A 110,244-nucleotide genomic window follows, 5' to 3' on the forward strand; every position below is an offset into this window, starting at 1 on the left:
GCTGAGAAGGCACCAGCACCGTGGTCACGCGTTTGCCTTTATCGCTGAAGGCTTCCATCTGCTGCTGTTTGACCAGATAGGTGATGCGGTCGCCTTTGACGTTGCTGTCCAACTGTTCCAGATAGGCGTTGCCCGTCAGAATCACGTTGTCCTTATCCAGCTCGTAGCGCATTTTCTGTGAATGGCCTTTGACCGGCTTTCCGTTGTCCTGCATCTGATAGAACGTCGCCGGATTCCCGAATCCTTCGATGACTTCGCGACCTTGCTGCCCTTGCGGACGGGTGACGACGACTTTGTCCGCCTGAACCTTGATCGATCCCTGCGTGACGATGACATTGCCGGTGAAAGTCACGACGTTGCCCTGCATGTCCAACGACTGCTGGTCGGAGTCGATATGAATCGGCTGATCGGTATCACCGGTCAGCGCCAATACCGGCATGCTGGCGGAAAACAGCGAGCTGGCGATCAGCGTGTAGCGCAGTGCTTTATTGATTTTTTGGAATTTCATAGGAGGTTTTTACCTTTTCGATCAACTCTGCTGTCTTGTTGCGCAGATTTCCGCGCATTTTTAAACCATTGGAGGTAAAGCTGGCACCGTACAGCGTGACTTCATCATCGGATGAGACATCCTGGGTGACCAGGTTTACTTGGGCATTCTCTGTTTTGACCCGTTCCAGCTGCGAATCTGTCGTCAGACTGTTCATCTCGACATGGCCGTACAGATACAGCATGCGGTCCTTAGTCAGTTTGGCCCGATCCGAGCGGACTGACCAGGTGGCGACGCCTAATTCGTTGTACATCGTGGCCACTGGCTGGGTGAACCAGGTCAACTGGTCATTTTCGTAATATTCGGCTTTTTCAGTCACCAGCTTGTAGGCCAGTTTTCCCGTTGGGTCATACACCACGGTGAGGTTTTGCTGAGTGGTATAGGTCGGCGCGTTGCTCTCCGACACGGCGGGCGTTGCGTCATCGTTGGTACCGGTCAGATTCAGGCCGATCAACACCAGTGCGATCAGGGCCAGCAGGACGGTCAGCCAGCGCTTTGTTTTATTCATATCGACAACCCTTTAGCGAACTCCAGCTTGTCCTGCGCCTGCAAAATCAGGTCGCAAATCTCGCGTACGGCGCCGCGCCCGCCTGCGGTGCGCGTCACATAATCCGAGCGGGGCAACAGCAGCGGATGGGCATCCGCCACCGCGACGCTCAGTCCGACTTCCGCCATCACCGGCCAGTCGATCAAATCGTCGCCGATATAGGCGACCTGATGGGCCTCAAGCGCCAGTTTATCCAACAGCTCGCGGAAGGCCAAAAGCTTATCAGACTGTCCCTGATATAGGTGAGAAATCCCCAGGGTCTTGCAGCGGTCTTCCAGGAGCTTGGCTGAACGACCGGTAATAATGGCGACATCGATATCGGATGTCAGCAGGCAGCGGATGCCGTAGCCGTCCCGAACGTTGAACGTTTTCAGTTCTTCGCCTTGATTACCCATGTAGATCAGGCCGTCGGATAGCACGCCGTCCACATCGCAGATAAGCAGTCGGATTTCTCGGGCTTTGCCCATCACCGCAGCGGCGACGGGGCCGTAGCAGGTCTCGGTATTCGGCGGGGTTTCACTCATTTCACGCTTGTCCTTGGTTTACAGCCGGGTTGAAGTCGTTGGGTCAACGCTTAGATGACGGCGTGGCTGGATTAAACCACACCTGCACGCAGCATGTCGTGCATATGCACGACGCCGACCAGGCGATCGTCTTGAGCGACCATCAATGCCGTCACATGACGCGACTGCATCAGGTTCAGCGCATCCACGGCCAGCATTTGCGAGGTGACGCGGATACCGCCAGCGGTCATGACGTCGACGATGCGCGCGCTGTTCAGATCGATATTCAGATCGAAAATACGGCGCAGGTCGCCATCGGTGAATATCCCCTCGATAGTGCCGTCAGGGGCGCAGATGGCGGTCATCCCCAGGTTCTTACGGGTGATCTCCAGCAACGCATCGCGCAGGGACGCATCGCGAGGAACGCGGGGGATTTCGTCGCCGGTGTGCATGATATCGTTCACCCGCAGTAACAGTTTGCGGCCAAGTGCTCCACCCGGATGGGACAGAGCGAAATCCTCCGCGGTAAATCCCCGGGCCTGTAACAGCGCCACGGCAATCGCATCGCCCATTACCAGCGTAGCAGTTGTGCTGGAGGTGGGGGCCAGACCCAGCGGGCAGGCTTCCTGCGAAACATGGATGCAGAGATGGTGGTCGGCGGCTTTTCCCATGGTGCTGTCCGGATTGCCGGTCATGCAGATTAACGGGACGTGCAGACGTTTGAGTACGGGGATCAAGGCCAGAATCTCATGGGATTCGCCGGAGTTGGAGATGGCGATAACGATATCCTGCGCGGTAATCATTCCCAGATCGCCGTGGCTGGCCTCGCCGGGATGCACGAAGAAGGATGGGGTGCCGGTACTGGCGAAGGTCGCGGCGATCTTGCAGCCGATATGACCGGATTTTCCCATCCCCATCACGACGACTTTGCCCGCGCAGCGGAAAATCATCTCGCAGACGCGGGTGAAATTATCATCAATATATTGATCCAATTGCGCCAACGTTTCGCGCTCAATGGATAAAACCTGTTTCCCTGCGCTCTGGAAATCGAAATTGGAGGGTAGCTCAAAGTGTGACATGCAAAACGTCCTGCGTGGCCGTTAAGGCCCGGCTATGAAAAAAAGAACAGCACGGTGAGGTAAGCGATAAACGCGCACAGCAATAGCGCGCCCGCGCCCTGACCGATGCACCGTTTCTGGCGTAGACACAATGCCGCCAGCAGTACGCTGGCCCCCAGCATCACCCAATAGTCGCGGCTGAATGCCAGGGGGTTCAACGCGCCGGGAGAAAGCAGCGCCGGTACGCCCAGCACAATGCCGATGTTGAAAATGTTGGAGCCGATGAGGTTGCCGAGCGCAATATCGTCCTCTTTCTTCAGCGTGCCGACGATCGCGGTGGCGAGTTCCGGCAGGCTGGTGCCGATAGCCAGCACCGTCAGACCGATAGTCAATTCGCTGATATTGAAGCTGCGGGCGATCACGGTAGCGTTGTCCACGACGATGCGGGTCGCCATCGGCAGAATAATGACGCCCAGTACCAGCCACAGCAAGGCGACGGTAGCGTTATTGTCTCGCGGCAGCTCATCCATCTGCTCGCGCGTGAGGCTATCAACGCCCGCTTGTTGGGCCGTGCGGGCCATGCGCAATATCAGCGTAATGGAGACCGTGGCGGCCAGCAGCAGTATCACGCCGTCCAGTCGGCTGAGAACATGGTCGTACAGCAGCGCTCCGCACAACGCGGTGACGATTAACATCAGCGGCAGTTCCCGGCGCACCAGCACCGAATGGAAGGTCAGCGGGCGTATCAACGTGGCGCTGCCGAGGATCAGCAGAATGTTGGCGATATTGGAGCCGAGCACGTTGCCCACCGCCATATCGATCTGGTGGTTCATCGCCGCGGTGACTGAGACCATCAGTTCCGGCAACGAGGTACCCAGTCCTACAATCGTGATGCCGATCACCATCGGCGGAATGCCGAAGCCGCGGGCCAATACGGCAGCGCCGTAAACCAGACGGTCGGCACCATAAACCAGCAGAATCAAACCAACAATCAAGAGTACTGTCGCAAAAAGCATGCAGCGTCCTTTCTTCAGGTATAATCACCGGTTTATTGGCGCACAAACCAGTATTTTTGGGACGAAGAGTGAATAAAAAAATCATTTTTCATCTTTGGCGCTAATTTTGACTGTGTAGTGTGAAAAAGTAAAACCAATGGCAACTTTGGTCACGAATTAGTGATGGCCGTTTGTCACAGTGAATGCCCGATGCGTCATCCGGCGTTGAAGGGCGGTTCAACAGACGGTCTTAATGCTGATGACTGCGCCGAACGCGCAGTCGGAAAGGAAACACATGATGAATCCCGAAGTCTCTAACCTGGTTGAAGTTCGCGGGCTCAGTTTTCGCCGGGGGAATCGGCAGATTTTTAGCGATATCTCCCTGAACGTCCCTAAACGCAAAGTGACGGCCATCATGGGGCCGTCCGGCATCGGCAAAACCACGCTGCTGCGCCTGATTGGCGGCCAGCTGCCGCCGGATCAGGGCGAAGTCTGGTTCGACGGCGAAAATATTCCTACGCTTTCTCGTTCCGGGCTGTACGAAGCCCGTAAAAAAATGAGCATGCTGTTTCAATCCGGCGCGCTGTTTACCGATCTCAACGTGTTCGACAATGTCGCCTGGCCGCTGCGGGAACACAGCCAGCTTCCGCCGGAATTATTGCACACTATCGTGATGATGAAGCTCGAAGCGGTGGGGCTGCGCGGAGCCGCCTTTATGATGCCGTCCGAATTATCCGGCGGCATGGCGCGGCGGGCGGCGCTGGCGCGGGCTATCGCGCTCGATCCGCAGCTCATCATGTTCGACGAGCCGTTCGTTGGGCAGGACCCCATTACGATGGGCGTGCTGGTCAAACTGATCGATGAACTCAATCATGCGCTCGGTGTCACCTGTATTGTGGTCTCCCACGACGTCCCTGAAGTGCTGAGCATTGCGGATTATGCTTACATCATCGCTGATCAGCGCGTCGTCGCTGAGGGTTCGCCTGACGAATTGCAACACAATGACGACCCGCGCGTGCGTCAGTTCCTGGACGGTATCGCCGACGGGCCGGTGCCTTTCCGCTATCCTGCGGGAGATTACACGCGCGAACTGTTGAAAGCTGGGAGTTAATTTATTCATGCTATTTCAGGCATTAGCGTCTTTTGGACGCGTCGGCATCAACGTTTGTATGTCGTTCGGACGTGCGGGACTCATGCTGTTCAATGCGTTGGTGGGGAAACCAGAACCGGCCAGGCAGTGGCCGTTGCTGCGCCGTCAGCTCTACAGCGTGGGAGTGCAATCGCTGTTGATCATCATGGTGTCCGGCCTCTTTATCGGTATGGTGCTGGGGCTGCAGGGCTATCTGGTCCTGACGACCTACAGCGCGGAGGCCAGCCTCGGCATGATGGTGTCGCTGTCGCTGCTGCGCGAGCTGGGGCCGGTGGTGACCGCGCTGCTGTTCGCCGGTCGCGCCGGGTCTGCCCTGACGGCGGAAATCGGTCTGATGAAGGCTACGGAGCAGCTGTCCAGCATGGAAATGATGGCGGTGGATCCGTTGCGCCGCGTCGTTGCGCCGCGATTCTGGGCTGGCGTGATGACGATGCCACTACTGACGGTGATTTTCGTCGCCGTGGGGATTTGGGGCGGCGCGCTGGTCGGCGTGGACTGGAAAGGCATCGACAGCGGCTTTTTCTGGTCGGCGATGCAAGGGGCGGTCGAATGGCGGCTGGATATCGTAAACTGCATGCTGAAAAGTCTGGCCTTTGCGATCACCGTGACCTGGATCGCTCTGTTTAACGGATATGACGCCATCCCGACGTCGGAGGGAATCAGCCGTGCAACGACGCGAACCGTCGTGCATTCATCGCTGGCGGTTCTGGGATTGGATTTTTTGCTGACAGCACTGATGTTTGGGAACTAAGTGATGCAAACGAAGAAACATGAAATCTGGGTCGGCGTGTTTATGCTTATTGCGCTGGGCGCCATCATTTTTATCTGTCTGAAGGTCGCCGATCTGAACACGCTGGGACACCAGCAGACGTACCGTTTATCGGCGACATTCGATAACATCGGCGGACTGAAAACGCGTTCGCCGGTGAAAGTCGGCGGCGTCGTCATCGGTCGAGTGGACAGTATCGAGCTGGATCCTAACACCTACCTGCCGCGCGTTACGATGGCGATCGACAAGCGCTACGACCATATTCCCGATACCAGTTCATTGGCGATTCGTACGTCGGGCCTGCTGGGAGAACAGTATCTGGCGCTGAATATGGGCTTCGAAGACCCGGATATGGGGACGTCGATCCTCAAGGACGGCGGTATCATCCAGGACACCAAATCGGCGATGGTGCTGGAAGACCTCATCGGGCAGTTCCTATATAAGAGCGGCGGCAGCAACGAGCATACTGAGCCGAACGGCAGTGCGCCAGCCAGCGCTCCGGAATCCCAGAACAACCCCGTGACTCCACATTCTTAAGAGGATACCTGCATGTTGAAACGTTTACTCATGGCGGCGGCGCTGCTGGTGATGGCCCCCGCGGCGCTTGCCGCCGACCAGACTAACCCATACAGCCTGATGGCCGACGCCGCACAGAAAACCTTTGACCGCCTGAAGAATGAACAGCCGGGTATCCGTCAGAATCCCAATTACCTGCGCAATATCGTACGTGAAGAGCTGCTGCCCTATGTGCAGGTGAAATACGCCGGCGCGCTGGTGCTGGGACAATATTACAAGGGCGCGACGCCCGCCCAACGCGAAGCCTACTTCAAGGCGTTCTCCGCTTATCTGGAACAAGCCTACGGTCAGGCGCTGGCGCTGTATCACGGTCAGACCTACCAGATCGCGCCCCAGCAGCCGCTGGGGGATGCCAACATCGTATCTATCCGCGTGACGATCGTTGATAACGGCGGACGCCCGCCGGTGCGGCTGGACTTCCAGTGGCGCAAGAACAGTCAGACCGGTCACTGGCAGGCCTATGACATGATCGCCGAAGGCGTGAGCATGATTACGACTAAACAGAACGAATGGGCGTCGATACTGCGCCAGCAGGGTGTCGACGGCCTGACCCGCCAGCTGCAAATTTCTGCGCAGCAGCCGATCACGCTGGACCAGAAAAATGGCTGATCCGCTGAGCTGGCAATCGCAGGAAGGCACGCTGACGCTGAAAGGCGATTTGGATCGTGAAACGTTGCTGCCGCTTTGGCAACAGCGCGAGGCGTTGCTGGAGAACGTGGTCGGATTGGACGTCAGCCAGCTACAGCGGGTGGACTCCGCGGGTCTGGCGCTGTTGGTGCATTTTTATCATCAGCAGACGCAGAAGGGCCGCGAGCTGCGGATTATCGGGGTGAGCGACCGGCTGAAAACGCTGATCGATCTGTATAACCTGAACGACGTCATTCCGGTGCAATTAACCTGCTAATGCACGGTGTTTCCGGCCCTTCGTCCCCTGTTGCCTTTTGCGCAACGGGGGATTTCTTTTGTTTAAGATAGCGGCGGATTCCTCTAAGATACCCGCTGTTTATCATCCCCCCAGACGTAGAATCGAGAGCGATGGAAAATAAAGAAATCGAATCTGTGCTGATGAGCGCATTGGCACTTCAGGAAGTTCATGCATCCGGCGATGGAAGCCATTTTCAGGTGATTGTGGTCGGTGATTTATTCGCCGGCATGAGCCGCGTTAAACAGCAGCAGACGGTCTATGCGCCGTTGATGGAATATATCGCGGACAACCGTATTCACGCCCTGTCAATCAAGGCTTATACCCCCGAAGAGTGGCAGCGCGATCGCAAGCTCAGCGGCTTCTAAATAGCGCGGCGCTATTGAACTGAATTATTGAGAAATCGTCACTATGGATAAATTTCGTGTGCAGGGGCCGACCCGGCTCTCTGGTGAAGTCACTATCTCCGGCGCTAAAAATGCGGCTTTGCCGATCCTGTTTGCCGCTCTGTTGGCTGAAGAACCGGTAGAAATACAGAATGTCCCGAAACTGCGGGATATCGACACCACGATGAAGCTGCTCGGACAACTCGGCGCTCGTGTGGAACGCAACGGTTCCGTCCATGTCGATGCCAGCGGCGTCAACGTTTTTTGCGCCCCTTACGAGCTGGTGAAAACCATGCGCGCCTCTATCTGGGCCTTGGGGCCGCTAGTGGCACGCTTCGGTCAGGGACAGGTTTCATTGCCGGGCGGATGCGCTATCGGCGCGCGTCCGGTCGACCTGCATATCAACGGTCTGGAGCAGCTTGGCGCGAAGATTACCCTGGAAGAAGGGTACGTTAAGGCCCATGTTGATGGACGTTTGCAGGGTGCGCATATCGTCATGGATAAGGTTAGCGTGGGCGCCACGGTGACGATCATGAGCGCGGCTACGCTCGCAGAAGGTCAGACGATTATCGAGAATGCGGCCCGTGAGCCGGAAATTGTCGATACGGCCAACTTCTTGAATACGCTGGGCGCCAAAATAAGCGGCGCGGGCAGCGACCGTATTGTCATCGATGGGGTAGCGCGTCTGGGCGGCGGCGTTTATCGCGTGCTGCCTGACCGCATCGAAACCGGCACTTTCCTGATTGCCGGCGCGATCTCTCGCGGTAAAGTCGTCTGCCACAGCACGCGTCCTGATACGCTGGATGCGGTGCTGGCCAAGCTGCGCGAAGCCGGAGCGGATATCGAAATCGGCGAAGACTGGATTAGTCTGGACATGCATGGTCAGCGTCCTAAAGCCGTGACGATCCGCACCGCGCCGCACCCTGGCTTCCCAACCGATATGCAGGCGCAGTTCAGCCTGCTGAACCTGGTGGCGGAAGGCACTGGCGTGATCACGGAAACCATTTTCGAAAACCGCTTCATGCATATCCCTGAGCTGATTCGTATGGGCGCGCAGGCGGAGATTGAGAGCAACACCGTTATCTGCCACGGCGTGGAAAAACTCTCGGGCGCACAGGTGATGGCGACCGACCTACGGGCATCGGCGAGTCTGGTGCTGGCGGGCTGTATCGCGGAAGGCGCGACGCTGGTCGATCGCATCTATCACATCGATCGCGGTTATGAGCGCATCGAAGATAAGCTGCGTGGTCTTGGCGCGAACATTGAACGCATCGCGGGCGCGGAGTAAGTTTCTCCGGCTATAAAAAAACGGGACGATAGCCGTGAGGCTGTCGTCCCGTTTCTCATTCTGCGACCGGTAACGCGTGACGTTACACGCTAGTTCGTCGGGAATTCCTGAATGGTCACGTCGAGCGTCATCTCTTTATTGTCGCGGAAAATCACGACCGGGATCACCGTGCCGGGGCGCAGCTCCGCCACCTGGTCCATGGTTTCAATGACTGACCGCGCCGGTTTGTTGTTCACCTTCAGCAGCAGATCGTCTTGCTTGATGCCTGCTTTATCCGCCGGACCGTCCTGTTCGACTTTGCTGACGATGATGCCCTGCAGGCGCTCAAGTCCGGCATTCTTGTTGCCCACTCGTTCAATCTGGGCGCCGTTGATACCGATGTAACCACGGATAACCCGTCCGTCGCGAATGAGCTTACCCATCACTTTCGTCGCCAGCGCGACAGGGATCGCAAAGCCAATTCCTTCCGGCGTTCCGCCGTCGTTGCTCTTATCGAAAGAGAGGGTATTAATGCCGACCAGTTCTCCCAGCGTATTGACCAGTGCGCCGCCGGAGTTGCCCCGGTTGATGGATGCGTCGGTCTGAAGAAAGTTCTGACGGCCTGATGAGCTGAGCCCGACTCGCCCGGTGGCGCTGATGATGCCCTGTGTGATGGTTTGTCCCAGATTATAGGGATTGCCAATGGCCATCACGACGTCGCCGACGTGGGCGGTGCGGTGATCGTTGATGGAGATTGCAGGCAAGCTGGTGGCTTCGATTTTAAGTACCGCCAGATCGGTCAGCGTATCCGAGCCGACCAGCAGCGCTTCGTACAGGCGGCCGTCCTGCAACGTGACGACGATTTGTTCGGCGTCTGTGATGACATGTTTGTTGGTAAGAATATAGCCCTTGTTGTTCATGATAACGCCCGAACCCAGCGTGCGAACGTTGAGTTCGTCTTTGCCGCCAGCCCGATTATAGACGTTGACGACTGCTGGCGCGGCGCGGCGCACCCCCTGGTAATAGCTGACGGGCGCTTCATCCAGCGTAGACGCCTCCTCTTTCAGCAGCAGACTGCTGGAGCGCAGTGCGGGGAGGGCCAACAGCAAGATCGCGGCCACGACGACACCAATCAATGCTGAACGTATCAGTTTGGTTAACATGAGCGTTTGGGACTTGAAGAAGAATAAATCGCAGAATAACAAAGATGGTAGGACGCCGCACGGCGCGGCGTCCAGTTTTTAGCGGGATTAGCGTAACAGCAGATAAATCGATTCGTCTCCGCGGATGATATTCAGAGCCAGTACGGTCGGCTTGGCTTCCAGTATCTTGCGCAACTGAGCGATGTTTTCCACACGCTCGCGGTTGACGCCGATGATGACGTCGCCTTTCTGCAGACCAATTTTACTCGCGGCGCTGTCTTTGGCGATATTATCAATCGTTACGCCTTTGCTGCCATTCTTCAACTGACCGTCGGTCAGCGTGGCGCCCTGCAGGCCAGGAGACAGCGTTTCGGCGTTAGTGGACGCGTTGGCGCTATTGTCCAGAATGACGGAAACTTCTTGCTGTTTACCGTCGCGAATGAGGCCGATTTTCACGGTTTTACCCGGAGCCGTCGTACCCACTTTGGCCCGCAGTTCCGCGAAGCTGTTGATCGCCTTACCGTCCAGAGAGACCAGAACGTCGCCAGCCTTAATACCGGCTTTGGCCGCCGCTGATTTCGGCAATACCTCGCTGACGAACGCGCCGCGCTGTGCGTCCACCTTGAAGGCCTTAGCCATTTCAGAAGTCATTTCGCTGCCTTTGATGCCAAGCAGGCCGCGTTTGACTTCCCCGAACTCCAGCAACTGCTGAGTCAGGTTCTGCGCCATATTGCTGGGAATGGCGAAGCCGATGCCGATATTGCCGCCGCCGGGCGCCAGAATAGCGGTATTGATCCCAATCAGCTCGCCGTTCAGGTTGACCAGCGCGCCGCCGGAGTTGCCGCGGTTAATGGAGGCATCGGTCTGAATGAAGTTTTCCAGCCCTTCCAGATTCAGCCCACTACGACCCAGCGCAGAGATGATGCCGGAGGTGGCGGTCTGACCCAGACCGAAGGGGTTGCCGACGGCGATGGCGAAGTCGCCGACGCGGAGCTGATCGGAATCCGCCATCTTCACGGCGGTCAGATTCTTCGCGTCGCTTAATTGCAGCAGGGCGATATCCGTTTGCGCATCGCGACCGATGAGCTTGGCGTCGTATTCACGACCGTCATTCAGCTGTACGCGAATTTTGTCCGCATTGTTGATCACGTGGTTATTGGTCAGTACGTAACCCTTGGCGGCATCAATGATGACGCCCGAGCCCAGTCCTTCAAACGGACGGCTCTGTTTTTCGGCCGGCGCGTTGGGGCCAAAAAAGAACTTAAATTCTTCCGGGATGCGCTGATTCTGAACCTGAGTGCCTTCCACATGGACGCTGACCACGGCGGGCAGGACTTTTTCCAGCATGGGGGCCAGGCTCGGCAGCGATTGACCGGCGACTGCCGCAGGCAGAGCGGCTTGGGCGACAGGCAGCGAAGATAGGGACAGTCCGATACTAATTGCTAGTGCGCTGAATAACATCGATGTCTTTTTCATTGATTGTTAACTCTCTCTCGACCTGCGTAGAAATAAAATGATGATATATAAACTCAATCTTGTGGTGAAGAGTCAGACCGACTATTCACGTGTAAAGTTCATTGCGGTTTTATTCGCGAAATGTAAGGAGCAGCCTGCGCCGCGGAAGATAAGAGCGGGACAAGGAATGCCCCGCGCGTAGAGAAGAAGAGGAATTATTTCCGCAACGGCGTTTCGCCGCGCAGCAGTCCGGAGGCGCTTTCCGAGTAATCACGCGGGGGCATCTTCACCGGCACCTGATCGTTGTCTGATTCGGCTTCTGTCAGACGATAGTTAAACGGATTTTCGCGTGACTGCCCTTCAGAAAGCAGATCGTTCGAACTTTTAGCCATATGCTGATACAGCTTGCGATAGTCGTCCGCCATGTTGTCCAGAAGCTCGGCGCTACGGGCGAAATGACCCACAAGCTCCTGACGATATTGTTCCAGATCGGCTTTGCTCTTCTCCAGCTCGTGTTGCAGTACCTGCTGCTGGCGCAGTTTGCGATTGCCGAAGCGCATCGCTACCGCACCGATGATGACACCGATAACAAATCCAATCAGCGCGTACTCCCAGGTCATAATGACTCCTATTTGACTTCGTTGTTCTGTCGTATTTTTCACTCAATAATAGTCACTATAACCGCTAAGCTTGCCAGAGTGGAGCCCTGAAACAGGATGTAATAAAGCAGTTGGTGAGCGTCAGCGGCCGTAGAGGCGTTAACTGCTATGATTTAGACGCTAAACTAAGGTTCTTCAACGAGAAAAGACCGATTATCTCCTCTTAATAGGGATCTGGCCGCAATGCAGAATATGACGCCGATAACGCTTTACCAGCAGGCTTTAGCGACGCAGGATTATCAGCCGGATGAGGTGCAGCGGCAAACGGTGCTGCGGCTCGACGATATCCACCGTGCATTGACAGAGCGTCAGCAGGCATCCACGGCCAGCGGGTCGTTAAGCTGGCTCCAGCGTCTCGGCAGGAAAAAACAGCCAGCGCAGACGCCGGTCGAAGGGCTTTATCTGTGGGGTGGTGTGGGACGAGGCAAAACCTGGCTGATGGATCTGTTTTTCCACAGCCTGCCCGGCGAACGCAAATTGCGTCTCCATTTCCATCGCTTCATGCTGCGAGTTCATGAAGCGCTGAATCGGCTACAGGGACACGAAANCCCGCTGGAGCAGGTAGCGGATGAATTCAAAGCGCAGACCGATGTGCTGTGCTTCGATGAATTTTTCGTCTCCGATATCACCGACGCCATGTTGCTGGCCGAGCTGCTCGGCGCGTTGTTTGCGCGAGGAATCACGTTGGTCGCGACGTCTAATATTCCGCCGGACGAGCTTTATCGCAACGGCCTTCAGCGGTCGCGCTTTTTACCGGCCATTGAGCTGATTAAGCAGCACTGTGCTGTGGTCAATGTCGATGCGGGCATTGATTATCGACAGCGAACGCTGCGGCAAGCTCACCTTTATTTTTCTCCGCTTGATGCGCATGCCGATGATGCGATGCGGCAAATGTTCACGGATCTCTCAGGGCACACGCCCGAGGGTGAAACGCTGGAGATAAACCATCGGGCGATGCCTGTGCTGGGCAGCCATAACGGCGTGTTGGCGGTAAGTTTCGCCACGCTGTGCGCCGATGCGCGCAGCCAGAACGACTACATTGCGTTATCTCAGCGTTATCACTGCGTGCTGCTGCATCGCGTCACAGTGATGGGCGAGGCGGAGGAGGACGTCGCGCGGCGTTTTCTGGCGTTGGTCGATGAATTCTATGAGCGCCGGGTGAAGCTGATAATGTCGGCGCAGGTGCCGATGGCTGAACTCTATCAGGGCGCTCGCCTGGTGTTCGAATATCGCCGTTGCCTGTCCCGGTTGCAGGAGATGCAAAGCGAAGACTACCTGCAACTGCCCCATTTGTCGTAAAGGGGGCTGCTGCCTTTTCTATCAATGTGGTAGAAAAAAGGTCGATTTTTGATGTCGGCTTCTCTATAATCCTGCGACCCCACGTTACAACAAAGTTTTTTTCCCGAAACTTTAATCGCGCTGGCAATAGCTATTCGAAGGGGTAGGTTTGCTGGACTAGATAGCCGTGTGAACCTCAACACTATTTATTGAAGCGTTTGTGTGTTCACCAACGTGTAACTTAAATTGGGTAAGCTTTTAATGAAAACTTTTACAGCTAAACCAGAAACCGTAAAACGCGACTGGTACGTTGTTGATGCGAGCGGTAAGACTTTGGGCCGTCTCGCTACTGAACTGGCTCGTCGTCTGCGCGGCAAGCATAAAGCGGAATACACTCCGCACGTTGATACTGGTGATTACATCATCGTCCTGAACGCTGAAAAAGTTGCTGTTACCGGCAACAAACGTTCTGACAAAGTGTATTACCACCACACCGGCCACATCGGTGGTATCAAACAGGCGACCTTTGAAGAGATGATTGCCCGCCGTCCTGAGCGTGTGATTGAAATCGCGGTTAAAGGCATGCTGCCGAAGGGCCCGCTGGGTCGTGCTATGTACCGTAAACTGAAAGTTTACGCGGGTAACGAGCACAATCACGCGGCACAGCAACCGCAAGTTCTGGACATTTAATCGGGATTATAGGCAATGGCTGAAAATCAATACTACGGCACTGGTCGCCGCAAAAGCTCCGCCGCTCGCGTGTTCATCAAACCGGGCAGTGGCAACATCGTTATCAACCAGCGCAGCCTGGATCAGTACTTCGGTCGTGAAACTGCCCGTATGGTAGTTCGTCAGCCGCTGGAACTGGTCGATATGGTTGGCAAACTGGATCTGTACATCACCGTTAAAGGTGGTGGTATTTCCGGTCAGGCTGGTGCAATCCGTCACGGTATCACCCGTGCACTGATGGAATATGATGAGTCTCTGCGTTCTGAGCTGCGTAAAGCTGGCTTCGTTACGCGTGATGCTCGTCAGGTTGAACGTAAGAAAGTCGGTCTGCGTAAAGCACGTCGTCGTCCTCAGTTCTCCAAACGTTAATTTCCGGCTGCTTTGCAGCGAAATCAACGTCAGAAACCCGGTGCTCGTCACCGGGTTTTTTTTGCCTGTTTCTCCGTGCGTCTAAAAAATTCTCTTTAATTCCTTACGGTTAACAATGAATTGGCGCTTATATCCCCCCAAAACGCACAAAATCTGATACACTAATCGCCGGTTTTGTACCTGTTTGCCAGCTAGTAAGTTTTGATAAAACGACAGCTGTCGTCAGCGGTTTCTTACCCAGTAAGAAGTTCAAACGCGGCAAGGCCTGCAGGATAATATTCGATCGGTTCTATGCCGTATTTTCTCGATAAACTTGGAGGTTTTCATGGCTGTCGCTGCCAACAAACGTTCGGTAATGACGCTGTTTTCCGGCCCGTCCGATATTTTCAGCCATCAGGTACGTATAGTGCTGGCGGAAAAAGGAGTGAGTGTCGAGATCGAACAGGTAGATGCGGATAATCTGCCGCAGGATCTCATTGACCTCAACCCCTACGGTTCCGTCCCGACGTTGGTGGATCGTGAACTGACGCTGTATGAATCCCGCATCATCATGGAATATCTGGATGAGCGTTTCCCGCATCCGCCATTAATGCCGGTCTATCCAGTCGCACGCGGCAACAGCCGTCTGATGATGCATCGCATCGAGCAGGACTGGTATTCGCTGTTGAAAACCATCTCCACCGGTACGGCGGCGCAGGCAGACGCAGCACGTAAACAGCTGCGCGAAGAGCTGCTGGCCATTGCGCCGGTATTCAATGAAACGCCTTATTTCATGAGCGAAGAGTTCAGCCTGGTTGACTGCTACCTGGCACCGCTGTTGTGGCGTTTGCCGTTGCTGGGCATCGAGTTGAGCGGATCGGGTTCCAAGGAGCTGAAAGGCTACATGACGCGCGTCTTTGAACGCGAGGCTTTCCTAGCTTCCCTGACCGAAGCCGAGCGTGAAATCCGGTTACAGACCCGAGGTTAAGATACATGGCTCTGTCTCAGCTATCACCGCGCCGACCGTACTTGTTACGCGCTTTCTATGACTGGTTGCTTGATAACCAGCTTACGCCGCATCTGGTGGTGGACGTCTCGCTGCCTGGCGTGCAGGTGCCGATGGAGTTCGCCCGCGACGGACAGATAGTGCTCAACATTGCGCCGCTTGCCGTGGGCAATCTTGAATTGGCTGACGACCTTGTACGCTTTAACGCTCGTTTTGGCGGCGTGCCTCGCCAGGTGATGGTTCCGATGGCGGCGGTCATGGCGATCTACGCCCGTGAAAACGGCGCAGGCACCATGTTCGAGCCTGAACCCGCCTATGAAGCCGGTGATGATGCGCTGGTGCAGGACGATGAGCCGCACAAGCCGTCGTTACGCACGGTCGACGATGTTGAAACCTCACCCTCCGGCAATGAAACGCCGGACGACGAACCCCCTTCGCCGCCTCGCGGCGGGCGTCCTTCGCTGCGGGTGGGGAAGTAACTCAGTACAAAAGGGCACGACGCAGGTGCCCTTTTTTATATCCAAAAATCCTGTCGATATCGCTTTCCCGATTTCATCTCCACGTCCCCCCAGCATTGTCGGTATAAACAAAATAGAGACATACTGATGCCTTGAAACCGATGTTTATTTTTCGTCTAAAGGAGAAAGGAAATGGAAGGGCGTTGTTTATGCGGTGCGGTTACGCTATCCACTGAGCGCGATATCCATGACGTTTCCGTTTGCCATTGCGGTATGTGCCAGACCTGGAGCGGTGGTCCGCTGATGTCAATCGACTGCAAAGAAGATCTTGTCATCGACGGTAAAGACTTTGTCGCTTATTTCCGGTCTTCAGAGTGGGCGGAGCGCGCATTTTGCCGTCAGTGCGGCTCGCACTTGTTTTACAAGCAGCTGACGCCGGTGACCTATTTCGTGCCGGTAGGACTGTTCGGCAGCGATGAGAACACCCGCATGGTGTCGCAAATCTATATCGACAAAAAGCCGAGTTTTTATGCCTTTACCCAGCAAACGCCGGAAATGACGGAGCAGGATATTTTGGATTCGTATCAATCGGGGGATTAGCCTGGCCCGACAGTAAAAAGGGCAGCCTGATGGCCGCCCTTGCTCTATCAAAGATGGCTAATCAGACGTCGAGATAGTTTAGGATCCCGTCTGCGGCCTTACGGCCTTCAGCAATAGCGGTCACGACCAGGTCCGAGCCGCGCACGGCATCTCCGCCGGCGAAGATTTTCGGGTTGCTGGTCTGGAAAGCGCTGTCGTTCTCTTCTAGGGCGACGATCCGTCCCTGATCGTCCAAAGCCACATCGTGCTCGGCCAGCCAGTCCATTCTGTGCGGACGAAAGCCGAATGCCATGATGACCGCGTCGGCCTCCAAAATGTGCTCCGAGCCTGCAACGATCTCCGGTCGGCGNCGCCCGTTGGCATCCGGCGCGCCTAATTCGGTGCGCGCCATGCGCACGCCGCAGACCTTGCCCGCTTCGTTGATTTCGATGCTTATCGGCTGCAGATTGAATTGGAACTCAACCCCTTCCTCACGCGCATTCTTCACTTCACGGCGCGAACCCGGCATGTTCTCCTCGTCACGACGATAGGCGCAGGTCACATGCGTCGCGCCCTGACGGATAGAGGTCCGCACACAGTCCATCGCCGTATCGCCCCCGCCCAGTACGACGACGCGTTTGTTCTCCATCGAGACATAGGCTTCCGGCGCGGCCGTTTCGAAGCCCATCAGCTGTTTGGTGTTGGCGATCAGGAACGGCAGCGCGTCGTAAACCCCCGGCGCATCTTCATTCTCCAGTCCGCCACGCATGGATTGATAGGTGCCCACGCCGAGGAAAACGGCGTCGTGGTTGGCCAGCAGGTCGGTCAGCTGTACGTCTTTGCCCACTTCGGTATTCAAATGGAACTCAATGCCCATGCCGGAGAAAATTTCGCGGCGCTTGGTCATCACGCTTTTTTCCAGCTTGAAGGCAGGAATACCAAATGTCAGCAGGCCGCCGATCTCTGGATGACGGTCGTAGACATGGGCTTTGACGCCATTGCGGGCCAGGACGTCTGCACAGGCCAGACCGGCCGGACCCGCGCCGATAATCGCCACGTTCTTGCCGGTGGCCTGAACGCCGGACATATCCGGTTTCCAGCCCATCTCGATGGCTTTATCGTTGATGTAGCGCTCGATGTTGCCGATTGTGACTGCGCCGAACTCGTCGTTCAGCGTGCAGGAACCTTCACACAGGCGATCCTGCGGACAAACGCGCCCGCAGACCTCAGGCAGGCTGTTAGTCCGGTGAGAAAGCTCGGCGGCTTCGATAATACGTCCCTCATTGGCAAGCTTAAGCCAGTTGGGAATGTAGTTATGCACCGGGCACTTCCATTCGCAATAAGGGTTGCCGCAGGACAGACAACGGTCTGCCTGGGCTTTGGACTGACTTTCTGAAAATGGCTCGTAAATTTCAATAAACTCAATTTTCCGGACTTTCAGCGGTTTTTTCGGCGGATCTACGCGCTGTAGGTCGATGAATTGATAAACGTTTTGACTCATGATGACCTCTTACTGCGCCAGAACCCGCAGCTCGGCTGCGGAACGACTACGATGACCCAACAGCGCCTGCACATCACTGGACTTGGGTTTCACCAGTGCAAACTTCGCCGCCCATACCGGCCAATTGGCGAGGATGTCTTCGCCGCGTGATGAGCCGGTGTGCTGAACATGTTCGGTAATCATGCCGCGCAGATGTTCTTCGTGGATCGCCAGGCTATCGACATTCAGGACTTCGACCAGCTCCGGGTTAACGCGCTTACGGAACTCACCGTCCTCATCCAGCACGTAGGCGAAGCCGCCGGTCATCCCGGCGCCGAAGTTCACGCCGGTGCGCCCCAGAATACAGACGATGCCGCCGGTCATGTATTCACAGCCGTTGTCGCCGATCCCTTCCACCACGGTAATGGCCCCGGAGTTACGCACGGCGAAACGTTCCCCTGCGCGTCCGGCGGCGAACAGCTTGCCCCCGGTGGCGCCGTAGAGGCAGGTGTTGCCGATGATGCTGGCTTCATGGCTGCGGAAGGCGGAGCCGACGGGCGGGCGAACGGCAATCATGCCTCCCGCCATGCCCTTACCGACATAGTCGTTGGCATCCCCGGTCAGCGTCAGCTCTACGCCGCCGGCATTCCAGACGCCGAAACTCTGGCCTGCGGTGCCGGTGAAGTAGGCTTTGATCGGATCGCTTGCCAGCCCCTGATCGCCGTATTGTTCAGCGATAGCGCCGGAGAGCGTGGCGCCGACGGAGCGGTCTGTGTTGCGAATGTCGAAGTAAAGCGTCTTACTCTGTTTGGCTTCGACGTAAGGCTTGGACTGTTCGTGCAGCGCTTTATTCAACACCCCTTTGTCGAACGGCGGGTTGTTCTCGGTGCAGTACAGCGCCTTGCCCGGATGCGGCGTTGCTGTCTTCAACAGCGGCGCCAAATCCAGTTTATTCTGCTTGGCGGTAAACCCGTCCAGCTCTGTTAGCAGGTCGGTACGGCCAATCAGGTCCACCAATTGGCTGACGCCCAGCTCGGCCATCAGCTCACGGGTTTCCCGCGCGATGAAATGGAAATAGTTGATCACGCGTTCCGGCAGACCGTGATAGTGGTCGCGGCGCAGTTTGTCGTCCTGGGTGGCCACGCCGGTGGCGCAGTTGTTCAGGTGACAGATACGCAGGTATTTACAGCCGAGCGCCACCATCGGTCCGGTGCCAAAGCCGAAGCTCTCCGCCCCCAGGATCGCGGCCTTGATGATATCCAGCCCGGTTTTGAGTCCGCCATCGACCTGCAGGCGAATTTTGTGACGCAGACCGTTCGCGACCAGCGCCTGCTGCGTTTCCACCAGACCCAATTCCCACGGGCAGCCCGCATACTTCACAGAGGTCAGCGGGCTGGCGCCGGTGCCGCCGTCATAGCCGGCGATGGTGATCAGGTCGGCATAGGCTTTCGCGACGCCGGTGGCGATGGTGCCCACGCCGGGTTCGGAAACCAGCTTCACCGAAATCATCGCTGTCGGATTGATTTGTTTCAGGTCGAAAATCAGCTGCGCCAGATCTTCGATAGAGTAGATATCATGATGCGGCGGCGGCGAAATCAGCGTCACGCCGGGGACGGAATAACGCAATCTGGCGATGTAAGGCGTCACCTTGTCGCCCGGCAACTGACCGCCTTCGCCCGGTTTGGCGCCCTGAGCCACCTTAATCTGAATCACGTCGGCGTTGACCAGATAGGCCGGGGTTACGCCGAAGCGGCCGGAGGCCACCTGTTTGATGCGCGATACCTTGTTGGTGCGATAACGCGCCGGGTCTTCGCCGCCTTCGCCGGAGTTGGAGTAGCCGCCGAGCGTGTTCATGGCCTCGGCCAGCGACTCGTGCGCCTCCGGACTGAGCGCGCCGATAGACATGGCGGCGGTGTCGAAGCGTTTAAACAACTCTGAGGCGGGTTCTACCTGATCGAGAGCGATAGCCGTGCTTTTCTCCTGCGGCTTCAGCGCCAGCAGGTCGCGCAGCGTCGCCGCCGGACGTTCGTTGACCAGTTTGGCGTAATGCTGATAGTCGCCGTATTCGCCGCTCTGGACCGCCGTTTGCAGCGTTTTCACGACGTCCGGGTTATAGGCGTGATATTCGCCGTTATAAACGAATTTCAGCAGGCCGCCGTGTTCAAGCGGCTGGCGTTTCAGCCACGCGCGCTTAGCCAGATTACGCAGATCTTGCTCGAAATCGCTGAAGTTGGCGCCGCCGATGCGGCTGACTACGCCAGGGAAACAGCTGTGGGTAATGTCTTCATGCAGGCCAACCGCTTCGAACAGCCGTGAGCAGCGGTAAGACGCGACGGTTGAGATGCCCATTTTGGACATGATCTTGTACAGGCCTTTGTTGATGCCGTTACGGTAGTTCAGCATCACAACCCGGTGCGCTTTATCGATGGTGCGGTTGTCCACCATGCGGGCCAGCGTTTCGTACGCCAGATAGGGGTAAATCGCGGTCGCGCCAAAGCCGAGCAATACGGCGAAATGATGCGGATCGCGGGCGCTCGCCGTTTCAACAATGATGTTGGCGTCACAGCGCAGACTCTGTTCGACCAGACGGCTGTGAATAGCTCCCACCGCCATCGGGGCGGGCACCGGCAGGCGATCTTTGGCGATCGCGCGGTCGGTCAGTACCAGTAACACCGTACCGTCGCGTACTTTGCTTTCTGCCTCGTCGCACAGTTTCTCAATCGTTTCCTGTAGCGTCTGCTGCTGAGGATCGAAGGTGAGGTCAATCTGGTCGGCGCGGTAGTGCTCCTGATCCTGATGGATCAGCTGATTGAAATCGGAGTAGAGCAAAATGGGCGATTTGAAGCTCAGGCGGTAGGCCTGTCCTTCCGCTTCGCTGAAGACGTTCATTTCGCGGCCGATGCAGGTGGCGAGCGACATTACGTGCGCTTCCCGCAGCGGGTCGATCGGCGGGTTGGTGACCTGCGCGAACTGCTGGCGGAAGTAGTCATAGACGATGCGCGGACGGCTGGAAAGCACCGCAAACGGCGTATCGTCGCCCATTGAGCCGGTGGCTTCCTGGCCGTTCTCGCCGAGCACGCGCAGGATCTGGTCCAACTCTTCGTTGCTGTAGCCGAACTGCTTCTGATAGGCCTCAAGCTGCACGTCGTCCAGATCGCGCTGTCCGACCTGATCGTCCGGCATCTCTTCGAACGGCACCAGACGTTTGACGTTTCTCTCCATCCNCTCTTTGTAGGGATGGCGGCTCTTCAGGTCGTTGTCGGTTTCGCCGGAGTGAAGGATGCGACCTTCCTGCGTGTCGATAACCATGAGCTCGCCGGGACCGACGCGGCCTTTTTCCACCACTTCATCCGGCTGGTAGTCCCAGATCCCCACTTCGGAAGCGCAGGTGATCAGCTTGTCGGTCGTGATGACGTAGCGCGCCGGACGCAGCCCGTTACGGTCGAGGTTACAGGCGGCGTAGCGGCCGTCAGACAGCACCACGCCCGCCGGACCATCCCACGGCTCCATGTGCATGGAGTTAAAGTCGAAAAACGCGCGTAGCTCAGGATCCATATCCGGGTTGTTCTGCCAGGCGGGCGGGACCAGCAGGCGCATGGCGCGCACGATGTCCATACCGCCGGCGAGGAACAGCTCCAGCATGTTGTCGAGCGAGCTTGAGTCCGAACCGGTTTCATTGACGAACGGCGCGGCGTCACGGAGATCCGGAATCAGCGGCGTTTTGAATTTGTAAGCACGAGCGCGAGCCCACTGGCGGTTGCCGGCGATTGTGTTGATTTCGCCGTTGTGGGCCAGATAACGGAATGGTTGCGCCAGCGGCCAGCGCGGCACGGTATTGGTCGAAAAACGCTGATGGAACAGGCAAATAGCCGATTCCAGACGAAGGTCTGCCAGGTCCAAATAGAAGCGCGGCAGATCCGCCGGCATGCACAGACCTTTATAGATCGTCACCAGATTGGAGAAGCTGCACACGTAGAAATCTTTATCCTGCACGCGTTTTTCAATGCGGCGACGGGCCATGAACAGGCGTCGCTCCATATCGCGTTGACGCCAGCCGGCGGGGGCGTTAACGAAAATCTGTTCGATACGCGGCAGGGAGGAGAGGGCGATTTCACCCAGAACATCCGGATTGGTCGGCACTTCGCGCCAGCCCAGAACGGACAGCGTCTCGTTCTGCAGCTCTTCTTCCACAATCCGGCGGGTCGCTTTGGCGACCGCTTCGTCCTGGCTGAGGAACATCATGCCGACGGAGTAATTTTTCGCCAGCCGCCAGCCGCGCTCTTCCGCGACCAGGCGGAAGAAACGATCGGGTTTCTGAAGTAACAGGCCGCAGCCGTCGCCGGTCTTGCCGTCGGCAAGGATCGCGCCACGGTGCTGCATACGGGCCAGTGCGTGTATGGCGGTACGCACGACCTTGTGGCTCGGCTCACCTTCTATATGGGCGATTAGTCCGAAGCCACAGTTGTCTTTTTCTTGGGATGCATCGTACAACATATGAATGAACCTCCCCAGGCTCTGTATGACTGCCTCATCGCCAGCCCAATGCAGGCGACTTTACCGCGAGCGACCCCTCACTGAGAGTGAATATCTCAGCGGAAAATGTCGCTCTCTGTTTCCGGACTCTCGTGACGGTCTCACAAGGGGTGATGACTTGCTTGATGAGGGAGTCTTCTTGTCACTGCATAAATATGACGAGTCGTAGTCTCGTCAGGAAAGCTTCCAGCCATTTCCCAAATTAGCGAGAAACCCTGTTCAGGTCAAATCCCCTACACAAATCGGTATTTCAGGGATAATATTTACTTATGATTATGATAAATAAGGACTTTATCAACAAAAAGAAGACATTGTATCTACGCGAAACGCGGATGAAATGTGAGTTGTATCACTACAAGAAAGCTGGATTGCTGTCCCGACGTGCTGCGTTATCTCGACTTATTGGCATCTTATTCTGATAGCTTTCCGTTTTTTAACTCATGTCACTGTTTTTTTATCTCTGGTCAACTTCTAATGCGACGCGAGCAGGTGATTAGCAAAATTAATCAAGCTATTTATGACTTTATTTGCACTAAAACAGAATAATTATTCAAAATGGGGCGGAGGGAGGACTTGATCGGCGTCATCGCAGGCTGCGTGAGGAAAAGGTAGGCTGCACCTCCCGCGGAGGAGGAAAGTCAGAATATGCAATTACAAAGATTAATCAACATGTTTGGCGGCGATCTCCAGCGTCGTTATGGCGAGAAAATTCACAAGTTGACTCTGCATGGCGGCTTTAACTGCCCAAATCGCGACGGCACATTAGGTCGGGGAGGCTGCACGTTCTGCAATGTGGCTTCGTTCGCCGACGAACAGATGCAGCAGCGCAGTATCGCCGAACAGCTGTCCGCCCAGGCCGGTAAAGTCAACCGCGCCAAGCGCTATCTGGCCTATTTCCAGGCCTATACCAGCACGTATGCCGAAGTGCAGGTTCTGGCAGCCATGTATCGCGAAGCGCTGACACAGGCCGATATGGTGGGCCTGTGCGTGGGCACCCGGCCTGACTGCGTTCCGGACGCCGTGCTGGATCTGCTGTCAGAGTATCGCCAGCAGGGTTACGAAGTCTGGCTGGAGTTAGGTCTGCAAACGGCCAACGACAAGACCTTACACCGTATCAACCGTGGTCACACTTTTGACTGCTACCAGCAGACGACGAGCCGCGCCAGAGAACGCGGTCTCAAAGTTTGCACACACCTGATCGTCGGCCTGCCAGGAGAGGACGAGAGCGCCTGCCTGTCGACGTTGCGCCGAGTCGTCGACGGTGGGGTAGACGGTTTGAAGCTGCATCCTCTGCATATCGTTGACGGCAGCACCATGGGCAAAGCCTGGCGTGCGGGACGATTGCCGGAACTGCCGCTGGCGCAATATGTGAAAACGGCTGGTGAAATGATCCGCCATACGCCCGCGGACGTGGTCTTCCACCGGATCTCCGCCAGCGCCCGTCGTCCGACCTTGCTGGCGCCTCTGTGGTGCGAAAATCGCTGGACCGCGATGGTGGAGATCGACCGCTATCTGTCGCAGTATGGCGTTCAGGGTTCCGCTCTGGGCGACGCCTTTCGTTTTGTTCCCGCCTGACGCCATACCTCGTTCTTAAATCCTCTGCTCATTTCCCGCGCATCATGACTTTTACGGTATGATTTGCGGGATCTCGATGAAGGAAAAATTCTATGAAGCAAATCCGGCTATTAGCCCAGTATTACGTTGATTTAATGGTAAGACTTGGGCTGGTTCGCTTTTCCATTCTGCTGGCTTCCGCGCTGGTGCTATTGGCGCTGGTGGTCCAGATGGCGGTGACCCTGTTGCTCAGCGGTCAGGTTGAACGCATCGATGTGGTGCGATCCATCTTTTTTGGCCTTCTAATCACGCCCTGGGCAGTTTATTTCCTGTCGGTAGTGGTCGAGCAGCTTGAAGAGTCTCGACAGCGCCTGTCGCGTTTGGTGGCCAAATTAGAGGTGATGCGGCATCGCGATCAGGATCTGAACGCCAAACTGCAGAACAACATCGCTCAGCTTAATCAGGAAATCACCGACCGCATTAAGGCCGAAAAGTCGCGGCTTGAGATGCTCAGCAAACTGCGCGAGGAGATGGCGCGGCGCGAACAGGCGCAGGTGGAGCTGGAGCAGCAGTCGGCGCTGTTGCGCTCCTTTCTTGATGCGTCGCCGGATCTGGTTTACTACCGCAACGAAAATAAGGCGTTTTCAGGCTGCAACCGCGCGATGGAGCTGCTGTTGGGCAAGAGCCAGAAGCAAATGATCGGCCTGACGCCCTTCGATGTCTATCCGCAGGATATCGCGGCCAAAGTCGTCGAGACGGACGAGAAGGTGTTTCGCCACAACGTGTCCCTGACCTACGAACAGTGGCTGGTTTATCCGGACGGACGCAAATCCTGTTTCGAGTTGCGCAAGGTGCCGTTTTACGACCGACAGGGCAAGCGACATGGGCTGATGGGTTTTGGCCGCGATATAACGGAGCGTAAGCGCTACCAGGACGCGTTAGAGAAGGCCAGCAGGGAGAAGACGACCTTCATCTCAACGATCAGCCACGAGCTTCGTACGCCGCTTAACGGCATTGTCGGTCTCAGCCGCATTCTGCTCGACACCCATCTGGATGCGGAGCAGCGCAAATACCTCAAAACCATCCACGTCAGCGCCATTACCCTCGGCAATATCTTCAACGACGTGATCGAAATGGACAAACAGGAGCGGCGTAAGGTCCAGCTGGATAATCAGCCGGTGGATTTCATTGGATTCGTCGCCGACCTGGAAAATCTGGGCGGCCTTCTGGCCGAACCCAAGGGGTTGCAGTTGGAAATGGTTCTCGAGCAGCCGCTGCCTAAGAGCATCATCACCGACGGCACGCGTCTGCGGCAGATTCTATGGAATCTACTGAGCAACGCCGTGAAATTTACCCAGAACGGCAAGGTTGTGATCCGCGTTGGGCACGATCAGCACAACGTTTTGCGTTTCGAGGTCGCGGATTCGGGCATGGGTATTCCGAACGACGAGCTCGAAAAAATCTTTTCTATGTATTACCAGGTCAAGGACCAGAACGGCGGTAAACCGGCTACCGGCACCGGCATTGGTCTGGCCGTTTCCAAGCGGCTTGCGCAAAACATGGGCGGTGATATTCAGGTCGCCAGCAAATTGGGCGAAGGCTCCTGCTTCACGCTGACGGTGTCTGCGCCGATTGTGGAGGAGGCGGAAACGAATGAGAACGGCGATGAAACGCTGCCATTGCCTGCATTGCATGTACTGCTGGTGGAAGATATCGAACTGAACGTGGTCGTCGCGCGCTCGGTGCTGGAGAAACTGGGCAGCAGCGTCGAAGTGGCGATGACCGGTCAGGAAGCGCTGGCGATGTTCGACCCTGACGAGTTCGATCTGGTGCTGCTGGATATCCAACTGCCGGATATGACCGGGTTGGATGTGGCGCGAGAGCTGCGCGCCCGTTACGGCCAGCAGACGTTGCCGCCGCTGGTGGCGCTAACCGCCAACGTACTGAAGGACAAAAAAGACTATCTGGATGCGGGCATGGACGATGTGCTGAGCAAACCGCTGGCGGTTCCCGCGCTCACGGCGATCATCAAACAGTATTGGGATAGTCCCGAAAATAGCGAGCCGGAGGCTGTCGCCGACGGCACGGTCGATGCCTCTGCGGCTGAATCGATGTTGGACGTCGTCATGTTGCAGCAGTATCTGGATTTGGTCGGCCCCTCGCTGATTCACCAGAGCCTGGAGATGTTCGAGCAGATGATGCCGGGTTATCTGGCGGTGCTGGAGTCCAACATGACGGCGCGCGACCAGAAGGGCATCGCAGAGGAAGGTCACAAAATCAAAGGCGCGGCGGGTTCTGTCGGGTTACGGCATCTGCAGCAGGTGGCGCAACAGATTCAAACTACAACGTTGCCTGCATGGTGGGACAATGTGCATGAATGGATTGACGAATTGAAACAAGATTGGCGTCATGATGTTGACGTGTTGAAAGCGTGGGTTGATCAGGCTGAAAAAAAATGACCCCGACCGAAGCCGGGGTGCGCGAATTATGCGCCAACACCAGGGAAACTGGTACACCTGCAATTGATTTCAGGTTTGTTAGCTCGCAAGTGCGGTAAGTACATTTCACGTAACTGACAACATAACAAAATGGCGTTGCTCGTTACGAGTATCCTTAAAATGTGTGATGTAGATTAGTGTTTGTCAATTAAAAAATCAATTAGTTGATGTAATGAAATGAGGACTTAATGATGAAAAAAGTCGGTGTCGTACTCAGCGGATGTGGTGTTTACGATGGTTCAGAAATCCACGAAGCTGTTTTGACTCTACTTGCAATCGACCGTGCTGGAGCCGAAGCAATCTGCTTTGCGCCGGACAAAGATCAGCTGCATGTCGTCAACCATCTTAGCGGCCAAGTGACTGACGAAAAGCGTAATGTCCTTGCGGAATCAGCCCGGATCGCGCGTGGAAACATTCAGCCTCTTTCCGCGGCTGACGCGGACCAGCTCGATGCGCTGATTGTTCCTGGTGGTTTCGGCGCGGCGAAAAATTTAAGTGATTTTGCGACCCGTGGAAGCGAGTGTCAGGTCGATGAAGAATTAAAAATACTCACTCAGGAAATTTATAAGAAAAGTAAACCAATTGGCTTTATTTGCATCTCCCCGGCCATGTTGCCGAGACTGCTGGGTCTTCCCGTCAGACTTACAATTGGTAACGATATTGATACAGCTGAAGCCATCGAAGCGATGGGAGGAATGCATGTGACTTGTCCGGTGGACGACATTGTCGTGGATGCCGAACACAAGGTGGTGACGACGCCGGCCTACATGCTGGCGAATTCCATCGGCGAGGTGGCTCTGGGGATTGAGAAACTGGTTGCCCATGTTTTGGAATTGACTGAATGAAATCAGGCCGAGTCCTAAGTCCAATTGCTCGTGGTTTCAAACGCGCGATCCTCCGAGTCATTGTGGTCGTGCTGGGGGCCTGGCTGCTGGCGATTGCGCTGTTTGCATTCCTGCCAGTGCCCTTTTCGGCGGTAATGATCGATCGTCAGATCAGCGCGTGGCTACGCGGTGACTTTTCTTATGTCGCGCATTCCGACTGGGTTTCGATGGACGAGATCGCCTATGTCATGCCGCTGGCCGTGATCGCGGCGGAAGACCAAAAGTTTCCACAACATTGGGGGTTCGACCTCGATGCGATTGATGCCGCTTTGCGACATAACGAGGAAAATGAAGGACGCATTCGCGGCGCTTCCACGCTGTCTCAGCAAACGGTCAAAAATTTGCTGTTGTGGGATGGGCGCAGTTGGGTGCGAAAAGGACTTGAGGCCGGCCTGACGACGGTGATGGAGCTGGCGTGGACCAAGCGTCGGATTCTGACCGTTTACCTGAATATCGCAGAGTTTGGCCCAGGGATCTTTGGCGTTGAAGAAGCTTCACGGCATTTTTTCCATAAATCCGTCAGTCGCTTAACCGCCAGCGAGGCAGCGCTTTTGGCCGCCGTGCTGCCTAATCCAATCCGGTTTCGCGTCGATCGTCCATCTGGTTATGTGATCCGTCGTCAGCAATGGATATTGCGACAAATGAGCCAGATGGGTGGGGAAGCCTTCCTCAAAAACAACAAGTTGCGATAATGCTACGGTTCTGTTTTGTAAAAAACGAGCGCTCGCGGCCGGGTTGGGTCTTACTCACAGTATAGATAGCGCTGAGAGAGCCAAAAAAAACAATAGCCAAGCTAATGTATTCGCAAATCCAGCATGATGTTCTGTTGTTTAACGGTGTTTACAGGCGATGCTTCGGAGCGAAAAAATGAGCACGCAAGGTCGTTTGAGTGGGTGTAAAGAGAAATACGGCACGGCATGAGTCGCCTGGTGGGGCTGTAAGGGCCTGAGCCCGCCGTTGAGGCGGGTCAGGCAGCTTGGAAGGGCGGTGGGCTATTCCAGATAGGTAAACGCCGTGGTGACGTGTTTGACGCCGCTGACTTTGCTGGCGATTTCCGCAGCGGCAGTTCCTTCGCGGCGTGTAACCAGACCTAACAGGAAGACTTCGCTGTTTTCCGTGGTCACTTTGACGTTTGAGGACTTGACCTGATCGCTGGCCAGCAGCTGAGAGCGCACTTTGGTAGTGATCCAGGTATCCATGGACGCGGTGCCCAGGCTAATCGGCGTCCCCTGGCGGATCTCGTTATACACCTCCGTCGTACCTTCGACGCCTAGTGCAATCTGCTTGGCACGGCTGGACAGCTCGGTATTCGGAGACTGACCGGTCAGCAGGACTTTACCCTGATACACCGTCGCGATGATGCGGGCTTCCTTACTCAACTGTTGATCTTTTGCCAGCGTGTTGGAAACGCGCATTTCTAACGTGCCATCATCANCCTGAGTCCCTACCGTGCGGGGATCGGTCGCGGTTTTGGTCGCGACGGCTGCGCTGCCGATAGCGACCGCGCCGATACAACCCTGTAGCAGCAGAGCGGCGGACAGCACGGCAATGCAAGAATATATCCTCATGAGGTACTCCTTAATCGTTCTGGTGTGGGAAGAGCGTGTTGTCTATCAGATCGCACAAGCAGTTTACCGTCAACATGTGCATTTCCTGAATGCGGGCGCTGCGGTGCGACGGGATGCGGATTTCCACATCTTGCTGTCCCAGCAGACCCGCAAGTTCGCCGCCATCGTAGCCGGTTAATGCGACGATGGTCATGTCGCGGGTCACGGCGGCTTCTACCGCTTTGACGATGTCGCGGCTGTTTCCATGCGTCGATATCGCCAGGAGGATATCCCCCGTTTGCCCCAAGGCCCGAACCTGTTTTGCATAGATCTCCTCGTGCAACCGGTCATTCGAAATCGCCGTCAGCACCACGTTGTCGGCGTTCAACGCGATAGCGGGCAGGCTGGGACGCTCCGTCTCGAAACGGTTAATCATGTTAGCGGCAAAATGCTGGGCGTTGGCGGCGGAAGTGCCGTTCCCGCAGCTCAGGATTTTGTTGCCGTTCAGCAAAGATTGCACCATCGCGACGGCTGCCCGCGAGATCGCATCCGGCAAAGCTTCTGCCGCGGCGATCTGGGTTTGGATGCTCTCGGTAAAACAGACTTTAATTCTATCCAGCACGTTTGGGTAACCTATTCTTTTGTTTTCGGAATTAACCAATTATTCCTGATTGCCGAACGCGTTCGGCAACCACTCCAGCTGGTCGCCGGTGATGGCCAGTACGTCGAAACGACAGTCGGTATGTTCGAAGCCGCCGCCATGACGTGATAACCACACGGCGGCCGCCTGCAGTAACCTTTGCTGCTTGCGCCGGGTTACGCTGGCGGCGGCTCCGCCAAAGTCCGCGTTGCGCCGGTAGCGTACTTCCACGAAAACCCATATCGGGCCGTCGCGCATTATCAAATCCAGCTCGCCGCCGCGTAGCGTGACATTGCCGGCGACAAACGTCAGGCCGGCGCGCTCAAGATAGCGCCGAGCCTGTCGTTCGTAATCGTTACCGGTTTCTCGGGTCTTCAGGATGCCGGCACCAGCTGTCCCTGGCGGAACTGCAGCCAGGTGAGTTTGCGGTTCACGACGCAATCCGGCGTGGCGCTCAGTTGCCCCGTTGAACCCTCCAGATGATAGCCCGGCTGTTGACGTAATGAGGAGAAGTTGTTCGCCAGCGTCCAGGCATCCATTCCCATGGCGAAGAGGCGCACCAGCGAGTAGTCGTTGCGGAACTGTGCCGTCGTCTGCTGCATCAGCGACGGATTCGCGCCTGTCAGCAGCGGAATATCGCTAAACTGCAGCCCTTCCATTTCCAGACGGAAATCAGGTCCCAGACCCGCCTGATAGCTGCGCGAACTGGCATAAAGCGCGGCGCGTACGCGTGATTTGTTGCGCAAGTCGATCATGGGTTTGATTAACGATAGCTCGTCTGGTGTGGCGATGATGTAGACCGCGTCCACACCGCCCGCGCTGGTATCGGCAGGCGTTGGCGGCACCTGCGCCGGAATGTTCAGGCCGCCGATAGTGGTGCCTGACGGTGGCTGAGGTGACGTTGATTCGGTGACGATCGGCTGACCGCTTAGCGAAATACCGGCGCCGTTATTGATGGCCTGTTTCAACTCGGCGGTGCCGCCGATGCGCTGCTGCAGCGGCGTGGAGCCGCCTTGTTGCTGCCAGGCGGCGGCGAAAGCGGCCGTGACGCGATCGCCCAGGCCACCGCGCGGTGCCAGGACCAGCGGCTGCTGTTTGCCCTGGCTGTGAATAAATTGCGCCGCATCCCGAGCTTCATCTTCCGGCGACAGGGCGAAATAGCAGATGTTGGGGCTAGGCTGGACGTGCTCCGGCTGATTTAGCGCCAGCACCTGCAGCGTGGTTTGGGTCGCCGGTAATTGCTCGACGTCGCTTTTCAGCAATGGTCCCACAATCATGGTGGCGCCGTCTTTCTGTGCCTGAGCTATGACGTTGGTCAACGGCTGTCCGGTCGTATCGTAGACTTTCACCGCCACATTGCTGGACGCTGGTGCAGGCGCCGCGGCTGCGCTGTAGGGCGCCGGTGCCGGTGTTTCAGAAGCCGGTTGTTCCTGCGTCGGCGATGTTGGCGTGGGCGCCTGATTCGCCGTCGCGGCGGGCGCGGAGTCTCCCGGCGCAGGGGCTACGGCCGGCGTTTGCACCGGCGCGTTCAGTATGGCCTGACCGTCACGTGCTGCGCTGAAACCTGCCTGAATGGCTTTCGAATAGACCTGCGCCTGACCGTTCAACGGCAACAGCAGCGCAATACCGCCGGAGGTCGACAGATTCGGCCCTGTACCCTGCGGCTGTGTTAATACCGTCGGCAATGTTTTCGCGGCCGGATGACGCGGATAGCGCGTTTGCCAGTCGGCAATCGCCGTTTTCAGTTCGGCAGGCGCTGCGACTTTGCTTTGATAGGTTGTCAGCAGATCGAGCCAACCCGCCAAGGTGTTCTCGTCGGCGTTGATCGCGATGGCGCTGAGGGTCTGAGGGCTGAGGCGAGTGAGCGCAGACCAGGTCATATCGATGTTGCGCTGGTGGGCATCGCCCTGCAATTGCGGTTCCTGAGCGATATAAGCACGGAGCAGCGTCAGCGACGGCTGCGCCTGATTGGCGCTAATCAACGCCTGGTAGTAGCGCTCTTGTTGCTGGCTGGAAAGCGCTTTGACATCCAGCTGGGACAACGTGCTGTTGGCGGCGTTCATATCGTTGCGAGCAACCGCCAGTTCTGCGTTCAGCAGACGCTGTTCGAGCTGTTGTCTGTCGTTGAGCGAAGCGGGCAGGGCGCTCCACTGCGCGAGGGCCTGAGGCAGCTTGCCTTCCTGAATCAGGGCATGAATAGCAAGTAATTGCCAGTCAGCCTTGTTATCATCCCCGCCTTGCTGCACCTGCTGCAGGTAATAATCAGATGTGGCGCCAGCCTTGATAGCGACTTGCTGGTTAGACGGACTTTGGGGCGCCTGGCTTGGACAGCCCGCGAGAACGAGCGCCGCCAGCATGACAGGAATGACTCGGCCTGTATGGGCGCGGACAGAATTTAAGGGAAGCATACTGTATCCAGTGATAAATTCAGAGATGCTCAATATTAAATCGGCAACCCGGATGAAACAATGAATCAAGACCAACAAGCGGAGATTTCTGCCTCCACCCTTTACATTGTCCCGACGCCTATCGGCAACCTGGGAGACATTACTCAGCGCGCGTTGAACGTTCTGAAGAGCGTCGATCTCATTGCGGCAGAGGATACTCGTCATACCGGTTTATTGTTACAGCATTTCGCGATTAATGCGCGGCTGTTCGCATTGCACGATCACAATGAACAACAGAAAGCAGAGCAATTGCTGAGCCGTTTGCAAAGTGGAATGAGCGTGGCGCTGGTTTCGGACGCGGGAACGCCGTTAATTAACGATCCGGGTTATCACGTGGTGAGGCTTTGCCGCGAAGCTGGCGTGCGCGTTGTGCCGCTGCCGGGGGCGTGTGCGGCGATTGCCGCGCTGTCCGCCGCGGGGCTGGCGTCGGACCGTTTTTGTTATGAAGGCTTCCTGCCGGCGAAAACCAAGGCGAGAAAAGACACGCTGCAGGCGATGCTGGAAGAGCCGCGGACGTTAATTTACTACGAGTCCACGCATCGATTGCTGGACAGCCTGCGCGATATGGTCGCCGTATTGGGACCGCAGCGTTATGTCGTGCTGGCGCGTGAGCTGACTAAAACCTGGGAGTCCATTTATGGCGCGCCGGTGGCTGAGCTTCTGGCGTGGGTAGAAGAGGACGATAACCGTCGTAAAGGCGAAATGGTGCTGATTGTTGAAGGATATCACCGCGACGACAGCGCGTTGCCTGCGGAAGCGTTGAGAACGCTGGCGCTGCTCCAGGCCGAGCTGCCGCTGAAAAAGGCGGCGGCGCTGGCCGCCGAGATCCACGGCGTAAAAAAGAACGCTCTGTACCGTCATGCGCTGGAGCAAGACGGGGAAAAGTGAGTCAACGGGGATGACAAGGGCGGCGATTTGCCCTATCATCCGCGCCGGAGTTGACCAGACAGTCGCCGCTTCGTTGCCGTCCCTTTCGAGGGAGACAGATGGAGGGGAGGAAAGTCCGGGCTCCATAGGGCAGGGTGCCAGGTAACGCCTGGGGGGCGCAAGCCCACGACAAGTGCAACAGAGAGCAAACCGCCGATGGCCCGCGCAAGCGGGATCAGGTAAGGGTGAAAGGGTGCGGTAAGAGCGCACCGCGCGGCTGGCAACAGTTCGTGGCACGGTAAACTCCACCCGGAGCAAGGCCAAATAGGGGTTCACATGGTACGGCCCGTACTGAACCCGGGTAGGCTGCTTGAGCCAGTGAGCGATTGCTGGCCTAGATGAATGACTGTCCACGACAGAACCCGGCTTAACGGTCGACTCCCTCACTTTCGACCGGCGTGTTGCAAATGCAATGCGCCGGTTTTTTTATGTCCAAACTCCCCCTTCCGACGCCTTGCTCGTGATGGTATCAATTCAAATTTTTTGACGCTTTTGGTCATCGTTATCCGACTGTTTTCCAACGATCTGACGCGTAGAGTAACGACTGTGCACTCACGCTATTTCGATGCTAACCAAAGGTACTGTTATGAACGTTTCCCGGATGCCCGCATTTTTCCTCGGTCATGGTAGCCCGATGAACGTGCTGGAAGACAATATCTACACGGAGACCTGGCGGAAACTGGGTGAAACGCTGCCCCGTCCGAAGGCGATAGTGGCGGTATCCGCCCATTGGTTTACCCGCGGCACCGCAGTGACGGCGATGGACGCGCCGCGTACGATCCATGATTTCGGCGGTTTTCCACAGGCGCTGTTTGATACCCAGTACCCCGCACCGGGATCTCCGGCGCTTGCCCGGCAGATTCAGCAGCTGTTGGCGCCCGTGCCGGTACATCTCGACGAACGCGATTGGGGGCTGGATCACGGCAGTTGGGGGGTCTTAATCAAGGCGTTCCCGCAGGCGGATATTCCGGTCGTGCAGTTGAGCGTCGATGGTACGCAACCGGCGGAGTATCACTATCAACTGGGCCAGCGTCTGTCCGCGCTGCGCGATCAGGGGGTGATGATGGTCGCCAGCGGCAACGTCGTCCACAACCTGCGGCAGGTGAAGTGGGATGGCGAAGCGGCGCCGTATCCTTGGGCTAGCGCCTTTAACCAGTTCGTCCGAGATAATCTGACTTATCGCGGCGACAGCCATCCGCTGGTGGATTTCATGCAGCACCCGGATGCGGCACTCGCTAATCCGTCCCCGGATCACTTCCTGCCGCTGTTATATGTTTTGGGGTGTCGACAGGATAAAGAGCCGGTGTCGGTACTGATCGACGGTATCGAAATGGGCTCTCTCAGCATGCTTTCGGTGCAGGTTGGTTGATCAGCACTCACGCCGGAGAGCCGCGTTGACGACGGGCTGTTGTGCGCGCTTTCGCCGCGTTAGGCCGCCTTTAAGGGGCCTTATTTCCGTCAATAAAGGCGATCATGTTATCCGCGCCCTCTTTTAACTGCGGTGTGGCGTCCGGGTTGTTTAAGGCTTTTTCCGCCCACTGCCTGGCCTGTTCAAAATCTCTCGGCAACTGCGGGTGTTTGCTCAATATGACCGACATCAGCAGTTGGGCGGGAGCAAAACCGGCTTCAGCCGACTTTTTCAGGTAAATCAGTCCACTTTCCGGATCGTTTTCATTTGGCATTCTGCCAAGGTAAATCTTGGCCAGTCGGAATTGCGCCCGCACGTCGTTGGCGTCCGCTTCCTGCTTCAACCATTTGATACCTTCCGCCCGATATGGCGGCCAGTTACTGCTAAGCAGCTGATCGGTGAGCTGATGTCGGTCTTCTTCGCTGCCGTTCTCCGCCTTGTCCCTCAACGTGTTGAGCCGTTGTTCTTCCTGGGTGATTTCCTGTGCCAAAGAGTGGGGCGTCGTATCTTGCGCGGCGGGTTCGTTTTGTGCGTAAGCCGTCGTATGAAGACCGACCAGGAGTGCCATCACTAGCGTTTTTTTCATGTTCGTCCCTTGTGTTCAAGTCCATCAAAAAATCAAAACAGCCCACATCGAGATGATTCTGGTCATCAATGATTTCTACTGTGGCTGGATGAAATATTTAACCAAACGGAGACGTTTTCAAAGCGCGAATAAAAGGGCGAAAATGATTTTCTTGCTGAGAACAGGACCAATAAGGAAGAAAAGCGGAGGCGCAGACGACGGGATGTGACGCCGTCTGCGGGAGCGTTAATCCAGAATGATGTGCGGATAAAAACGCGATAAGTCCTGTGTAATCAATGCGGTGTCTTCTCGTAAGCCGAGGCCGCAGGCTTTATCGCCGACCAGCCAACTGCCGATCAGCGTATAGCTGTCGCCGAATTTCGGCAGCGGATGGTACTGCTGCACAATTTTTCCCTCTTCGCCGTAAGGGCCGTCGGCAGAGGCGATTCGCTGACCGTTCTGGACGATCTCGATGTTCGCGCCTTCACGTGAAAACAGCGGTTTGACGACGTAATTTTCCATCGGTGGGTGCGCATCTTCCGCGAAGTAGGCGGGTAGCAGGTTCGGGTGATTGGGGAACATCTGCCAGAGCAACGGCAGCAGCGCCTTGTTGGAAATAATGCTTTTCCAACCGGGCTCCAGCCAGCGTACGCCCGCGTCGGCCAGCTTGGTGGAAAATGTTTCCCGCAGCATGAATTCCCACGGATAGAGCTTGAACAGATTGCTAATCACCTGATCCTGAGGATCGGTAAACTGGCCGCGTTCGCCCAGACCGATTTCGTCGATATACAGAAAATCCGACGCGATGCCCGCTTCCTCAGCGCAATCCTGCAGATATTGGACGGTGCCGCGATCTTCCTCGGTGTCCTGACAGCAGGTGAAGTGCAGCAGACCGAAGCCATACTGCTGACGCAGCGCGGTGAAGCGTTCGATCAGCTGTTCCTGAATGCTGTTGTACTGATCGGCATTCTGCGGCAGTTTTCCGGCGTTGATCTGATCTTCCAGCCATCCCCACTGAAAAAACGCGGCTTCGTAGAGCGAGGTGGGCGTGTCGGCGTTGTTTTCCAACAGCTTCGCCGGATTGACGCCGTCGTAGGCCAGATCCAGTCGGGAATACAGCGTGGGCTGCTGGCTTTTCCACGATTCACGCACGAAATCCCAGGTGTGTTTGGGGATACGAAACTGGGTCAGCAGCGCTTCGCTGTTGACGACATTCTCCACCACCTGTAGGCACATTTGATTCAGCTCTTCCGTCGTTGACTCCAGCTCTTCGATCTGCGCCAGCGTGAACTGATAGTAAGCTTCTTCGCACCAGTAAGGTTCGTCATACATCGTGTGGAAATTGAAGCCGAACTCGGCGGCTTTTTCACGCCAGTCAGGGCGTTCCGCTATCGCTATTCTTTTCATTGTGTCAGCGCCTTACCCACCCATTGAACTGTGGCTGCGGTAAGTTGAACCCGAGCGTGAAGAAGNGTTGTCTTTCTCTTTTCTAAGCTGTTGTTGCTGTCTGGCGATGGACTCGCCAAAGCCGCCACGCATTGTCGTGGTGGTGGTCGCCGGTTTCGGCGTCATCGCGGTTTTAGGTACGGTGATCGTGCGGCCGCTTGTTGCGCTGCCATAGCTTTTGCCGCTTGCATCGACGAACTGACCGTTAGCCGGGCTGGCCGCCGAACGTGGACTGAACAGCGGCTGCTGGGCATATCCGCCGCCGCCCATCATGCGACCCATCATATAGCCCGCCATTAACGGCATCCAGAAGCTGCCGCTTTCGTGCGGCTGCGCCGTCATACCGGCCTGGGCCGGTGTGTTTTGGTTCGAAGCGGTGGTTGCGGGTGTCTGCGTACACTGCGCTTCGCCGAATTCAGCGGCGCAATCTTCCTGACTCCGATATTTCGGTGCGGTCTTCTCGGCTTCTTTCAGTGCGTTGTTATAGGTTGTGGTGCACTGGTCTTTCATGGACGGGTTAGCGCGAGTACAGTCGTCCGAGTTTTGATAGAGCGAAACGGTTTCATCCGTCTTTTCGCAGCCGGCCAGCATGAATACGGAACCCATGGCCAGCGTCAGCGGCGCCAAAGGAAAGCGACGCCAACTTTTACGGAAGCGGTCGTAGTTGATGTTGCGTGTTCTTTTCATTGTGTGGTGTCTTCCCGAGGAAAGGGCATCTTGCCCAACATAGCAATAAAGGTTTGTAGAATAGGTGAACAGCTTGGCTTTTAAAAGCCAGGCCCGGGTGGGCGCGAGCATTTTTACGCAGCTATACAATTCGCTCTGAAAGAAAACTTACGTTTTAGAGGAAATTCGCTGTGAAGGGCGTTGTTGTTAAACGATGCGGCGAAGGCAGGCTCTCGCCGCATCATGCTCAGACTTTGTAAAAAGCGATCAGTTACCGGCGGCGAAAACGGTGCGGGTGCTGTCGTCAGCGGTAGGGGCCGGAGTCGTGGAAACCGGTTTGCCTAACGTGGCGTTCAGCGTGCGTAGGTCGTTTTCGTTCAGCGTTCCCAGCGCGTATTTCAAGTTCAGCTCGTTGATCAGATAGTCGTAACGTGCGCCGGATAGCTGCTGCTTCGCGTTATACAGCGTGGTTGTCGCATCCAGAACATCAACGATGGTGCGGGTCCCTACCTGATAGCCGGCTTCCATGGCATCCAAAGAACTCTGCGCGGAAACGACGGCCTGCTTGTAGGCGGCGATGCTGCTGATGGACGCGGCGATGTTGTTGTGAGACGAACGCAGTGTCTGAATCATGCTGCGGTGCGCGCTCTCCAGATTTTCGCTGGCGGCCACGTAGCTATGCTGAGCCTGTTTGACCTGAGAGTTGGTCGCGCCACCGCTGTACAACGGCAGGGAGAAACTTAGGCCGACCTGATTCTGGCCGATATCGCTGTCATTGTAGCTGCCTTCTGTTGCGCGTGACCCGGAATAACGGGAGTTGCTCACGCCGGTGGAGGCGGATAAATCCAACGTCGGCATGTAGCCGGTCTGCGCCGAACGAATCTGCTCGCGGGCCAGATCCTGGCTCAAACGGGAGGACAGCAGGCTCAGGTTGCGGCTTTCCGCCGTTTTCATCAGCGTGTTGATCGGCTCCGGTTTTTTAGGCGCGAAGTTGTCGGTATTCACGCTGGCCAGTTCAGGATAGACATTGCCGGTCACCTGACGCAGCACTTCCAGATAGTTGTCCAGCGCATTGCGGGCGGTGACTTCGCTTGCCAGCACGCTGTCGTACTGCGCACGGGCATTCTGCACATCGGTGATGGCGACCAGACCCACGTTATAGCGCTGAGTGGTTTGATCCAGTTCGCGATAAATAGAGGCTTTCTGGGCGGTGACATACGACAGCGAATCAATCGCTCGCAGGACGTTAAAATAGGCGGTGGCGGAGTTCAACAACAGCGTTTGCTGCGCGGTCTGATAGGTGACGTCTTCGATGCCGGCCTGTTTTTCCTGCAGCGTCAGCGCACGCCATTTGGACATATCAAACAGGGTTTGGGTCAACTGTAGCGAAGCGCTCTTCACGTTGTTGTTCACGTCTTTGCTGTCACGGAAACCGCTGGTATAGGTATAATCCGCACCCAGACCCAGCTGCGGCAACAAAGGAGAACGCGCTTCATTGATTTTCTCAAAGGCGGCGTCACGAGTCGCTGCAGAACTGCGTAAATCGGGGTTTGTCGTTTTAGCCTGTTGATAAATCTGTAACAGATCTTCCGCCTGGCTCATGAAGCTGAAGCCGCTCAGACCCAAGCCGATAAGAAGAGGGAGCAATTTCTTCATTTGCATTCCTTGTTGTGCAGCAAAGTTGCTATGGTAGCGCCATCTGGAGACGATAAGTTGCCGATTCTAGCAGAATCTTACAATACGATGAGGTGGCTGAATGTGCCATCCTACGGCGACATCAGCGCCCTGACGCAGATTATCGACCGCCGCAAAGTGGGAAAAATTTCCCGTTGATGCGTCCGGTTCCGTCAAAAAGCCGTGAGTATAAATTCTCCGTTTCTGACGGTTTCGTCCTGTCTTGACGGTAACGTCGGACGTCAGGTTCGGGTCAATATCGTTTCAATCGCCGGGTACTCCGGCCAACATCCCCAGTAGCAATATACACTGAGATTACGAGACTTATCACAGGAGTACAAAGATGGCGTCTTCAAAAACTCGTCCCTTCACCTTTACCAAAGACGATGTTGAAATTATTGCACGTGAAACGCTATACAAAGGTTTTTTTTCGCTGGACCGCTACCGTTATCGTCACCGTCTATTCAAGGGCGGCATGAGCGGCGAAGTCAGCCGTGAGATTCTTGAGCGCGGCCATGCGGTCGTCTTGTTGCCCTACGATCCGGTACGGGACGAGGTGGTGTTGATTGAACAGATTCGTATTGCCGCCTACGATACCAGTGATTCGCCGTGGCTGTTTGAGCTGGTCGCTGGCATTATTGATCCCGGCGAAAGCCATGAAGACGTTGCTCGGCGTGAAGCGCAAGAAGAGGCGGGGCTGACGGTGGGGCGTTGCCGTGAAGTGCTCAGCTATTTGGCGAGTCCGGGCGGAACGAGCGAGCGCCTGACCATTATGGTGGGAGAAGTGGATACCCGTACCGCACAGGGCGTGCACGGGCTGGCCGAGGAAAACGAAGATATTCGCGTTCAGGTGGTCAGCCGCGAACAGAGTTATCGCTGGGTCGAAGAGGGAGTGATTGATAACGCAGCCTCTGTCATTGCCTTGCAATGGCTGGCGTTGCACCATGAAAAACTGAAAACCGAGTGGGTGGATTGAATTAATGAAACGTTATACTCCCGNCTTTCCTGAAATGATGCGGCTATGCGAAATGAACTTCGCGCAGTTGCGCCGTCTGCTGCCGCGTCAGGATGAGGTGGGTGAAAAAGTGGAGTATCACGTGCAGCAGGCGCGCTATCGTTTAACGATTCTTGAGTCTACCCGCTATACCTCGCTGGTGGAGATCCAACAGATTGCGCCAGCGGTAAGTTACTGGAGCCTGCCGACGCTGGTTGTGCGGCTCTATCATGATGCGATGGTCGCGGAAGTGTGTTCCAGCCAGCAGATCTTTCGCTTTAAGGCACGTTATGATTATCCCAATAAAAAGTTACACCAACGTGACGAAAAGCATCAAATCAATCAGTTCCTTGCTGATTGGCTAAAATACTGTTTAGCGTATGGTTCGATGTCGGTTCCGGTTTATTAGGCAGATTTCACAGACCAAGGACACCATTTGGAAAGCCAGTTGACACTTCCTGTGGCGCGTGGGGCCAGAATCAGGATTTTACAGATCACAGATACCCACCTGTTTGCTGGCAAGCAGGAAACCCTGCTTGGTGTAGATACCTATCACAGTTATCACGCGGTGCTGGAGGCTATCGCCGCACGGCAACACGACTTCGACCTGATCGCCGCCACGGGCGATTTGGCGCAGGATCAATCGCTGGCTGCGTATGAACACTTCGCTGAGGGGATCCGCCGCTTCGACGTGCCCTGCGTCTGGCTGCCCGGCAATCACGACTTCCAACCGGCGATGGTGGATGCGCTGGCGCTGGCCGGCATTGCGCCCTCCAAACATGTGCTGTTGGGAGACCACTGGCAGGTGATCTTGCTGGACAGCCAGGTCTTCGGCGTCCCGCATGGCGAGCTGAGCGACTATCAGCTGGAGTGGCTGGAGAGGATTTTGAGCCATAACTCCAACCGCTATACCCTATTGATGCTGCATCATCACCCTCTGCCTTCGGGCTGCACCTGGCTTGACCAGCACAGCCTGCGCAATGCTCACAGTCTGGACGCCGTGCTGTCCCGCTATCCCAACGTCAACACGGTGCTTTGCGGACATATTCATCAGGAGCTGGATCTGGACTGGCACGGTCGACGCCTGTTGGCGACGCCCTCCACCTGCGTGCAGTTCAGACCACATTGCACCAACTTCACCATAGACAACGTCGCTCCGGGCTGGCGTTATCTGGAACTCTTGCCGGAGGGCGGCGTTGAAACGCAGGTTGTCCGTCTGGAAGGCAATGCCTTTTTGCCTGATATGGATTCGGACGGTTACTGATGCCTACCTTGCTTTACCTTCATGGGTTCAATAGTTCGCCTCACTCGGCGAAGGCAACGGCGCTGGGCCGTTGGCTGGCTGAACATCATCCCGACATCGATATGATCGTTCCCCAATTGCCTGCCTACCCGGCGGAAGCGGCGGAGCTGATGGAGAGTCTGGTCATGGAGCGCGCGGGACGGCCGCTGGGCATTGTGGGCTCCTCGTTGGGCGGTTACTACGCCACTTGGCTGTCCCAGTGCTTCCTGCTTCCTGCGGTGGTGGTGAACCCCGCCGTCAGGCCGTTCGAGCTGTTGATCGATCATTTGGGGCCTCAGCACAATCCCTACACCGATGAACAATATGTGCTAGAGTCTCGGCACGTTTACGATCTTAAAACCATGCAGGTCGAACCGTTGGAATCCCCGGATCTGCTTTGGTGCCTGCTGCAAACCGGTGATGAACTCCTGGACTATCGGCAGGCCGTGGCCTATTACACCGCCTGTCGCCAGACGGTGGAGTCCGGCGGCAATCACGCGTTTATGGGATTTGAGCACTTTTTTGCGCCTATCGTTGATTTTCTGGGGCTGAACAGGCGCTGACTGCCATGACGTTAATGGCGGGGAACGGGCCGGAGCCACAGCGCAGGGGGCCCGTCATCCGAGTGCCGGTTGCACGACGTCATATCATTTCAAACAACGACTTAACTCATTCAAACCATGACACAATCAAGTTATAACGCTGACGCCATTGAAGTCCTCAGCGGACTGGAGCCGGTGCGCCGTCGTCCAGGTATGTACACGGATACCTCCCGCCCGAACCACTTGGGACAAGAAGTGATCGATAACAGCGTCGATGAAGCGCTGGCCGGTCATGCACGTCGCATCGAGGTGATTTTGCACGCCGACCAATCGCTGGAAGTCATTGACGACGGTCGAGGCATGCCGGTCGATATTCACCCGGAAGAAGGGGTGCCCGCGGTCGAGCTGATCCTGTGCCGTCTGCATGCAGGCGGTAAATTCTCCAACAAAAGCTATCAGTTCTCCGGCGGTTTGCACGGCGTGGGGATCTCGGTGGTCAACGCCTTGTCCACGCGTGTCGAAGTGACCGTCCGTCGCGGCGGCCAAGTTTACGATATGGCGTTTGAGAACGGCGACAAAGTCCAGGATTTGACGGTAACCGGCACCTGCGGTCGCCGCAACACCGGTACGCGCGTTCATTTCTGGCCCGACGGCAGTTTCTTCGACAGCCCGCGCTTCTCCGTTTCCCGGCTGACGCATCTGCTGAAAGCCAAAGCGGTGCTGTGCCCGGGCGTGGAGATCATCTTCAAAGACGGCGTCAACAATACCGAGCAACGCTGGTGCTATCAGGATGGTCTTAACGACTATCTTAGCGAAGCGGTCAACGGCCTGCCGACGCTGCCGGAGAAACCGTTTACCGGCGCGATCACGGGCGACAGCGAGGCGGTCGAGTGGGCGTTGCTGTGGCTGCCGGAAGGCGGAGAGTTGCTCACGGAAAGCTACGTTAACCTGATCCCGACGCTGCAAGGCGGTACGCACGTCAACGGCCTGCGTCAGGGACTGCTGGACGCGATGCGGGAATTTTGCGAATTCCGCAATATTTTGCCGCGCGGCGTCAAGCTGAGCGCGGACGACATCTGGGAGCGCTGCGCTTATGTCCTGTCCGTGAAAATGCAGGACCCGCAGTTTGCCGGTCAGACCAAAGAGCGTCTGTCGTCACGTCAGTGCGCGGGCTTCGTGTCCGGCGTCGTCAAAGACGCTTTCAGCCTGTGGCTGAACCAGAACGTACAGGCGGCGGAGCAGTTGGCGGAAATGGCGATCTCCAGCGCTCAGCGGCGTCTGCGCGCCGCGAAGAAAGTGGTGCGTAAAAAGCTGACCAGCGGACCGGCGCTGCCGGGCAAACTGGCGGACTGCACGGCGCAGGATCTGAATAAAACCGAACTGTTTCTGGTGGAAGGGGATTCCGCGGGCGGCTCTGCTAAACAGGCGCGTGACCGTGAGTATCAGGCGATCATGCCGCTAAAAGGCAAGATCCTGAATACCTGGGAAGTCTCCTCCGACGAGGTGCTGGCGTCGCAGGAAGTTCACGACATCTCCGTGGCGATCGGCATCGATCCGGACAGCGAGGACCTGAGCCAGCTGCGCTATGGCAAGATCTGCATTCTGGCGGATGCCGACTCGGATGGTCTGCATATCGCTACGCTGTTGTGCGCGCTGTTTGTCCGACACTTCCGTTCGCTGGTCGCAGGCGGTCATGTCTATGTGGCGATGCCGCCGCTGTACCGCATCGACCTCGGAAAAGAGGTGCACTACGCGCTGGATGAAGAGGAAAAAAATAGCATTCTGGAGCGCCTCAAACGCAAAAAAGGCAAGCCTAACGTTCAGCGTTTCAAAGGTCTGGGCGAAATGAACCCGCTCCAGCTGCGTGAAACGACCCTTGACCCGAACACGCGCCGTCTGGTGCAGTTGACCATCGGCGAAGAAGATGTCGAAAAGACGATGGCGACGATGGACATGCTGTTGGCGAAGAAGCGCTCGGAAGATCGCCGCAACTGGTTGCAGGAGAAAGGCGATGAAGTGGAAATTGAGGTCTGACTGCTAACGCAGTGGCATGCCGATGAAAGTCACGCTGGAAGAAATGCAGGCGTTTGTCGTGGTGGCGGACAGCGGTTCTTTTACCGCCGCCGCCGACCAACTGGGGCAAACCACCTCCGGTATCAGCCGTGCGTTAAGCCGGCTGGAGAACAAACTCGGCGTCTCGCTGCTGCACCGCACGACGCGTCGGCTGGTCTTGTCCGAAGAGGGTCAGCTGTTTTTAGTGCATGCCCGCGGCGTCATTCAGGCGGTCGAGCACGCGGAAGAGCAGCTGGCGCTGTCGCGGGAGCAGCCCTGCGGGCGTCTGCGGATTAATGCCGCGACAACCTTTATGCAGCACGTCATCGTTCCTCTCATCCCCGAATTTCGCCGCCGTTATCCGCACATTGTCCTGGAGTTGAATACGGATGATGTCTTTATCGATCTGCTCGAACAACATACCGATATCGCCATCCGCATCGGCGTGCTGCGGGATTCCACGATCCATGCCCGACGGCTCGGCGCCAGTCAGGTGAGAGTCCTGGCCAGCCCGGACTATTTACGGCGACATGGCGCGCCGCATTCAGTGGAGGCGCTGACTGAGCACACGCTGCTGGGGTTCACTCAGTCAGACAGCTTGAATCAGTGGCCGCTGCGGCACGCTGGTGGAGAGTTCTTTACGATCACGCCGACCATTTCGGCCTCTAACGGCGAAATGCTGCGCCAGCTGGCGCTGCGGGGAGAGGGAATAACCCGGCTGTCGGACTTTATGACCTGTGAGGATGTGGCGGCGGGTCGATTGGTGCAAATTCTGCCGGAGCACACCGTTGATATGCGCCTGCCGGTGAATGCGGTGTATTACCGAACGCATCAGTTGGCAGGGAGAATCGCCTGTTTTCTTGATTTTTTGAGCGAAGAGATGGCGCAGCACCCGCTATAACCTGGACACAGGAGCGGAGGCTGCGCCGATGAGGATTAGTCGAAGATTTTGCCAAGGTGCTCGCGGTAACGGGCGATATCGCCGTCGATGTCGGGCTGCTTGATCACGTCGTTGCAGATGAACGTCGGGAGGGCGGCCAGTCCGATGAACTCGTTGGCTTTATGGAACGGCAGGTAGACGCCGTCCACACCGACGCCGTGGAAGAACTGATCTTTGTCGGTGAACGCCTCCAACGGTGCGTTCCAGGTCAGAGACAGCATGTAGGTTTTGCCTTGCAGCAAACCGCCTGAGCCGTACTTTTTGCTGTCGTCGGAACGGGTACGACCGTCGCTGGCATACAGCGAGCCGTGGCCTTCGGTAAAGACTTCATCAATGTATTTTTTCAGCGTCCACGGCGCGCCCATCCACCATCCGGGCATTTGATAGATGATGGTGTCGGCCCACAGGTAATTCTGTACTTCCTGCTGGATATCGTAACCATCGTCTACCTTAATAACGCGGACATCATAGCCTTTTTCGCGCAGGAAACTGGCCGCTACGTCTGACATCGTGTCGTTCAGCTGTCCTTTGGAATGGGCAAAAGCCTTGCCCGCATTGATTAGCAAAATGTTATGCATAGCCGAGATCTCACCTTCGATGAGTCATTAATGAATAAAGAGATAGTGTACTCAGCGGCGTGGGGGAGAAAAATGTGTGGCGGAGCACAACACTCTTGACTGTTAAGCAACAATTACAGGTGAACGCCGGGGGCGACGGGCGTATCGGGCACTGTGACAGTCAGCCACAAGTTGCGGTACTATCGCGGGCAGCTTCTATCACACTGACGGGGTTGATCTGTTTGAAACAGCCAACGCCACGGTTTAAGGATAATCAATGAGTGAATTGACTCATGACGGCGCAGAACGCCTTGCGCTGCACACGTTTACAGAGAACGCCTATCTCAACTACTCCATGTACGTCATCATGGATAGGGCGCTGCCGTTTATCGGCGACGGCCTGAAGCCGGTGCAGCGCCGCATCGTTTATGCGATGTCGGAGCTGGGACTGAACGCCAGCGCCAAATTCAAGAAATCCGCGCGTACCGTCGGCGACGTGCTGGGTAAATATCATCCGCACGGCGACAGCGCATGTTATGAAGCGATGGNGCTGATGGCCCAGCCGTTCTCCTATCGCTATCCGCTGGTCGACGGCCAGGGAAACTGGGGGGCGCCGGATGATCCGAAGTCCTTCGCCGCGATGCGTTACACCGAATCCCGACTGTCCAAATATGCTGAAGTGCTGTTGGGCGAGCTGGGTCAGGGTACGGTGGACTACACGCCGAACTTCGACGGCACGATGCAGGAGCCGAAAATGCTGCCGGCTCGGCTGCCGAACGTGCTGCTGAACGGCACCACCGGCATTGCTGTCGGGATGGCGACGGACATTCCGCCGCACAACGTGCGTGAGGTCGCCGCCGCGGCGGTCGCGCTGATCGATAATCCGGACACGACGCTGGATGAACTGCTGGAGCGGGTGCAGGGACCGGACTTCCCGACCGAAGCGGAAATCATCACGCCGCGCGAAGAGCTGCGCAAGATGTACCGGACAGGCCGCGGCTCCGTCCGCATGCGTGCCGTATGGAAGAAAGAAGATGGCTCGGCCGTGATCACCGCGCTGCCCCATCAGGTGTCCGGCGCCAAGGTGCTGGAGCAGATCGCCAGTCAGATGCGAGCCAAGAAGCTGCCGATGCTGGAAGACCTACGGGATGAGTCGGACCACGAAAACCCCACGCGTCTGGTGCTGGTTCCCCGCTCGAACCGCATCGATCTGGAGATGGTGATGAACCACCTGTTCGTCACCACCGATCTGGAAAAAAGCTACCGCATCAACATGAACATGATCGGTCTGGATGCTCGACCCAGCGTCAAAGGGTTGCGCGAGATCCTGACGGAATGGCTTGTCTTCCGACGCGCAACCGTCCGCCGTCGACTCAATTACCGTCTGGAGAAGGTGCTTAAACGCCTGCATATTCTGGAAGGTCTGCTGGTCGCGTTCCTGAATATCGACGACGTGATCCACATCATCCGTACCGAGGACGAACCTAAGCCGGTACTGATGAAGCAGTTCAGCCTGAGCGAAACGCAGGCGGAAGCGATTCTTGAACTGAAACTCCGTCATCTTGCCAAACTGGAAGAAATGAAAATCCGCGGCGAGCAGGATGATTTGGCGAAAGAGCGCGATCAGCTGCAGGCCCTGCTGGCCTCCGAGCGCAAACTCAACACGCTGCTGAAAAAAGAGATCGAGGCCGACGCCAAGGCGTACGGCGACGAGCGCCGTTCGCCGCTGCGCGAGCGTGGCGAAGCGAAGGCGATGAATGAGCACGACCTGCTGCCGTCCGAGCCGGTGACGATTGTCCTGTCTGAGATGGGCTGGGTGCGCAGTGCCAAAGGTCATGATATCGATCCTGCCGGGCTGAGCTATCGCGCTGGCGATACGTTCCGGGCGGCTGCGCGCGGGAAGAGCAACCAGCCCGTGGTCTTCATCGACACCACTGGCCGCAGCTATGCGCTCGACCCGCTGACATTGCCATCGGCCAGAGGGCAGGGCGAGCCGCTGACCGGCAAGCTGACGCCGCCGCCGGGCGCGACGGTGGATCAGGTGCTGATGGCGGCGGACGACCAGCGCTTGCTGCTCTCTTCCGACGCCGGCTACGGCTTTATTTGCACCTTCAGCGATCTGGTGGCGCGCAACCGCGTTGGGAAAAGCGTGCTGACGCTGCCGAACAACGCGAAGGTCATGCCGCCGCTGAGCGTCCATAGCGACGACGACTTGTTGCTGACGATCACCGCCGCCGGGCGAATGCTGCTCTTCCCTGTGACGGACCTGCCGCAGTTATCGAAAGGAAAGGGCAACAAAATCGTCTCCATCCCTGCCGCTCAGGCGGCCAGCGGCGAAGACAAGATCGGCTGGCTGTTTATCATCACGTCGAAGTCCTCCGTGACGCTGTATGTCGGTAAACGCAAGCTGACCCTGCGGCCGGAAGATTTGCAGAAATTCCGTGCGGAACGCGGCCGTAAAGGCACGCTGTTGCCGCGCGGCCTGCAACGGGTGGATCGGGTAGAAGTGGTATCTCCGCCGGCCCCCGAGGATAAGAGCGGCGACGCGTAACGCGCGGGCGTTATCAGTGCCGCGGCAATCGCGGCTGAGATAACTGACGCCCTATTTTTCGGTGTGTTTCACCGGGGGATAAGGCGTTTTTAGGTTGTGCTTCTGACCACGGCGTTCATGCTGAATATTGGATACATTCGGAAGCAAGGTTCGCCGTGTGTTTTGGAAGGAAGCCGCTATACTACGGCGGCAGTTGGCTAATGAGGTTGTTATGGTATTTCTTTTTCGCTTGGTGGTCGTGATAGTGTCCGCGATCCTGATTTGTCTGTTTGGCTTTATCTACTGTTTATTCAGCCCGAAAAATCCGCAACACGTATCGACGTTTGGTCGTATGTTCGGGCGGCTTTCGTGGTTATTTGGCCTGAAGGTCGAAATTCGCGTTCCTGACGATGTCTCTCGCTACGGCGACTGTATCTACATCGCCAATCATCAGAACAACTATGACATGATCACGGCGGCCAACGTCGTACAGCCACGCACTATTACGGTCGGAAAAAAGAGCCTGGCCTGGATCCCGTTTTTCGGCCCGTTGTACTGGATTACCGGCAACCTGCTGATTGACCGTGACAACCGTACGCGCGCGCATGGCACCATTGCGCAGATGGTGCAGCACATCAAAGAACAGCACATTTCCGTGTGGATGTTTCCGGAAGGTACCCGCAGTCGCGGGCGCGGCCTGATGCCGTTCAAAACCGGCGCTTTCCATGCGGCCATCGGCGCGGGCGTCCCCGTGGTGCCGATTTGCATTTCCAACACCCATAACAAAGTGAAGCTCAATCGCTGGAATAACGGTCTGGTCATCGTCGAAATGCTGCCTCCGGTGGATTGCAGCGCCTACGGTAAGGATCAGGTCCGGGAACTGGCGGCACATTGTCATGATGTGATGGCGGAAAAAATTCAGCAGCTCGATGCGGAAGTCGCCGCTCGGGAAGCCGCTAAAAAACGGTAGCCGTTAGTCCAGCCGCACGGTCCGGTGGCGGCGTTTCAGCAAGTCTGTACTTCCTTCGGGAAGTGATAGGTAGCATGCGGTTTTACAGGTTTTCGGAGTGATTATGTCATTAAGCCGGCGTCAGTTTCTTCGGGCATCTGGTGTGGCCCTGTGTTCCAGCGCCATACCGTTGACGGCCAAGGCCGATGTTTCTACCAACATGTTACCTATTCCCCCTCTTATCGAGTCTCGCCGCGGGCAGCCGGTCTTTCTGACTTTGCAGCGCGCGCACTGGGCTTTTTCCGGCAATCGCAAAGTCCCGGTCTGGGGAATCAATGGCCGCTATCTTGGCCCCACCGTCCGGGTTTACAGCGATGATGACGTCAAGCTGATCTACAGCAACCGCTTAGCTGAGCCGGTGTCGATGACCGTCAGCGGTCTGCAGGTGCCGGGCTCGCTGATGGGGGGCGCTGGCCGCATCATCCCGGCCGGTATGGATTGGTCGCCGGTGCTGCCGATCCGGCAGCCCGCCGCTACCTGCTGGTATCACGCCAATACGCCGAACCGCATGGCGCCGCATGTCTACAACGGTCTTGCGGGCCTGTGGCTGGTGGAAGATCGCATCAGCCAGTCGTTGCCGATCCCCAACCATTACGGCGTCGACGACTTCCCGCTGATGATTCAGGACAAACGGCTCGACGGCTTTGGCACGCCACAGTACGACCCGCCGAGCCGCGGCGGTTTCGTCGGCGATATCCTGTTGGTCAATGGCATGCAGACGCCGTTTGTCGAGGTGTCGCGCGGTTGGGTGAGGCTGCGGTTGCTTAACGCCTCCAACGCGCGCCGCTACGTGTTACAGATGAGCGATAATCGGCCGATGTACCTGATCGCCAGCGATCAGGGCTTCCTGCCCGCGCCGCTGGCGCTGAATCAGCTGCCGATCGCGCCGGGCGAGCGTCGTGAAATCCTGATCGATATGTCGAAAGGTGATGAGGTGACACTGAACGCCGGCGAGTCAGCTGGCATTATGGACCGTCTCCGCGGCCTGTTTGAGCCGTCCTCGATACTGGTGTCCGGCCAGGTTCTGACCTTGAAGCCGACCGGCATGCTGCCGCTGGTGACCGACACGCTGCCTATGCGGTTGATGGCGGACAACATTGTGGATAGCACCATCAGCCGCACCCGGGAATTCCGACTGGGCGATACCCTGCCGGGCATCAACGGTGCTATGTGGGATATGAACCGGACGGATGTGCAGACGCAGGTCGGACGCTGTGAGCGCTGGCTCGTGCATGCGGACACGCCGCAGCCCTTCCATATTCAGGGCGCTTCTTTCCTGGTGCGCAGCGTTAACGGCGGCAGAATTCCGCCGGAGGATAATGGCTGGAAAGATACGGTATGGGTGGAGAACGACGTGGAACTGCTGGTGTACTTCAATCAGCCCTCGGTCGACCGCTTCCCGTTCCTGTATTACAGCCATACGCTCGAGATGGCCGACAAAGGGTCGGCCGGACAACTGGNGGTGCAGGCGAACGCCTAAACGCGTTCGCCCGATGGGGTTAGCGATGCGGCTCTGCGGCAGGGGCTGAGGCGAAACGCTGCTGCAACTCCTGCCAGTCCGGCGCGCCATTCGCGCCGGGCCGTGATACCACGCAAGCGGCGACGCGATTCGCCAAATCCACCGCGTCGGCCAGCGGCCAGTGTGCCGACAGAGCGGCCAGCAGCCCGCCGCTGTGCGCATCACCGGCGCCAATGGTATCGACGACGTCCACCGGATAGATCGGCGCGTGGCGAGGGGGCTCGCCCGGTGCGCACAGCCAGGCGCCGTCTTTGTCCAGGCGGCAAATCAGCGTCAGATGATGGCGGGCGGCGTACTCTGCGGACAGGGCGATAGGATCGCCGTCGCCGCACAGGAAGTGTGTTTCGTCCCGGTTGAGCGTCAGCAACACGTTGGTGTCGTCCAGCGCCTTGATGAAGGCGGTCGGCACATCCGCAATACGCGGTCCGAGATCCACCAGTTTAGGCTGAGGCTGCGCCAGCAGCCAGTCGCGCAGCAGCGCGCCATGCTCACCGCTCAGCTCGTAGCCGCTGGCATAGATCAGCGCGTCTTCCGGAATGACCAACTGCGCCAGCTTCTCCTTCGACCACTGCGACTCGCAGCCTGACACCGATATGAACGTGCGTTCGCCGTTCTCTTCGGCCAGCGCGAGGCACCAGCCATTATCCTGATCATCGCTGCGGAGCTGCACGTCCAACCCCAGCGCGGCCATCTCCGCCGCGACGCGTTGACTCCACGGTCCGTTGCCTACAGTCATTCCGTTGATGACCGGCACATGAAGTCGACGGAGGGCGCGGGCGACGTTAAATGCGCAGCCGCCGATCTGGTAGCCCAGATCTTTCGCTTCAATATCTTCTCCGCTCTTCGGCAGCCGCTTAACGGTCATGACGTTATCGCCGACAGCGGCGCCGATCACCACCACTGGCGTGGTGGCCTGAAAGTCCTTCTTCATGATTTCTCCTTGGGTTTACACAGCAAATACAGACCGTACGTCGCCAGGCTAATGCCAAAAGAGAGGAAAATGCCCAGGCTGGAATTGGCGAAGATCCCGACGGCCAGCGGACCGTCGATGAACCCGGTTTTGGTGACCAGCAGGCCGCAGACCGATCCTAATAGCCAGCAGCCCAGCGGGACCCAGCGGACGCCGCGGTTTTCTCCGTTCAGGCCGAAGAGCGACGCAGCGGAATAGCCGCGATGCTGTCGCAGGCTCAGATAGTCGAGGATGAACATCGCCGCCCATGAGCCGAGGAACACGCCGCAAAAGATCAGGAATGAAATGAATGGCGTGAGAAAATCGCCGGAAACGAACAGGACGTAAATCGCCACGCCCAGCATCAGAATGGCGTCGATGGTCACCGCTACCGACTGGCGGACTTTAATGCCGATGGTCAGCAGGTTGAGGCTGGCGGAGTAGAGGCTCAGTACCGCAATGGTGACGACGCCTGCGGTGGCGGTTAACAGATAGGGGACGGACATCCACGGCGGAAGCACGGTGCCGATCAGCGCGATGGGGTTGGCGGAACTGGCGAGATCGGTCAGCTGAGAAGAGAGCAGTATGCCCGCCAGCATCAGCAGAACCAACGGCAGGCAGGCGCCGCCGACCACGGAGGCGAAGATGCTTCGGCGCGGCGTGGCAGGGTGGAGATAGCGGCTATAGTCCGCACCCGCGATGGTCCAGCCGACCCCGGTGCCTGCGGCAATCACGGAAAGCGCTGGCAGGAAACCGGTCAGCCAACTGCCGGACGGCATCGCCAGCACCTGCTGCCACGGCGTATTGAACAGAATGTAAATGACGACAATCAGCGTCATGGTGCCGAAAATCTTGCTGAACCAGTTTTGCATCGCGAACAGCACATTTTGACCGAGCAGGCTGACGATGATGGTCAGGCCGGCGAACAGCACCAGACAGATAGCGGTCAGCGTATGGCTGGCGCTGAAGCCCACTGCCGTAAATAGCGCGGCCAGCGTCATGGTGCCGGTAATCACGTTAACGGCTTCCCACCCGATGAGGCAGAACCAGCTGAACGCGGTGGGGGCGATATTGCCGCGCAACCCGAAAATGACGCGAGAGAGCGTCAAGGTCGAGGTCCGGCCCGTTTGTCCGGCGAAGGAGGTGTAGCCAACAAGAGAGAAGCTGGCGACGCCGATGACGGCGGCCAGAACGGACTGAATGAAGGAGAGTCCGAAGGAGACGATGATGGCGCCGTAAACGATGCCGAGAATGCCGATATTCGCGGCGCACCAGATCCAGAAAAGCTGTAGCGGGGTGCCCGTTCGTTCAGCCTCGGGCACCAGATCAATACCTGTTTCTTCTACCTTCCAACCTTTGGATTCAGGTTGTGTATCACCTCGTTGCGTTCCATCCATTCCAATGTGCTCCTCTTTATTCTGAATGCATAAAGTTTTGCAGCATGAGGAGTTAAGTCAATCTCATTGGCCTGATTGATGATGGAGACCCATGCTGCAGGAAAGGCGTTGATGCCATGAAGCGCACCGCAAATCGCGGTGGCCATCGCGCCAATTGTATCCGTATCGCCGCCAAGATTGGCAGCTAATATCGCACAGCGTTGAGGTTGAGTGACAGCGAGGTCGACAAGCGCCAGCGCCATTGGCACGGATTCCAGCGTATCCATGCCTGCGCCCAGCGTATCGTACAGTTCTGAGAGCGCCAGAGCGTCAGGCACATTACGCAGCGTAGCGGCCTGGGTGAAAGCCTGTTCGATGCGGCGGCTCAGTTTNGGACTGAAGGTGGTGATGCGCTGAAGTTGGACTTCCTCCGCCAAGCGAGGCAGTTCGTTTTTGATCGTCTTCCATTCCGCGCCGTCGATGGCGCGGCTGATGGCCCAGGCAATGACTACTGCGCCCGCAACGGCGATATCGGATTGATGCGTCGGGCTACAGGAGAGCCGTACCGCGTGGATAAATGCGGCCTTATCGGCGGTGGACATCAGGCAGCCCATTGGTGCTACGCGCATGGCGGCGCCATTAGTCACGCCGTTGGCGCTGATTTCATGGACGGGGATGCCGGAACGAATGGCGTTCAACGCGGCTTTGGAGCTGGGTCCAAGAACGTTTTTTTCAAATGCGTTGATGCGTGTCGCCCAGGCCAGAATGTGTCTGGCTATGCGTTCAGGATCGACGGCGCCTTTGGCTTCGATCACCGCGTTAATTAGCGCGATGGCCTGCTGGGTGTCGTCGGTGAATTCTCCTGCGATGAGACCGCAGGCGGCGATATTGGTGTCTGGTCCCGGCAGAAAACGATCGATCCAGCCAAAGTGCTGACGAACCCGTTCCTGCGGCCAAAGTTCTGATGGCATCCCCATCGCGTCACCCGCCGCTTGCCCATAAAGACAACCGAGGATGGCGTCGTGGGGATGTTTTATTACGGTCATGAAGACCCCTGGTGTTGGCTTAGTTTCCTAATACCGTGGCTAATGTATAAAAAGCGCGCGTTAATTGCAAGTCCAATTTAAAGCCTTTATGATGCCAATATAAATCCTAAGTACGTTACCCTGCATATTATAAGTATCCAGGCGGTGGGGAATTGATAAAAATTGCCTCATTAAAGACCCTAACCACAAGGCAGCTATGGAAGAATTTTTTATTCAGTTACGGTCCTTGTTGGACAAGCCGTCATCTGCTCCGCGCTACATGCAACTGGCGAAAGCGCTCGAACTTACTATTCAGCAACGGCGTGACCTGAGCGGTCATTTTTTACCGCCGGAGCGTCAGCTTGTGCAACTGCTGGGGCTGTCCCGCGTCACCGTTTCTCGTTCTCTTGCGCTGCTTGAGCAGAAAGGGTTGATTCTCCGCCAGCAGGGCGTTGGCACGCGCATCGCCCTTCAGCTCGACTATGCATTGACCAGCGATGAACCGGGTTTTTCCGCGTTGGTTCAACAGCGGGGCGGCGTAGCCAGCAACACCTGGTTGGAACGCATTACCGACGTTGCCATGACCCCGGCGCTGTCATTGACGATGCATCTTCCGGAAAGCGTGGTGTTGACCAAACTTCGTCGCGTAAGACTGCTGAACGATGAGCCAGCGTCGCTTGAGACGGTATGGATCCCACAGCGCTGGTTACCGAAACCGGAAGAGATTGAACATTCGCTGTATGGCTATTGGCGCGAGCGAAACATATTTCCAGAAAAACGGCGTTATCGTGTCCGTGCGGTTAGCGCAACGCGGGAAATTTCGAAACTGCTGAAGGTGCCGAATGGGATGCCGCTGCTGTTCAGCCGTCAGCACACCTTCGACGCTAAGGGTGAGTTATTGGAGTACTGCGAAATTTATTGCCGTAGCGATATCTACGAATTTGACGTATCTGACTAAATAACCGTCCCTGCGATAAGTGCAGCACCGGTCAGGCCGGCGCTGCGACGGCATGCTATTACGCTTCTGCGGGGGGCTGATCCGGATCGGGACCAAGGCGCTTGCCGCTGTCCAGCGCGGTGATCTGGCTTAATTCCTCTTTTTCGAGTTTGAAATTAAACACATCAAAGTTCTCGCGGATGCGCGTTGGCGTAACGGATTTCGGGATCACGACTAACCCGTTATCAAGATGCCAGCGGATAACGATCTGCGCCGGCGTCTTACCATACTTTTTCGCCAAATCGCGGATGATGGGCGTGTCAAATACGCCTTTCCCGCCCTGCGCCAGCGGGCTCCAGGACTCCGTCTGGATGTGATGCGTGGTATTCCAGGCATGTAGCGAGCGCTGTTGCAGCAGTGGGTGCAGTTCGATCTGGTTAATGACCGGCATCACGCCGGTCGCTTCCTTGAGACGCTGCAGATGGTGCGGATGAAAGTTGCTGACGCCGATGCTTTTGGTCAGCCCTTGTTCCTGCAGTCGAATCAAACCCCGCCATGCCTCGATGTAGGTATCGTCTGGGCTGCCTTTGGGCGGCCACGGCCAGTGGATCAGGTAGAGGTCGACATAGTCCAGTTTCAGCTTGCGAAGGCTCTCCGTCAGCGCCTGTACCGGACGCCCTTGATCGCTGTTCCAGAGTTTTGTAGTGATATAGAGCTCATTACGCGGCAGCCCGGCGGACTGTAACGCTTCGCCCACGGCGGCCTCGTTTTCATAGATGGCCGCGGTATCGATGGCCTTGTACCCCGTTTTCAGCGCTTCATTCACCGCCACAATCGTGTCTTCATGGCTGGCTTGCCATACGCCCAGTCCCAACTGCGGGATGGTTTTGCCGTCACTCAGTTTAATGATGGGTTGTGTCGTCATAGCATTCTCCTTGTTCCGGCCCGACCACGGAGCGCGGTCGATGCCGACTGCAGGTCCGCTTTTCGGCTTGCCGTAAAGCGAATAACGGCGGTTTACGCGATGCGAAAAACCGCCGGAGTGCGTATTACCGCTGGGGGGATGTTTTCCCGATTCGCAGCGCTAAACAGCAGTGTAGCTGAAAGCTGAAGGGGTGCTCTTTACCTTAGCGAGCGGCCTCGTAGACGCGTTGGCTGTCGGCCAGCGTGATGTCCTTGTGTTCGCCCAGCGCCGTCATACCGTGTTCCTCAAGTTTTTCCACCAGCGCCGGGATGCTGCTGCCGTCCAACTGATAGTCCGACATCCGCGTGGGGACGCCCATACGTTCGAAGAACCCGCGAGTGGCTTCAATCGCGCCGTCAATGCGGCTATCTTCGCTGCCATCACGAAGGTTCCACACCCGCTCAGCGTACTGTAGCAGTTTCTCCCGTTTCTGCGCTTTACGGTCACGCAGCATGGCAGGTAGAACGACCGCCAATGTCTGCGCATGGTCCAAACCGTGCATGGCGGTGAGCTCATGTCCCAGCATATGAGTGGACCAGTCTTGCGGGACACCGGCGCCGATCAAACCGTTCAAAGCCAGCGTGGCGCTCCACATCACGTTGGCGCGCACGGCATAATTATCCGGTTCTTCCAGCGCGCGCGGACCTTCCTCGACCAGCGTCAGCAGCAGCCCTTCGGCGAAGCGATCCTGAACCTTCGCGTCGACCGGGTAAGTCAGGTACTGCTCCAGCGTATGTACAAAGGCATCAACGACGCCATTGGCAATCTGGCGTTCAGGCAAAGTATAGGTGACGACCGGATCCAGCACGGCAAACTGCGGACGCACCAACGTTGAGTGAAACGCTTGTTTGTCGCCGCTGGCTTTCCGCGTGATCACCGCGCCGCTGTTGGACTCGGAACCGGTAGCCGGGAGCGTGAGCACCACGCCGATAGGCAGCGCCTGAGTGATGTCCTGTCCGCCGGTTTGCAGGATATGCCACGGATCGTCAGACGCCGTGTAGTTTGCTGCCGCCGCAATGAATTTGGTGCCGTCCGCCACCGAACCGCCGCCGACGGCAAGCAGGAAATCGATATGCTCCCGATGCACGACCTCCACGGCTTTCATCAGCGTTTCATACGTCGGATTGGGTTCAACGCCGGAAAACTCCGTGATGCTGCGGCCCGCCAGTGCGGCGTGGACCTGGTCGAGCACGCCGTTGCGTTTGATGCTGCCGCCGCCGTAGACGATCAGAATACGCGCGTCTTCAGGGATTTCAGCGGCGATGCCGGCGATCTGTCCTTCTCCGAACAGAATCTTTGTAGGGGTATGCAGGGTAAAATTATTCATAGATTACTTATCCAGTTTGAAGCCTTGCTGAAGCAGGGCGGGTAGGACTTCGGGGAAGTAGATGTGCTGGTAATAGTCCGCGGTGTTGGATCCCCAGGCGGCGCCGTCGGTGCGGCCGATTTTTTCCCAGTGTTTCGTCAGCGTTTCATCATATTGCTTGATAGCGTCGTTCAGCGAGTCGTCCTGATACACTTCTTCATGACGGAAGGTGCTGATGGGCAGACGGGGCTTCTGATGCGCCGGCTGGTCGACGTAGCCCAGCACCAGACCCGCGACAGGGAACGTGTGTTCCGGCAGTTCAAGGAGTTCGATCATTGCCTGCGGATCGCGGCGGACGGCGCCGATGGGGACGATGCCCAGTCCAAAGGAATGTGCCGCGGCGATCAGGCTGCCCAAGGCAATGCCTACATCGGTACTGCCGGAGACGATGCTCTCCACGCTTTCGTGCGCGTGCTGTTCAAAGCCCGCCAGGGCGATGGCGCGTTCGCTTTTATGCATGTCCAGCACCAGCGTCAGGAAGACCGGGGCCTGCGCAATCCAAGTTTGTCCGCCGGCCAGTTCGGCGATGCGGGCGCGTCGCGCCGGATCGCGAGTGACGACAACGGAAACCTGCTGTGAATTAACGGAAGTCGGGGCGCGGTAGGCGGTTTCGATGATCGTGGAAAGGACGTCTTCAGGAATCGCTTTGTCCAGATAGCTGCGTTCGCTGCGATGGCTCGTCAATAACTTGATTGTCTCGTTCATTCTTTCCATCCCTTCGTTGTTTTGATTTTCTTTAGTCCATCGGAAGTGCCCGACGGCATGGTCTGATATTCATTCTCGGGATCTGTCGGCGAGGGTACAATGCTCATTTCTGTTTCGTTATTGCCTATTTCTGCAAAGAAGTGCAGGAATTGATGCTTGACGACCCTATTTATGTCATTTTATTGCCATATTCTGCAAAGGATGAAGATATGCATAGCGAAACACATCGCCAGCGGCTGGCAAACATGGCCAGGCAATACGTAGGGCAGGGCTGTGTCACCGTCACGCCGATCCCGCAGGTCAGGGTCATCTATGCCGAAGAGCACTGTGTGCGTCGGCCGGTGATGTATGACCCCAGTATCGTCATTATGTTTCAGGGCCACAAAGTGGGGTTCATGGGCGAAAAGACCTTCCGCTATGATCCGGACAACTATTTGCTGATGACGGTGCCGTTGCCGTTTGAGTGCGAAACCTTCGCGACGCCGGAGCAACCGCTGATCGGCCTTTCGATAAGAATGGACAGCGGAATGTTGCAGGATCTGCTGATGGATATTGGCGACGATGAGTGTCCGGAACGTCCGCGCGCCGACACCACCGGGGTATGCAGCGTACCGCTTTGCGACAAGATGTTGTGTGCGGCGGAGCGGTTGCTGGAGGCGATGGCGACGCCGAGAGACGCCAGAGTGCTAGGCCCGGGGATCGTGCGCGAGATCATCTATCACGTGCTCTGCGGCGTCGGCGGGGCGGCGCTGCAAGCGGTGGTCAACCGACATACCCACTTCAGCCAGATAGCGCGCGCGTTGCGGCGCATTGAACACGACTATGCGGACAGCCTGAACGTCGAGCAGTTGGCTGCGGACGTGAATATGAGCGTGTCGGCCTTCCATCACAATTTCAAGGCGGTGACGAATACTTCGCCGCTGCAATATCTGAAATCTTATCGTTTGCACAAAGCGCGATTAATGATGCTGCATGACGGACTGAAGGCCAGCGCAGCCGCGCTGCGGGTCGGGTATGAAAGCCCGTCGCAGTTCAGCCGGGAGTTTAAACGCTACTTCGGCACGACGCCGGGCGACGAGGTGGTGCGGCTACGGTCGGGCAGCGCGCTGGTGGAAGGTAATTAACAGACGTCGCCGCGCAGGCGGTCAGCCCGGCGGCGGAAGACGGCGTTAAACGCTGACGCGTTTTTTACGCCATAGCATGATGGCGATACCGACCAAACTGCTGAGCAGCAGCACGACGGGCAGCAGGCACAGTCCTGTCATCACCTGGTCTTCGTAGCGTTTCACCAGCGGAATGTGGCTGATGGCGTAGCCCAGCGAGACGATGCCGCAGACCCACAGCAGGCCGCTCAGCCAATTGAAAACCTGAAAACGGGTATTGCTCAGCCCGGAAATCCCGGCGATGGTCGGAAGCAACGTACGAACAAAGGCCAGAAAACGGCCGATCAGCAGCGCCACCAGTCCATGCCGGTGGAACAGCGAGTACGCGCGCTGGTGATAATGCACCGGCAGTTGTCCCAGCCAGGTTTTGACCAGCCGGGTGTGGCCCAGCCAGCGCCCTTGCAGATAACTTAGCCAGCAGCCGAGGCTCGCCGCAATGGTCAGCAGCACCATGGTCGGGATAAAATTCATCACGCCTTTCGCGATCATCGCGCCCGCCAGCAGCAGCAAGCTGTCCCCCGGTAGGAAGGACGCCGGCAGCAGGCCATTCTCGAGAAATAAGGTGACGAAGAGAATGCCGTAGACCACCCATATAACGTGAGGATCGGCCAGTGCGCTGAAATCCTGCTGCCATAGCGCCTGAATTATTTCGTGAACAACACTCATTTTGCGTCCTGTCTGGTTTTGCTGGAACCCTCTGAAATGAACAACGTATTGCTGCTCCGTGCCGCGATTCGGGTACGTAATAGGGTGAAAAACGTGGGTTTGTCGTTATAACTGCCGCGTAACGACCATAATACACGTTTTCCCTATTCAATCGCAGCGAAATCAAGGGGTATAGCGAGACAGGAACCTTTACGATTCCTGAATTCTTCTGAACCCGTCGGCGAGATCCTCGATCAGATCGTCGCAATCTTCCAGTCCGATATGTAACCGAATCAACGTTCCGTTGAAATCAACGCCGCCGGCCGGTCGGATTTTGGCTAGCTCTTCCGGCTGATTAGCCAGAATCAGCGATTCGAAACCGCCCCAGGAGTAGGCCATGCTGAAGTGGCTGAAGTTATCAAGATAGCTGGCTAACTGCGCTGACGAGAGTTTTTGTTTTAAAACAAACGAAAAAAGCCCGTTGCAGCCGCTGAAGTCACGCGCGAAGGTCGCGTGGCCTTTACATCCCGGCAAAGCGGGATGATTGACGACATCGACTTCCGGACGTTCCGCCAGCCAGCGCGCGATGCGCAAACTGCTTTCCTGATGCTGCTTCAGGCGCACCCCCAGAGTACGCAGGCCGCGGCTGGCGATATAAGCGCTGTCGGCGTCCGCCATCTGACCCATCAGATAAGACTGCTCGCGCAGCCTGTCCCAGCAGCGCGCATTGGCGACCGCGGTGCCCAGCATGGTGTCGGAGTGCCCCACAATGTACTTGGTGCCTGACTGAACGGAGATATCTACGCCAGCGTCCAGCGCCTTAAACAGAATGCCCGCCGCCCAGGTGTTGTCCATGATGATGACGATCTCCGGATTGACGCGGCGTACGGCGGCGACAATCGCGGGGACATCCTGCACTTCCATCGTGATGGAGCCCGGCGATTCCAAAAAGACCACTTTGGTTTCCGGCTGGATCAGCCTGGCGATATCGCCGCCGATCATGGGATCAAAATAGGTGGTGCTGACGTTCATTCTACCCAGCACTTTGTTACAAAAGTCCTGCGTAGGTTCATAGGCGGAGCCGGTAACCAGCAGATGATCGCCCGATGAGACGAATGACAGGATGGCGTTGGCGATGGCCGCCGCACCGCAAGGGTATAACGCGCAGCCCGCGCCATTTTCCAGCTCGGTCATGGCTTCCTGCAGAGAAAAGTGCGTCAGCGTTCCACGGCGGCCGTAGAACAGCGCGCCTTTAGCGCGATTGCGGGTCGCCTGTTTCTTCTCTTCCACGCTGTCGAAGACGAGCGAGGAGGCTCGCTGAATCACGGGGTTAACCGAACCTTGGGTAAATTTCTTCTGTCTTCCGGCGGAAACCAGTGCTGTGGCGGTTTTTTTGCTAGTCATGCTTCACCTGTTGCTCATCGGCCTTGATGGCTCCTGTCATTGAGGAGTGCGGCGGTTTTATCTCTTTAACACCATTCTCTTTACGTTATCATGGCTGACACCGAGTGTGGCGGGCGGAAGGCTAAAAAGCACACTCTTGCTGCCAGTGAGGGCAGTAAAAGGGGATTGTGCTGTAAGGAAAGGCGGGGTTTTGGCCAGAAGCGCCGACTGCCATGGAGATATATGCGCAATAATAATGAGAATAGCTATCAATTAATTTTGGCTTTGGTATCATTTTGACCAAAATGGTTGACTAATGAATAGCACTGAATGATTGGCGGAGGAACAGCGTGAATACGGCTGACATTAAAGGAAAGCAGCAGGTTTCATCAGCCTGGCGGACGATCGGGGGCGCCTTTGGCGCAGTGTACCGGAGCCTGCTGGCGTTATTGCTGGTGGCGGGCTTTAGCGGCTATGCGTTTGCCGCACCTTCATCTTTACCTCTCTCCACGGACGGTGGCGATTCGGCGGCGACATCACCGCTCTCATTGCCGCCAGGTTCCGAATCTGCCGCGCCGGGTAATTTGATGCAGATGGATTTATCCGTGCTGGGGATGTACCAACATGCGGACATCGTGGTCAAGATCGTCATGATCGGCTTGATCCTGGCATCGGTGGTGACCTGGGCCATCTTCTTCGGTAAAAGCGCCGAGTTGATCGGCGCGAAGCGTCGCCTGCGTCGCGAGCATGATGCCCTGAGCAACGTGCGCTCGCTGGACGAAGCGGCTGAAATGGCGCGTCTTTGCAAAAAGGGCAGCGTCGCGCAACAGTTCGTCGCCGATGCGCAGGACGAAATCTTACTGTCAGCCCGTTCCGACGACAATCAGGGCATTAAAGAGCGTACCGCGTTCCGCTTTGAGCGCCGCGTCGCCGCCAACGGACGCCATATGTCGCGTGGGACCGGATACCTGGCGACAGTCGGCGCCATCGCACCGTTTATCGGTCTGTTTGGTACGGTTTGGGGCATCATGAACAGCTTTATCGGCATTGCCCACACGCAGACCACGAACCTGGCCGTTGTCGCGCCGGGTATCGCCGAAGCGTTGCTGGCTACGGCCATCGGTCTGATTGCCGCTATTCCTGCGGTGGTTATCTACAACGTGTTCGCCCGCTCCACGACCAGCTACAAAGCGCTGGTTGGCGATGTCGCGGCGCAGGTGCTGCTGCTTCAGAGCCGCGATTTGGACATTGCCGCCAGTGAAAGCAGCGCGGCGGCGTCTTCGACGCAGAAACTGCGGGCGGGTTGAGTCATGGCAATGCATCTGAACGACGGACAGAACGAAAACGGCGAAATGCATGACATCAACGTCACGCCGTTTATTGATGTCATGCTGGTGCTGCTGATTATCTTTATGGTGGCGGCGCCGCTGGCGACGGTCGACGTTCGCGTAAATCTGCCAGCCTCTTCCGCCGCGCCTCAACCGCGTGAAAAACCGGTCTATCTGACGATAAAAGCCAATAAACAGCTTTATCTGGGAGAAGACCCGGTCACGCAGGATACGCTGGCGCAGACGCTGAATGCCAAAACCAACGGCAACAAAGAGAACACGATCTACTTCCAGGCGGATAAGAGCGTGGACTACGAGACCATGATGCAGGTCATGGACTCGCTGCGTTCCGCGGGCTATCTCAAAGTGGGTTTGATGGGGATGGAGAAAGCGTCGCGTTAATCACACTTATGGCACACGTTTTACGTTAAGCGCGGCTTCTGCCGCGCTTTTTTGTTTCCGTTGTTCGCTGCGTTATCGGCTGTATTTGGCTTTGAGCGTCGTGGCTGCAGCCCGGGTGACCTGGCGGTTAAGCGAAGGGGTAGCTCCTGGTCAGCCCCATGTTCAGGTAACCGCTTTTCCCTGTCGTGACGGTGTAATCGTCGAAGAGCATGACTGATAACACTTCCGTGGCGTTTTGATCCTCGATGGTGAAGTAACTCGCCCCACAGTGATGCTGGCTATTCACGCATGCTTTGAACTGATGCTCAAATCCTGGATAAGTCAGCTGTTGCAGCCGTTCAAAAACGGCCTTTACCTGCTCTGGGGNCGTTTGGGCGGGCGGATGGCAAAGTTGATAGATACACTCCTGCGCTTCTGCCTGATGCGTTGAGCAGAAAAAATCCTTTATCTTTTCCCACAAACTCATTTCCGGGGGCGTTTCCGATTCCAGGATATTGTTGATTTTTTCACTGCTGATGTAAGCAGGAAAGTAGCCAGTCCCGACATAAAATGACATCACATCCCTCCTTCAATTAATGGGGTATGAGAGAACTTAACAGGCGACAAAGCGCGTTTGGATAGGGCGAAAGCCTGGTTTAATCGGGGGCGGGTGGCTGATAACCTCATTGAACCAGGCGCTTGCTGGCCTGGTCCGAGGCGTTGCGGGAAACCGGTGACGGGGGCGATTTATCCGCGAGAGTCTGGATGGCGCCAGTGGATGCGGCTTGGCACGNAAACGTGCTTTTCGGGGAGAGTGCGCCCGTCAATCAGCGCGGTGATCATATCGAAGCTTCTGCTGGCCAGCGTTTCGCAATCTTGCGCGACGGTGTCGATTCGCAGCGGCAGACAGTCAAACAGATAGTGATCGTCAAAGCTGCACAGTCGGATCTCGCTGTTCATCAGGTTGTGCTGGTTCAGGTAGCGCAGCACCCCTTCCAGCAGGCCGCAGGCGGCGACAAACAGGGTTTTGGGTGGACGCCCGAGCGTCGCGCACAGCTCGGCAAACATCTCGTAGCCGGAGCTGGGGCGATAGTTGCCGTGAATAATCCAGTCGGGATGACAGCTGACCCCGGCGCGCTCCAGCCCTAGTTGGAAACCGGCCAGACGGTCGCGGGTGGGCGAAATGCGGGATTGGCCGCCAATGAAATAGAACTCGCCCTGATGCTGACGCGCGATGGTTTCTACCAATTTGGCGGTCGGCTCGATCGACTCGGTGATCACCAGCGGCAGGTCGGAGTCACCTATCATGCGGTCGAACTGTACGACAGGCAGCTGCTGGTTAATCTTCTGATACTCGGCGTCGTTAAGCATGCTGGAGGCGACAATCAGGCCGTCCACCTGACGCTGAATCAGGCTATTTACCGCCATGATTTCCTGGCTGGGATTCTCGTCGGTACAGGCGATAAGCAGTTGCAGACCCGCCTCGCGGCACAGCATTTCCAGTTCGTGAGAAATTAACGCAAAGCCATAGTTGGTCATTTCCGGCACGACCAGGCCGAGCGTGTTGCTGCGGGTAGAGCGAAGCGAGCGGGCGTGAATACTGGGAAGGTAGCGATGCTGTTGAGCGAGAGCAAGAATGCGGTCGCGTGTGGCGTCCGAGACGCGAAACTCCTTACTACGACCATTTAAAACCAAACTGGCGGTGGATTTGGAAACCCCCGCCAGTTTGGCGATATCACTGATGGTTACGCGCTTAGTTTGTTTCACCACTCGTTCTTAATGGTAGAAAAAAGGGAAACTATTCTATCACGCATGACGCTAACAGCCAGTGCTGCAGCGTTAACCTCCCTGAACCGCTGAAACTGACGGTGGCATCCCGCAGTGGGAAATAGCGGGCCGACATCACGGCGGCGCCGTGGTTGATGAAGATTTCCACGCTGGAGCGATCGCACAAGATATGCAGGAAGTGCAATTCGCCGCGCCAGTAACGATGTTCCGGCTCGCCCGTACGCAGGTTATGACGACTCAGCGTCAGCCGTTCGCCGTCCCAGCACAACACCATAAGGCCGGCGAAGTTGATCTGGAACTCGCCCTGCGTATCCACCATCAGTTCGGCGCTGCCCGCAGGCAGTACCGGCGCATAGTCCGCGACGCCTTTCCAGACGTGCTTCTGCGTGCGCAGGCTCTGCAGCTCACAGGCGGGCTGCTGATACAGCATGCCGTCATGCAGCGTTAGCTCACGCGGGCAGGTCATGGTATGCACCCAGCCGTATTCGAGGGTGGGCTGCTGGAACTCATCCTGATCCGGAACCGCCATCCAGCCGAACATCAGGCGACGGCCATCCTGGCTCGTCGTGGTCTGTGGCGCATAGAACTCAAAGCCCAGATCCAGCTCCTGGAAGTCTCCGTGGGTGAACTGTCCTTTGTCATAATCCAGCTTGCCGACGAAGTAGCCCGCCTGGAAGATGTTCAGGTAACGTTCTTCCTCGGCCGCCAACCCCTGAGGACTGCAAATCAGTACGTCGTGCTGCCCTAATGGGAACAGATCCGGACACTCCCACATGTAGCCGAAATCGCCCAAGCCGCCGAGGCGGGAGCCGGCGATTTCGCCCAATGACTGCCACTGATGCAGATCGTCGGAGGAAAACAGCAGCACCTTGCCCTGCAAATCGTTGTCCTGAGCGCCGAGCACCATGTACCACTTGCCGTCATGACGCCATACCTTGGGATCGCGTACGTGGCCGGTATAGCCTTCCGGCAGCGTCAGAACGGTGCCGAGCTTATCGAACTCGCCGTCTGCATTTTCCCGCGCCAGACACTGATTGGCCGTGCGTGAGCCGTCGTCGTACTTCACGTTGCCGGTATAAACCAGCGTCAGCGTGCCGTCGTCGTCTTCCACCGCAGAACCAGAGTAGCAGCCGTGGCTTTCATAACTTTCTGCCGGTACCAGCGCCACGGGTTCGTGACGCCAGTTGACCAGATCGGCCGAGCTCCAGTGCCCCCAGAATTTCGCTCCGTGGGCGCAAGCTAATGGATTCCACTGATAAAACAGATGGTAACGCCCTTTGTGCTCAATGAATCCATTCGGATCATTGAGCAGACCGACATTCGGTGACAGGTGCCACTGCGGACGGTAAGGGTCATAGCACTGGCGCGATTGAGCCGACATCAAGGCATGAGCCATACGTTTTAATAAGTGGGTTTCTCTCATTATTTGCTATCCGTTTTGTATCTCAGGAGCAGGGAAATCAAGAAGGCTGTTCCGAAGGCTATCAGCATGCCGATCACGTAACTGAGGAATGAGTCGGCTTTTACAATCGCCATGCCCGGAATACCCGTCAGACCTACGGCAGTCATGCCGACGTGGTTAGCCACGACCCAGGCCCCGCCCAGCGCCCCGCCGACGATGGCGGCCAGGAACGGTTTCACGAAGCGCAGGTTGATACCGAACAGCGCCGCTTCGGTGATCCCCAGCAGTGCGGAGAAACTGGAAGGGATAGCAATCGCCTTGATGCGAGGATCTTTGGTTTTGAAATAAACCGCCAGACAGGCGCCGCCCTGAGCGATGTTAGCCATGCACCAGATCGGCAGCAGGAAGTTGACGCCGATGTTCGGGTTGCCCAGCAGACCGGCTTCAATGGCGTGGAAGCTGTGGTGCACCCCGGTGATCACGATCACGGAGTAGAGACCGCCGAAGAGCAGACCCGCTAACCAACCTGCATGGGTGATCAGGGTGCTCAGCACCATGGAGATACCGTCGCCCAGCATGCGGCCAGCAGGACCAATCACCAGCATGGCGACAAAGCCGGAGATGATGACGGTCAGGAACGGCGTCAGGATGATATCCAGCGCGTTAGGGATGATTTTGCGCAGGCGTTTTTCCACCATGCTCATGAACCAGACTGCCAGCAGTACCGGGAACACGGTGCCCTGATAGCCGATCATGGCGAAGTCGTAGCCGAACAGGTGCATGGTTTTGAACCCTTCGGTGACGCCCCAGGCGTTGGTCAGCGCGGGGTGAGTCAGAATCCCCCCGAGCGTCGCGCCCAGATAAGGGTTACCGCCGAACTCGCGCGCGGAGGTGAAACCAATCAGGATCGGCAGAATGATGAAGGCGGCGGAGCTGAAGATATCCAGCAGGATGAAAATAGCGCTATCCGGGTTCACCCAGTTATAGGTTTTGATCATCCCCAGCAGACCCATCAGCAGGCCGGAGGCGACGATAGCCGGAATGATGGGAACGAAGATATTGGACAGCAGGCGCGCCAGGCGCTGCAGCGGGTTCAGTTTTTTGGCGGCGGCCGACGCGGCTTCCGCTTTACTGGATTCATGGACGCCCGCGGCTTTGATGAACTCCGCATAGACTTTGTTGACCAGACCGGAGCCGAAAATGATCTGCATTTGTCCTGAGTTTTGGAAACAGCCTTTTACGCCTTCCACTTTTTCGATAGCGGCTTTGTCCGCCTTATTATCATCTTTTAACACCAGACGCAGACGTGTGGCACAGTGGGCCGCGCTGGCAATATTGTCTTTCCCGCCCAGCAGGGGGAGAAGAGAAGCCGCAGTGGCTTTAATGTCCATAAGTTTCCTCATAAATCAAACAACACTACATCAGCTAAACTCGCGGCTATCCGAAGACGGCCGCGGGTGAAGGCTGAATCAATTAAAACCAGGTTTCCATCTGAACGCCGAAGGTCCATTCGCCGCCAGCGCTAAAGCCGGTGGAGCCGAAAGCATCTTCGTTGGAGTAGTTGTCCAGACGTTTATCCCAGTCCATGTAGCTGGCGAAAACGCGCAGCTCGGGCCGGCTGAAAAAGTTGGCGATATCGCCAACCTTGAAGGTCGGTGCGAAGGTCAATTTGTAAAAACCGCCGCTGACCTGATTGCGCGCCAAATAGCCTTGTGGATCGAGATCCATGTACTGATAGCTACCTTCATACGCCAATGCGAAATTGGGAGTGATTTCCTGAATGAAGCGGGCGTTAAACGTTACCCACTGATAGTCATCTCCGGAGACATAACGATCTTTACTGCTCTGCGCCATCAGCGAGGGCGCGAAGCTCCAGGTCTTGTTGATGGCGGTGGTGCCGTAGGTCGCCAGCCGCCAGGTATCGGCGTTTTGCGTCAGGTTGCCGTCGGAGCCAATCCCTTTGACTTCCGCGCCCAACCCGTGACCGTACAGCAATGCGATAAGCGAGCTGCCGTCCCGCAGGCCGTAAAAGTTGTCACCACGCCATGCCACCGCGGCGTGTACGCCGGAATCGCCAGCATTGCTGTTGACGATATGGCTGGCGCTGTTGGCACCGGTGTTGGTGGTGAGATCGTTGTTCTTCGCTCGCAGTCCACTCAGCATGAACTGGAACGGACCGACGAAGTTATTGCTGGTCACGATGTAGTTCTGGATCTCGTTATCCAGCGCCTCGTTGTCGCCCAGGCTGCGGCCATACAGAGAGAAGTTGGTTTTCCATCCGTCGACGGGTTGAACATCGTAGATACCGCCGCCGGTGCCGGCCAGGAAGATGACGTCGGAGTCCAGCCAGTGGATATCGAAGTTGTCCCGGTCGAAACGTTTACCCGCCCACAACGTAGTGTCCTTGAACGCGCCGGTGAACGTCGGCAGAGAGCCCAGCTCCACGAAAGCTTCGCGAATATTCAGGTCGCTACTGTCTGCTGTCCAGTCGTTATAGCTGCGCTGTCCGTCGGCCATCATCACCTTGAAACGAGTCGTCGCGCCGTTATCCAGCTTGGTCTTATGCTCCAGCTTGAGTTCCAGATACGTGTCGTCCTCGTTGCCCAGACGGCCGATGTTGCCGCCTACGCTGCCGGCGGGCGACATGCCCGGCCCGATATCCGCTTTGCTGCTGGTGGCGGAGTCATGTATCGCCAACCCGGATCGCGCATAGCCGTGGAATTCGAAGCCATCGGCGAGGCTGCTTTTGTCAGCCAGCGCGGTGGTGCGTTCCGCGACCTGTCGCGTTTGCTGCTCGTTTTGCGTGGTGCGTTGTTCGACCTGATGCGCCTGCTGTTCGATGAGCGCCGTGCGGGTAGAGAGCGTCTGCGCCTGCTTTTCCGCCGCGTCGGCACGGGCTTCCGCCCGCTGAGCGCGCAGTTCAGCCTGCTGTACACGCTGTTCCAACGCATTGAGTCGATCTTCCAGCGTGGTAGTTTCCGCCCCGGTGGCATAATGGGAACACAGAAGAAGTCCTATCGTTGCAGAGAGGTAGTTGAGTTTCATGGTTTTTATTCTCTTTTTAGGTTGAGCTATATTATTTTTGCTAAATTGCTAAACCGGTTGTGCAGCGAAATTAAAAGGGTGTGAGGGGGTTGGCAAGGGTTTTTGCTAACTCGATTCTCTATCTGTGATCCTGGCTACAAAATACCTGTTCCCACGTCGTTTTTTTACGCGGGAACAGGAAAGTTTTAGGAAAGAGGCGTGGCTAACTGGTGCGCATAAGGCAGCGCCGTCATCGCACCTTTGGCGGTGGTCGCGAGCGCGCCGCAGCGCTGCGCCTGATCCACGATATCCATCCATTGGGCGATGTTGTTCAAATCGTCGTGCTGCGCCAGACCTTGCAGCAGGCCGGCGACAAAGGCGTCGCCAGCGCCCGTCGTGTCGACAGGCGTCACGTATGGCGCGTCGAAATGTTTCAGGTTCTTGCTGTCGCGCAGCCACACGCCGTTGCCGCCCTGCGTGACCAGCAGCAGTTTCAGGCCGTAGCGGGACATCAGCGCTTCCGTTCCTTGTTCAATCTCGGACGTACCGCTTAGGAACAGGAATTCATCTTCCGAAAGTTTCACCGCATCGGACAGAGACAGCGCCTGGTCCAGACAGTCACGCAGTTCCTGTTCGCTTTCCCACAAGTCTTCACGGATGTTCGGATCGAAGCTGACCCAGCCCTGCGCTTCCCGGATGCGTTTCATCGCTTCCAGCGCTGTTCCGCGCGAAGGTTCCTGAGAAAGAGCGATAGAGCACAAGTGCAGCCATTCGCCGCGCTGAAAATCAGGCAGGTCGTGCGACTGAATAAACAGGTCGGCGCTTGGGCGCACCATGAAGGTGAAAGAGCGCTCGCCCTGATCGTCCAGCTCTACCAGCACGGTAGAGGTCCGATGCTTGAGGTCCAGCTGCATGAAACCGGTGTCCACCTGTTCCTCGATCAGTACCGCGCGCAGGAAGCGACCGAAGGCGTCTTCGCCCACACGGCCGATGAATGCGCTCTCACCGCCGAGACGGGCCACACCCACGGCGACGTTCGCCGGTGCGCCGCCCGGACATTTCAGATAACGATCCGTGCCTTCAGGAATCAGGTCAACCACGGCATCGCCCATGACCCACACTTTATGTGACATAACTATGCTCTTTACTGGGATTGATAAACCGGCCGCTAAAATAGAAGAATCGGTTTAGCTAATCAATACTTTCATGCGGCTAATGTCGGCGACCGCACACATTCATCACTTTTTCAGGGAGTAAAAACCCAAAAAAACGCAATACAGGGCCATATCGTGACCCGCCGGACTCATTTCTTGGTGTGAATATTGCGGGAGAAAAATAAACGGGAGAAGAGATTGAAAATAACGGCATGAGTCACGTCGATGCAGTGGTATTTTCGGTGAGTGGACCAGACCGCGCCTAAGTGTCATGGGGTGAACTCCGCACCGTCAACGGGCGCCGATAGCGCGGGTGACTTCGTCAGCCGCCTAAAGGCATGAGTTGTTGATATATCGAGGTTAACGTTTACTCATTAAAACTGCCGAAAAGAAACTATGTTATTGATGACTAAAATATCAAACGATGCCCTCCGGAAAATAGATGGGCTATAAGGCTTATTTTCTCATTTCTCACGCAGATTTAACGCTGACGCGCGTCCTTTCATTGACCCTTTAATCAATATTGATATTTCGTTTAATTAATGCGATATGTTAATAGCGCGACTCAATTGGGATTGAATGGAAGGAAATGCGAGTGCTGGAAAACTTGAAAGCGTTCAGGATGGTCGTGGAATATCAGGGATTCAGATCCGCAGCGGTTGCAATGAAAATATCCCCCGCGATGGTGAGCCGACGAATAGAACGGCTAGAATTCGAAGTAAAAACGCAGCTGATTAAACGTAATTCAAGAACAATATTACTGACTGCGGCCGGAGAGCAATTATATCAACGCTGTCTGTCGATCATTGATGATTATGAATCCTGCATGAGAGATGTGAAAAGCCTTAATGCAGAAGTCAGCGGATGTCTTAAAGTCGGTATTCCCCATTCGATTAATCATTTGCACGTTATTCCCAACCTCAGGCAGTTTATCGAGCGCTATCCAAAACTTAAGCTTGAGACGGTGACCGGAAATCACTGTATGGAACTTTTCAGCCACGGTTTTGATTTGGCGTTGCACTGTGGCCCGTTGCCTGACAGCAACCTTTACTACTCCCTATTAGGCTACTGGCGAAAACACACCTGCGTTTCGCGCGAATATGTGCAACAGCACGGTATTCCCCGTCACCCGGAAGATTTGCATAGCCACACCTGCCTGTTCCATTTCGATAACCATCAGCGCTCATGGAAATTCATCGTCGAGGGCAAGGAAACCGATATTCGGCCTCATTGTACGTCCAGAGTCAGCAATAGTCTGGACCTCTATCAGATGGTGAAAAACGGCCAGGGGATATCTTATCTGACTGATTTTACAATAAGAGAAAGCATTAACTCCGGCGAAATCATCTCCGTGCTCGATGAATTTATGCCGCCGCCGCTCCCTATGTATGTGGTGTATATCAATCCCCGGCCGTCGCCGAATGAGCAGGCGTTTATCGATTTTATCCGGACGTTGAATTTAGCGACGGTCGAGGGTCCAGCATCCTGAGAGGATGTAATCGTGTCACTGCATCGATTTGGTCAGGCTTCAGGCCGGCGTGTTTGACTGCGTAATTTGAAGGGAAGCTAAATCCATTCTGATAACCGCCATCCCGTAAAGTCACATCAATATTGTTGATCATTTTGTTTCACTTTCTTTATTTTTCACATAATTCACAGAGGTCAATTGTCCAAGGAGGTAAATCACAAATCCGGTCACGCAAACTAAAGCAATGATTAGAGCCGTCATTTGAGGAGAATGGGCCGATATCTTCCCGATAAGAAAAGACGATAGCGCCGCGCTTCCCAACTGTAATGCCCCCATCACACCCGAAGCTGTACCGGATGCCTGCGAATGGGCGGCGATAGCCGAAGCCGTGCCAAGCGGCAGTAAGAAGCCGTTTCCGAAGGTCAGAATAGAGATAGAGATTACGGTGGAAGCTAAGGCATGTGGGCTGAAAAACATTTGTAGCGCAAATATGATGCCGCCGACGACAAAAACCAAATAGCCTTTGCGAAGGGTCGATTCAATACTTTCCGTCCGCGATATTCTTTTTGCCGTTAAATTACCGGCGACATAACTTGCTGATAACAGCACGTAGGTATATCCCACATAGACGGGTGATAATCCCAGTTTGCTGAGCATAAAGGGTGATTCGACAATATAGGCAAAATAAGCGGAATAGGCGAAGCAGAGAATTGCCGCGTAATATAAAAAACTTTTATTGAGTAAAACGTGATAGGTGCTTTTGGCCGACAGTGTCAGGCTAAGACGCTGCCGTTTTTCCGGAGGTAAGGTTTCTTTCAATGAGGTGAAGCACAATACTAGAGTCAGAATAATAAATGCCGTGAGGAAAATAAAGCATGAGTGCCAACCGAAATGTTGCGTTAATACGCCGCCGATCATGGGGGCTATGGCAGGTGACATCCCGACAAAGGGAAAGATAACCAGATATAATTGCGCCGAGGCCTTTTTATCCATCATATCGTTGATGACCGCCCGACTAATGGTAATGCCGGCGCAAGAGCCTATTCCTTGAAGAAGCCGAAGGAACAACAGCTCATTAATGTTCGTGCTATATATTACGGCGATAGTAGATATGAGCCATATAATCCCGCCGGCGATAAGGACTTTTTTTCTTCCCAGACTGTCGCTTAATGGGCCGTAAATAAGCTGAGAGGAAGAGACGCCAAATAAGAAAATAGCGATGGCGTTTTGAATCTGTGCTTCGCTGACTTTATAAAACTCGCTCATATTACCGAGCGCGGGAAGAAATATATCTGTGGAGATCAACCCGCCTACAGATAGGCACGCGATCAACACCACCAGGGGCATTGCGAGGGTATTTTTCATTAGACGTTAATAACAATCTATTATTGGGTAGCTGGAAGATAAATTAAACGGGGAATAACTAAAATCCTTAACTGCTAAACGCACTGTTGCAGATCAGTAAACAGCGGCCGTTTCATCGAGCGACAGAACCCCCCTGGCTATATATGGAACCGCCATCGGTGATGCGTTGCGTTGACTGTCGATGCAGACTAAGGCGACGGCGAAGCGCGCCACAGAGCGGTGCGGCCCGCAGTTTCAGGCTATACCGCTGGGGGGCAGCACGGCCTGCTATGCTTAGGATGACGCAAAGGGAGGTGAATCATTATGAAGGCAGAGCATGATTTGGCGTCAATATCACGTTATTTGCGTCGGCATCACGTCCTGACGCTGTGCGCGGGCGACGCGACTCATCTATGGTGCGCCAACAGCTTCTATATCTACGATGCCGACATGGCGGCCTTCGACATCATGACCCATACGGATACGCGACACGCCCAACTCATGCGGCGCTCACCGCAGGTGGCGGGCACCGTCAGCGATCAGCAGAAGAATGAGATGTTGATTCAGGGCGTGCAGTTCCGGGCCGAAGTCCGATTGCTTCAGGGGGCGGAGGCTCACATCGCCCGCGATCGATACAATGCGCGCTTCGCCCATGCTCGACGGTCCAGCGCGCCGCTATGGCGCTTGACGTTGACGGAACTGAAGATGACCGATAACAGGCTCAGATTTGGCGCCTGTTTACTGTGGCAACGGGAGGTTGTAGACGCGCATTCACGATGATGCTTTAGCGCAGGCGATGGATGACCTGATTGCTGCTGCCGCGCCAGATTAGCGAGGGATCTTTCAAATCCTGCACAAATTTACCGTCCACCAGCACGTTGATGAGGTCTACCACCTGACGCTGCTCCGGCGTCAGGTCCGCCAGCACGTATCCCGTCCACATCCAAATATCCTTGCCCTCGCACTCGCGGCGAATGCGTTGCACCAGACGTAAAATGTCCGGCACGTTCTGCGGATGCAGCGGGTCGCCGCCGGAGAGCGTCACGCCCTGGCGCGGGATGTCGGAGTCTTGCAGATCGGCGATGAGCCGGTCCTCTTCCTGCTGCGTAAACGGCTGACCGGCGCTGAGACGCCAGGTCGTTTTGTTGTAGCAGCCTGGACATTGATGTTCGCACCCCGCGACAAACAGCGTGCAGCGTGTTCCGGGTCCATTGACGACATCCACGGGGTAGTACTGAAGATAATTCATCACGGTGTCCCTATCCGGGGTCGTCCTGAGACGGCCTGACTTGATATGCGTGTGGTTCGAATCTTAAGACGATTGTGTTGGCACTGAATGCACAGCGGGAGAGTCAGCGCCCGACCGCAGCATAAGCGTTGTCGGTCAGGCGCTGAGGACGCGGGGTTAACCCAGCTGTCCGTTGGCCAGGTGCTTGATTCTGCGTTTCACTTCTTCCTGCTTGCCCGCGTTAAACGGACGCGCGTCCGGGCTGCCCAGATAGCCGCATACACGGCGGGTGACGGAAACTCGGGAGGAGTCGTGGTTACCGCATTTCGGGCAGGTGAAGCCTTTACTGGTACAGGCGAACTCGCCGGTGAAACCGCACTCGTAGCATTCGTCGATCGGCGTGTTGGTGCCGTAATAAGGGACGCGGCTATAGCTGTAATCCCAGACGTCTTCCAACGCTTTAAGGTTGTGCTGCAGGTTGGGGTATTCGCCGTAACAGATGAAGCCGCCGTTCGCCAACGCCGGATAGGGCGCTTCAAAATTGATTTTTTCGTACGGGTTCACCTTCTTCTCAACGTCGAGATGGAAGCTGTTGGTGTAATAACCTTTGTCGGTGACGCCTGGGACCACGCCGAACTCCGCGGTGTCCAGACGGCAGAAACGATCGCACAGGTTTTCGCTCGGCGTGCTGTACAGGCTGAAACCGTAGCCGGTTTCTTCTTTCCAGCGGTCGGTCGCTGCTTTCAGATGCGCGACGATCGCGACGGCTTTTTCACGCAGCGTTTCGTCGTCGAAGACATGTTTCTCGTTGCCGAACAGCGCGTTGATGGTTTCATGCACGCCGATATAGCCGAGAGATATGGATGCGCGGCCGTTTTTAAAGATTTCAGCGATATTGTCGTCGGCTTTCAGACGTACGCCGCAGGCGCCTTCCATATAGAGGATTGGCGCGACGCGGGCTTTCACGTTTTCCAGGCGCGCCACGCGAGTCATCAGCGCTTTCTTCGCCAGCTCCAGTCGCTGGTCGAGCAGTTTCCAGAACTGAGACTCATCCCCTTTGGCTTCCAGGGCGATGCGCGGCAGGTTCAGGCTGATGACGCCGAGATTGTTGCGGCCGTCGTGGATCTGCTCGCCGTTCTCTTCATAGACGTTGAGGAAGCTGCGGCAGCCCATCGGCGTCTTGAATGAACCGGTGACTTTTACCACCTGATCGTAGTTCAGGATATCCGGGTACATGCGTTTGCTGGCGCATTCCAGCGCCAGCTGTTTGATGTCGTAGCTCGGGTCGCCCGGTTTGTGGTTGAGACCGTCGCGCACGGCGAAGACCAACTTCGGGAACACGGCGGTTTTGCGATTTTTGCCCAGCCCGGCGATGCGATTGCGCAGGATGGATTCCTGAATCAGGCGAGACTCCCAGCTGGTGCCCAGCCCGAAGCCGAAGGTGACAAACGGAGTCTGACCGTTGGCGGTGTGCAGCGTGTTGACTTCGTATTCCAGCGACTGGAAGGCGTCATAACACTCTTTTTCGGTGCGGCTGTGCGCATAGCGTTCGGCATCGGGAATATTCCACTCTTCCGCCACGGCTTGATGCTTCTTGTAACTGGCGGCGACGAACGGGGCCAGAATTTCATCAATGCGGTTGATGGTGGTGCCGCCGTAAATATGGCTGGCGACCTGCGCGATGATCTGGGCGGTGACCGCTGTCGCGGTGGAGATGGAGCGAGGTGGCTCGATCTCGGCGTTGCCCATCTTGAAGCCCTGCGTCAGCATCCCGTTCAGGTCGATCAGCATGCAGTTGAACATCGGGAAGAACGGCGAATAATCCAGGTCGTGGTAGTGGATTTCCCCACGCTCATGCGCCAGCACCACGTCGCGCGGCAGGATGTGCAACTTGGCATAGTGTTTGGCGACGATACCGGCCAGCAGGTCGCGCTGAGTCGGGATCACCTTGCTGTCTTTGTTGGCGTTCTCATTCAGCAGGGAAACGTTGCTCTGTTCGACCAGACCACGGATTTCTTGCGTCAGGCGACCCTGACGTTCGCGCGAGACGTCGCGGTCGTGGCGATATTCGATATAGGCGCGGGCGACGGGCTTGTAGTTGCTCGACATCAGCAGGTTTTCGACAGCGTCCTGAATTTCGCGGATTTCAACGCGGGAGCGGTCCCGCATCTGCTCGGTGACGGCTGCCGCCACGGTGGCGCAAAAATCGAAATCGTTAACACCCGTAGCGCTGGCGGCTCGTTCCACCGCCTCACGGATACGAATTTCATCAAAAGGTACCTGACAGCCGTTCCGTTTAATCACCACTGGTTTCACGTTCGCGTCCTCATTAATGTCTGTGCAGTAGTTATCCACAGGCACAACCGCGTCGCGTAAGGGCTTCACGAGGTTGTGGATGATATTGTGGATAAACGCTATATGTAGGTCTTATTGAGAGTATAGACACTATATATTGAATTTTGCCAGGCGGGATTATAGTGATTTTGATTGGGAGGTTTATCTCCAATTTCATGCTGAGGTTGATGCAGAACAAAGAAATTTCTAAACAGCTTAAATTAGAAACGAATAGCGTGATGTCTTTTTTGTAAACGTGCGACATGGAGGTGGAAACCGTCTTTAAACGCCCGAAAAGGCATTAAAAGGGTAGGGTTTTGTGTCCTTTGTCAGCCGTTTTTTTTCGACTTTTTCCCAACGTGTATTCATCACGTAGCCTGGCCCTCGTGCGCATGCTTTTTGCCTGTGTCGTGGAACATGTTTCCGGGCCGATCGCGTTCTACACGGGCGATGGTGTTGCGCCATTGACGGAATCTTTTCCTGGGCTGTGCGACGGAGTCAAAGTCGCTCCTTCCTGTGTGCTTCTAGGCCGGGGAGGGCTGGCCGCCTTGCCGTCGGGAGGGGGCGCTCGGCGGCAAGGCGAAATAGGTGTAAGGCGTAGAAGCTCTCCCGCTTTTTAGCTATCAAGGCTTCTAGACATCTATATGACTTTTTTTGTAAGGTGGACCACCATTTTTTCAGTTTCGCTGAGTAAGGAAGGACGATGTCAGAAAACGTGCTGATTCTGGACGGCGGCATGGGCCGTGAACTGGCGCGGATTGGCGCGCCTTTCCGCCAACCCGAGTGGTCGGCTTTAGCGCTGCTGGAGTCTCCGCAACATGTACGACAAGTGCATGATAGCTATATCGCCGCCGGATCGCAGGTCATCACGGCGAACAGCTACGCCGTCGTGCCGTTTCATCTTGGCGATGATCGGTTTCACCAGCGCGGCCATGAACTGGCGGCGCTGGCTGGAAAGCTGGCGCGTGAAGCGGCGGACGCCGCGCCGCACTCCGTGCGAGTCGCCGGTTCGCTGCCTCCGGCGCTGGGCTCTTATCGTCCCGATCTATTTTCCGCCGATGCCGCTGAACCTATCTTACGGGTGTTGATCGACGCCCTTGATCCCTATGTTGACGTCTGGCTGGCTGAAACCCAGAGTTCGCTGGCGGAGGTGACGTTGGTGCGTCAACTGCTGGCGGACGACCCGCGCGAACTGTGGCTTTCCTTTACGCTACTGGACGAGCTGGATGAGCAGGGCCGCGCGCGGTTGCGCTCCGGCGAGACCATCGCCGAGGCGGCCCAGGGCGCATTCGCGCTGGGCGCCGCGAACGTACTGTTCAACTGCAGCCGCCCGGAAGTCATGGCGCCCGCCGTCGCGGAGGCTCGCGCCCAGTTAAGCGAGCAGGGCGCGACCATCGGCCTCGGCGTGTACGCCAACGCGTTTGAGCCGGAAGACAATCGCCGGGAAGCAAATGACGGCCTCAGCCGACTGCGCGCCGATACGCATCCTGAAGGGTATCAGCAATGGGCCGCCGAATGGGTGGCGCAGGGCGCGACGCTGGTCGGCGGTTGCTGCGGCATCGGTCCCGAACATATTGCCCGCCTGGCGCAGGCGTTGCCGCATCGGGACTAATCCCCGATCGGCGTCTATAACGATAATAACCTCTCGCCACGCGCAGGGGACTACAGGGGAATACATCATGAATCGTCGTCACTTTATCAAGAACGCCTGCGCGCTTTCGGTGGCCACGGCCACCGCGGGCTGGCCGCTCGGCCATGCGTGGGGCGCGGATGCGACCGAAACGCCGAAGAAAGGCGGCCATTTGGTCGTCGGCGTGGATAATGCGTCCAGCACCGACCGCCTCGATCCTGCATTTTGGTTCGAAACCTACATGTATTTTGTCGGCTCCCAGCTGTTTAATAATCTGGTCGAGCTGGATGAGCGCGGCGAACTCAGCCCGTCGCTGGCGGAGTCGTGGGACAGCAAGGAGGGCGGCAGCGTCTGGGTGCTGAAAATCCGGCAGGGCGTACAGTTCCATGACGGACGCACGCTGACCGCCAAAGACGTCATCTATTCGCTGAATCATCACCGTAGCGCAGACTCTAGCTCGTCGGTGAAAGGCTATCTGGAGCCAGTCACGGCGCTGGAAGCAACCGGCACGCACGAAGTGACGATCCGATTAAATGCGCCGAACGTTGAGTTCGTGGCGCTGCTGAGCGATGTGCATTTCGCCATCACGCCGGAGAACGAATCGTTCGATAAAGGCATCGGCACCGGCGCTTTCATTCTGGAAAGCTTCCAGCCCGGCGTGCGTACGCTGGTCAAACGCAACCCGAATCACTGGAACAGCGCGCGCGGCCACGTCGACTCGGTCGAAACGCTGGCGATGAACGACTCCACGGCCCGCGTCGCAGCGCTGGTGAGTGGTTCCGCGCATCTCATCAACCGCGTGAATCCGCGCATCGTCGGGCGTATCGAGAAGATGCCGAATCTACAGCTGCTGCGGTCGCATGACAGCCAGATATTCACTTTCCCGGGTCTCGGCAACCTGCCGCCGTTCACCTCGCAGGACGGTCGACTGGCGCTCAAATACGCGCTCGATCGCCAGCAGATTATCGACACCGTGCTGGGCGGTTATGGCACCGTCGCCAACGATAATCCGGTGTTTCCCTCCAGCCGCTACTTTGCAAAAGATATTCCGCAGCGTCCGTACGACCCGGAGAAGGCCAAATGGCACTGGCAGAAAGCCGGGTTCAACGCGCCGCTGGTGCTGTCGGTCGCCGATGCGGGCTTCCCCGGCGCGGTGGATGCGGGCCAGCTCTATCAGGCTTCCGCTCAGCGAGCAGGCATTCCATTGAAGGTGGAGCGTGTGCCGGACGATGCATTCTGGGACAATGTCTGGATGAAGAAACCGTTTGTGTCTTCCAACTGGTCTATGCGCCCGACGACGGATGCGCTGCTATCGCTGGTCTTCACCAGCACCGCGCCGTGGAACGAGTCCGGCTGGAAAGAACCGTCTTTCGACCAACTGGTGCAGGCGGCGCGCGGTGAAGTCAACGAAGACAAACGCCGTCAGATTTATCATGACATTCAGCTGATGCTGGTGGAAAAGGGCAGCGAAATCATTCCGCTGTATGCCGACTCTCTCGACGCTTGCAGTCAGCGCGTGAAAGGGCTGACGGCGATCCCGGGCTTCCCGCTGAGCGGCAATCGCGCCGCAGAAAAATTGTGGCTGGCATAAGGATCGCCGGGCCGACAGGTAAAATGAGGTGAGCGTGCTTGATAGCGTAAGTACCCGCATGCCGCTGCTAACGATGATTCTGCGTCGTTTGCTGGCTGGCGGGGTGATGATCGTGGTGGTGTCGGCGCTGATTTTCGCCGGGATCCAGCTGTTGCCGGGGAATGCGGCGACCGCCATCCTGGGACAGACCGCCACGCCGGACGCCGTAAAGGCGCTCAATCTTCAGCTCGGGCTGGATCAACCAGCGTTGACGCGCTATGTCAGCTGGCTGTCGGGCATCGTCCACGGCGACTTCGGTCATAGCTTTACCAGCCGCCAGCCGGTCGGACCGGTGTTGGCCTATCGGCTTGAAAACACGTTGTTTCTGGCCGCCTGCACGTCTGCGGTGGCGGTGCCGTTGGCGCTGCTCATCGGTTTTCTATCGGTGCGTTATCAGGGCAGCTGGCTCGACCAGCTCCTGAACCTGTTTACCCGCACGGCGGTGGCGCTGCCGGAGTTTTTCTCAGGCTATCTGTTGATTCTCGTGTTCTCCATCACGCTTTATTGGCTGCCGAGCAACAGCAGCGTGAATGAGGGGATGCCGTTTGCGGACCGCTTAACCGCCGTCGCGCTGCCCGCCATGACGCTGTTGCTGGCGGTGCTGGGTCATATGAGCAACATGACGCGCGCCGCGCTCATCAGCGCCCAGAATGCCGCGTATGTCGATACCGCGCTGCTGAAAGGGCTGTCGCCTTCCAGTATCCTCTTGCGCCATGTGCTGCCCAACGCTTGGGGGCCTATCATCAACGTGATCGTGCTGAATCTGGCCTACCTGATGGTGGGCGTGGTGATTGTGGAAAACGTCTTTGTTTATCCCGGGCTGGGACAGTACATGGTCGATAGCATCAGCAAACGCGACATTCCGGTGATTCAGGACTGCGCGCTGGTGCTGGCCGCCATTTATATTTTGCTGAACCTGCTGGCGGACGTGGTGGCGTTGATGGCCAACCCGCGTTTACGCCACTCCCGGCAGTCGAACGGATGAGCCGGCGCGACCCGCAAGATCGTCTTGATGGTAATGGATAAGAGTACATGCCTCCTGTGAAACCTTCCGTTGTACTCGGCCTATCAGGGCTGAGCCTGTTTATTCTGGTGGCCGTTTTCGCCCCTTGGATCGCGCCTTTCCCGGCCGATCAGGTGATCGGCGGCGCATGGTTAGGGCCGATGGATCGCGCATGGCTGGGCACCGATAATTTGGGGCGCGACCTGTTTTCCCGACTGATTTGGGGGACGAGGACGTCGCTGACCGTGACGGCGTTGGCGGCCGCGTTGGCGTTTGTTCTCGGCACGCTGCTCGGTTTTCTGGCCGGGGTGTGCGGCGGCGCGGTCGATCAGATCATCTCGCGCGTCAACGATGTGCTGATGGCGATCCCGACGCTGATCCTGGCGCTGGTGGTGCTTGCGCTGCTCCCGAAAAGCCTGTTCGTCATTATCGTCGTGCTGGGCGTGCTCGAAGCGACTCAGGTACTGCGCGTGGCGCGGGCGCTGGCGGTCGATCTGGCGACGCAGGAGTTTATCGAAGCCGCGCGGATGCGCGGTGAATCGATGCGCTGGATCCTGTGGCGGGNAATCTTGCCGAATGCGCTGACCACGCTGATCGCGGAGTTCGCGCTGCGTTTTATTTTCATTCTGCTGTTCCTCTCCGCCCTGTCGTTTCTGGGGATGGGCATTCAGCCGCCGACCGCCGATTGGGGCGGGCTGGCGCGGGATAATAAAGACGGCATTCTGTTTGGCGTCTGGGCCGCGCTGGTGCCGGGCGCGGCGATCGCGCTGCTGGCGATATCGCTCAGCGTGGTGGCCGACTGGCTGCTGAGTCGCGACGGCCGTCGCTGGCAGGGAGGTCGACATGGTTGAGCTGCTGCGAGTCGAAGCATTAAAAGTGGTGGCGGGTGACAGCACGCTGGTTCAGGACATCTCGTTCTCGCTGAAAAAAGGCGAGGTGCTGGGGCTGATTGGCGAGTCCGGCGCGGGCAAGTCCACCATTGGTCAGGCGATCCTCGGTCACTGCCGCCACGGGATGCAGATTCAGGGCGGTCAGATCTGGTTTCAGGGAACAGATCTGGCGGCGTTATCTGAGCGCCAGCTGCGCCGGGTGCGCGGTCCCCGTATCGCCTACGTTGCCCAGTCGGCCAGTACGGCCTTTAATCCAGCCCGCAAGATCGGCGAGCAAGTGATCGAAACGGCGGTGTGCCATCGTGTGATGTCGCGTCGGCAGGCGATCGAACGGGCGATGACGCTGTTCGCTCAGCTGTCGTTGCCGGNCCCGTCGAGCTTCTTCCAGCGTTATCCGCATCAGGTGTCCGGCGGGCAGTTGCAGCGGGCGATGATCGCGATGGCGATGTGCGCGGGACCAGAGCTGATTATCTTCGATGAACCGACGACGGCGTTGGACGTCACGACCCAGCTGGACGTCCTCAAAGCCATCGACGACATCATCCGTATGACCGGCGTGGCGGCACTTTACATCAGTCACGATCTGGCGGTGGTGGCGCAGCTGAGCCAGCGCATCATGGTGCTGCGCCGGGGTCGGCAGGTGGAAGTCGGCGCAACGCAGGCGATCCTGGCGCGCCCGTCGCAGGAGTACACTCGTCAGCTGTTGCAGGCGCGCGGCGAACCGAAAATGCCACAGCCGGATGATGGCGAGGTTCTGCTGGATGTCGTGCAGTTGGAAGCGCGCTATCAGCGTCAGCCGGTGCTTCATGACATTTCGCTCCGTTTGGCGCGAGGGCGCACGCTGGCGGTGATCGGCGAGTCCGGGTCGGGCAAATCGACGCTCGGGCGGACTGTGTGCGGATTACTGGCGCCCAGCCAAGGAGATATCCGACTGCGGGGAGAAACACTGCCTGCGACGCTGGCGAAGCGTAGCCGACGACAGCTGCAGTCTATTCAAATGATTCACCAGCACCCGGACATGGCGCTGAATCCGCGTCTCTCTGTCGGCGTGCAAATCGAGCGAGCGATGGTCTGCCTGACGGATCTTGGCCCCGCAGCGCGCCGCGGGCGTGTTAATGCGCTGCTTGAGCAGGTCGGGCTCTCCGCCGACATCGCTCGTCGCCTGCCGACGTCGCTCTCGGGCGGCCAGAAGCAGCGTGTCTGCATCGCCCGCGCGCTGGCCGCACAGCCGGAACTGATTATCTGCGATGANCCGACGTCCGCGCTGGACCCGCTGGTGGCGCGTGATGTGCTGTCGCTGTTGCGTCGAATCCAGCAGGAAACCGGCGTCTCCTACCTGTTCATCACGCATGATTTACATGTGGTGCGGGAAGTCGCGGATAGCGTCGCGGTGTTACGTCAGGGGCGGATTGTCCGTCAGGGCCGAGTAGACGAAGCGCTGTCGCCGCCGCTTGACGAGTACACCCGCGAGTTGCTGATCGCCGTACCGGAGATGCGCTGCGGCTGGCTGCAGGAAGTGATGGCGGAGAACGAGAGCGACGTCCATTAAGGGATGCGCGCGTTTTCTCTGATCCGCTTCGAAAGGTCAATACCGGAGTCGAGATCAAAAAAGACGCGCCTTTCGGGTCGCGTCTTTTTTATTGGCGAGGGTGCGGCGCGCTTAGCGGCGAACGGCAATGGCCTCGATTTCGATCTTCACGTCTTTCGGCAGGCGTGCGACTTCCACGCAGGAGCGGGCCGGGAACGGGGCATCGTTTTCATTGAAGAACGCTTCATAAGTCGCGTTCACCGTCGCAAAGTCGTTCAGGTCTTTGACGAATACCGTCATTTTCACCACGTCGCTTACCTTCAGACCGGCGGCTTCAACGATGGCTTTGACGTTTTCCAGCGACTGGCGTGCCTGCGCGGAGACCTCGTCGGGAACCAAACCGGTTTTAGGATCGACGGGGATCTGACCCGAAGTGAGTACCATGTTGCCGAGATCGACGGCCTGAACATAAGGACCGATAGCGGCCGGAGCGTGTTCCGTACTGATAATGCGAGACATGTTTTCTCCTGATTGAGTCCGAATGGGTGCTTGCAGCATCCATTATTCCTGAAACATAACTTCATTCTACCCCGTGAGTCGCTTCACGAGGCAATAGGTTTCTGATATCAGGTCGCTCAGCGGCTGTTCAGCACCGCCTGACGTTCAAACTCTTTTTCGCAGTATTTGCACTTCAGCAGCACTTCGTCTTCATGAGATTTCACGGTGAAGGAAGAGGTGACCGGTTCGCTGCGGCTGATACAGTTGGTGTTCGGGCAGGTCAGGATGCCGTGGACATGCTCAGGGAGCTGCGGATGCAGCTTGCGCACGACGTTGTATTGGTCAATCTGATTGACGGTCGCCTGCGGCGCGTACATCGCCAACTGATTGGCCTGTTCTTCCGTCAGGAAAACGTTCTCGATCTTGATCAGATCTTTGCGGCCCAGCTCGTTGGACGGCAGATTCAGACCGATGGTGATGCGCTGGTCGGTGTCGGTGAACTTGAACAGGGTGAGCAGTTTGAAGCCGATTTGCGCCGGAATGTGGTCGATCACCGTACCGCGTTTGATGGCTTCCACCTGTAATTTGTTGTCGTGAGTCATGTGTCTTCCTCTCTTACAGAACCAGTTCGCTGTTCAGCACCAAGGCCAGCAGGGCCTGACGCGCGAAAATGCCGTTGCCGGCCTGCTGGAAATAGTAGGCGTAGGGCGTGCCGTCGACGTCGGTGGTGATTTCATCGATGCGTGGCAGGGGGTGCAGCACTTTCAGATTCGCGCGCGCCTCGGCGAGATCCGCGGCATGCAGGATGTACTGCGCTTTGATGTTGATGTATTCGGACGGATCGAGCCGCTCTTTCTGGACGCGCGTCATGTAGAGGATATCCAGCGCCGGCACGACTTCTTCAATGCTGTTATGCAGACTATAAGGAATGTTCCGGTCGTCCAGCATTTTCAAAATATAGTCCGGCATGGCCAGCGCATCGGGGGCGATGAAGTAGAAGCGGTTGCCCTCGAACTTGGCCAGCGCCTGCGTCAGAGAGTGGACGGTGCGACCGTATTTTAGGTCCCCGACCATAGCGATGTTGATGTTATCTAACCGCCCTTGCGTTTCCTGAATGGTGAACAGGTCGAGCAGCGTCTGAGAGGGGTGCTGGTTGGCGCCGTCGCCGGCATTAAGGACGGGGATGCCCTGAGAGAACTCCGCTGCCAGACGAGCCGCGCCTTCCTGCGGATGGCGCATCACGATGGCGTCCACGTAGTTGCTGACCACGGAAATCGTGTCCGCCAGCGTCTCGCCTTTTTTTCCGAGCGACGTGTTGCTGCTGTCGGCGAAGCCCACCACGGAGGCGCCCAGACGGTGCATGGCGGTTTCGAACGAAAGACGGGTGCGCGTGGAAGCCTCGAAGAAGCAGCTGGCAATCACTTTATGTTTCAACAGCTCGGGCTGCGGGTTGGCTTTCAGGCTGGCGGCGACTTTCAGCGTCAGCAGCAGATCGTCCCGGCTGAGATCGTTGATTGAGATAATGTGTCTTTTATAAAGCGGATTGACCATTTGGCTATTCTCCTAACGGTTCGGCACGGTCTACTGGTTGGCGGCCTGACGCCCTTTTCGACAGACAAAAAAAAGCCCCTCAACGAGGGGCTTTTTTCAATGAAATAGGATGTACAGGGAGGAAAAACGCGGCGTGGCTGCCAGAAGGCAGTTGCGGTTGATGACCGACAAAGATGGCTGCGTTGGACATGATTCCTCCCGGCAAATTGCCCGGAATTATACGCGCGGAAGAGGCGAATTCAAGCGAAAAACGCAGATTTTGCGTGCAAGCAATCGGTTGCGAGCGCGTCTGTTTCACCGCCGTCGACCGGTCAATCGCAGGGCCGGGACGGCAGTGGCGGCTGATTACACGCTGGGACTCAGGGTCGCGACCATCACGGCTTTAATGGTGTGCATCCGGTTTTCCGCCTGATCGAACACGATGCTGTGTTTGGACTCGAAAACCTCATCGGTGACTTCCATGCCGCCGTGCAAGCCGTACTGTTCGGCCATCTGCTTGCCGATGGTGGNCTGGTCGTCGTGAAAGGCGGGCAGGCAGTGCAGGAATTTCACCTGTGGATTGCCCGACGCCGCGATCATCGCCATATTGACCTGATAGGGTTTCAGCAAATTGATGCGTTGCGCCCATACGTCTTTGGGTTCGCCCATGGAGACCCATACGTCGGTATAGATGAAGTCGACGTCCTTGACGCCCGTCCTCACGTCTTCCGTCAGCGTGATGCTGCCGCCGGTTTTCTCTGCCGCCGCCTGACATTCCGCGACCAGCCCCGTATCCGGCCAGCAGCTTTTCGGTGCGATCAGACGTAGATCCAGTCCGGTCAACGCCGCCGCTTCCAGCATGGTGTTACCCATATTGTTGCGGGCGTCGCCGACGTAGGCCAACTTCAATTGGGACAGTGAGCGGCCGGGCGCATGCTCTTGCATCGTCAGCAGGTCCGCCAGCAGCTGGGTGGGATGAAATTCATCGGTCAGCCCGTTCCATACTGGTACGCCGGACAGCTCCGCCAGCGTTTCTACTCGCTCCTGACCATAGCCGCGATACTGAATGCCGTCGTACATCCGGCCCAGCACGCGCGCCGTATCCTTCATGGACTCCTTGTGACCAATCTGGCTGCCGCTTGGGGCCAGATAGGTGACCTGCGCACCCTGATCGTACGCAGCAACTTCGAAAGAGCAGCGAGTGCGGGTCGAATCTTTTTCGAAGATGAGTGCGATGTTTTTCCCTTGCAGGTGACGGGTTTCAGCCCCGTTTTTTTTGTCTGATTTCAGTTTTGCTGACAGGGATAACAGGCTGCTGACTTCTGCTGGCGTAAAATCCATGAGTCTCAAAAAATGACGTTTGTAGAACGGGTTCATAGTGCTTATCTCCGTGCGAACAATCCTTATGATTGAATTAAAATTCACTTTATATGTGTAAATATTCAATTTCAAGTGCCGAGGTCAAACTTTGTGGTGGAGCCGGGGGAGGGGCTGTGGGACAATGCGACGATATCTCGCCGATTAATGAGGACTGAGTCATGGTAAACCGTGAATTGCTGGAAGAGCAGCGTGAAGAAACGCGGCTGATTATTGAAGAGTTGCTGGACGATGGCAGCGATCCTGACGCGGTCTACACTATCGAACATCACTTCTCCGCAGAGAAGTTCGAAGACCTGGAAAAGGTGGCGGTCGACGCCTTCAAACTGGGCTACGAAGTCACAGATGCGGAAGAGTTGGAAGTTGAAGAGGGCGTACTGCTGATGTGCTGCGACGTGATCAGCGAAGTGTCGCTCAAAGCCGAAATCATCGACGCTCAGGTCGAACAGCTGCTGGCATTGGCCGAGCGCCATGAGATCAATTACGATGGCTGGGGCACTTACTTCGAAGACCCGAACGGCTCTGACGAAGATGATGAAGGCGAAGGTGAATTCTACGACGAGGATGATGACGGTAAGCGTCACTAATCCTTCAATCTCTGCGACGGCCCGCTTCTCTGGGCCTCGCGATGTTGCCGGCGGCGTCACCGTCGGCAACCATTTCTTATAGCGGCTTCATCATTCTCACTTCACAGTCCACATGGCCGGTGCTCCCTAATGCATAGGGAATTTGGCGAAACCCTAACTTTTCGTAAAGCCGAATGGCGCTGGTGAGGTGGCCGGTCGTCTCCAGATAGCAGCGGGTAAAGCCATGCTGACGGCCAAACTCCAGGGCTTGCTGCGCGAGCTGTCTGGCCAGTCCCCGTCCACGAGCCACCGGTAAAAAATACATCTTCTGTAGCTCGCAAATATCCGCATCTCCCCCTGACAGCGGGGCCACGCCGCCGCCGCCGACCACTTCGCCGCCGCACTCCACAACCCAATAAGCACACTGCGGGCGGTTGTACAGTTGGAACAGCGAGTCCAGATCGGGATCGGCGATGGTGTAGCCTTTGTCCGCCGTCAACCCGAACTCAGCCGACACGCGGCGGATCACGCCCGCCATCGCGGCGTTGTCGGCTGCGGTAATGGGTCGAGTCAAAAGTTGAACGGGTGTTGCGATTGTCATGGTGCTTCAATGCTCGCTTTTCAGTTTATCGTCGTGGCCAAATGAGGAAAGTGGATACACTGACTGTAATAACACTTTCTTCGGCTCGAATGCAATCGCGGGAATATTTCAGTCGCGGGGTGCTTATCTGCTGGTCTGTCCGGGACGTTATGACGTTGTCAGGGCGTCGAAAAAACCGCAGGCACGTAGGGGGAAGCAAGGCCGCGTTGCGTGGATGTGATGCAATAAAAAAGGGAGATCGGCAGGATCTCCCTTTTGATGTCAGCCGTCAGCCGGAGGCGCTCCGGCTGATGGTCAATCCTGACGCTTACAGCGCGGCGATGGTCGCCTGCTGTTCCAGCAGTTTGGCTTTCGCGTCTGCGTAGTGGGTCAGCTTCTCGCGCTCTTTGGCGACGACCGCTTCCGGCGCACGCGCCACAAAACCTTCGTTCGCCAGTTTGCTTTCGATACGCGCGATCTCGCCATCAATCTTCGCGACCTCTTTCGCTAAGCGATCCAGCTCGCTGGCCTTGTCGATCAGACCGGCCATCGGGATCAGCAGCTCGGCGCCGTCCACCAGCTTGGCGACGGAAACCGGGCCTTTATCGCCGGCAGGCAGGACGTCGATGCTATCCAGACGCGCCAGCGTTTTGATGAAGCTGAGGTTCTCTGCGACCCGGCGCTGCGCTTCGGCGTTGCTGTCGCGCAGCAGCATTTCCAACGGTTTGCTGGGAGCAATATTCATCTCGGCGCGAATGTTACGCACGGCGATGATGGTTTGTTTAATCCACTCCAGATCGTGCAGCGCCTGACTGTCTTCCAGCGCGGCATCGAAGGCCGGGAACGGCTGCAGCATGATGGTATCGGCATCGATGCCTTTCAGCGTTTTCACGCGCTGCCAGATCGTTTCTGTGATGAACGGAATAATCGGGTGCGCCAGACGCAGCAGCGCTTCTAGCACCTGTACCAGCGTGTGACGGGTGCCGCGAAGTTCCGCTTCGCTGCCGCCGTTCATGACCGGCTTGGCCAGTTCCAGATACCAGTCGCAGAACTGGTTCCAGGTGAACTCATAGAGAATATTGGCCGCGAGATCGAAGCGGTAGCTGTCCAGCGCCTCACGGTAGGCCTTCACCGTGCGATTGAATTCAGCCAGAATCCAGCGGTCGGCCAGCGACAGGACACGTTCGCCGCCTTGCATACCGCAATCCTGTCCTTCGGTGTTCATCAGGACGAAGCGGCTGGCGTTCCACAGCTTGTTACAGAAATTGCGATAGCCTTCCAGGCGCTTCATGTCCCAGTTGATGTCGCGGCCGGTGGAGGCCAGCGCCGCCAGCGTGAAGCGCAGGGCGTCGGTTCCATGCGGTTCGATACCGTTCGGGAACTGCTTTTCTGTACGCTTGCGGATTTTTTCCGCCAGCTGCGGCTGCATCATGTTGCCGGTACGTTTTTCCAGCAGCGCTTCCAGAGAGATGCCGTCGACCATATCCAGCGGGTCGATGACGTTACCCTTGGATTTGGACATTTTCTGTCCTTCATCGTCACGGATCAGGCCGGTCATGTAGACGGTGTTGAACGGCACCTGCGGCTGACCATTTTCATCTTTGATGAAATGCATCGTCAGCATAATCATGCGGGCGATCCAGAAGAAAATGATGTCGAATCCGCTGACCATCACGCTGCTTGGATGGAATGCTTTGAGCTCTGGCGTCTGTTCCGGCCAACCCAGCGTGGAGAAGGTCCACAGCCCGGAAGAGAACCAGGTGTCCAGCACGTCTTCGTCCTGCGTCAGCGCGACATCGTCCGCCAGATGGTTTTCGCGGCGCACTTCGGCTTCATCGCGACCGACATAGACGTTGCCGTTGGCATCGTACCAGGCTGGAATACGGTGACCCCACCACAGCTGACGGGAGATACACCAGTCCTGAATGTCGCGCATCCAGCTGAAGTACATGTTTTCATACTGCTTCGGTACGAACTGGATACGACCATCTTCCACGGCTTCCACCGCCTGTTTGGCCAGCGGCGCCGTGCGGACGTACCACTGGTCGGTCAGCATTGGTTCGATCACCACGCCGCCGCGGTCGCCGTAAGGCACCGTCAGGTCATGCGCTTTGATCTCTTCCAGCAGGCCCAATTCGTCGAAAGCGGCCACGGTCGCTTTACGCGCGGCGAAGCGTTCCATGCCGCGGAAGGCTTCCGGGATAGTGCCGTCATAGACATCGGAGGCATTACCGTTGGTGTCGAATACTTCCGCCTGCTGACGGATATCGCCGTCGAAGGTCAGAATGTTGATCATGGGTAGCGCGTGGCGTTTACCGACTTCATAGTCGTTGAAGTCGTGGGCTGGCGTGATTTTTACGCAGCCGGTGCCTTTTTCCATGTCGGCATGTTCATCCGCAAGGATAGGGATGCGGCGGCCGATCAGCGGCAGAATGACGTCTTTGCCGATCAGATCTTTGTAGCGAGGATCTTCCGGGTTTACCGCCACGCCGGTATCACCCAGCACGGTCTCGGGACGGGTGGTGGCGACGATCAGATAGTCTTTGCCTTCCGCCGTTTTGGCGCCGTCGGCCAGCGGGTAACGCAGGTGCCACATGGAGCCTTTGACGTCGCGGTTCTCCACTTCCAGATCGGAGATGGCGGTGCGCAGTTTCGGATCCCAGTTCACCAGGCGTTTGCCGCGATAGATCAGATCTTCTTTGTAAAGGCGGACAAAGACTTCCTTCACGGCGTCGGACAGGCCTTTATCCATGGTGAAGCGCTCGCGCTCCCAGTCCACGGAGTTGCCCAGACGTCGCATCTGGCGCGTGATGGTGCCGCCGGATTCTTCTTTCCACTGCCAAATTTTGTCGATGAAGGCTTCACGACCGTAATCGTGGCGCGTTTTGCCTTCTTCGGCGGCGATTTTGCGCTCAACCACCATCTGCGTGGCGATACCGGCATGGTCGGTCCCCGCCTGCCACAGCGTATTTTTTCCCTGCATGCGCTGATAGCGGATCAGGGTATCCATAATGGTTTGTTGAAAAGCATGACCCATGTGCAGGCTGCCGGTGACGTTGGGCGGCGGAATCATGATGCTGAAGCTTTCTTGCTCGGTATCGCCGTTTGGCTTGAAGTAGCCTTGTTTTTCCCAGTGCTCGTAAAGCGGCTGCTCTATATCGTGCGGGTTGTATGTCTTTTCCATTATGCTCAAAATTCAGTGGGTTGGCGGTGTAGCCGTGGTCAATCGGAAGCCGACGCTGCGATAGGCTTTATAGCGGTCGCGCGCCAACTGTTTCAGGGATTCTTCGTAAGGGACAAAGTCTATCACTTCATGGAAAGCGGTGGCAAAATCTGCGAACTGAGGCTGTAGGTTGATTAAAACCTCGCGCGGCGTGTTGCCTCGCTTGTGAGGCCAGGCCAACTCTACGGCGGCGCCCTGACGCGGNCCTTCCCCCGCCAGGTTGTGCGGCACGAAGGCGTGAGGCGGACGCTGCCACAACGCTTCATCCAGCCGCTGCGCCTGCGCCTCGTCTTCACAGGCAACGAGTACCCGTTTGCCCGCTCGCCACAGTGTGGCGGCCAGCTCGCAGGTCAGCGCTTCCACCGCGTTAAGTTCTCCGCTTTGGTCTTCTGTTTCGAGAAGGTAGAACGTTGCGTTTTTCATGATTACCTAAATTTCCGTCGCTGCTTTCTGACTGGAGCGGGTAGACAAGGCCTGCGCTAAACGCAGATTCCCGCCTGCGCGGGAATCGCCTAAGTGTCGTGATGCGCCGGATGCGACGTCAGCGCGGGTAGGTACCCTTACTCGACGTCGTTCAGACCGGCACGGTTCAGCAGGAACTGTGACAGCAGCGATACCGGACGGCCCGTCGCGCCTTTGGCTTTGCCCGAACGCCAGGCGGTGCCGGCGATATCCAGGTGCGCCCAGCTGTATTTACGCGTGAAACGAGACAGGAAACAGGCCGCCGTAATAGCGCCGCCGGGACGACCGCCGATGTTCGCCATATCGGCGAAATTGGACTCCAGCTGTTCCTGATATTCGTCTAGCATCGGCAAACGCCATGCCCGGTCGCCAGCCTGTTCTGAAGCGCCCAGTAGCTCATGCGCCAGCGGATTGTGATTCGACATCAGGCCGGTGATGTGGTGACCCAGCGCAATCACGCAGGCGCCGGTGAGCGTGGCGATATCGATAACCACATCCGGTTCATAACGCTCGACGTAGGTCAGGGCGTCGCACAAGACCAGACGGCCTTCCGCATCGGTATTCAGGACTTCCACCGTCTGGCCTGACATCGTGGTCAGGATATCGCCCGGACGATAGGAGCGCCCGTCAACCATATTCTCACAGCCTGCTAGTACGCCGATGATGTTCAGCGGCAGTTCCAGTTCCGCGGCCATTCGCATGACGCCATACACCGTGGCGGCGCCGCACATGTCGTATTTCATTTCGTCCATGCTGTCGGCGGGCTTGATGGAGATGCCGCCGGAGTCGAACGTCAGTCCTTTGCCGACCAGCACGATGGGTTTAGCGTCGGCGTCGGGGTTACCTTTATATTCAATTACCGACATCAGCGACTCGTTTTGAGATCCTTGTCCCACGGCCAGATAGGCGTTCATCCCCAGCTCTTTCATCTGCTGTTCGCCGATGACGCGGGTGGTGATGTGGCCGTAGGCGTCAGCCAACTGACGAGCTTGCGATGCCAGATAGGCGGCGTTACAGATGTTGGGCGGCATGTTGCCGAGGTCTTTGGCGGCTTTGATGCCGGAGGCAATGGCCAGACCGTGCTGAATGGCACGTTCGCCGGAGGTGAGCTCGCGGCGGGTCGGGACATTGAAGACCATTTTGCGCAGCGGACGACGCGGCTCGACCTTATTGGTTTTTAGCTGATCGAACGTGTAAAGCGTCTCTTTCGCTGTTTCAACGGCCTGACGCACTTTCCAATAAGTGTTACGACCTTTTACATGCAGCTCGGTCAGGAAGCAGACGGCTTCCATGGAGCCGGTATCGTTAAGGGCGTTGATGGTGCGCTGGACTACCTGCTTGTACTGGCGCTCGTCGAGCTCGCGCTCCTTTCCGCAGCCGATAAGCAGGATGCGTTCGGAAAGAATGTTCGGTACATGGTGCAGGAGCAATGACTGGCCGACTTTGCCTTCCAGCTCGCCACGGCGCAGCAGGGCGCTGATGTAGCCGTCACTGATTTTATCCAGTTGTTCGGCGATAGGTGACAGACGACGCGGTTCGAACACACCGACGACAATGCAGGCACTGCGCTGTTTTTCCGGGCTACCGCTTTTTACGCTGAACTCCATGTACTCTCCTGAATCTTTAAAGACAACAGCGGGTGCTACGGTTAGAATGTGGCACTCCGTAATACTTTCCCACCGTCGCGTTAACATAACCTGTGTTAATCTGAACGACGTAGCGAATCTGTAATAAGGCTTTGCAGGTTCTGATAGCACATCCCGAACGCAGGATGTTGTAATACCGGTTTAGCTACGAGAAGGTTGCCACAAATGAGTATAAATGGCGAGTTAGCGAAAAAACTATCGACTTTCCTGCAAAAAGACAAGTTTTCACAGGCGTATTGAGCGTGATCATCATTCGATATCTGGTACGGGAAACCTTTAAAAGCCAGCTGGCTATCCTGTTTATTCTGCTGCTGATTTTTTTCTGTCAGAAATTGGTGCGAATACTGGGCGCGGCGGTGGACGGTGATATCCCGACTAATCTGGTTTTATCCCTTTTGGGACTGGGCGTGCCGGAAATGGCGCAGCTTATTTTGCCGTTAAGCCTGTTTCTCGGGTTACTGATGACCTTTGGGCGACTGTATGCCGAAAGCGAAATCACCGTGATGCACGCATGCGGACTGAGCAGAAACGTGCTGCTGAAGTCTGCCGCGTGGCTGGCGTTAGCGACAGCCGTGGCGGCGACGGTCAACGTGCTGTGGCTCAGCCCCTGGTCGTCGCGGCATCAGGACGAGGTGCTGGCCGAGGCCAGAGCGAATCCTGGCATGGCGACGTTAGCGGAAGGGCAGTTCCAGCAGTCTCAGGACGGCAATTCGGTGTTATTCGTGAGTAACGTCAGCGGCAAGGAGTTCGAACATGTCTTCCTGGCCCAGATGCGTCCACGTGACAACGCGCGGCCTTCCGTGGTGGTGGCCGATCACGGCACCGTCGCGCAGGGCGACGACGGATCGCAGATAGTGACGTTGAATAAAGGCACTCGCTATGAAGGGACGGCCATGATGCGTGACTTCCGCATTACGGACTTCACGGACTATCAGGCGTTGATAGGGCATCAGGCGGTCACCGTCGATCCTAACAACGTTGAGCAGATGGACATGAGGACGCTGTGGCGTTCCGACGATATCGGCGCTCGTGCCGAGTTTCACTGGCGTCTGACGCTGATCTTGTCCGTACTGGTGATGGCGATTATCGTCGTACCGCTCAGCGTGGTGAATCCCCGTCAGGGGCGCGTGTTGAGCATGCTGCCGGCCATGTTGCTCTATCTGATTTTCTTCCTGCTGCAGACTTCGCTGCGATCCAATGCCGGTAAGGGCAAGCTCGATCCGCTGGTATGGATGTGGCTCACCAATGCGGTTTATGTGGCGATCGCCGTGGCGCTTAATCTGTGGGACAGCGTTCCGTTGCGTAAATTGAGATACCGCCTGACACAAAGAGGAGCGGCCTGATGTTTGGTGTTTTAGACCGCTATATCGGTAGAACTATTTTCAATACCATCATGACGACGCTGTTCATGCTGGTATCGCTATCCGGCATCATCAAATTTGTCGAGCAGTTGCGCAAAGTCGGGCAGGGCGGTTATTCGGCGTTGGGCGCCGGGTTCTATACCTTGCTTAGCGTCCCGAAAGATATTGAAACGTTTTTCCCGATGGCGGCGTTGTTAGGCGCACTGTTGGGGTTGGGAACGCTGGCGACACGCAGCGAGCTGGTCGTCATGCAAGCTTCCGGCTTTTCCCGCCTGCAGATTGCAGGCGCGGTCATGAAGACTGCTATCCCGTTGGTGCTGCTGACCATGGCCATCGGCGAATGGGTGGCGCCGCAAGGCGAACAGATGGCGCGCAATTACCGTTCTCAGATGATGTTCGGTGGTTCGATGCTGTCTACCCAGAACGGGATGTGGGCCAAAGATGGGGCTGATTTCGTTTTCATTCAGCGTGTTGTGGGCGAGAAAGAGCTGGCGGGTGTGAGTATTTATCACTTTGATAACGACCGTAAGCTGTTGTCGGTCCGTTATGCGGCCTCTGCCACCTTTGACGGCGGCGTATGGAAACTGTCGCAGGTTGATACGTCTGAACTTACCGACAGCAAAAAGATCGGCGGCAGCCAAACCTTGAGCGGTGAATGGCATACGAGCCTGACGCCCGACAAGCTCGGCGTGGTGGCGCTGGAACCCAGCGCGCTTTCCATCAGCGGCCTGCATAACTACATCAGTTACCTGAAACAGAGCGGACAAGAGTCGGGCCGTTACCAGCTCAATATGTGGAGCAAGGTCTTTTCTCCGTTATCGGTGGCTGTGATGATGCTGATGGCGCTGTCGTTTATTTTTGGTCCATTGAGAAACGTGCCAGCCGGTGTGCGTATTGTCATTGGTATCAGCTTCGGCTTCCTGTTTTACGTGCTGGATCAGATCTTCGGCCCGTTAAGTCTGGTTTACCACATGCCGCCGCTGCTGGGCGCCTTGCTGCCGAGTCTCCTGTTCCTGGCAATCAGCGTGATGCTGCTGCTGAAACGGCGCTAGACGTTCTCAGTTGTTGATTTAAACGGGCCTGCGGGCCCGTTGTCTTTTGTAACGAATCTTCGGCTAAAGCGCGGCCGAAGCGCGCAGCATGACAATCAGGTCAGGCAGTTGCGACAGCAGATACAGTCCCAGCCCAATACTTCCCCCCACCAGCGTGCCGTTGATGCGAATGAACTGTAGATCTTTACCGATATTCAGTTCGATCAAATGCGACATCTCTTGAGCATCCCAGCTTTTCACCGTATCGCTGATATGGCGCGTCAGAAAGTCGGCGAACTCTGGCGCAAGAGTGCGCACCGCCTCTTCCAGATGCTGATTCAACGACGTTCGCAGTCCTTCATCCTGCATCAACGTTTGCCCCAGCCACTGACCGATGGCGCTGATACGGGCCTGTACGGCGGAGTCGCTTTGATTGAGGTCGGCCTTGAGCCAGGCGCGCAGGTCGGCCCAGAGATCGCTAAGATAGTGATTCAGCGCTTCGTCATTTTTTAAATAAAGCTTAATCGCTTCGGCCCGCCGCGCCATTTCCGGGTCTGTGCGAAGTCGTTCAATCAGCCGTGCTACGGTGAGATTGAAGTGCTGACGCAGCTCGTGACCCTCGTCGCGCACTACCTCGTCCAGCAGCGTGTTGACCGCATTGGCGACCACCTCGGCGCTGCGTTCACCCAGCCATTCTGAAGGCAGGATCTTTTCCGTGACCGGATGCTCTCGTTTCAGCCAACGGACAATCTGGACTGCAATAAATTCGCGTGTCGAAGGCTTGTTCACCATCCTCAGCAGTTGTTCAATGACCGTGTCCAGCAATTGTTGGTGACGATTATTTTTGGTCAGACTATCCAACAGAACGGCGACCGACTGGGTGAGGTCCACTTTATCTATAGCTTTGTGGACCGCTCGGCGAATAAATCGCTGAATACGCTGGTCATCCGCCATATCTAAAATGCCGCGCATAAACTGCAGCAGGTAGCTGCCTAGCCGTTCGGCGTTTTCGGGAGTCTGCAGCCACCGCCCCACGATTTGAGCGGGATTGTGTCGACGAATTAGTGCTAACAGTGATTCGGTATCGAGGAACTTCTCCTGAACAAAGCGGGCCAGATTGTCTGCTATCCGCGTTTTATTACGCGGAATAATCGCGGTATGGCGGGATATTAATGGCAGCGGAACCCGGCGAAATAGGGCTACGACGGCGAACCAGTCCGCCAGAGCGCCGACCATCGCCGCTTCGGCGATCGCCTTCGCCCCACTCACCCAAAAGTTGGGTGGGAGACACAGGGTAATCACAAAGATGGCGGCCGCAAGAGCGAGCAGCGATAGCGCCAGACGCTTGGCGCGTTTCAGTTCAGCTTCTTTATTCATGCATTAAGGTTACCCTGTTTTGCTCTGAACAGGCCAAGCGATTATGCATTCAAGCCGCAGACGCCTCTGTGGAACCGGGTTGTCATCGGGCAGGGTGGTGATAAGACGAATTTTTCATCACTCAGTCGCGGATTGATGGATTAAGGTTGCGCGGACGTGGCTGCACGGTATAATCCCCCCGTTTTCCGCATACTACTTCAGTGCCGAAGTGGCGAAATCGGTAGACGCAGTTGATTCAAAATCAACCGTAGAAATACGTGCCGGTTCGAGTCCGGCCTTCGGCACCATAAGCATGTAAATGGACCTCAACTGAGGTCTTTTTTTATGTCTGAAATCCAGTATTTATCTACCTTTCCCGCTATATTAGCTCTCTCAAGGTCAACCGACATCAACGTACATCTACCAACACATGTTGGTATAGATGATGGTATTTCCGGTTCGATAATGCTTGTACCAACAGGGAGGGGATAAGCATGGCGTTAACAGATATCAAGGTCAGAACAGCCAAGCCAACGGATAAGCAATACAAACTGACCGATGGCAGCGGTATGCACCTGCTTGTCCATCCTAATGGTTCTAAGTACTGGCGTTTGCAGTACCGTTATGACGGCAAGCAAAAGATGCTGGCACTTGGGGTTTATCCTGAAATCACACTGGCGGATGCTAGAGCACGTCGTGACGAAGCGCGTAAGCTGCTAGCGAATGGCGTCGATCCGGGAGACAAAAAGAAAAATGATAAGGTTGAACAGAGTAAAGCACGAACCTTCAAAGAGGTGGCGATCGAGTGGCATGGCACCAATAAAAAGNGGTCTGAAGATCACGCCCATCGTGTGCTAAAAAGCCTGGAAGATAATCTCTTCGCAGCCCTTGGTGAGCGTAATATCGCTGAGTTAAAAACTCGTGATTTATTAGCGCCCATCAAAGCCGTAGAGATGTCTGGACGTCTTGAGGTTGCTGCTCGTCTTCAACAGCGCACTACGGCCATCATGCGGTATGCGGTGCAAAGTGGGTTAATTGATTATAACCCGGCACAAGAGATGGCTGGGGCGGTTGCTTCCAGTAATCGACAACATCGTCCGGCGCTGGAGTTAAAACGCATCCCTGAATTACTTCAGAAAATAGACGGCTATACCGGCAGGCCGCTAACCCGCTGGGCAACGGAACTCACTCTGCTTATCTTTATTCGATCAAGTGAGCTGCGTTTTGCTCGCTGGTCAGAAATCGATTTTGAAACGTCAATGTGGACCATCCCGCCTGAGCGAGAGCCTATTCCCGGTGTGAAACATTCTCAGCGAGGATCAAAGATGCGTACACCGCATCTGGTGCCGCTTTCAAAGCAGGCGCTGGCGATCCTGAAGCAGATAAAACAGTTCTGTGGTGAACATGAGCTGATTTTTATTGGCGATCATGATCCGCGTAAGCCAATGAGTGAAAACACCGTAAACAGTGCGCTACGGGTGATGGGATATGATACTAAGGTTGAGGTTTGCGGCCACGGCTTCCGTACAATGGCCTGTAGTTCGTTAATTGAATCAGGACTATGGTCGAAGGATGCGGTGGAAAGGCAGATGAGCCATATGGAACGTAATTCGGTGAGGGCGGCGTATATCCATAAAGCGGAACATCTGGATGAACGCAAGTTGATGTTGCAGTGGTGGGCGGATTTTTTGGATGCAAACCGTGAGAAGGGGATTACGCCGTTTGACTATGCGAAGATCAACCGGGGGAATGGTGTGTGAGTTGTTTTACATATTTGCTTAATTTGATGCATTCGTCCAGTCTTATAGTTAAGGCTAGAAGGTGACTTCTTCAAATTGTATTACTAGTAAGAGCACCGCTTTCACTTGTATCATCGGTAAGAACGATCCACAAGATCTTTCACAAAGTAGATGGTTAGTCAGATTTCTGAATTTTGTACTCAATTAACCATCAATGCTCTTATATAACGGTTAAGTATTAAACTCGGTTGTCAATAGTGCGAGCCTCTTCAGGAAGCTAAAACGTACTATCAACGTATCTTTAGGGGTACCTGAAAAGTACCCCTAACCCTTTATTCAGGTTACTCTGAAATTGACCTTGCGATTAAATGTTTTTACTGTTTTGGTTAGTTTTTTTTCGTTCTGATCTCAATTTTTTAATAATGTTGACTGTTGAAAAAAATATTTTTCGAGAGAGTGTTATGCATTTTATTAAGATACTCTTTGTAAATCTAAACACTGTCAAAATAATAAACTTAATTCTATGCTTTTCAGATGTGACACGATTGTCTACATTGCCTATTTTTGTCATTACATTAGCAATTTTTCCACCAATAAAAACAGACATAGCAATAAACCACATCCATCTATAATGAGGAGCGTTTTTACTTAAGGATAAACGGGCTTGTTTTTTCAATAAAACTTGGCGGTACATTAACAATGATGTAATTACACATTCATTGGCGACAGCGAAACGGTCTGACATGCCTGTTTTAAATTTCCCCTCTTGAATGGCATTGCAGTACGCTGGCGGGGGAGTCTGGCACCATCGAGAAGGTGGTGGCAATCGTGTTATTGTTTTTGAAAGAGCCTTATTTGGACATAGTTTTTTATTGTAGTCTTGAAATTCCTGTCTGATTTTATCCGGAGATACTTGATTGTTATAGTACTCGGGGATTTTGTAGAAGGTATCAATATTTTCAGGTATTACATATTCAATCACAGATGATTTTGTACCGGCAATGTTTTCTAGTGTTTCTTGAATGTACGATGCCCACTGACAAGATGACATTTCGGAAAGCCTGTTATTATCACACATGTGGCTATAGTCTTTCACTTGAACAAGAAGATATTTGGCTGCATCATTAATGTCCGTAATTGTTTCCTCATATGCCGTTTTACCGACAGCAACCTCTCTATCTGACACCCAAAAAATACCGTTACCAACTGCTGTCAGAATGAGAAAAATATCTGTCCACTGTCTGAATTTCTCTCCTGTAGAAAAAATATCACAAATGATTACGGCTATGATCCAGCCACACAATAGCCCAATGAAACTCAGGCTTGCGAGNCCAGCCGCGTTACCTGTCACACCTGTACCTCCTATTGCATAGGTCAATGGTAACCACTGGATAGCTGGAAGAAGATGAAAGAGTGATAATAGCCCTGGAATTATAATAAGTACAAAAGAAATGATGAGGCCTTTTTTTCTGGCAAGTATCCATGAGCTCAAGAAAACGAAGGGTAATAATAAAATAAAGAGCTCAAGAAAACCGCCTCCTAAGACAACTGCAACTTTATTAGGAGACCAGTAGCTGCTCAAAAGAGCACCCTGTGCGTTCGTTTCTACAAAGTTGGTACTAATCACTCCCATCCCATCCAGTGTTTGCAATAAGGCGTATCCAGCGCTGTAGCAAAGCATTATGTAGGGATAAAAGAATAGGATCATAATTTACTCTCTTTTCTTAATTTTTCTATCGTTTTTATAGCATATTCGATTCGCTCTTTAATATGGCTAAAGTTGAACATTGTCAATTTTTAGCCCTATTTAGAACCAATGACAACTAAATCTGCCATCGTTGTTTTCTTTATAAATAGCGCCGTACTGCCAAGTAGTTTAAGGCCTTCTTCATTAATTTTACTTACTCTAAGCCCTGGTTGAACAATAACAACTTGGAATTTAAGAGGTGTGATTCTGGAGCGCTCTTTCATAGCAGCAAGGTCTTTTATAGTGCCTTTCAGAAAGCGAGAATGACCACGCGATCGCCACTGTTCCTCACGACGCTTAATGTGGTGGTATAAATAGGAAAGATTCAGGTGTTTCCAACGAATGCATCTCTGTGCCTGCCCACATACTTCGTAAAGGTCTTTAAGTCTGGCTCCTGCTTCTTCTGAACCTGAATATTTGCAATGGATTAAGGAGAGAACAATACAGTCATCAACTATTCTCAACCCCACTAAATCTGCTGACTCACCTTTTCCATCATCATTAATAATGACATCGTAATTATCTTTAATTTCACAGTACCAACGCCATTGGATGGATGATGGATCACGAGTATAGCCCATTGATTCCACTCGAACATCAGTTCCTTGCCAATCAAAAGCTACAATTTCGTCTTTGTCATAAAGGCCAATATTTTGGCTTACATGGACTATATGAGCGTTGTATGAAAATGAACCATCGGAGTAATGAATCATTACTGGATCAATTTCCATATACTCTGATAGTGATACCGGTTCAGATTCACCACGCTGTACAAAAACTTCAGGGCCAGATATCAACTGATAGGCATAACCTTTTGCTGTAGCACTTCCCGTGAGAGATAATTTATATTCAGATGACGTTTCATCTGTAGAGAAAATGAGTCGTACATTACCATCGTCAAACTTTCCAGCAGTCCTAACCTCTACTAAATATAAATGCGCAGATACAGCATCAAAATGAAAAATAACTTTATCTTCGAACGCAGTAAGCAAATACTCACCCCATTGAGCTGATATTGGATATTCATTATAGGGTTCAAGTAATGGGACTGGACGCAAAAAGTTACGCGTAAGATTGTTTGGATCCGGTTCAGAACTAAAAATCTTGTCCCAGGCTTTCTTAACCCAGTTGCACCAATCAGCAATGCTGCCACCTTTTTGTGGTGACCAGACTTTACCTCTGCGTTGCGAGCATCCCCAGATTACACGGTTTCCGGATTCATAACCTAATGCTGCAATATTGCTTAAGCTTGATTGAGATGCTTCAATTAGTGATAGCCCCTCAGTGACATTTGGGCCAAAGTATTGAGTAAAGCTGATTGCCCCAATTTGGGATGCGCCTAAATTTCTTGCCAAAGGATATTCAATACCATTAAATACATTAAAGACTTTTTCACCACTGACAACTTCAAATTTATCATCACAAATAGTACTGACTAAATTCTCAACTCGGAATGCTTTATAGTCATTTGAGAATACAAACAAGGCGGATCTGTCTTGATCCCAATGAGCAATTAGAATTTTATAATTTGTATCTTTAAGATCTTTGTAGTTTCCCCATCGGACTGAAGTTGCCTGAACAGCTAGCACAACAAGCAAATTCTCATCTTCAGCTATTGCATGCCAAGATTCATCGAATCTGGGCAGTTTCTCCTTGTATCTTTCAGGCTCCCAATTGTCACAGTACGTTTTAAATAACATGACAGAACAACTTGGCTCAATATTCCAGAGAGAAATCTGATCGTGTAAATCACCTTTCCTTTTTAAGGCATCCACGACCTCTTGCAACCTAATCTCTCTAGCAATTCGTCCTTCAGAGAGTCGCCTTAATACGTTATCCCAATCGGCATCTGTTGAATATAGATGCTGTAATTCACCTTCAACATTAGGGTCCGCAACATTCATGACTACACTGGCTTGACCAATTTTCTGTGCTTTATTGACACGAGTAAATCGGCCAATGAACTGCAAAGTTACTGCAAGAGACTTATGATGATCATGCAAAGCGGCAATTTTCAGGTTGGGTAGATCATAGCCTTCTCCCAACATGTCTACGCAAATAACGATTCTTGATTGTCTTGATAATAATTTATTAAGACGTTTTTTTATTTCCGTTTTAGGATAATCAGAATGAACAACGATTGGATTAAAGTTCGGTGCAATTTTCTGATAAATAGTAAGTATTTCTTCTGCTCGCTGCTTACTGCTAGTACGAGCCATGAGCAAATGATCAAGGTCATTATTTAAGTCTATACGCAGTTGACCTACAGCTGTATCCGCGATTGCATGATCCATAAGGTCAGAGTAATACTCCTCTACAGGCAGCAAATTTACATTTGTAAAATAGCCTGCTCGTTGGGCTTCCCCCATTGTATAGTTATAGATAATTTTTCCACCAAGGGACTTTTTATCATTCCTAAAGGGAGTAGCTGTAAACTGCACTACACGTTTGTCTGTGAATAGTTCGCGAATTGTCTGCCATGATGAGGCTGAGATATGATGGGCCTCATCAACAAAAAGATGGCTACACGACTCGCAAAGTGCATTTAATGCTGCTTCGGAGCAGGCAGACAAAACGCTGGTCGTAGCAACCAAGACGTTTGATTCACAAGCTAATTGCTTAGCTTCTTCCGCTACCTGAATTCCCTTCTTAATGATAGCGACATTAGGGAGTGTAATGTTTGGCGGAACGACTGTTAGCTCTGGCAAATATCCCAACTCAATGAATTTTTTGGATATTTGTGTTCGGAGAGAATCAGACGGGACTATGAGCAAAATTCGCTCGCATCGCTGGTATATCATGGTAGCCAGCATTGTTTCCGTTTTTCCCGTTCCAGTGGGCAGTACGACGGTAGCAGGTTCTACCTGCAAATCAGTAGCGAAATAGCCTGCAATTGCATGAAGTGCACCCAGTTGGGGTTTTCTGAGACCTGGAGAACGGTGCTCTGGATCATCCTCTCTAAACTGAAATTGATGATACCATTGTTCATTAATATCCTCAGGTGAAGTGCTAAATACCTGCTCTGGAAATTGCTCCCAGCTTAACTCAGTATCTTCTCGCCATTTTTCGAATGTAAATAGTTCCTTAGCTTTAAGGGAAGCTACACCATCTGCGCATTTCCCCCTGGAATTTGGATCTTTCAGATAGATATAGTCTAGAGGGGGCTTTAGACCCGTCACAAGTTTAAAATATCCTTGGAAACGTGCATTTCTGACTTGAGCCGATACTGTTGTTGATCGGCAAAGTAATTTATGAACATAATTCCCCCCCACTTTTCTTACAGGGGCAGCTTTCGCGGGCAAGGTAAATTTAATTGTTAACAGGTCAAATAAGTCCATATGTACTTACCTCTTAAGATGTCCTGAAAAAGCCTGCTGACTTAATTTAGAGAAGAGGGCGTCGCTATCAATATCGCCTGACGCCATTTTATTTAAGCTATTATTGATTATTGATACAATCGAATGAAAATTAACCATAAGTTCGTCGGGCGGAATTAGAACTTCAAAATTTTTAAGTTCAACAGGAGATATATGTGGCACCGTTGTTTCTGTCGGGCAGCAATGCTTTTCGAAAGCTGGCGATTTAATACAACTGTAAATATAGTTTGTGTAAGATTCGCAACGAGGTCGTAACCTAGCTACACGCTGAACTAAGTACGTTTCTCGCTGATTTTCAGGGAATATGCATACTTTTAACCCGCTTGATATCCACGGACGGTCCATAGCAAGGATAATATCACCCGCCTTAATTAAATAATTATCTAGTTTTTCTAGTTTATTTTTTGGCCAGAATTTTGTATCAGCCCAATCTAAATACCCCGTAAGTGTATTTGCCCCTCTGCAAAGCCGTACTGATTCTGGTGCATCACTAATGTACTCATTACTTTTGAATGCAAATCCGGTAATGACCTCTGCCAATTCAGTAATGGGAGATTTTTTTAGATTTTTTGGATTTTCAACAGGATCGCCAAACATATTCAAAAACGTAGTACGCAAAAAATCGTTAGCCAGTTTCATGGCTTGCTCGCGTTTTTGACGTAGGCTATCAGCCTTATCGAGAATATCCGCGATACGTTTCTGTTCTTCAAAAGGAGGCAACGGGATTTCAAAATTTTCTACAACTTTTTTAGACACTTCTTTGAAAGTTGCACCATTACCTAATAGCTCCAATTGTGGCACAAATTTATTAATACAATGATATAAATATTTATTGTGAACATTTCGCCCAGGAATTAAACTTTTAAAACCCTGATTTGTACAAAGTTCAATACCAGCAATAGCTACATTTCCTATTGGTGCTCGTGATGTGAGTAGAATCGTTCCTACAGGTAACATATATGTTGCAGCAGCTTTATACCCTGTTTTAGTTATATATTCCGGTGCCTCGTAAATATAAGGTTCACTAAGATTTGACACATCTTTTGGCGTTATCCACGGAATATCACCGCCCCAGTAGGATACGATGTTACGTTTAGGTGTTGCACCTCCCACAACTTCACAGCAATCTTTAAGCTTCACCATCTGCCAGCTCACAGCATCACCTCCAGCTCATCCAAATCCGCCAGAATCTCTTTCTCTAGGTCCCTCAGCCGCTTCAGTATCACCTTCGGATCTTCATACTCCTCGGCCTGATACACTACCTCTTTATAGCGATTGATAGAGAGGTCGTATTTCTGTGCGGCAATATCAGCTTTCGGCACCACAAACGCCGCCTGAGTGCGATCTTTAAAATCAACGCCAGCATCAATCCCTTCCGGTTGCTGTTGTTCCAGCAACGAGGCTAATTTCTCGCCCATAAAGTTATCAACCGGCAGCCCGCGCAAAGTACGGTAATGCTTCCAGCTTGCCAATAGGTGCGGCAGATCGTTGTCTTTTACCGGGTTACGTTTGTCATCCAGACTGTAGCCGTCATTTCGTAGATCGTAGAACCAGACCTCATCCGTCTGGCCGCCTTTGGTAAAGATCAGGATCGCCGTCGCCACACCGGCATAAGGCTTAAATACCCCGGAAGGCAGGTTGATCACCGCTTCCAGCTGGTTATCTTCCACCAGCGTTTTACGCAGCGACTGGTGCGCCTTACTGGAGCCAAACAGGACGCCCTGCGGCACGATAGTGGCACTGCGCCCGCCCACTTTCAGCATTTGCAGAATGCGCGCCAGGAACAGCAGCTCAGTTTTCTTGGTTTTCACCATCGCCGACAGCGTGGCGTCGATATCTTCCTCATCCAGTGAACCGGTAAACGGTGGGTTCGCCAATATCAGGTTGAAAGCATTTTTGCTGGCCTGCGGGAAGTTGGTACTGAAACTCTGGCTCATGGTGTCCTGATAGTGGATATCCGGCTCTTCCACGCCGTGCATAATCAGGTTCATGGCGGCGATACGCAGCATAGTAGTGTCAAAGTCGTAGCCGTGGAACATGTTGTTATCTACATGGTCACGCCACGGCGTCAACAGATCGCCGGTAAAAATTTTCTGCTCTTCTAGTTCACCGCGTTCGTTGGTGCCAATTTCACTATGAATCGACTCCAGAGAACTGTATTTCTCCAGCAGGTATTCATAGCTGGTCGCCAGAAAACCACCTGTACCACAGGCCGGATCGCAAATCGTTTCACCACGCGCCGGGTTCGGCTCCATCATTTCAACCATTGTGCGGATAATGTGGCGCGGCGTGCGGAACTGACCGTTGATCCCGGCGGTGGTCAGCTTACTTAACAGGTATTCGTAGAGATCGCCTTTAGTGTCGCCACGATCCAGCGGCAGGTTTTTGATCACCTCCACGGCTTTGGTCAGCAGTGACGGTTTAACAATCTCCAGACGAGCATCTTTCATAAAGTTGCCCAGCAGCGTCACCTTCGTATCTTCAGCCTGCCCAAGCTGGCGGAAATGCTGGAAGACGCCATCGCGCACCACTTCCATCATTTCGTCCGAGCCAAGGTTGCTGTAGTGGCTGAAACGGAACTCCTGCTGCTCAGGCGCAAAGCGTGGTTTAAAATCAATGCCCGCGATTTGCTTACGTTTCTCGTCCCGCTGTTCCTGGGTATCCAGCATACGGGAGTACATCAGGTAGGTGATTTGTTCGATTACGGTCAGCGGGTTAGTGATGCCACCTACCCAGAAATCTTCCCACAGGCCGTCGATTTTACTTTTTAAGTCACCGGTAATCATTGTTAACGTCTATACCCTGTTATAAATACAAAAGCCCCGCAGCAGGGGCTTGTCGTGTGCGTATTATACCGTCGCTGCGTCGGTCACAACACCCAGCTCTTCGACTATCTTTTGCAACCGGGCAATCTGATTTTGGTCCGGGAACACGCCGGTAACGCCTTCGTTGTGGATATGCGTAAACGGCTGTTCAAAGAGCTGTCGCATTTCAATAGTGCCATAGTCGCGGATGTGGTTTTTCAGTAGTGACAGGAAGCGCAGTTGCTGGCTGGTCAGGCTGTTGTCAGTGGCGAACTGGGCAAAGCGCACTTCCACTGCATTGCTGTCCATCCCGATGATGGTACGCAAAAGTTTATCCAGGCTGGCGGTTGCCTGCGGATAGAACTCTTTCAGTGCCCGAATATCAACGTTGGGGTTCTGGATCAGCACTAGCTTCGCCAGCTCATCCAGCTCATTTTGCGTCACTGGCTCGCCGTTGCGGATTTTCTTCAGCACCGGATTTTGCTGGAACAACGGCTCCAGAGCCCCCTGAACCTGCTGGCGATAGAGTTTGAAATCAATCGAGCGGATGTTGGTTTTGCGGGTCTCCGTCTGGATTAGGTTCGCATCTTCGGTAATATCCACCTGTATCGAGCCGAATTGCGGCGTCGCATCTTTTTCCATCAGGTGCATAATGCCGCGCAGATGAATGCGGATATCTTCCAGTTCTTCCAGACTGGCCTCCTTCCACCAGCCCAAATCACGAAGCTGATTAATCCGCTGTCCCTGCTGTTGCACCTGCGTCAGATGCGGCGGCAGACGTTCCACTTTCTCGATGATGACCGGCCAGAGCACATCCAGTTCTTCCGGGTTGGTATAACGAGCAGTTTGTGCCGCCAGAATATCCATATCAAAACGTATAGCGTCGCTTTGCCCGCGCACATCCAGCCACTGCATCAGCGGGGCCAGGACAGATAGCAGATCCTGCTGTGTTTTCGGGGAAAGCTGGCGCAGCACTTTTTCATCGCTGTACTGCGCTTTTTGCTGCCACTTTTCCTGTACGGCAATCGACTTTTCATCCAGAGCGTTGATCTGCACGCGGAGCTGGTGAGCGACTAAATCCACCGCCAGTTTGTCGAACTTACGCTGCGCAGCGGCCCCTAGCGTGATCCATGCCTCGAAGCGTTTTTGCGCCAGTGATTTTGTCGCTGTGACTTCGGCCTCTTCGGTATGCAGCTCGTGATACTCAAAATTGCCCCAGTGATCGAAGATGCGGAATTTCTGTTTATCCAGCGGTTTGCCGTTGTCATCGTAGCCGTACAACCCTGAACAAAGACGCGTNCCTCGGCCAATCATCTGCCAGAACTTCACTTTCGATTTGACTGGTTTGGCAAAGACCAGATTCACAATCTCCGGGACATCAATACCGGTATCGAGCATGTCAACAGAGATAGCGATGGTCAGCTCTTTGTTGGTGCTTTCATCCAACCCTTTAAAATCGTCAATCAGTTGCTCGGCGCGGGGATCGTAGTTGTCAATAACCTGGCAGAAGCGTCCGGCAAACTGCGGATACATGTCGTCGAACAATTCATTCAACAGCAGTGCGTGTTTGTGGTTACGGGCGAAAATGATGGTTTTACCTGGCAGTTGGCCGTCCCGATCTTTCAGGCCATTTTCCATCAGGTTACGCAGGATATAGCGGTTGGTGTCTTTGTTGTAGATCGCCTCATCCAGCGCCTTGCCATCAAATTCCAGCGTATTGGGATCGATACCCTGTTCTTCCAGTTCGCGGATTTGTGTGTTGCTTAACTTCTCCCGTTTGATACCTTCGCGCAGGAATTCCGTGGTGTGTGTGACGACTTCATAAGGCACCAGATTGTTATCAGCGATAGCATCTTCCAGGCTGTAGTTGGCGGTAGGGATACGTCCTTCACAACCAAACAAGCCGAAAGTGGTTTTACTCACCATGTCGATCGGCGTGGCCGTCAGGCCAATCTGGAGGGCATCAAAATACTTAAACAGATCGCCGTAGACGTTGTAGATAGAGCGGTGGGATTCATCGGCGATGATCAGATCGAAATAACCGACATCGAAATGGTCCATGATTTTCATCATGCCAGGATAGGTAGCGATATAGATCCTGGCATTCTGCCTGTCTGCTTTCTTCGATTTCCCGACCACATACAGCGGTTCATTGGTGAACTGATTGAAGGCATTCGCCGCCTGTTTACGTAGCTCTTTGCGGTCGCAAAGAAACAGGACGCGTTTTACCCAGCGAGCATCAATCATCAGTTTGCTTAGTGCAATTGCCACGCGGGTTTTGCCTGTACCTGTGGCCTGTACAATTAACGACTGTCGGTACTTGTTGGTAAACCGTTCGCTGACGCGGGTGATGGTTTCAAGCTGATACAAACGTCCGGCAACGGCCTTACCTTCGTTGTCTTTTACGTGCGGCACACTGTTCAGTGGCAGACGGGTTTCACGCTGCTGAATAAGATATTGCAGGCTTTCCTTGCTGTAGAAGCCAAATACCCGGCGCGGAGGATAGCCATGAGTTTTATGATCGTCCCACAGCCAGATATCGTAGCCATTTGTATAGAAAATAACCGGGCGCTGACCGTATTCTTTTTCCAGCCAGTCTGCATATAGTCGGGCCTGAATTCGTCCCTGCTCAGCATTGACGCTGGTTTTTTTGGCTTCCACCACCGCCAGCGGTTTGTGCGCCTCATCCCACAAGACATAATCCGCATAACCGTCGCCAGTTGCAGTAGGCTGTTCTTTAACAGGGTGCTCCTGCGTAACCTGATCGGTATTGTTAAGCTCTTCACCTACATTCCAGTCAGCAGCAAGCAGGCGGGAGTCAATCAGGCGGCGGCGGGTTTCCGCTTCATCAATAGAGAGGATGTCGGCAACATGCTGGTTGCGAGCTCTGGCTTCATTCAGGCGCTGGGTGAGGTGTTCAGCCTTTTCCTGCTCTTGCTGTAGTGCGCGTTGTAACGCCAGTTCTCGCTCACGGCTTTCATCTTGAGCCCTGATGGCATCTTCCAGACGTTTATCATCTGCACGACCTGAAGATTGCGTTAATGGAGGAAGAGTAAATTTGGGGCAGTTATCAACATTACCGTGGGCGTAGCGGACATATAGCCAAACTCCCAACAAATACGCTTCTTTGAGCAGCCAGTAGGTATCTTTAGCTTTGATACGACCACCGTGCGCGGCACGGTTGCCGTGGATACGTAGCGCATCCATTTTCATGATGATGGCTTCCGGCATCATGCTGGTAAACACATCTGCGTTCATTAAATCATACAGATTTGCTTTGATGCCTTCAGGCAGTCGTTCCTGACGGTATAACCAACGTACCATCAATTCGGTGTAGTTGCGCAGCTTGACCAGACAGCTTTCCGGATCGGAGTGAACATAGCGTTCCGCCATACATGCGAGTTCCGCCAGTTCCGGCCACTGGCTACGCAACATTTCAAAATTGAGAGACTGCTCCATCAATCATCGCCTTATGTCGTGGATACAACAGGAATTATGGAAAGAATATCACACTAATTTGGCAGACAAAGTGAGCTTGTACATCTTCAGAGCATTGAAAAATGAACACTTGGTGTGGGACAGGATCACCTGAAGTGGCACACTGAATTTGGCCACCTGCACAGAGGTGATATGCTCACCTCAGAACAACACAGGTGCTCCAATGAAAAAAAGAAATTTTAGTGCAGAGTTCAAACGTGAAGCGGCTCAGTTGGTTGTCGATCAGAACTACACCGTTGCTGAAGCAGCAAAAGCCATGGATATTGGCCTTTCAACAATGACCCGATGGGTCAGACAATTACGGGACGAACGACAGGGAAAAACACCGAAAGCGTCCCCCATTACCCCAGAGCAAATTGAAATACGTGAGTTGAAGAAAAAACTACAACGTATTGAAATGGAAAATGAAATATTAAAAAAGGCTACCGCGCTCTTGATGTCAGNCTCCCTGAACAGTTCTCGTTAATCGGAAAACTCAGGGCGCGTTATCCCGTGGCTACACTCTGCCACGTATTCGGGGTTCACCGCAGCAGCTATAAATACTGGAAATGTCGTCCTGATAAGCCGGACAGAAAGCATACCGTGTTGCGCAGTCAAGTCCAGGAACTATACAACATCAGCCATGGCTCTGCTGGGGCAAGGAGTATCGCCGCAATGGCAACGCTCAGAGGCTTCCGGATGGGGCGCTGGCTTGCTGGCAGACTCATGAAAGAACTGGGGCTGGTCAGTTGTCAGC

Annotated in this window: 92 protein-coding genes, 1 tRNA gene, 1 other RNA gene and 1 pseudogene (1 of these 95 cut by a window edge); 46 read left to right on the forward strand and 49 right to left on the reverse strand. The window is 55.3% G+C overall.

What is annotated here, in order from left to right; translation table 11 throughout:
• From lptA to SB13_RS12635, 5 genes are all read right to left on the reverse strand, one after another.
• On the reverse strand, positions 1–508 hold the 5' portion of the coding sequence (gene lptA, locus SB13_RS12615) for a lipopolysaccharide ABC transporter substrate-binding protein LptA (protein ID WP_026740693.1). Its footprint begins 71 nt before the window's first position; 508 of the gene's 579 nt are visible here — the first part of the coding sequence; it begins with the start codon at positions 506–508; its stop codon lies off the left edge, out of view.
• The gene (gene lptC / locus SB13_RS12620) at positions 486–1,055 is read right to left on the reverse strand and encodes an LPS export ABC transporter periplasmic protein LptC (protein ID WP_026740694.1); all 570 of its coding nucleotides are present in this window, start codon (positions 1,053–1,055) and stop codon (positions 486–488) included. The genes lptA and lptC overlap by 23 nt, the downstream gene beginning before the upstream one ends.
• On the reverse strand, positions 1,052–1,618 hold the full coding sequence (gene kdsC, locus SB13_RS12625; RefSeq protein ID WP_026740695.1) for a 3-deoxy-manno-octulosonate-8-phosphatase KdsC: 567 nt from the start codon (positions 1,616–1,618) through the stop codon (positions 1,052–1,054). Before kdsC ends, lptC begins: the two co-directional genes overlap by 4 nt.
• A 71-nt stretch (positions 1,619–1,689) precedes the next feature.
• On the reverse strand, positions 1,690–2,676 hold the full coding sequence (gene kdsD, locus SB13_RS12630) for an arabinose-5-phosphate isomerase KdsD (protein ID WP_026740696.1): 987 nt from the start codon (positions 2,674–2,676) through the stop codon (positions 1,690–1,692).
• A gap of 32 nt (positions 2,677–2,708) precedes the next feature.
• A complete protein-coding gene (locus SB13_RS12635; protein ID WP_026740697.1) occupies positions 2,709–3,671 on the reverse strand; it encodes a calcium/sodium antiporter in 963 nt (320 codons plus the stop codon).
• A gap of 277 nt (positions 3,672–3,948) precedes the next feature.
• Here SB13_RS12635 and mlaF point away from each other — a divergent pair, with 277 nt between their 5' ends.
• The 7 genes from mlaF to murA all read left to right on the forward strand — a co-directional run bounded on the left by mlaF (position 3,949) and on the right by murA (position 8,741).
• A complete protein-coding gene (gene mlaF / locus SB13_RS12640; protein ID WP_026740698.1) occupies positions 3,949–4,761 on the forward strand; it encodes a phospholipid ABC transporter ATP-binding protein MlaF in 813 nt (270 codons plus the stop codon).
• 7 nt (positions 4,762–4,768) lie between these two features.
• Positions 4,769–5,551, forward strand: a complete 783-nt coding sequence (gene mlaE, locus SB13_RS12645) for a lipid asymmetry maintenance ABC transporter permease subunit MlaE (RefSeq protein WP_026740699.1) — start codon at positions 4,769–4,771, stop codon at positions 5,549–5,551.
• Positions 5,552–5,554: 3 nt separating this feature from the next.
• Entirely contained in the window at positions 5,555–6,106 is a 552-nt protein-coding gene (gene mlaD / locus SB13_RS12650; RefSeq protein WP_026740700.1) for an outer membrane lipid asymmetry maintenance protein MlaD, read from the forward strand.
• A gap of 12 nt (positions 6,107–6,118) precedes the next feature.
• Positions 6,119–6,754 (forward strand): phospholipid-binding protein MlaC, encoded by a 636-nt coding sequence (gene mlaC, locus SB13_RS12655; protein WP_026740701.1) that lies wholly within the window; start codon positions 6,119–6,121, stop codon positions 6,752–6,754.
• Entirely contained in the window at positions 6,747–7,049 is a 303-nt protein-coding gene (mlaB, locus tag SB13_RS12660) for a lipid asymmetry maintenance protein MlaB (RefSeq protein WP_026740702.1), read from the forward strand. The genes mlaC and mlaB overlap by 8 nt, the downstream gene beginning before the upstream one ends.
• 131 nt (positions 7,050–7,180) lie before the next feature.
• The gene (gene ibaG / locus SB13_RS12665) at positions 7,181–7,435 is read left to right on the forward strand and encodes a BolA family iron metabolism protein IbaG (protein WP_026740703.1); all 255 of its coding nucleotides are present in this window, start codon (positions 7,181–7,183) and stop codon (positions 7,433–7,435) included.
• A 43-nt stretch (positions 7,436–7,478) separates the two neighbouring features.
• Entirely contained in the window at positions 7,479–8,741 is a 1,263-nt protein-coding gene (gene murA / locus SB13_RS12670; RefSeq protein ID WP_026740704.1) for a UDP-N-acetylglucosamine 1-carboxyvinyltransferase, read from the forward strand.
• A gap of 89 nt (positions 8,742–8,830) precedes the next feature.
• Here the strand turns inward: murA and degS are convergent, their stop codons facing one another.
• The 3 genes from degS to zapG all read right to left on the reverse strand — a co-directional run bounded on the left by degS (position 8,831) and on the right by zapG (position 11,937).
• Positions 8,831–9,883: an outer membrane-stress sensor serine endopeptidase DegS gene (gene degS, locus SB13_RS12675; RefSeq protein ID WP_026740705.1), complete on the reverse strand. Its 1,053-nt coding sequence runs from the start codon at positions 9,881–9,883 to the stop codon at positions 8,831–8,833.
• 87 nt (positions 9,884–9,970) lie between these two features.
• Positions 9,971–11,338 carry a serine endoprotease DegQ gene (degQ, locus tag SB13_RS12680; RefSeq protein ID WP_026740706.1) on the reverse strand — a complete coding sequence of 456 codons (1,368 nt, stop codon included), beginning with the start codon at positions 11,336–11,338 and terminating at the stop codon, positions 9,971–9,973.
• A gap of 194 nt (positions 11,339–11,532) precedes the next feature.
• A complete protein-coding gene (zapG, locus tag SB13_RS12685; RefSeq protein WP_026740707.1) occupies positions 11,533–11,937 on the reverse strand; it encodes a Z-ring associated protein ZapG in 405 nt (134 codons plus the stop codon).
• Between the two features lie 222 nt (positions 11,938–12,159).
• On the opposite strand from zapG, the gene zapE reads away from it, so the two are divergent.
• The 6 genes from zapE (at position 12,160) to SB13_RS12715 (ending at position 16,395) form a co-directional block, all read left to right on the forward strand.
• On the forward strand, positions 12,160–13,275 hold the full coding sequence (zapE, locus tag SB13_RS12690; RefSeq protein ID WP_026740708.1) for a cell division protein ZapE: 1,116 nt from the start codon (positions 12,160–12,162) through the stop codon (positions 13,273–13,275).
• A 240-nt stretch (positions 13,276–13,515) separates the two neighbouring features.
• On the forward strand, positions 13,516–13,944 hold the full coding sequence (gene rplM / locus SB13_RS12695) for a 50S ribosomal protein L13 (protein WP_026740709.1): 429 nt from the start codon (positions 13,516–13,518) through the stop codon (positions 13,942–13,944).
• A 15-nt stretch (positions 13,945–13,959) separates the two neighbouring features.
• Positions 13,960–14,352: a 30S ribosomal protein S9 gene (gene rpsI, locus SB13_RS12700; RefSeq protein WP_026740710.1), complete on the forward strand. Its 393-nt coding sequence runs from the start codon at positions 13,960–13,962 to the stop codon at positions 14,350–14,352.
• 325 nt (positions 14,353–14,677) lie between these two features.
• Entirely contained in the window at positions 14,678–15,319 is a 642-nt protein-coding gene (gene sspA, locus SB13_RS12705) for a stringent starvation protein SspA (protein WP_026740711.1), read from the forward strand.
• A gap of 5 nt (positions 15,320–15,324) precedes the next feature.
• Positions 15,325–15,816: a ClpXP protease specificity-enhancing factor gene (sspB, locus tag SB13_RS12710; protein ID WP_026740712.1), complete on the forward strand. Its 492-nt coding sequence runs from the start codon at positions 15,325–15,327 to the stop codon at positions 15,814–15,816.
• Between the two features lie 171 nt (positions 15,817–15,987).
• Positions 15,988–16,395, forward strand: coding sequence for a GFA family protein (locus SB13_RS12715; protein ID WP_026740713.1), 408 nt, complete (start codon positions 15,988–15,990; stop codon positions 16,393–16,395).
• A 61-nt stretch (positions 16,396–16,456) separates the two neighbouring features.
• On the opposite strand, the gene SB13_RS12720 is transcribed toward SB13_RS12715, so the two are convergent.
• Positions 16,457–17,875 (reverse strand): glutamate synthase small subunit, encoded by a 1,419-nt coding sequence (locus SB13_RS12720; RefSeq protein ID WP_026740714.1) that lies wholly within the window; start codon positions 17,873–17,875, stop codon positions 16,457–16,459.
• 9 nt (positions 17,876–17,884) lie between these two features.
• Positions 17,885–22,348: a glutamate synthase large subunit gene (gene gltB / locus SB13_RS12725; protein ID WP_026740715.1), complete on the reverse strand. Its 4,464-nt coding sequence runs from the start codon at positions 22,346–22,348 to the stop codon at positions 17,885–17,887.
• A 684-nt stretch (positions 22,349–23,032) separates the two neighbouring features.
• Here gltB and mnmL point away from each other — a divergent pair.
• The 4 genes from mnmL (at position 23,033) to mtgA (ending at position 28,015) form a co-directional block, all read left to right on the forward strand.
• Positions 23,033–23,962 (forward strand): tRNA modification radical SAM protein MnmL/YtqA, encoded by a 930-nt coding sequence (mnmL, locus tag SB13_RS12730; protein WP_026740716.1) that lies wholly within the window; start codon positions 23,033–23,035, stop codon positions 23,960–23,962.
• Positions 23,963–24,054: 92 nt separating this feature from the next.
• Positions 24,055–26,400, forward strand: a complete 2,346-nt coding sequence (arcB, locus tag SB13_RS12735) for an aerobic respiration two-component sensor histidine kinase ArcB (RefSeq protein ID WP_026740717.1) — start codon at positions 24,055–24,057, stop codon at positions 26,398–26,400.
• Between the two features lie 230 nt (positions 26,401–26,630).
• Positions 26,631–27,284: an isoprenoid biosynthesis glyoxalase ElbB gene (gene elbB, locus SB13_RS12740; RefSeq protein WP_026740718.1), complete on the forward strand. Its 654-nt coding sequence runs from the start codon at positions 26,631–26,633 to the stop codon at positions 27,282–27,284.
• The gene (mtgA, locus tag SB13_RS12745) at positions 27,281–28,015 is read left to right on the forward strand and encodes a monofunctional biosynthetic peptidoglycan transglycosylase (RefSeq protein ID WP_026740719.1); all 735 of its coding nucleotides are present in this window, start codon (positions 27,281–27,283) and stop codon (positions 28,013–28,015) included. The genes elbB and mtgA overlap by 4 nt, the downstream gene beginning before the upstream one ends.
• Before the next feature lie 300 nt (positions 28,016–28,315).
• Here the strand turns inward: mtgA and dolP are convergent, their stop codons facing one another.
• The 4 genes from dolP to SB13_RS12765 are packed head-to-tail and all read right to left on the reverse strand — an operon-like array spanning position 28,316 to position 31,918.
• Positions 28,316–28,891 (reverse strand): division/outer membrane stress-associated lipid-binding lipoprotein, encoded by a 576-nt coding sequence (dolP, locus tag SB13_RS12750; protein WP_026740720.1) that lies wholly within the window; start codon positions 28,889–28,891, stop codon positions 28,316–28,318.
• Positions 28,892–28,901: 10 nt separating this feature from the next.
• Positions 28,902–29,492, reverse strand: coding sequence for a DnaA initiator-associating protein DiaA (gene diaA / locus SB13_RS12755; RefSeq protein WP_026740721.1), 591 nt, complete (start codon positions 29,490–29,492; stop codon positions 28,902–28,904).
• A gap of 39 nt (positions 29,493–29,531) precedes the next feature.
• Complete coding sequence (locus SB13_RS12760) at positions 29,532–29,888, reverse strand: YraN family protein (RefSeq protein ID WP_235202414.1); 357 nt, start codon at positions 29,886–29,888, stop codon at positions 29,532–29,534.
• Positions 29,885–31,918: a penicillin-binding protein activator gene (locus SB13_RS12765; protein WP_026740723.1), complete on the reverse strand. Its 2,034-nt coding sequence runs from the start codon at positions 31,916–31,918 to the stop codon at positions 29,885–29,887. Before SB13_RS12765 ends, SB13_RS12760 begins: the two co-directional genes overlap by 4 nt.
• 60 nt (positions 31,919–31,978) lie before the next feature.
• Between SB13_RS12765 and rsmI the strand changes: the two genes are divergently transcribed.
• The 3 genes from rsmI to ygiD all read left to right on the forward strand — a co-directional run bounded on the left by rsmI (position 31,979) and on the right by ygiD (position 34,253).
• On the forward strand, positions 31,979–32,845 hold the full coding sequence (gene rsmI / locus SB13_RS12770) for a 16S rRNA (cytidine(1402)-2'-O)-methyltransferase (protein ID WP_026740724.1): 867 nt from the start codon (positions 31,979–31,981) through the stop codon (positions 32,843–32,845).
• Between the two features lie 46 nt (positions 32,846–32,891).
• Positions 32,892–33,270, forward strand: an RNA gene (rnpB, locus tag SB13_RS17065) — RNase P RNA component class A.
• Positions 33,271–33,470: 200 nt separating this feature from the next.
• Positions 33,471–34,253: a 4,5-DOPA-extradiol-dioxygenase gene (ygiD, locus tag SB13_RS12775; RefSeq protein ID WP_026740725.1), complete on the forward strand. Its 783-nt coding sequence runs from the start codon at positions 33,471–33,473 to the stop codon at positions 34,251–34,253.
• 70 nt (positions 34,254–34,323) lie between these two features.
• Here the strand turns inward: ygiD and SB13_RS12780 are convergent, their stop codons facing one another.
• The 4 genes from SB13_RS12780 to tolC all read right to left on the reverse strand — a co-directional run bounded on the left by SB13_RS12780 (position 34,324) and on the right by tolC (position 38,625).
• Positions 34,324–34,878 (reverse strand): tetratricopeptide repeat protein, encoded by a 555-nt coding sequence (locus SB13_RS12780; RefSeq protein ID WP_026740726.1) that lies wholly within the window; start codon positions 34,876–34,878, stop codon positions 34,324–34,326.
• A gap of 225 nt (positions 34,879–35,103) precedes the next feature.
• Complete coding sequence (locus SB13_RS12790; RefSeq protein ID WP_026740728.1) at positions 35,104–36,264, reverse strand: glutathionylspermidine synthase family protein; 1,161 nt, start codon at positions 36,262–36,264, stop codon at positions 35,104–35,106.
• A gap of 12 nt (positions 36,265–36,276) precedes the next feature.
• Complete coding sequence (locus tag SB13_RS12795; RefSeq protein ID WP_026740729.1) at positions 36,277–36,990, reverse strand: DUF1190 family protein; 714 nt, start codon at positions 36,988–36,990, stop codon at positions 36,277–36,279.
• Positions 36,991–37,236: 246 nt separating this feature from the next.
• Complete coding sequence (gene tolC, locus SB13_RS12800) at positions 37,237–38,625, reverse strand: outer membrane channel protein TolC (protein WP_026740730.1); 1,389 nt, start codon at positions 38,623–38,625, stop codon at positions 37,237–37,239.
• Positions 38,626–38,986: 361 nt separating this feature from the next.
• Between tolC and nudF the strand changes: the two genes are divergently transcribed.
• From nudF to SB13_RS12830, 6 genes are all read left to right on the forward strand, one after another.
• Positions 38,987–39,619, forward strand: coding sequence for an ADP-ribose diphosphatase (nudF, locus tag SB13_RS12805; RefSeq protein WP_026740731.1), 633 nt, complete (start codon positions 38,987–38,989; stop codon positions 39,617–39,619).
• A gap of 4 nt (positions 39,620–39,623) precedes the next feature.
• Positions 39,624–40,046: a DUF1249 family protein gene (locus SB13_RS12810; protein ID WP_026740732.1), complete on the forward strand. Its 423-nt coding sequence runs from the start codon at positions 39,624–39,626 to the stop codon at positions 40,044–40,046.
• Positions 40,047–40,073: 27 nt separating this feature from the next.
• On the forward strand, positions 40,074–40,901 hold the full coding sequence (gene cpdA, locus SB13_RS12815) for a 3',5'-cyclic-AMP phosphodiesterase (RefSeq protein WP_026740733.1): 828 nt from the start codon (positions 40,074–40,076) through the stop codon (positions 40,899–40,901).
• The gene (gene yqiA / locus SB13_RS12820; protein ID WP_026740734.1) at positions 40,901–41,482 is read left to right on the forward strand and encodes an esterase YqiA; all 582 of its coding nucleotides are present in this window, start codon (positions 40,901–40,903) and stop codon (positions 41,480–41,482) included. Before cpdA ends, yqiA begins: the two co-directional genes overlap by 1 nt.
• Positions 41,483–41,599: 117 nt before the next feature.
• Positions 41,600–43,495 carry a DNA topoisomerase IV subunit B gene (parE, locus tag SB13_RS12825; protein ID WP_026740735.1) on the forward strand — a complete coding sequence of 632 codons (1,896 nt, stop codon included), beginning with the start codon at positions 41,600–41,602 and terminating at the stop codon, positions 43,493–43,495.
• A 22-nt stretch (positions 43,496–43,517) separates the two neighbouring features.
• A complete protein-coding gene (locus SB13_RS12830) occupies positions 43,518–44,414 on the forward strand; it encodes a LysR family transcriptional regulator (protein ID WP_026740736.1) in 897 nt (298 codons plus the stop codon).
• 35 nt (positions 44,415–44,449) lie between these two features.
• On the opposite strand, the gene SB13_RS12835 is transcribed toward SB13_RS12830, so the two are convergent.
• Positions 44,450–45,031 (reverse strand): NAD(P)H-dependent oxidoreductase, encoded by a 582-nt coding sequence (locus SB13_RS12835; protein ID WP_026740737.1) that lies wholly within the window; start codon positions 45,029–45,031, stop codon positions 44,450–44,452.
• A gap of 256 nt (positions 45,032–45,287) precedes the next feature.
• Between SB13_RS12835 and parC the strand changes: the two genes are divergently transcribed.
• The 3 genes from parC to ftsP all read left to right on the forward strand — a co-directional run bounded on the left by parC (position 45,288) and on the right by ftsP (position 50,029).
• Complete coding sequence (gene parC, locus SB13_RS12840; protein WP_026740738.1) at positions 45,288–47,561, forward strand: DNA topoisomerase IV subunit A; 2,274 nt, start codon at positions 45,288–45,290, stop codon at positions 47,559–47,561.
• A gap of 211 nt (positions 47,562–47,772) precedes the next feature.
• Positions 47,773–48,510: a 1-acylglycerol-3-phosphate O-acyltransferase gene (locus tag SB13_RS12845; protein ID WP_026740739.1), complete on the forward strand. Its 738-nt coding sequence runs from the start codon at positions 47,773–47,775 to the stop codon at positions 48,508–48,510.
• Positions 48,511–48,613: 103 nt separating this feature from the next.
• Positions 48,614–50,029: a cell division protein FtsP gene (gene ftsP / locus SB13_RS12850; protein WP_026740740.1), complete on the forward strand. Its 1,416-nt coding sequence runs from the start codon at positions 48,614–48,616 to the stop codon at positions 50,027–50,029.
• 19 nt (positions 50,030–50,048) lie between these two features.
• On the opposite strand, the gene SB13_RS12855 is transcribed toward ftsP, so the two are convergent.
• Genes SB13_RS12855 through SB13_RS12865 form a run of 3 tightly spaced genes read right to left on the reverse strand, consistent with a single transcriptional unit; the run spans position 50,049 to position 53,439 of the window.
• Entirely contained in the window at positions 50,049–50,999 is a 951-nt protein-coding gene (locus SB13_RS12855; RefSeq protein ID WP_036151737.1) for a PfkB family carbohydrate kinase, read from the reverse strand.
• Positions 50,996–52,414 (reverse strand): purine-cytosine permease family protein, encoded by a 1,419-nt coding sequence (locus tag SB13_RS12860; protein WP_026740742.1) that lies wholly within the window; start codon positions 52,412–52,414, stop codon positions 50,996–50,998. The genes SB13_RS12855 and SB13_RS12860 overlap by 4 nt, the downstream gene beginning before the upstream one ends.
• A complete protein-coding gene (locus tag SB13_RS12865; protein ID WP_051616486.1) occupies positions 52,360–53,439 on the reverse strand; it encodes an ADP-ribosylglycohydrolase family protein in 1,080 nt (359 codons plus the stop codon). The genes SB13_RS12860 and SB13_RS12865 overlap by 55 nt, the downstream gene beginning before the upstream one ends.
• Positions 53,440–53,635: 196 nt before the next feature.
• Between SB13_RS12865 and SB13_RS12870 the strand changes: the two genes are divergently transcribed.
• Complete coding sequence (locus SB13_RS12870) at positions 53,636–54,376, forward strand: GntR family transcriptional regulator (protein ID WP_026740743.1); 741 nt, start codon at positions 53,636–53,638, stop codon at positions 54,374–54,376.
• A 58-nt stretch (positions 54,377–54,434) separates the two neighbouring features.
• On the opposite strand, the gene dkgA is transcribed toward SB13_RS12870, so the two are convergent.
• The 3 genes from dkgA to SB13_RS12885 all read right to left on the reverse strand — a co-directional run bounded on the left by dkgA (position 54,435) and on the right by SB13_RS12885 (position 57,390).
• Positions 54,435–55,280, reverse strand: a complete 846-nt coding sequence (dkgA, locus tag SB13_RS12875; protein WP_026740744.1) for a 2,5-didehydrogluconate reductase DkgA — start codon at positions 55,278–55,280, stop codon at positions 54,435–54,437.
• A gap of 202 nt (positions 55,281–55,482) precedes the next feature.
• Entirely contained in the window at positions 55,483–56,646 is a 1,164-nt protein-coding gene (yqhD, locus tag SB13_RS12880; RefSeq protein ID WP_026740745.1) for an alcohol dehydrogenase, read from the reverse strand.
• Positions 56,647–56,649: 3 nt separating this feature from the next.
• Positions 56,650–57,390: a nitroreductase family protein gene (locus SB13_RS12885; RefSeq protein ID WP_026740746.1), complete on the reverse strand. Its 741-nt coding sequence runs from the start codon at positions 57,388–57,390 to the stop codon at positions 56,650–56,652.
• Between the two features lie 209 nt (positions 57,391–57,599).
• Here SB13_RS12885 and SB13_RS12890 point away from each other — a divergent pair, with 209 nt between their 5' ends.
• A complete protein-coding gene (locus SB13_RS12890; protein ID WP_036151742.1) occupies positions 57,600–58,514 on the forward strand; it encodes an AraC family transcriptional regulator in 915 nt (304 codons plus the stop codon).
• 45 nt (positions 58,515–58,559) lie between these two features.
• Here the strand turns inward: SB13_RS12890 and SB13_RS12895 are convergent, their stop codons facing one another.
• Together SB13_RS12895 and metC are read right to left on the reverse strand one after the other, a co-directional pair.
• Positions 58,560–59,219, reverse strand: a complete 660-nt coding sequence (locus SB13_RS12895; RefSeq protein ID WP_026740748.1) for a DedA family protein — start codon at positions 59,217–59,219, stop codon at positions 58,560–58,562.
• 189 nt (positions 59,220–59,408) lie between these two features.
• Positions 59,409–60,602 carry a cystathionine beta-lyase gene (metC, locus tag SB13_RS12900; RefSeq protein WP_026740749.1) on the reverse strand — a complete coding sequence of 398 codons (1,194 nt, stop codon included), beginning with the start codon at positions 60,600–60,602 and terminating at the stop codon, positions 59,409–59,411.
• Positions 60,603–60,931: 329 nt separating this feature from the next.
• Between metC and exbB the strand changes: the two genes are divergently transcribed.
• Together exbB and exbD are read left to right on the forward strand one after the other, a co-directional pair.
• Entirely contained in the window at positions 60,932–61,888 is a 957-nt protein-coding gene (gene exbB / locus SB13_RS12905) for a tol-pal system-associated acyl-CoA thioesterase (protein ID WP_081821858.1), read from the forward strand.
• Positions 61,889–61,891: 3 nt separating this feature from the next.
• Entirely contained in the window at positions 61,892–62,311 is a 420-nt protein-coding gene (gene exbD / locus SB13_RS12910) for a TonB system transport protein ExbD (RefSeq protein ID WP_026740751.1), read from the forward strand.
• A gap of 127 nt (positions 62,312–62,438) precedes the next feature.
• On the opposite strand, the gene SB13_RS12915 is transcribed toward exbD, so the two are convergent.
• From SB13_RS12915 to SB13_RS12940, 6 genes are all read right to left on the reverse strand, one after another.
• A complete protein-coding gene (locus SB13_RS12915) occupies positions 62,439–62,867 on the reverse strand; it encodes a hypothetical protein (RefSeq protein ID WP_026740752.1) in 429 nt (142 codons plus the stop codon).
• Positions 62,868–63,037: 170 nt separating this feature from the next.
• Entirely contained in the window at positions 63,038–64,057 is a 1,020-nt protein-coding gene (locus SB13_RS12920; protein WP_026740753.1) for a LacI family DNA-binding transcriptional regulator, read from the reverse strand.
• Positions 64,058–64,088: 31 nt separating this feature from the next.
• On the reverse strand, positions 64,089–65,501 hold the full coding sequence (locus tag SB13_RS12925) for a sucrose-6-phosphate hydrolase (RefSeq protein ID WP_026740754.1): 1,413 nt from the start codon (positions 65,499–65,501) through the stop codon (positions 64,089–64,091).
• Entirely contained in the window at positions 65,501–66,871 is a 1,371-nt protein-coding gene (locus SB13_RS12930) for a sucrose-specific PTS transporter subunit IIBC (protein WP_026740755.1), read from the reverse strand. The genes SB13_RS12925 and SB13_RS12930 overlap by 1 nt, the downstream gene beginning before the upstream one ends.
• 82 nt (positions 66,872–66,953) lie before the next feature.
• Positions 66,954–68,525, reverse strand: coding sequence for a carbohydrate porin (locus SB13_RS12935; protein ID WP_026740756.1), 1,572 nt, complete (start codon positions 68,523–68,525; stop codon positions 66,954–66,956).
• 185 nt (positions 68,526–68,710) lie between these two features.
• The gene (locus SB13_RS12940) at positions 68,711–69,637 is read right to left on the reverse strand and encodes an aminoimidazole riboside kinase (protein WP_026740757.1); all 927 of its coding nucleotides are present in this window, start codon (positions 69,635–69,637) and stop codon (positions 68,711–68,713) included.
• Positions 69,638–70,247: 610 nt separating this feature from the next.
• Between SB13_RS12940 and SB13_RS12945 the strand changes: the two genes are divergently transcribed.
• On the forward strand, positions 70,248–71,147 hold the full coding sequence (locus SB13_RS12945; protein ID WP_235202412.1) for a LysR family transcriptional regulator: 900 nt from the start codon (positions 70,248–70,250) through the stop codon (positions 71,145–71,147).
• A gap of 129 nt (positions 71,148–71,276) precedes the next feature.
• Here the strand turns inward: SB13_RS12945 and SB13_RS12950 are convergent, their stop codons facing one another.
• Positions 71,277–72,491 carry a multidrug effflux MFS transporter gene (locus SB13_RS12950; protein WP_026740759.1) on the reverse strand — a complete coding sequence of 405 codons (1,215 nt, stop codon included), beginning with the start codon at positions 72,489–72,491 and terminating at the stop codon, positions 71,277–71,279.
• A 303-nt stretch (positions 72,492–72,794) separates the two neighbouring features.
• Here SB13_RS12950 and SB13_RS12955 point away from each other — a divergent pair, with 303 nt between their 5' ends.
• On the forward strand, positions 72,795–73,250 hold the full coding sequence (locus SB13_RS12955; RefSeq protein WP_026740760.1) for a YhbP family protein: 456 nt from the start codon (positions 72,795–72,797) through the stop codon (positions 73,248–73,250).
• 4 nt (positions 73,251–73,254) lie between these two features.
• Here the strand turns inward: SB13_RS12955 and nrdG are convergent, their stop codons facing one another.
• Together nrdG and nrdD are read right to left on the reverse strand one after the other, a co-directional pair.
• Positions 73,255–73,719, reverse strand: coding sequence for an anaerobic ribonucleoside-triphosphate reductase-activating protein (gene nrdG, locus SB13_RS12960; protein WP_026740761.1), 465 nt, complete (start codon positions 73,717–73,719; stop codon positions 73,255–73,257).
• A gap of 156 nt (positions 73,720–73,875) precedes the next feature.
• Positions 73,876–76,014: an anaerobic ribonucleoside-triphosphate reductase gene (gene nrdD, locus SB13_RS12965; RefSeq protein ID WP_026740762.1), complete on the reverse strand. Its 2,139-nt coding sequence runs from the start codon at positions 76,012–76,014 to the stop codon at positions 73,876–73,878.
• Positions 76,015–76,735: 721 nt separating this feature from the next.
• On the opposite strand from nrdD, the gene SB13_RS12970 reads away from it, so the two are divergent.
• The 5 genes from SB13_RS12970 to SB13_RS12990 all read left to right on the forward strand — a co-directional run bounded on the left by SB13_RS12970 (position 76,736) and on the right by SB13_RS12990 (position 82,734).
• A complete protein-coding gene (locus SB13_RS12970; RefSeq protein ID WP_026740763.1) occupies positions 76,736–77,644 on the forward strand; it encodes a homocysteine S-methyltransferase family protein in 909 nt (302 codons plus the stop codon).
• Between the two features lie 67 nt (positions 77,645–77,711).
• A complete protein-coding gene (locus tag SB13_RS12975; protein WP_026740764.1) occupies positions 77,712–79,253 on the forward strand; it encodes an ABC transporter substrate-binding protein in 1,542 nt (513 codons plus the stop codon).
• A gap of 58 nt (positions 79,254–79,311) precedes the next feature.
• On the forward strand, positions 79,312–80,277 hold the full coding sequence (locus SB13_RS12980) for an ABC transporter permease (RefSeq protein ID WP_051619106.1): 966 nt from the start codon (positions 79,312–79,314) through the stop codon (positions 80,275–80,277).
• A gap of 47 nt (positions 80,278–80,324) precedes the next feature.
• Positions 80,325–81,146, forward strand: coding sequence for an ABC transporter permease (locus SB13_RS12985; protein ID WP_026740766.1), 822 nt, complete (start codon positions 80,325–80,327; stop codon positions 81,144–81,146).
• Positions 81,139–82,734, forward strand: a complete 1,596-nt coding sequence (locus tag SB13_RS12990) for an ABC transporter ATP-binding protein (protein ID WP_026740767.1) — start codon at positions 81,139–81,141, stop codon at positions 82,732–82,734. Before SB13_RS12985 ends, SB13_RS12990 begins: the two co-directional genes overlap by 8 nt.
• 111 nt (positions 82,735–82,845) lie before the next feature.
• Here the strand turns inward: SB13_RS12990 and ridA are convergent, their stop codons facing one another.
• The 4 genes from ridA to argF all read right to left on the reverse strand — a co-directional run bounded on the left by ridA (position 82,846) and on the right by argF (position 86,118).
• Entirely contained in the window at positions 82,846–83,232 is a 387-nt protein-coding gene (ridA, locus tag SB13_RS12995; RefSeq protein ID WP_026740768.1) for a 2-iminobutanoate/2-iminopropanoate deaminase, read from the reverse strand.
• A gap of 116 nt (positions 83,233–83,348) precedes the next feature.
• A complete protein-coding gene (gene pyrI / locus SB13_RS13000; protein ID WP_026740769.1) occupies positions 83,349–83,813 on the reverse strand; it encodes an aspartate carbamoyltransferase regulatory subunit in 465 nt (154 codons plus the stop codon).
• Between the two features lie 13 nt (positions 83,814–83,826).
• The gene (pyrB, locus tag SB13_RS13005; protein ID WP_026740770.1) at positions 83,827–84,762 is read right to left on the reverse strand and encodes an aspartate carbamoyltransferase; all 936 of its coding nucleotides are present in this window, start codon (positions 84,760–84,762) and stop codon (positions 83,827–83,829) included.
• Between the two features lie 345 nt (positions 84,763–85,107).
• Complete coding sequence (gene argF, locus SB13_RS13010) at positions 85,108–86,118, reverse strand: ornithine carbamoyltransferase (RefSeq protein WP_026740771.1); 1,011 nt, start codon at positions 86,116–86,118, stop codon at positions 85,108–85,110.
• Positions 86,119–86,279: 161 nt separating this feature from the next.
• On the opposite strand from argF, the gene rraB reads away from it, so the two are divergent.
• Positions 86,280–86,705, forward strand: coding sequence for a ribonuclease E inhibitor RraB (gene rraB, locus SB13_RS13015; protein WP_026740772.1), 426 nt, complete (start codon positions 86,280–86,282; stop codon positions 86,703–86,705).
• A 76-nt stretch (positions 86,706–86,781) separates the two neighbouring features.
• Here rraB and SB13_RS13020 read toward each other — a convergent pair whose 3' ends face one another.
• The 4 genes from SB13_RS13020 to pepA all read right to left on the reverse strand — a co-directional run bounded on the left by SB13_RS13020 (position 86,782) and on the right by pepA (position 92,556).
• A complete protein-coding gene (locus SB13_RS13020; protein ID WP_026740773.1) occupies positions 86,782–87,285 on the reverse strand; it encodes a GNAT family N-acetyltransferase in 504 nt (167 codons plus the stop codon).
• 307 nt (positions 87,286–87,592) lie between these two features.
• Entirely contained in the window at positions 87,593–90,448 is a 2,856-nt protein-coding gene (locus tag SB13_RS13025; protein ID WP_026740774.1) for a valine--tRNA ligase, read from the reverse strand.
• Between the two features lie 12 nt (positions 90,449–90,460).
• Positions 90,461–90,910: a DNA polymerase III subunit chi gene (locus SB13_RS13030; protein WP_026740775.1), complete on the reverse strand. Its 450-nt coding sequence runs from the start codon at positions 90,908–90,910 to the stop codon at positions 90,461–90,463.
• 137 nt (positions 90,911–91,047) lie between these two features.
• Positions 91,048–92,556 carry a leucyl aminopeptidase gene (gene pepA, locus SB13_RS13035; protein ID WP_026740776.1) on the reverse strand — a complete coding sequence of 503 codons (1,509 nt, stop codon included), beginning with the start codon at positions 92,554–92,556 and terminating at the stop codon, positions 91,048–91,050.
• Positions 92,557–92,837: 281 nt separating this feature from the next.
• On the opposite strand from pepA, the gene lptF reads away from it, so the two are divergent.
• Positions 92,838–93,938 carry an LPS export ABC transporter permease LptF gene (lptF, locus tag SB13_RS13040; protein WP_026740777.1) on the forward strand — a complete coding sequence of 367 codons (1,101 nt, stop codon included), beginning with the start codon at positions 92,838–92,840 and terminating at the stop codon, positions 93,936–93,938.
• Positions 93,938–95,008, forward strand: coding sequence for an LPS export ABC transporter permease LptG (lptG, locus tag SB13_RS13045; RefSeq protein WP_026740778.1), 1,071 nt, complete (start codon positions 93,938–93,940; stop codon positions 95,006–95,008). The genes lptF and lptG overlap by 1 nt, the downstream gene beginning before the upstream one ends.
• 63 nt (positions 95,009–95,071) lie before the next feature.
• Here lptG and SB13_RS13050 read toward each other — a convergent pair whose 3' ends face one another.
• On the reverse strand, positions 95,072–96,364 hold the full coding sequence (locus SB13_RS13050; protein WP_026740779.1) for a DUF445 domain-containing protein: 1,293 nt from the start codon (positions 96,362–96,364) through the stop codon (positions 95,072–95,074).
• 202 nt (positions 96,365–96,566) lie between these two features.
• Here SB13_RS13050 and SB13_RS13055 point away from each other — a divergent pair.
• Both SB13_RS13055 and SB13_RS13060 read left to right on the forward strand, forming a co-directional pair.
• Positions 96,567–96,651 (forward strand) — tRNA-Leu (locus tag SB13_RS13055).
• Positions 96,652–96,837: 186 nt separating this feature from the next.
• Positions 96,838–98,103 carry a tyrosine-type recombinase/integrase gene (locus SB13_RS13060; RefSeq protein ID WP_026740780.1) on the forward strand — a complete coding sequence of 422 codons (1,266 nt, stop codon included), beginning with the start codon at positions 96,838–96,840 and terminating at the stop codon, positions 98,101–98,103.
• A 1,782-nt stretch (positions 98,104–99,885) separates the two neighbouring features.
• Here the strand turns inward: SB13_RS13060 and SB13_RS13070 are convergent.
• The 4 genes from SB13_RS13070 to SB13_RS13085 form a co-directional block, all read right to left on the reverse strand.
• Positions 99,886–103,167 (reverse strand): DEAD/DEAH box helicase, encoded by a 3,282-nt coding sequence (locus SB13_RS13070; RefSeq protein ID WP_026740782.1) that lies wholly within the window; start codon positions 103,165–103,167, stop codon positions 99,886–99,888.
• 6 nt (positions 103,168–103,173) lie between these two features.
• Positions 103,174–104,361 (reverse strand): restriction endonuclease subunit S, encoded by a 1,188-nt coding sequence (locus SB13_RS13075; protein ID WP_026740783.1) that lies wholly within the window; start codon positions 104,359–104,361, stop codon positions 103,174–103,176.
• Entirely contained in the window at positions 104,358–105,992 is a 1,635-nt protein-coding gene (locus tag SB13_RS13080) for a type I restriction-modification system subunit M (RefSeq protein ID WP_026740784.1), read from the reverse strand. Before SB13_RS13080 ends, SB13_RS13075 begins: the two co-directional genes overlap by 4 nt.
• A 63-nt stretch (positions 105,993–106,055) precedes the next feature.
• Positions 106,056–109,469: a DEAD/DEAH box helicase family protein gene (locus SB13_RS13085; protein WP_026740785.1), complete on the reverse strand. Its 3,414-nt coding sequence runs from the start codon at positions 109,467–109,469 to the stop codon at positions 106,056–106,058.
• 202 nt (positions 109,470–109,671) lie between these two features.
• Here SB13_RS13085 and SB13_RS17625 point away from each other — a divergent pair.
• Positions 109,672–110,244, forward strand: a pseudogene (locus SB13_RS17625) (IS3-like element ISBrsa1 family transposase); the annotation flags it as partial.

It is taken from the genome of Lonsdalea quercina subsp. quercina (genome assembly GCF_000688695.1).
GTDB classification, from domain to species: Bacteria; Pseudomonadota; Gammaproteobacteria; order Enterobacterales; family Enterobacteriaceae; genus Lonsdalea; species Lonsdalea quercina_D.

Excerpts from the sequence above, each read along its gene's own strand:
- lptC (WP_026740694.1), bottom strand. The coding sequence starts at position 1,055 with ATGAATAAAACAAAGCGCTGGCTGACCGTCCTGCTGGCCCTGATCGCA.
- kdsC (WP_026740695.1), bottom strand. The coding sequence starts at position 1,618 with ATGAGTGAAACCCCGCCGAATACCGAGACCTGCTACGGCCCCGTCGCC.
- kdsD (WP_026740696.1), bottom strand. The coding sequence starts at position 2,676 with ATGTCACACTTTGAGCTACCCTCCAATTTCGATTTCCAGAGCGCAGGG.
- SB13_RS12635 (WP_026740697.1), bottom strand. The coding sequence starts at position 3,671 with ATGCTTTTTGCGACAGTACTCTTGATTGTTGGTTTGATTCTGCTGGTT.
- mlaF (WP_026740698.1), top strand. The coding sequence starts at position 3,949 with ATGAATCCCGAAGTCTCTAACCTGGTTGAAGTTCGCGGGCTCAGTTTT.
- mlaE (WP_026740699.1), top strand. The coding sequence starts at position 4,769 with ATGCTATTTCAGGCATTAGCGTCTTTTGGACGCGTCGGCATCAACGTT.
- mlaD (WP_026740700.1), top strand. The coding sequence starts at position 5,555 with ATGCAAACGAAGAAACATGAAATCTGGGTCGGCGTGTTTATGCTTATT.
- mlaC (WP_026740701.1), top strand. The coding sequence starts at position 6,119 with ATGTTGAAACGTTTACTCATGGCGGCGGCGCTGCTGGTGATGGCCCCC.
- mlaB (WP_026740702.1), top strand. The coding sequence starts at position 6,747 with ATGGCTGATCCGCTGAGCTGGCAATCGCAGGAAGGCACGCTGACGCTG.
- ibaG (WP_026740703.1), top strand. The coding sequence starts at position 7,181 with ATGGAAAATAAAGAAATCGAATCTGTGCTGATGAGCGCATTGGCACTT.
- murA (WP_026740704.1), top strand. The coding sequence starts at position 7,479 with ATGGATAAATTTCGTGTGCAGGGGCCGACCCGGCTCTCTGGTGAAGTC.
- degS (WP_026740705.1), bottom strand. The coding sequence starts at position 9,883 with ATGTTAACCAAACTGATACGTTCAGCATTGATTGGTGTCGTCGTGGCC.
- degQ (WP_026740706.1), bottom strand. The coding sequence starts at position 11,338 with ATGAAAAAGACATCGATGTTATTCAGCGCACTAGCAATTAGTATCGGA.
- zapG (WP_026740707.1), bottom strand. The coding sequence starts at position 11,937 with ATGACCTGGGAGTACGCGCTGATTGGATTTGTTATCGGTGTCATCATC.
- rplM (WP_026740709.1), top strand. The coding sequence starts at position 13,516 with ATGAAAACTTTTACAGCTAAACCAGAAACCGTAAAACGCGACTGGTAC.
- rpsI (WP_026740710.1), top strand. The coding sequence starts at position 13,960 with ATGGCTGAAAATCAATACTACGGCACTGGTCGCCGCAAAAGCTCCGCC.
- sspA (WP_026740711.1), top strand. The coding sequence starts at position 14,678 with ATGGCTGTCGCTGCCAACAAACGTTCGGTAATGACGCTGTTTTCCGGC.
- sspB (WP_026740712.1), top strand. The coding sequence starts at position 15,325 with ATGGCTCTGTCTCAGCTATCACCGCGCCGACCGTACTTGTTACGCGCT.
- SB13_RS12715 (WP_026740713.1), top strand. The coding sequence starts at position 15,988 with ATGGAAGGGCGTTGTTTATGCGGTGCGGTTACGCTATCCACTGAGCGC.
- mnmL (WP_026740716.1), top strand. The coding sequence starts at position 23,033 with ATGCAATTACAAAGATTAATCAACATGTTTGGCGGCGATCTCCAGCGT.
- arcB (WP_026740717.1), top strand. The coding sequence starts at position 24,055 with ATGAAGCAAATCCGGCTATTAGCCCAGTATTACGTTGATTTAATGGTA.
- elbB (WP_026740718.1), top strand. The coding sequence starts at position 26,631 with ATGAAAAAAGTCGGTGTCGTACTCAGCGGATGTGGTGTTTACGATGGT.
- mtgA (WP_026740719.1), top strand. The coding sequence starts at position 27,281 with ATGAAATCAGGCCGAGTCCTAAGTCCAATTGCTCGTGGTTTCAAACGC.
- SB13_RS12765 (WP_026740723.1), bottom strand. The coding sequence starts at position 31,918 with ATGCTTCCCTTAAATTCTGTCCGCGCCCATACAGGCCGAGTCATTCCT.
- rsmI (WP_026740724.1), top strand. The coding sequence starts at position 31,979 with ATGAATCAAGACCAACAAGCGGAGATTTCTGCCTCCACCCTTTACATT.
- ygiD (WP_026740725.1), top strand. The coding sequence starts at position 33,471 with ATGAACGTTTCCCGGATGCCCGCATTTTTCCTCGGTCATGGTAGCCCG.
- SB13_RS12780 (WP_026740726.1), bottom strand. The coding sequence starts at position 34,878 with ATGAAAAAAACGCTAGTGATGGCACTCCTGGTCGGTCTTCATACGACG.
- SB13_RS12790 (WP_026740728.1), bottom strand. The coding sequence starts at position 36,264 with ATGAAAAGAATAGCGATAGCGGAACGCCCTGACTGGCGTGAAAAAGCC.
- tolC (WP_026740730.1), bottom strand. The coding sequence starts at position 38,625 with ATGAAGAAATTGCTCCCTCTTCTTATCGGCTTGGGTCTGAGCGGCTTC.
- nudF (WP_026740731.1), top strand. The coding sequence starts at position 38,987 with ATGGCGTCTTCAAAAACTCGTCCCTTCACCTTTACCAAAGACGATGTT.
- yqiA (WP_026740734.1), top strand. The coding sequence starts at position 40,901 with ATGCCTACCTTGCTTTACCTTCATGGGTTCAATAGTTCGCCTCACTCG.
- parE (WP_026740735.1), top strand. The coding sequence starts at position 41,600 with ATGACACAATCAAGTTATAACGCTGACGCCATTGAAGTCCTCAGCGGA.
- SB13_RS12830 (WP_026740736.1), top strand. The coding sequence starts at position 43,518 with ATGAAAGTCACGCTGGAAGAAATGCAGGCGTTTGTCGTGGTGGCGGAC.
- SB13_RS12835 (WP_026740737.1), bottom strand. The coding sequence starts at position 45,031 with ATGCATAACATTTTGCTAATCAATGCGGGCAAGGCTTTTGCCCATTCC.
- SB13_RS12845 (WP_026740739.1), top strand. The coding sequence starts at position 47,773 with ATGGTATTTCTTTTTCGCTTGGTGGTCGTGATAGTGTCCGCGATCCTG.
- SB13_RS12855 (WP_036151737.1), bottom strand. The coding sequence starts at position 50,999 with ATGAAGAAGGACTTTCAGGCCACCACGCCAGTGGTGGTGATCGGCGCC.
- SB13_RS12860 (WP_026740742.1), bottom strand. The coding sequence starts at position 52,414 with ATGGATGGAACGCAACGAGGTGATACACAACCTGAATCCAAAGGTTGG.
- SB13_RS12870 (WP_026740743.1), top strand. The coding sequence starts at position 53,636 with ATGGAAGAATTTTTTATTCAGTTACGGTCCTTGTTGGACAAGCCGTCA.
- dkgA (WP_026740744.1), bottom strand. The coding sequence starts at position 55,280 with ATGACGACACAACCCATCATTAAACTGAGTGACGGCAAAACCATCCCG.
- yqhD (WP_026740745.1), bottom strand. The coding sequence starts at position 56,646 with ATGAATAATTTTACCCTGCATACCCCTACAAAGATTCTGTTCGGAGAA.
- SB13_RS12885 (WP_026740746.1), bottom strand. The coding sequence starts at position 57,390 with ATGAACGAGACAATCAAGTTATTGACGAGCCATCGCAGCGAACGCAGC.
- SB13_RS12890 (WP_036151742.1), top strand. The coding sequence starts at position 57,600 with ATGCATAGCGAAACACATCGCCAGCGGCTGGCAAACATGGCCAGGCAA.
- SB13_RS12895 (WP_026740748.1), bottom strand. The coding sequence starts at position 59,219 with ATGAGTGTTGTTCACGAAATAATTCAGGCGCTATGGCAGCAGGATTTC.
- metC (WP_026740749.1), bottom strand. The coding sequence starts at position 60,602 with ATGACTAGCAAAAAAACCGCCACAGCACTGGTTTCCGCCGGAAGACAG.
- exbD (WP_026740751.1), top strand. The coding sequence starts at position 61,892 with ATGGCAATGCATCTGAACGACGGACAGAACGAAAACGGCGAAATGCAT.
- SB13_RS12925 (WP_026740754.1), bottom strand. The coding sequence starts at position 65,501 with ATGAGAGAAACCCACTTATTAAAACGTATGGCTCATGCCTTGATGTCG.
- SB13_RS12930 (WP_026740755.1), bottom strand. The coding sequence starts at position 66,871 with ATGGACATTAAAGCCACTGCGGCTTCTCTTCTCCCCCTGCTGGGCGGG.
- SB13_RS12935 (WP_026740756.1), bottom strand. The coding sequence starts at position 68,525 with ATGAAACTCAACTACCTCTCTGCAACGATAGGACTTCTTCTGTGTTCC.
- SB13_RS12940 (WP_026740757.1), bottom strand. The coding sequence starts at position 69,637 with ATGTCACATAAAGTGTGGGTCATGGGCGATGCCGTGGTTGACCTGATT.
- SB13_RS12945 (WP_235202412.1), top strand. The coding sequence starts at position 70,248 with ATGCGAGTGCTGGAAAACTTGAAAGCGTTCAGGATGGTCGTGGAATAT.
- SB13_RS12950 (WP_026740759.1), bottom strand. The coding sequence starts at position 72,491 with ATGAAAAATACCCTCGCAATGCCCCTGGTGGTGTTGATCGCGTGCCTA.
- SB13_RS12955 (WP_026740760.1), top strand. The coding sequence starts at position 72,795 with ATGAAGGCAGAGCATGATTTGGCGTCAATATCACGTTATTTGCGTCGG.
- nrdG (WP_026740761.1), bottom strand. The coding sequence starts at position 73,719 with ATGAATTATCTTCAGTACTACCCCGTGGATGTCGTCAATGGACCCGGA.
- SB13_RS12970 (WP_026740763.1), top strand. The coding sequence starts at position 76,736 with ATGTCAGAAAACGTGCTGATTCTGGACGGCGGCATGGGCCGTGAACTG.
- SB13_RS12975 (WP_026740764.1), top strand. The coding sequence starts at position 77,712 with ATGAATCGTCGTCACTTTATCAAGAACGCCTGCGCGCTTTCGGTGGCC.
- SB13_RS12980 (WP_051619106.1), top strand. The coding sequence starts at position 79,312 with ATGCCGCTGCTAACGATGATTCTGCGTCGTTTGCTGGCTGGCGGGGTG.
- ridA (WP_026740768.1), bottom strand. The coding sequence starts at position 83,232 with ATGTCTCGCATTATCAGTACGGAACACGCTCCGGCCGCTATCGGTCCT.
- pyrI (WP_026740769.1), bottom strand. The coding sequence starts at position 83,813 with ATGACTCACGACAACAAATTACAGGTGGAAGCCATCAAACGCGGTACG.
- pyrB (WP_026740770.1), bottom strand. The coding sequence starts at position 84,762 with ATGGTCAATCCGCTTTATAAAAGACACATTATCTCAATCAACGATCTC.
- rraB (WP_026740772.1), top strand. The coding sequence starts at position 86,280 with ATGGTAAACCGTGAATTGCTGGAAGAGCAGCGTGAAGAAACGCGGCTG.
- SB13_RS13020 (WP_026740773.1), bottom strand. The coding sequence starts at position 87,285 with ATGACAATCGCAACACCCGTTCAACTTTTGACTCGACCCATTACCGCA.
- SB13_RS13025 (WP_026740774.1), bottom strand. The coding sequence starts at position 90,448 with ATGGAAAAGACATACAACCCGCACGATATAGAGCAGCCGCTTTACGAG.
- pepA (WP_026740776.1), bottom strand. The coding sequence starts at position 92,556 with ATGGAGTTCAGCGTAAAAAGCGGTAGCCCGGAAAAACAGCGCAGTGCC.
- lptG (WP_026740778.1), top strand. The coding sequence starts at position 93,938 with ATGTTTGGTGTTTTAGACCGCTATATCGGTAGAACTATTTTCAATACC.
- SB13_RS13050 (WP_026740779.1), bottom strand. The coding sequence starts at position 96,364 with ATGAATAAAGAAGCTGAACTGAAACGCGCCAAGCGTCTGGCGCTATCG.
- SB13_RS13070 (WP_026740782.1), bottom strand. The coding sequence starts at position 103,167 with ATGGACTTATTTGACCTGTTAACAATTAAATTTACCTTGCCCGCGAAA.
- SB13_RS13080 (WP_026740784.1), bottom strand. The coding sequence starts at position 105,992 with ATGATTACCGGTGACTTAAAAAGTAAAATCGACGGCCTGTGGGAAGAT.